This is a genomic window from Pseudomonas sp. LF-5 (assembly GCF_037626295.1).
GTDB lineage: Bacteria > Pseudomonadota > Gammaproteobacteria > Pseudomonadales > Pseudomonadaceae > Aquipseudomonas > Aquipseudomonas monsensis.
Window position 1 is genome coordinate 506,650 of the sequence record NZ_JARKMT010000001.1, and the last position, 115,343, is coordinate 621,992.

Below are 115,343 nucleotides of genomic sequence, written 5' to 3' on the forward strand. Positions count from 1 at the left end.
CATCGCGATCAAGGCCGGCATTGCCAACAAGCCGCAAGAGCAGGAGATGTCGCGCAAGATCATCGGCACTTCACGCGACACCGGCATGGCGCGCAACGATGTGGCCGACGTGGTCAATCAGTTGGTCGGCGCCGGCATGGACTTGAGCAAGGCGCTGGAATACGCGCCTGTCGCGGCCAAGTTTGTCGTGGGGCAGGGATCCAGCGGCGTCGACACGGCCAAGATGATCAACGCCCTGGGGCAGAACGCCAAGATCACCGATCCCAAGCAGATGCAGCAGGCGCTGGAAGCGATCGCCTACCAAGGTCAGGCGGGCAGCTTTGAAGCGGCCGACATGGCCAAGTGGTTTCCGGAACTGCTGGCCAACATGGCCAGTAACGGCATCACCGGCTTGGATGCGGTGACGCAACTGGGCGCCATGTTGCAGGTGCAGATGAAGCAGGCCGGCAGTTCGGATGAAGCGGCCAACAACCTGAAAAACTGGATGGGCAAAATCGGCTCGACTGATACGGTCAAGGCTTACGAAAAAGCCGGGATTGATTACAAGGGATCGATGCAGACCGGTTTGCAAAACGGCATGTCGACGCTCGAAACCAGTATGGCGCTGGCTCAGAAATACATTCAGGCGACCGATCCGAAGCGTGCGGCGGCTATGGCCGAAGCCACGTCAAAAATCAGCAAGGAAGCCGACCCGGAGAAGGCCAAGGCCATGATGGCCTCGCTGGAAGAATCCCTGCGCACCGGCGACCTGTTCGCCGACATGCAGGTCAAGGCCGCACTGTCGGCCTACATGCAGAACAAGGCGCTGTACAGCCAGCTCAAAAACGATTCGCGTGACGCGACCGGGATCCTCGACAAGAACCTCGCCGAGCGGCGCGAGTCGTCATCGCAGAAATGGGCGGAAATGGCCCAGTCGATGGATGACGCCATGCGCAGCATCGGTGATGCGCTGCGCCCGGTGACGGACACCGTGGCCGAGTCGTTGACCAAGGTTACTAGAGGCATTACGTCGCTGACGGATAGCGCGCCCGGGGTGGTTGCCGGTATCGCCACGGTCGGGGCGGGGCTGATCGCCTTAAAAGGTATCTTCAGCACGATCAAGATCGGCAAGGGGTTGCTAAACCTTGCGCGTGGGTCGCGCGGTGGCAGGAATGGGAGCGAAGCCCCAAATAAAAACCCTGGAGAACTTGATCTGGTAGCGACTGGCCTGGATGTTGTTTCACGGGTGAAGGACGCGGCAACAGGCGGTGGCCTTGGTACTGAAAGTGGTGCAGGTAACGACGGCGTCAAGAAGGTTTTCGTCGTCAATGCCGGCGCTATGGGTGGCGGTGTGGATGCGTCGGGCGAATCGCGCCGACGTGGGCGTGGGTCAAGGCGCAGCGCTCGGCGCCGGTCATTGCCGAGTTCGAGAGGTCCTCGTCCGTCTGTGCCTCGTCCACCTGTTTCGCTCCCATCGCCATCAGTCCCCTCCGTTCCAAGTGGGGCATTGTCCAAGCTCGGCGCCGTCGCAGGAACCGTCGGTAAGGTCGGCAAGGCGGCCAAGGTTATTCCTGGCGGCACGCTGCTGGAGTCCGGCGCGATGGCGCTTGAAACCTTTCAAAACGCCAAGACCAAGGACGAAAAAGCCGAAGGTTACGGTTCTGCTGCCGGCAACCTAGCCGGCACCATGGCCGGTGCAGCAGCAGGCGCCGCCATTGGTTCGGTGGTGCCGATCATCGGCACCGCGATCGGCGGCATGATCGGTGCTTATCTGGGCAGTCAGGGCGGTGCGGCGCTGGGCGGGTCGTTGAGTAAGTCGTTGTTCGGTGGTGAGGATGAAAAGCCCGAACAAACGGCAAAGGCGCCGGTGCCAGTCACGCCGCTCATGATGGCGTCATCGGCGCAGCAAGGCCCGGTGTTGGGGGATGTCGCGCGCTCGATGGCGGTGACGGCGCCGCTCAAGTCGGCGGCGCTGGCCATCCAGCCCAAGGAGGCGGCGAAGCCGGTGCCGGCCAAGGTGGATCAGCAGTTTCAGTACTCGCTGAGCATGCCGGTCACGGTGCAAGGTGATGTCAAAGACCCGCAAGCCTTGGCGCAGGACCTGATGCCGCACATGCAGCGAATGATGGCGGACGCGGCGAAGAGTAACGCCGCCAAGCTGTACGACGAACCCCATGTCTAAGGAGGTTTCATGGCTTACATGGAGCAAATGCAATCGAGCCTGAAGTATTTGGTCGAGGCAGCGGAAACCGGGCGGCGCAGTGCTGACGGCATGCTGACCCCGGTCAACGGCGCGATCCGCGAACTGACCGGCGCCGCGTCCGAGCTGGAGAACATCCCGTTTGTTGGTCCGGCAATCGGCGCCAAACTTCAGCGGGTGATGCGCGGCGTCGACGCGGCTCAGGCCAAGGTCGGTCAGGTGGTAGCGGTGTACGGCCGCGCCACCCGGGCGGCGGCCGAAGTGCAGGATCGGCTGGGCACGTTGAAGGAACAGGCTGGCAAGGCGGCCACGGCGATCAACAACGTTGCCGGCAAGGTCAGTCCGTCGCTGGCCAACATCGTGCCCACCAGTTCCTTTGCCGTGGAGGCCACGCCGGCGCCGGAGGCGGTGAAGCCGTTCCCGCATCTGATGATCATTCAGCCGCGCGATCCGAAGATTGAGCCGTATTACTTCAACCTGGACACGGCAGCTTTCGACGAGCTGAGCCGTTCGACCGAATTCCGCTGGGCTTCGCAGGAGCGGCTGACGCGCCGCCCGGCGAAGCAGGCCATCGGTATCGGCGATGAAAAGTTGACGCTCAAGGGCACGATCTATCCGGGCTTCAAAGGCGGTTTAAAGCAGCTCGACACGCTGCGTTCCATCGGGGCCAGGCAGCAACCGCTGACCCTGACCACGGGCTATGGCGAGGTGATCGGGACGTGGTGCCTGAAAAACATCAACGAGGAACAGTCCGCGCTGCTGCACGGCGGGATTGCGCGCAAACAGGGTTTTACATTGGAGTTTGAACGCTATGGCAACGACATGCAGGACGTCTGATGGCGACATGCTCGATGTCATTTGCAACAACGTTTACGGCCATTTGAATGGCAGCGTCGAGGCGGTGCTCGATGCCAATCAGGGGCTGGCCGATGAACCTCAACCGTTCCGGTCGGGCGTGATTATCGTCCTTCCGGATCTGCCCAGTCCGACCAGTGAGGGCGTGAGCTTGTGGGATTGACCCTGGGCGATGCCGTCGCCGGCGCAGCGCCGCATCACGCATAAAGACACGTTGTTTATCTGGCCCGCCTTGTGCGGGTTTTTTATTGGAAAAAATCCATGACTCCGATGTTTCGCATTGTCGCCGATGGCGCCGATGTCACGGCCAAGATCAATGATCGGCTGTTGTTACTACGTACCTCTGACAAGCCGGGCATGGAGTCCGACGAGTTTGAGTTGCGTATCGACGACCGTGATGGGCAAGTGCAATTGCCACGGCGTGGCAGCTCAATCGAGATTTACCTGGGGTATGCCGAAACGACCTTGACGCGTATGGGCAGTTACACCGTCGACACGGTCGAGGTGTCAGGCCCACCGGACACGATCGTGATCAAGGGCAAGGCCAGCGACGTGCGTGGCAGTGGCAAAACCATCCGTAGCGGAAGCTGGGAAGGCGTGCCGTTGTCGAAGATCGTGGCTGACGTGGCCGCGCGCAATGGCTGGACGCCGGTGTGTCCGGTGTCGACCAAGGTCGCCCGGGTCGACCAGCTCAACGAGTCCGATTTTAATTTCATCACCCGGCTGGCCAAGCAATACGACTGCACGGCCAAGGTGGCCGACGGCAAGCTGTTGGTGATGCCGCGCCAAGGTGGCCAGACAGCAAGCGGGAAGACGTTTGGCGCCATTACCCTGACTCGACGCGACCTCAGCCGTTGGCAATTCAGTCTCGGCGATCGCAATTCGCACAAGGCGGTGGCCACCAAGCATCAGGACAAAAAGAACGGCAAGCTCGCGGTGGTCACCATCGACAATGATGACGCTCCGGACGGCCTGCCGGCAGTGCATACCGACCGCCATATTTACCCAAACAAGACCGCTGCTGAAGCGGCAGCCAAGGCCCGTCTTTCAGCGTTCAACCGCTCGACCGCCGATGTGCGGCTTGAGATGCCCGGCCGGACGGACATCTTCGCCGAGCGTCCCATCATCGCTCAAGGTTTCAAGGTCGGGCTTGATGGCGAATACCTAGCGGATTCGGTCGAACAGGTATTCACCCAGTCCGGCTGGTCGACCACGGTCGAATGCAACGCCGGCAAAGCCGGTAAATCCAAGGACAAGAAAAAGAAAGGGCCGAAACCACCCCTCAAGGTTGTGAACATCGAGAAGCAGTAACCGCATCCCATCGCCGCCTGAGTGCGGTTTTTTTATGTCTGGAGTTTTTATGTCGCTCACTCAGCAGCAGTTGCTGCAGATCCTCCCCAACGCCCGCCCAGTAGCGGGCGTTTTTGTACCTGTCCTGAATACAGCAATGCAGCGCTACCAAATCGTCGGTAGAAAACGTGTTGCCGCGTTCATCGCCCAGCTCGGCCATGAGTCTGGACAGCTGCGGTACGTTCGCGAGATATGGGGACCGACCCCGGCTCAAGCGAAATACGAGGGGCGAGTGGATTTGGGCAATACCCAAGCCGGTGATGGTTCGAAATATCGTGGCCGGGGCCTGATCCAGATTACCGGCCGGGCGAACTATGCCGCGTGCGGAGAGGCGCTGGGCCTCAACCTGATCACTCAGCCGGAGCTGCTGGAATTGCCCCAGTATGCGGCCATGTCAGCGGCGTGGTTCTGGAAGCAGAACGGGCTGAACGATCTTGCTGACCGAGACCAGTTCAACACCATCACTCGCCGTATTAATGGCGGTCTGAATGGTTTACAGGATCGACTGGATATCTGGTCGCGTGCGCGGGCGGTGCTGGTGTGATCTCCGTCCCGTGGAAAACAGTTGGTGTGCTGACGCTGGTATTGATCGGCGCTGGCAGTGCCTGGCAGCTTCAGGACTGGCGGTACGGGCGGCAACTGGCCGAGCAGGCGCGACTGCACGCAGAAACCCTCAATGATCTGACCCAGGCTGCGGCAACCGCGCAACAGGCTGAGCAGGACAAGCGCCTGGCCCTCGAACAGCAGCTGGCGACCAGTGAGCAAACCCATTACAGGAAATTGAGCGATGCCCAGCGTGACCAAGATCGCATGCGCGATCGCCTTGCCACTGCTGATGTCCGGCTGTCAGTCCTCCTCGACGCGGATTCAGCCGGTGGCTGTGACTTGTCAAAAGCCACCGGCTCCGGCGGCGTGGATCATGCAGCAGTACGAGCCCGACTTGACCCTGCGCATGCTCAAAGAATTATCGCCATCACCGACACCGGTGACAGGGGACTGATCGCGCTGCAGGCATGTCAGGCTTATGTGAAGGCTATCAGCGCTTCTGGTCTCGCGCCTCCCTGAGCAGTCGCTGGTTCTCAAGGAATAGATGATCACGCTGATCGGAGACCCGCAGCAGGCTATTCACCTGACCCAGCAGTTCGCCTCGTTCACTCTGGAGGCGAGCAACTTCAGCGGTGGATTTTTCGAACTCGGCTTTTAATCGAGCTTTTCCGGCAGACAATTGATCGTTCATCTCAACCAGTTTGAATATCCGCTCCCTTGCCTGGCGCAGCTGCAGGTTCAGTTCCTCGAACTCATTTTCGTAAAACGCGAGCTGGTGTCGGCAGGTTTCGAGCGGCGTCGGGCAGCCGAGCCAGTCGTCGGTGTTTTCGATATCGGAGGGATCCACGGCAACTGCCTTACTGAGTACTGTTTTTATATACAGTAATCGAGGTGCGGCGACTGGGCGAGGACGAAGCGACGAAGTGTCAGTCTGGAGTCATCAACACGGCTAAGGTCATCTTGATGAATTCTTCGTTCTTGTCGATTGCCCAGAGCGCACCGCGGACATTCTCAGCGACATCGGCAGATCCGCGCTGCTCGACCCACTTCGATAACTCCATGATGGCGGCCTCGAGGGCGAGCTGGTTTTCGTTGATCTTGAAGAGCAGGGAAGGGAGCAGATCTGAATTCGGCATGGGGTTTCCTCCGTGAAAGAACCCAGCGTAGCACCGTGTTACATGAAGAGTGTTTTACGTTTGGCAGGACGCCAGAGAAGGGAGAAAAACAAGAAAGTTTTGTAACGCGTATCAAAAAGTTTTGTAACGCTTCAATAAGCTCGGCGGAAATCTCAAACCCCAGAAACGATAAAGCCCTGAATAATCAGGGCTTTGTCGTACATAAGATGGCGGAGGCGATGGGATTCGAACTCATGGACCTGTTACAGTCGACGGTTTTCAAGACCGTTGCCTTAAACCACTCGGCCACACCTCCGTTGCGTTGCGGGCGCCATAATACCTGAATGAAACACACTGTCAAACTCTCTGCATGGCTTGTTACAGAGCGTCTGTTATGATCTTTGCGACTGAACGTTTCAAACCAACAGGAGTGTCGCCATGCGCGAACAGGATTACGCAGTTAATAACAGCGTGCAGGCTGAGCAGCTAGAGGTTAGCCGCGTCCTGCGCAACACTTACGGTCTACTGGCTCTGACCCTGGCTTTCAGCGGCGTGATGGCGTTCGTGGCACAGCAGATGCGTGTGGGCTACCCGAACATCTTCGTGGTGCTGATCGGCTTCTACGGGCTGTTCTTCCTTACCAACAAACTCCGTGACTCCGCGTGGGGCCTGGTGTCCGCGTTTGCGTTGACCGGATTCATGGGTTTCCTGCTCGGCCCGATCCTCAACCGTTACCTGGGCATGCAGGGCGGCGCTGAAGTGGTCAGTTCGGCGTTCGCGATGACCGCGCTGGTGTTTGGCGGTCTGTCGGCCTACGTGCTGATCACCCGCAAGGACATGAGCTTCCTCGGTGGTTTCATCACCGCCGGTTTCTTCGTCCTGCTGGGGGCAACGCTGGCGAGCATGTTCTTCCAGATCAGCGGCCTGCAACTGGCGATCAGCGCCGGCTTCGTGCTGTTCTCGTCGGTGTGCATCCTGTTCCAGACCAGCGCCATCATCCACGGCGGTGAGCGCAACTACATCATGGCGACCATCAGCCTGTATGTATCTATCTACAACCTGTTCGTCAGCTTGTTGCAGATATTCGGCATCATGAGCCGCGACGACTGATCGCCAGACTGGCATCAACAAAAAACCCGCATTTGCGGGTTTTTTGTTGCCTGCTGAACGTGCACCTAGTTGATGACAATGCTGCCATCGGCGTGCTGTTTGTAGACGGTATAAGGCAGTAAAAACGTATCGAGCACCCCGGACGCCGCTGCATCGATGAGGATGCCGAAGTTCGCGTTGTTGTGCTGGAACGTGTCGACACCTTCGCGCACTTCGGCGTTCATCAGGCAGAAGTCGTAGGTCACACCGCTGTAGATCCGTGGCACGGCGCCGCAGTAGCTTTTCTCTCTCTTGAGGCTGTCGGCGGTCTGCTTGTCGCTGCTCACTACGGTTTGCACCGTACCGCAACCATTGAGCACCAACGCCATCAGCATCAATGCATAACATTTCATACCGCCAATCCTTAGCTGGAAAAACCTCAATCTACGCCGAACGTGAAGAAAAAGCACTCAAGCCATCGGCGGCAGCCGGCGCTTGACGGGGGTCTTTTTGACAATCGCGGTATTGGTTTCGGCCAAGGTATTGAGGCGGTCGAGCAGGGTGTCCAGTTGTTCCATCGAACGCACATGCAAGCGGGCAATGAAACAGTCCTCGCCGGTGACCTTGTCGCACTCGGTAAACTCTGGAATCGACAGAATCTGCCGCTCGACTTCCTGCAACTGTCCCGGCAGTGGGCGCACGCGGACGATCGCCTGCAACTGGTAGCCGAAGCATTTGGGGTCAATCTCCACGGTGTAGCCCTTGAGCACGCCGCGCTCTTCCAGGCGACGCAAGCGCTCGGCCACGCTCGGCGAAGACAGGCCGCTGAGTTGCGCGAGCGCCTTGAGTGAGCGCCGCGAATCTTCCATCAAGGCGCCGATCAGGATCTGGTCGATGTCGTCAGTCATAAAAACTCCTGAATTAGGCAACTGAAAGAAACTACCCACTATAAAAAAGGCAGATAGCGAGTTTAGCCTGCTTTATGCGCTGGAGTGGCCCCGGCTCCACTTGGCATACTTTTGCCACACAAGAGGAGACTGAAATGGACAAGACAATCCGCCGCGGCTCATTTGAAATGACTGCAGCCATGCTGATATCCGGGACGATCGGCTGGTTTGTGCTGGTCTCCGGGCAACCGGTGCTGGATGTGGTGTTCTGGCGCTGCGTGTTCGGCGCCGGCACCTTGCTGCTGATTTGCGCGGCATTCGGTTTTCTGCGCCCGGGCATGCTGACCCGCACGACGTTCCTGCTGGCCGTGCTCAGCGGCGTAGCGATTGTCGGCAACTGGGTGCTGTTGTTTGCTTCGTACTCCCGGGCGTCGATTGCCATCGGCACCGCGGTGTACAACGTGCAGCCGTTCATGCTGGTCGGGTTGGCGGCGCTGTTTCTCGGCGAGAAAATCACCCTGCAGAAGCTGTTCTGGCTGGCGATCTCGTTCATGGGAATGTTGGCCATCGTCAGTGCCCACGGCACCCAGGCCGAGAGTGGCGGCGACTATCTGACAGGCATTGCGCTGGCATTGGGCGCAGCGTTTCTCTACGCGATTGCCGCGCTGATCATCAAACGCCTGACCGGCACACCGCCGCACCTGATCGCGCTGATTCAGGTCTGCACCGGCGTGCTGTTGCTCGCACCGTTCGCGCATTTCAGCGCACTGCCGCAAGCACCGACTGCGTGGGCCAGTCTGGTGACGCTGGGCATTGTGCATACCGGTTTGATGTACGTGCTGCTGTACGGCGCGATCCAGAAACTGCCGACGGCATTGACCGGTGCGCTGTCATTTATCTATCCGATTGCAGCGATTTTCGTCGACTGGTTCGCCTTCGGCCATCGCCTGGAGATCCTGCAATGGGTCGGCGTGGCGGCGATCCTGCTGGCGGCTGCCGGCATGCAGCAGGGCTGGGGGTTGAAAATTCGCCGGCTCGCCGCGCAGTAACGCTCAGATGTTCCAGCGCGGTGCGGTTTTCGCCAGGCGCTGGCGCATCTCGGTGATGTTCGCAGCCAGTTGCCGGGTCAACAGCCGATAGCCATCCAGCGCACTGTAAACCGGCACATCCAGCTTCACCTCCGCCAGCTCCAGAGGTCGATCGAGGCGTTGTGCAGCGCCGGTTTTCAGGGCGCGAGCCATGCCGATCAACTGCACGCGAATCTGCCGGTGTTCAGCCTTTAGCGCCGATTGCAGATGAGCCATGGCTTGCGGATCGTTGGCGTCCGGACGGGTATTGCCGAGGATTTCCAGGGTGCTGATGCACATGCGCAGATTGCGCTGGATCGCATCGAGTTCGGTCATCGAGATCTTCACTTCCTTGGACACCGACGGCATCAGCGAGCGCAGTTGCACCATCACCGCGCCGAGGCGCGCCATCAGTTTCAGATGTTCATCGGCGCTGACCGGATGGCCGCTGATGATCCGTCCGTACACCGTGGCGCAATCGCGCAAGGCATCGGCCAGGTTGTAGCGCCACGAATACACAGCGTACAGCGGCAAGGCAAACGAGAACGCCAGTGCCAGCGCGATGCCGATCAGGATATCGACGCCGCGCCACAAACCGTCCGTGATCGGATTGTCGCCATGCCCGGCGACGATGAACACGGTGATCGCCGAGAGCAGGGCGGTGTAGCCGCCCTTGCCGATGGCGTGATAGGAAAAGAATCCGCAGACCACCGCCATGGCGAAATAGGTCAGCCACGGCATACCGAGCCACGCCTGCTGCGCGACCAGCAGCAAACCGACGCCGGCGCCGATCAAGGTGCCGGTGGCGCGTTCAGCGGCTTTTTTGCCAATGTTGCCGTGATGCTGCAAACCGCCAATCACCACCAGCATGGTCACCGACGCCCACTCGCCGTGGGGCAGGTTAATGCCGGTGGTCAGCAGGATGGTCGCCAGCAACCCCAACGCCACCCGCACCGCGTGGATCACTCGGGCGTGCCGGTAGCGCCGGTACGGGTCCAGCAGCGGACGCAGGATTCGGCGCAACAGCGGAGGCAGTCGGTGGGTGCTGAATGTACTCAGTGCAAGGTCCTCGTCAGAAAATGTAATCGGTGGTCAGGAAGCTTGAATCGCGACCGCGAATGATCTCGCTGATCAGGTCCTTGTTGCTGTCCTGGAACTTGGTCGCCACCAGCGTGCGGATCGAAAACACCCGCAGCGCATCGTGTACCGACAGCGTACCTTCGGCGGAGTTCTTGCGGCCGTTGAACGGGTAGGTGTCCGGGCCGCGCTGGCACTGGGCGTTGAGGTTGATCCGCCCGACCTGGTTGGCGAAGGTGTCGACCAGTCGGCCGACGGCCACCGGGTTGGTGCCGAAGATACTCAACTGCTGGCCGAAATCCGATTCCAGCACGTAGTCGATCACGGTGTCGAGGTGACGGTACGGCACAATCGGCACGACCGGGCCGAACTGCTCCTCGTTGTACACGCGCATCTGCGGCGTCACCGGATACAGCACTGCCGGGTAGAAGAACGACTCGCGCGACTCGCCGCCATTCGGGTTGACCACCTCGGCACCCTTGCTGCGCGCATCCGCTACCAGGCCATGCAGATAATCGACCTTGCCCGACTCCGGCAGCGGTGTCAGCGACACACCGCTGTCCCAGGGCATGCCCGGTTTCAGCGTGGCCAGTCTGGCGTTGAATTTCTCGATAAAGCTGTCGACCACATCTTCGTGAACGAAGAGGATTTTCAGCGCGGTGCAACGCTGGCCGTTGAACGACAGCGAGCCGGTGACCGCTTCGCTGACGGCGTTGTCCAGATCGACTTCCGGCAGCACGATGCCCGGGTTCTTCGCATCCAGCCCCAATGCCGCGCGCAAGCGGTGCGGTTTCGGGTGCAGTTTCTTCAGGTCACTGGCGGCCTTGTTGGTGCCGATGAAGGCGAAGATGTCGATCTTGCCGCTGGCCATCAGCGCGCTGACGGTTTCGCGGCCGCTGCCGTAGATCACGTTGATCACGCCGGTGGGGAAGCTGTCTCGGAAGGCTTCAAGCAACGGACGGATCAGCAGCACGCCGAGCTTGGCCGGTTTGAACACCACAGTGTTGCCCATGATCAGCGCTGGAATCAGCGTGGTGAAGGTTTCGTTCAGCGGGTAGTTGTAAGGGCCCATGCACAGCGCGACGCCGAGCGGCACGCGGCGGATCTGGCCGAGTGTGTCCTGTTCCAGCTCGAAACGGCTGGAGCGGCGGTCGAGTTCTTTAAGCGCATTGATGGTATCGACGATGTAGTCGCAGGTGCGGTCGAATTCCTTTTCCGAGTCCTTGAGGTTCTTGCCGATTTCCCACATCAGCAGTTTCACCACGGCATCGCGCTGTTGGCGCATGCGGCCGAGGAAGGCTTCGACATGCTGGATACGTTCGGCCACGCGCATGGTCGGCCACAGGCCCTGGCCACGGTCGTAGGCGCGGACAGCGGCATCGAGTGCGGTCAGCGCAGTGTCGGCGTCGAGCAACGGGGTGCTGCCGAGAATCACTTGTTCGTCGCCGTTCTCGCCGTGCAGATAGACCGGGCTGCGCACTTGGGCGAGCGGGCCGTCCCAGCGGCGCAGCTGGCCGTCGACGAGGTATTCGCGTTGCTCGACCTGACCGTCGAGGCGGTATTTTTCCGGGATATCGCTGACAGAAGGGAACAGGTTGCCAAGGATGTTTGCTGTGGTCATGTCGCTACCCCGTGTTGATGTCCGTATGCAGATCAAAAAGTCTCTGTAGGTTATACGCCTGAATGCGCCGGGATTTAAACCCGCGAATGTCACTCGAATGTCACGCAAAGGCGCAGAACAGAGGGGGGCAGCGACACCGCTGAACTTGGGCGCGCTGGCTTTCCAGCGATGTGGCCGGTACTTTCACGGGCTTCATTGGCTGACAATTCGCTATCGCTGGCAAGCCAGCTCCCACAGGGTTTTGTGTCTATCGCCGATTTCGACTTCATTCCGGACTGGCCCCGGATGCCCCCTCTCTGTCCCGCAATGCCCTCAACCTGCTGACCTGCCTGCCTTAAGGTGTGCTCACAACAATAAGCGCTGCCACCTTCGAGGAACGTTATGCGGGCAATCCGTCTCACTTTACTGCTGGCGTTAGCCATGACGCTGTTTGGCTGCGGCGAAGAGCCCAAACCCCTGGCCAGCACCCCCAACAACGCCATACCCAAAGAGCCGACCCTTGCGCAGATCTACACCAACAGCTGCCAGCTCTGCCACGCCAATCCGGCGGCCAACGCACCACTGACCGGTGATCGCCAAGCCTGGGAGCCGCGCATCCGGCAGGGCGCCGACACGCTGCTCGAACACGCTATCAATGGCTATAACGGCATGCCGCCGATGGGCCAGTGCGTCGAGTGCTCGGAAGAACAATTCCTGCAACTGATCGGCTTCATGGCCGATCAACCTCTCTCACAATAAGGGCGTGCGCATGACGATGGATCTGACACGGCGTCAGTTGTTGCAGCGGGCAAGTATCGTTGGCGCCTTCAGTGCGCTGGCGACGAACCCGGCCTTGGGCCAATTGATGCGCGCGCCACGACTGATTCCCTGGCGCAACTGGTCGGGCGGACAGAGTTGCCTGCCGGCGGCACGGCTGGCGCCGAAGAACCTCGATGAGTTGACTCAAGTGATCCGTCAGGCGCAGGGCAAGATCCGCCCCGTAGGCTCGGCGCATTCGTTCAGCGCGCTGGTGCCCACCGACGGCACGCTGTTGTCGCTGAGTTACTTCAACGGTCTGCTCGATCACGACCCGAACACCCTGCAGGCCGAATTCGCCGCCGGCACGCCGATGTCACGCATGGGGCAACCGCTGAAAGACATCGGCCAGGCTCTGCAGAACATGGCCGATATTGATTACCAGACCCTCGCCGGCGCCATCGCCACTTCGACCCACGGCACCGGCAAAACCTTTCAGTCTTACTCGGCGCACGTCTGCGCGATGCAATTGGTTACCGCCAGCGGCGAAGTGCTGGACTGCGACAGCCAGCGCCACCGCGATGTGTTCAATGCGTCTCGCGTGTCTCTTGGCGCCCTCGGTGTGGCAACGAAAATCCGCCTGCAAAACCGCCCGGCCTATCGCCTGCGCGAGCACCAATGGATCGCCAGGACCGAAGAGCTGCTGGAGGACCTCGACAAGAACACCCGGGAAAACCAGCATTGGGAAATGCTCGTGGTCACCCATTCCGACTGCGCCTTGTCCATCGCCCTCAACGAAACCAGCGATCCGGCCACGCCGCCGATTCCACCCGAAGAGGAGGGCGGCAACGAGTTTGTCACCCTGATCGAGAAGATCGACAAATATGGCAGCGATTTCCCCGATCTGCGCCGCACGCTGCTCAACAGCCTGCGCCATCTGGCCAGTTTCGAAGATCGCGTGGGCGACTCGTTTGACATCTATGCCAACGTGCGCACGGTGCGCTTCAACGAAATGGAATATTCCGTACCGGCGGAGCACGGCCCGGCGTGCCTGCGTGAAATCCTCAAGCTGATTCAGGACAAGGACCTGCGCACCTGGTTTCCCATCGAGTACCGCTACGTCAAGGCAGACGACATACCGCTGAGCATGTTCGAGGGGCGCGACAGTTGTTCGATCTCGGTGCACCAGCACTATCAGATGGATCATCACAACTTGTTCGCCGCCATCGAGCCGATCTTCTGGAAGTACAACGGCCGTCCGCACTGGGGCAAGTTGCACACCCTCAATGCGCGCACCTTGCAACCGCTGTACCCGCGCTGGCGCGAGTTTGTCGAGGTGCGCCAGGCACTGGACCCTAGCGGCAAGTTCCTCAACGCGCATCTTTCGTCGATTCTGGGGGTGAACTGATGGCGGTCGATCGACGCAATTTCCTGCTCGGATCATTGGGTGTCGGCGCTTTGTTGCTCGGCGTCGGCGTATGGCTGAGGCCGAGTGATCGCGGCTCGCCTTACAGTGAATATTTCCGTGCGCTGAACCGTGAGCTCAAAGAGAAAGGGCCGATGCGCCCGGTGCTGCTGATTGATCTGGACCGTCTCGATCACAACATTGATGTGGTGATGCAGTCGGTCAAGCGCGGCGGCAAGCAACTGCGCCTGGTGGAAAAGTCACTGCCGTCGCCGGGGCTGTTGAGCTACATCGCGCGGCGTGCTGGGACGCAAAAGCTGATGTCGTTTCATCAGCCGTTTCTCAACCACGATGCGGTGACGTTCCCGCAGTCGGACATCTTGCTCGGCAAGCCGCTGCCGGTACGTTCCGCTGCGCTGTTTTATCAAACCCACAACGGCCCGTTCGATCCGGGCAAGCAATTGCAATGGTTACTCGACAGCCCCGAGCGCTTACAGCAATACCTCGCGTTGGCTCAGGGTCTGGGCACGCGGATGCGCATCAACATCGAGCTGGACGTGGGACTGCACCGCGGCGGCGTCAGTGATGTGAATGTGCTGGGGCAGATGCTCGCGCTGATCAACGCCAACCCGCAGCATCTGCAGTTCGCCGGGTTCATGGGCTATGACCCGTTCGTGGGCATGGGCGTGCCGGGGATTCTGGGTTCGCCCGAAGAGTTGTTTGCCAAGGTCATGGTGATTTATCAGCATTGCGTGGATTTCACTCGCCAGCAATTTCCGGCGTTGTGGCACGACGGTTTGTGCCTGAATACCGCCGGCAGCCCGAGTTATCGCATCCATGAAAACGAAACGCTCAGCAGCGAAGTCTCGGTGGGCACGGCGATGCTCAAACCGACGCACTACGACCTGCCGTCGTTGGTCGAGCACGTGCCGGCAGCCTACATCGCCACGCCGGTTTTGAAGAGCACGGGCGCGGTGAATATTCCGGCGCTGGATGACAAGTCGAGACTGTTCTCATGGTGGGATCAGAACCAGCGCCAGACCTTTTTCATTTACGGCGGTAACTGGATGGCCGAGTTCGAATCGCCGCCCGGATTGCAAAGCAACAGTGTCTACGGCCGAAGTTCGAATCAGGAAATGGTTAACGGCTCCAGTGCCGTTGGCCTGACAGTCGAAGACCAGGTTTTCCTGCGGCCAACCCAGACCGAAGCCGTCCTTCTGCAATTCGGTGATTTGCTGGCGGTGCGCAACGGCAAAATCGTCGACACCTGGCCTGTCTACACCTGATCCAAAATCCCCAAAAATCCCCCCTGTAGGAGCGAGCCTGCTCGCGATAGCGTCCTGTCGGCTGATATTTATTGTGCTGACACACCGCTATCACGAGCGGGCTCACTCCGACATTGGATGTGTGTACACCCACACGCTGTAATGAAGCTTTTATGACAAAAGTTCGGTAGCACATAGCCAGTCCGGTCATGCCTATGTAACGCGCTTGAGGAGCCCGACAGGGCGCTTTTCACAAGCCGAGGCGGGACGCCGGGAGTGAGGCAATGGGGACTATGGAACGCTACTCGAAAGTGGGCATGCAGGAACTCGATCAACGCCTGTCGAAGATCGTTGAAGCCGCGCGCAAGAAGCCGGTGTCGGTGTATCGCTATGGCGCACCGTGGGTCTGGATTGTCTCGCAGGATGACTGGCAGGGCGCCTTGAAAGAGGTCTCCAGTTACATTCCGCCGGGCCATTCGCTGGTGTTGCTGCGCCCGCAGATCGACGATTTGCTCGACGCCCACCAGGGCCTTCTGCACGACCTCAATGCCGAGCCCGGCATGCTCATTCCCGCGCAAACGGTCATGCACATTCTGCTTCTGCAACTGCTGTATTCGGTGCCCAGCGAACAGCAACTTTACGAACAGCTCAATTACAACCTGCTGTTCCGCTGGTTCGTCGGCCTGGGCCTGAACCAGAAAGTCTGGAGCTTCAACGCCCTCAGTCGCGACATCGCCACGCTGCTCAACGAGCCGCGCGCGGTGCTGCTCATTCAAAAAATCATCGGCGAAGTGTTCTGCGGTGCCTTGCTGCAAATGCCCGAGTTCTCCTTGAACTTCGCGCTGTTGCACACGTGGCTGGGCAAGCACGCCTGCGCTTCGACAGCCAGCAATTGACGCCATACACGCGGCGTTCAAAACGCCAACAGGTCATCGCGAATTCAGGGGGTAGTGTGGAACCGATTTTCAAGTCACGGCTGGCGCTGTGGGGCTGGCTGCTGGTGACGGCGGGTGCGCAGCCAGCGTTCGCCGACGAGGCAGCCGAAAACGCCGCGCCGCAGCGTCTGGTCGACGTCAACGAATACTTCGTGCGTGGCAACACCGTGCTCGATGCGCGGGCGATCGAGGAAGCGGTGTATCCGTTTCTCGGCCCACAAAAAGCCCTGAGCGACATCGAAGGCGCACGAGATGCGTTGCAGAAGGTTTATCAGCAGCGCGGCTATCAATCGGTGTTCGTCGAGTTGCCGGAGCAAGCCGTGGCCGACGGCATCGTTTATCTGCAAGTCAGCGAAACCAAGGTCGGCCGGGTGCGTGTGGTCGGCGCCAAACACTATTCGCCGCTGGACATCCGCGACAACGTCCCGGCGCTGAAAGAAGGCGAGGTGCCGGACTTCGCCAAGGTCCAGGGCGAACTGGCGCAACTCAACAAAACCCCGGGCCGGCAAGTGATGCCGTTGGTGCGCGAGGGTCAACGCCCCGGCACCATGGACGTCGATTTGCAGGTCGAAGACCAGAACCCGTGGAGCGCCAGCGTCGGCCTCAACAACGACTACAGCGCCGACACCGAAAAGCTGCGCGCCGTGACCAGCCTCGGCTACAACAACCTCTGGCAGCTCGGCCACAGCATCAACCTGACGTACTTCACCGCGCCGCAGGACACCGATAACGCCAAGGTCTGGTCGGGTTCCTACACCGCGCCGTTGACCGAGCGCTGGAGCGTGCAGTTCTCCGGATACCAGTCCGACAGCAACGTCGCCACCATCGGCGGCAGCAACGTGCTCGGTAAGGGCCACAGCTATGGCGTGTCGGCGATCTACACACTGCCGTCGAGTGGCAACTGGTCGAACTCGCTGTCGGCCGGCATCGACTTCAAGGACTTTGACGAACGCCTGACGCTGTCCGGAGAAAGCGACAAGGTGCCGCTGCAGTACGCGCCGTTCACCTTCGCCTACAACGGCTTCCGTTACACCGAAAAGAGTCAGCTCGGCCTCGGCCTGAGCCTGGTCGCCGCCACCCGCAGCATCTTCGGCTACGGCAGTTCCGACGAAGATTTCGACTACAAACGCTATCGCGCCAAACCGAGTTTCGCCGTGCTCAAGGGCGATACCAATTACACCTGGACCTTCGACAGCGACTGGCAGAGCGCAAGCAAAGCCGCATTCCAGCTGGCCTCGGGGCCCTTGGTGTCCAACGAACAATTCTCCGCCGGCGGCGCGACCTCGGTGCGTGGCTACCTGGCCGCCGAACGCACCGCAGATGACGGCTTGCTGCTCAGTCAGGAAGTGCGCACGCCGTCACTGGCCAAATACGCCGGCAGCTGGATGCAGGACTGGCGCTTCTACGCCTTTGCCGAAGGTGCGCAGTTGTACCTGCGCGACGAACTGCCGGACCAGGACGCCAGTTACGCCCTGGCCAGTGTCGGCCTCGGCACCCGTGCCAGCCTGAGCAAATGGCTGTCCGGCAGCCTCGACTGGGGCTACCCGCTACTCGAAGGGCCGAACACCTCGAAACAGGAATCGCGCCTGCACTTCAACCTTCAAGCCACTTTCTAAAGGAGCACGTTCATGCAGCGTCTCATTCTTTCGTTGTTGATCTGCCTGGGCTTCGTGCTCCCGGCCACGGCTCAGGCCTGGTGGCAGGACGACTGGCACTACCGCAAACAGATCGCCGTCGACACCACGCCGCAAGGCGCCGCGATCAATCAGCCGCTGGGCCGTACCGCGCTGTTGGTGCGCCTGCACACCGGCAACTTCACCTTCGATGGCGTCAAGGAAGACGGCTCGGATCTGCGTTTCGTCGCTGCCGATGACAAGACCGTGCTCAACCACCAGATCGAAAGTTTCGATGCGCTGATGGGCATGGCGCTGATCTGGGTCGATGTGCCGAATGTCGAGGGCGGGCAGCGTCAGGACATCTGGATGTACTACGGCAACCAGAAAGCTCCGGCCACTGGCAACGGGCAACTGACCTTCGACCCGAACTACACCGCGCTGTATCACTTCGACGGCGCCACCGGCACCCCGGCCAAAGACACCACGGCCTACGGCAACACCGCGCAGAGCGCGACCGGCGCGGCAATCGACGGTGTAGTCGGGCGCGCGTTGCAGTTCAGCGGCCAACCGTTGCTGCTGCCGGCCAGTCCATCGCTGCAACATAACGCCGGCAGTGCGTTCACGTTCAGTGCCTGGCTGCGCCTGGATCAGGCCGGCGGCGAGCAACTGATTCTGGCTCGCCGTGAGGGCGCCAACAGCCTGCTGGTCGGCGTTAATCAAGGCGTGCCGTTCGTGGAGATCGACGGCCAACGTGCGCTCGCCACTCAACCGCTGAATCCGGGCCAATGGCAGCATGTCGCGCTGACCGCTGAAGGTTCGAAAGTCACCCTGTACATCAATGGTCGTGAAGGCGCGAGCCTCGCTCAGGCAATGCCGGCATTCAACTCGGTAATGGCCATCGGCGCCGATCTGCACGAAGGTCCGTTCCAGCCATTCGCAGGCGCCATAGACGAACTGCGCCTGTCAAAAGTCGCCCGTCCGGCGCCGCTGCTGCTGGCTGATGCCACCTCGCAAGGCGCCGAGTCGAAACTGGTGGCTTATGGTGTCGATGAAGAACAGTCCGGTTTTGGTTTCGGCAGCCTCGGTTTCCTGCTCAACGCCGTGCCGGTGGACGCCTGGGTGATCATCGCGGTGCTGGTGCTGATGATGTTCCAGTCGTGGATCATTATGCTGCGCAAGAACCACACCCTTAGCCGCGTCAGCAAGGCCAACGAAGACTTCCGCGAGCAGTTCGCCAAGGTCGGCACGCGCCTGGAAATGTTCGCCGACGACGCGCAACTCGCCCAGCGTCTGCAGCACTCGCCGCTGTGGCGCCTGTACTCGGTAGCGGTCAAGGAGATCCGCACCCGCCGCGAGCAGGGCGCCGATACCTCGTCGGTTTCCGCTGCAACCATCGAAGCGATTCGCTGCTCGATGGACGGTGTGCGCACCCGCGAGAACCAGGCCCTCAGCTCGAAACTCTCGACCCTGTCCAACGCCATTGCCGGCGGCCCGTACATTGGCCTGCTCGGCACCGTGCTGGGGATCATGGTGGTGTTCCTCGGCACCGCGATGGCCGGCGACGTCAACATCAATGCCATTGCACCGGGTATGGCCGCCGCTTTGCTCGCAACCGCCATGGGCCTGTTCGTCGCCATTCCGGCGCTGTTTGGCTACAACCGCCTGATCACCCGCAACAAGGAAGTCAGTGCCGACATGCGCGTGTTCGTCGACGAGTTCATCACCCGCCTGGCGGAGATGCACGGCGAGAGCCAGTTCAGTGAGTCGTCGCATCGCGGCCATCACGCCAACCATTCCGTACCGGCCTGAGGAGCACTGACATGGCGTCCGTAAATGCCTCCCACGACGATGACGAAGATGCCGCAGTGGACAGCATCAACATCACCCCGCTGGTCGATGTGCTGATGGTGGTGCTGGTGATGTTCATCCTCACCGCCACTGCGCAGGTCTCGGGGATCCAGATCAACCTGCCCAAGGCCAGCGCCTCCGTGTCGCTGTCCGAAGCCAAGACCAAGGCGATTTCGGTCAATGACGGCGGGCAAGTGTTTCTCGACGCTTACCCGGTGACCCTGGCCGAACTCGAAGAACGCCTGCGCATCGAGAAGGCGCAGAGCCCGGATTTCCCGGTGATCGTGCGCGGCGACGCCACGGTGCAGTACCAGAAAGTCATTGAAGTGCTGGATCTGTTGCGCCGGCTTGAACTGTCCCAGGTCGGTCTCGTCACCGGCAAACCGAGTCAGGGCTGAGTCATGACCGCACAACTCCCGATCGAGCCGTTGCCGGTGAAAAGTCCCGTGCGGCGCTACGTGAAGTGGGGCGCCGGGCTGCTGATCGGCGCTGTCGCGGCGTGGTTCCTCTGGCAGTGGGCCAACGACATGAGCGGCATCCGCCGCGAAGCGCCGAAGGTGCCGATGATCATTCCGTTACCGCCACCGCCACCCCCGCCGCCGGAAAAACCACCGGAGCCGGAAACCCCGGTGGAAGAGAAAATCGTCGAGCCCGAACCGACGCCCGAGCCGCAGGAGGTCAAGCCCGAGGAAGAAGCGCCGCCATCGCCGGCGGACGACCTGGCCAATCCGATGCAAATGGACGGCGATGCGCAGTCCGGCAATGACGCGTTCAACATCGGCGCGGGCAAGGGCGGCGGCATGGCCGGCGCGGGTGGCGGGCGTTTGGGCACGGGGACGTACAGCCAGTTCCTCGCTTTCACCTTTCAACGCCTGCTGCGTGAGAACCCGGATCTGCGCAACCTCGCGTTTTCGCTGCAGGCCGATGTGTGGCTGAGCGGCGTCGGCGAGATCACTCGCGTGGAGCTGATCAAGTCCAGCGGCAACCCCGAGATCGACACCCAGGTACTGGCGGCGCTGCGCAACGCGCCGCACTTAAGCGAACGGCCGCCGGCCTCCATGACTTTGCCTGTGCGCCTGTCCCTGCAAGGGCGGCGTCCGGGTTAACCCCATTTATTTATCGCCAAGCATTCAAGCTTTGCCAAAAGGAGTTGTGTGCAGATGATTTCCAATGTGAATCGATTGTCTCTGGCGGTCGGCATGGTCATCGCGACCCTGGTCGGTCAGGCCGCGGCAGCGCCTGCGCCCGCGCCTTCGGAGAACGCCACGATCAATCTGATCCGCTTGCTGGTCGAGCAGGGCATTCTGAAACAGGACAAGGCCGACGCGCTGATCGCCCAGGCGCAGAACGAAGCGAACCAGGCGAAACAGGCGGCGTCCACCGCCGTGGCGGCCGGACCGGTTGCCGCGCCGGGCGATGTGCGTGTGCAATATGTACCGGCGGCGGTGCGCGACCAGATCCGCGATCAGGTCAAGGCCGAAGTCATGGCCACCGCCAAGCAGGAAAACTGGGCCGCGCCGAATACCTTCCCGGACTGGGCCTCGCGCATCAGTTTCGACGGCGACATTCGCCTGCGCGACGAATCGCGCTACTACTCGGACAGCAACAGCAACGAGATCGTCGACTTCGCCAAGCTCAACAACAATGGCCCGTACGACGTTAACCCGAACAGCAGCACCAACCTGCCGCCGCTGCTCAATACTCGTGAAGACCGCACCAACCAGTTCCGTATTCGTGCGCGGCTGGGCATGAAAGCGGTGATCTCGCCGGAATGGACCGCCGGCATTCGCATCGGCACCGGTTCGGACAACAACCCGGTATCGACCACGCAAAGTCTCGGCGGCGGTTTTGCCAAAAAGGACATCTGGCTCGATCAGGGCTACCTGAACTGGAAACCTACCGATGAGCTGACGCTGACCGGCGGGCGCTTCGCCAACCCGTTCATGTCCACTGACATGCTGTATTCCAACGACCTCAACTTCGACGGCGTTGCCGCGATTTTCGACCACAAGCTCAACCGCGACTGGGGCGTGTTCGGCACCGTCGGTGCGTTCCCGGTGGACTACACCAACGACACCGCCAGCAGCAACGGCTTCGACAAGGAAGAGAGCGACAACAAGTGGCTGTACGGTGCGCAGATCGGCGCCAAGTGGGCGATCAACAGCAACAACCGTCTCAAGGGTGCCTTGGCCTACTACCGTTTCGACGATATTCAAGGCCAGCGCTCCAGCCCTTGCGAGCCGTGGGCCGGTGCACCGGGCTGCGACAGCGACGGCAGCCGCGCGGCGTTCATGCAGAAGGGCAACAGCGTGTTCCTGCTGCGTGACATCACGCCGAACCCGCTCAACCCGACGACCACGCCGCAACCGCAATTCGTGGGGCTGGCCTCCAAATTCAACCTGCTCGATCTGAACCTGGTCTGGGATGCCGACCTGCCGCAAGACTTCAAGCTGCGCAGTCAGGGCAACTACATCCACAACCTCGCGTATGACGAAGGCGACATGCGCAAGCGCTCGGCCGGGCAGATCGTCAACAACCTCGACAGCGACGGCAACATCGAAAGTGGCGCCAATGCGTGGATGGTGCAGTTCACCCTCGGCAGCGCGCTGGACCTGAAAAAGCAGGGCGACTGGAACATGTTCGCCGGCTACAAGTACATCCAGCCCGACGCCTTGCCGGACGGCTTCAACGACTCGTCGTTCCACCTTGGCGGCACCAACGCCAAGGGCTATTTCCTGGGCGGCAACTACGGTCTGGCGAAGAACGTTTATGCCACCGGTCGCTGGATGAGCACCGAGGCGGTGTATGGCGCGCCGTTCGACATCGACGTCTTGCAGCTTGAGATCAACACGCGCTTCTAAGGCGCCCGGAGAACGATCATGCACGCACGAGTTTTACTGTTGGGGCTGAGTTTTTTCATTGCACAAGGCGCCCATGCCGAAGGCATGGAAGAGCGCCTGCGCACCCAGTTGCGCAGCACCACCCAGCAGTTGCAGGCCCTGCAAAGTCAGCACGCCCAGGCCAGCGCCGCGCAACTGGCGGCGCAAAACGAGGCCAGGGCCGCACAGGCGCAGATCAAGCAATTGACCGCCGAACTGGCCAAAGCCAAGGGGCTCGCCGAGCAACTGGCCGGGCAACAGCAGAGCCTGCACAGCCAGGCCCAGGCACAAGTGGCGGCCAGTGCCGAGCAGACCGGCAAGTTCAAAAAGGCCTACGACGAGTTGCTGGTCATGGCCCGCGCCAAAGAGGCAGAACGGTCTAAGCTTCAGGCGCAATTGGCTGAACGTGACACACAAGTGCAGCAATGTTCAGTCAAGAATCAGCAGATGTACGGCGTCGCCAAGCAGATCCTCACCGCCTACGAAAACATCGACGTGGCCGAGGTGATGAAAATTCGCCAGCCCTTCGCGGGCAGTGCCCGGGTCAAGTTCGATGAACTGGCCCAGGGGTTTGGCGACGAGCTCTACAAGACTCAATTCGACGCGCCGCAAGCTGCGCTCACGCACTGATAAACAAGGAAGAAAATATGACTCAATTGATCACCCACGTTTCCCCGCAATCGCTGACCGACGTCCTGCAAGCCGCGGGTTATCGCGTCAACCAGACCGAACAGAACGGCATCGTGCAGTTGCTCAGTGCCAGCCAGGGCATCGGCTATGCCGTGCGCTTCGGCAACCCGGCGGTGGAGCAGGGCAGCTACGTCGATTTCACCTTCAGCTGCGCGCTGCGCGTGCAGGGTGAGTTGCCGCAGGGCGTGGCCGAACAATGGAACGCCACCCGCCGTTTTGCGCGGTTGTCGTTGCAGGGCGAGTTTCTGGTGATGGAAATGGACGTGGTGGTGGCGGCCGGCGTGAGCAACGATCACCTGCGTGGCAACCTGGAATTGTGGGATCGCCTGCTGCAGGAATTCATTGTCTACCTGCGTGATTTCAGCCAGGCCGCGCAAGCCTCGACCGCCAAAGTCGCCGTCGCCGAGCAAGAGGAAGTCGCGCTGTGAAAAAGCCTGCCATGGTGATCGGCGTCGGGGCAGTGGCGCTGTTGGTGGTGGCCGTGGTGCTGGTGCTGCGGCCGGGAAGTGCCCCGGTCGCTGCCCAGCAATCGGCGCCGGTGGTGGCGGTGGCGGCGGGGCCGGCAGTGGCGCGATTGGGCAACCAACAGGTCACGCCTGCGGAGTTGCAGGCCTTGCTGGCAACGGTGCCGCCCGCCACCCGCGAGCAATTGCGCGGCAACCGTGAGGCGCTGGAGCGCTGGATTCGTACGCGTCTGGCGGAAAAAGCCGTCCTCGAACAGGCCGATGCCCAGGGGTGGGCGCAGCGTCCGGAGGTGGCACGACAGACCCGTGCGGCGACCGAGCAGATTGTCTTTCGTGACTACTTGCGTTCAGTCAGCGAAGTGCCGGCGGACTACCCGAGTGCGGCCGAGTTGCAGCAAGCCTATGACGCCGGCAAGGCAAACTGGCAGACCCCGCCGCTGTATCGGGTCAGTCAGATTTTCCTCGGGGTGAATGACCCGCAGAACCTGGAGAGCGTGCGCAAACAGGCTGCCGAACTGAGTAAAAAGGCTCAGGCGTCACCGGGGGAATTTGCCGCGCTGGCGACTCAGTACTCGCAGGATCGCGCCAGTGCTGAACGTGGCGGTGACACGGGGCTGCAACCGTTGCAGCAACTGGTGCCGGAAGTTCGCGGTGCCGTCGCCCGGCTGAAAGTCGGCGCGGTGTCCGACCCGGTGCAAAGTGCGGCCGGGTTCCATGTGATCAAACTCACTGAACAACAACCGGCGCGTACCGCGACACTGGACGAACTGCGCGATCAACTGACTCAGGCCTTGCGTGCCCAGCGTCAGGAGCAGATCGCCCAGGCGTATCTGGACGGGATGCTCAACACGGCAACGCTGAGCATCGACGGGGCCGAACTGAACAAGGTTCTCGAAACCAAGCCCTAGAAAACCCGTACACCACAACCCCTGTAGGAGTGAGCCTGCTCGCGATAGCGGTGTGTCAGGCAAAGAGATGTCAGGTGTGCCGATGCTATCGCGAGCAGGCTCACTCCTACAGGGGATCTGCGTAATGCCTAAATACAAAGATCGACAGGGAGTCAGCGATGTCATTCACCGAACCCGCAGGACGACAGGGCAGCGCCGACTACCGTTGGGCGCAGGAGGCCAGTGAACCCTGGCTGGCGCAGGCCGCGACCATCCCTGCAGAGGTCGCCCGTTACTTTCTGGTCAGCGCCCGCTGCGGCTGCTTCATGCAGGCTGCGCGTAGCCTCAATGTGCGCTCGACCTTGCTGCGCAAACAGCTGGCACAGCTTGAACAGGAATTGCAGCACACGCTGTTCAGCTTTCAGGGCAGCGCCCTGAGTCTCACCCGCGAAGGCCAGCAGCTACAGGCCAAACTGGTCGCACTGGCCAACGAACGCAAACTCCCGGTGATCGAACAGCCGCTGATTCGCTTGGCCGTCGCCGAATCGATCCTGCATGACATCCTCGGCCGCGACTTGATCGCGTTACTGCGGCGCAACGCCAGCGTGCGTCTGGAAATCATCGCCCTCGACAGCGAACTGTCCCTGCGCGCCGTCAGCGCCGACATCGTGCTCTGGCTGGCCCATGGCGACACACCGTACCCGGGCCCGACCTTTGCGATTTCCAAGCCGCAGCGCCTCGCACGGCTGGACTATCTGCCGCACATCGCCAAACGTTACTCACGCGTCACTGCCCGCCCGGCCAGCGCCGAAGACCTCGCCGATTTCATGCTGGTGCAATGGCAGCACGACCGGCAGATCGGCAGTTTCCAGCCATGGAACCAACTGGTCGAACAGCGTCTGGCCGGCGTGGTGCAGATGCAGTCCTACGAGCTGATGCTGGAAATGATCCGCTGCAGCGCCTGCATCGGTTTGCTCCCGGCGTACATGAGCCGCTTCGACCGGGGGCTGGTCGCGTTGCCGGGTTTGTTTGACGAACCGATGCAGTTGCAGGCGTGGCTGGCGGTCAATGCGCAAACCCAGACAATGGAAGAAGTGCAGGCACTGGTCGAACTGATCCACCACACCTTCGACGAACGCCACGAATGGTTCCAGCCCTGACCCCAAGCCGTGTAGGCGTGAGCCTCCAAGTCGTTACCGCTGGCAGATGAGGTGATCGGCGGTTTAGAGTCATTGGCCACACATTCGATCCAGGAAGGATCCACCATGCCCGAGCACACTCCCGCCATCAAAATCGAACGCTTCAACGAATCGCACATCGAGGGCGTTACCGCGCTGTACAACGACCCGGCCGTGACCCGGCAGGTGTTGCAGATGCCGTTCCAGTCCACGGAAGTCTGGCGCCAACGGCTAATGGCGGACAACGAGCGGGCGCTGAAGCTGGTGGCGCTGCATCAGGGGCAGGTGATCGGCAATCTGGGCCTGGAAGGCTACTCGCGGATTCGCCGCAGCCACGCTGGCAGCATTGGCATGGGCGTCGCCGTGGCGTGGCAGGGCAAGGGTGTCGGTTCGACGCTGCTGGCGGCGGCACTGGACGTCGCCGACAACTGGATGAACCTGCACCGCGTCGAGCTCACGGTCTACGCCGACAATGAAGCGGCCATCGGTTTGTACCGCAAGTTCGGCTTCGAGGACGAAGGCCTGTTTCGCGACTATGCGGTGCGCGACGGGCAATGGGTCGACACCCTGAGCATGGCCCGTCTGCGCACGCGTCCCACCGCCTGACTCAATCGCCCAGTGCGAACGCCACTGCCGACTGCGCATGCAGTTCGGTGGTGTCGAGCAGGGGCAGGGCGCTGTGCTCGGGTTTGATCAGCAGGCCGATTTCCGTGCAGCCGAGGATGATCGCCTGGGCCCCACGGGCAGTCAGGGACTCGATCACTTGCCGGTAAATCTGGCGCGAGGCCTCGCTGATCACCCCCACGCACAATTCTTCGTAGATGATCCGGTGCACATCCTTGCGTTCGGCTTCGTCCGGCACCAATACCGTCAAACCCCGGGCAAGCAGACGCTGCTTGAGAAAGTCCTGTTCCATGGTGAAGGCGGTGCCGAGCAACCCGACCGTGCGTGCATCAATCTCCAGCGCAGCGCTCGCCGCCGGCTCGGCAATGTGCAAAAACGGAATGTTGATCGCTGCCTGAATCTGTTCGGCGACCTTGTGCATGGTGTTGGTACACAGCACCACGCATTCGGCGCCGCCCGCTTCGAGGCGGCGTGCGGCGTCCACCAGAATCGCCGCCGCATCGTCCCAGCGCCCGGCGTGCTGGGCCTGTTCGACAGGGCCGAAGTCAACGCTGTACATCAGCAATTGCGCCGAGCGCAACGGGCCGAGACGATCACGGACCTGTTGATTGATGAGGCGATAGTATTCGGCGCTGGACTCCCAGCTCATGCCGCCGATCAGGCCGATGGTACGCATTGGACTTCCTCTGATGATGCCCGTTGCAAAAAGTCGGGCGCCGGCAGAGTGTCCATTTGTTCAGCGCCTTGTGCCAGTGCAAAACAACTGTACCGCCGAACCTCTCGCAAAGTGTCACGGTGCCCGCTGGCGAGGTTAAACGTACGCCGGCGCTGCGATCTGTCACTATCGGCTCTTGCAGGTTCTCTCAGAGGAATGTACCGATGAACGACGTACAACAACTGGGCGAAATGCTTCGCCACTATGCCGAAAGCGAAGCGCACAAGAAGCAACTGTTCGAATCCCAATCGGCGGTGTGGACGGCGCGGATTACCGAACTGTTCGGCAATATCCAGCAATGGCTGGAACCGGTACAGGCCCCGCATCTGCTTGAGGTGAACCGCGAAGCGTATGTCGCTTTCGGGCCGAGCACGCCGGTGGAAACCTCGACCTTCAAGACTGAAAAGCTGAGCATCCTGATTGCCGGCAAACCGGTGGAGTTCGTGCCCGATGTGATGGGCAGTGCCGGACAGATTTCCCTGGCGGTGATGGGCCTGACGGCAGCGCGCTATGGCAGCATTTCGCTGGTCGGGTTGCCGGACGGCGAGTGGCAGTGGCGCAAGACCAATGGTCTGAAGGACCCGGACACGTTTGCCTTTGACGCCAACTTTCTTGCGCAGCAATTGCAGAGCCTGATTCCTCGCGATCGCGTTTAAGATCAAGATCTTACCCCCTCACCCCAGCCCTCTCCCCCAGGGGGAGAAGGGGAAAGGGGGCAGACCGAGTGCTGTTCAAAACCTGAGTTCGACTCGATGTTTCAGGTCGGTGTAGTTCGCATAACTACTCGATCAGTTCCCTCTTCCCCAGGTGGATGTGGGGGAAAGGGGGCAGACCGAGTGCTGTTCAAAACTGAGTTCGACTCGATATTTCAGGTCGGTGTAGTTCGCCTAAACCACTCGGTCAGTTCCCTCGCCCTCTGGGAGAGGGCTAGGGTGAGGGCAACCCGGCTGACACCCCTCACATCTCGAGATTGACCCACCCCGGCTTCGCCACCTCCGGCGCCACCGCTTTCACAGTCTTGCCGGTGGCCATCTCCACCCGCCGCGCCACCTCCGGGTCATCGGCAAACGGCACCATGCTCGCTTCATCCAGACTGTCCGCCGTCTCCCGCCGCAAGCAGTACTCCACCGCCAGCCACAGAAACACCACGCCCAACACATTGAAAAAAATCTCCATCACGACCGGCTCCTTGCCTCAGGCGATCTGCGCTTCACTGCGCGCCAGCGCCACATCGGCCACACGCACCGTGCGCCAGACGTTATAAGCCATCAGCAACATCCCGGTGAGGAAGAACACCCCACCGGCAAACCGCACGATGAACCCCGGATGACTGGCTTGCAGCGCCTCGACGAACGAATAGGTCAGCGTGCCGTCCTCGTTGATCGCCCGCCACATCAGACCCTGGGTAATGCCGTTGACCCACATCGAGGCGATGTACAACACCGTGCCGATGGTCGCCAGCCAGAAGTGCAGGTTGATCAGCGGCGTGCTGTACATCTGCTCGCGGCCAAACACTTTGGGCACCATGTGGTAGGTCGCACCGAACGTAATCATCGCCACCCAGCCCAAGGCCCCGGCGTGCACGTGGCCGATGGTCCAGTCGGTGTAGTGGGAGAGGGCGTTGACGGTCTTGATCGCCATCATCGGCCCTTCGAAGGTCGACATGCCGTAGAACGCCAGCGACAGCACCAGAAAGCGCAGGATCGGGTCGGTGCGCAACTTATGCCAGGCACCGGACAAGGTCATCATGCCGTTGATCATCCCGCCCCAGCTTGGCGCCAGCAGGATCAGCGACATGGCCATGCCCAGCGACTGCGCCCAGTCTGGCAGGGCGGTGTAGTGCAAATGGTGCGGGCCGGCCCAGATGTACAAGGTGATCAGCGCCCAGAAGTGCACGATCGACAAGCGGTACGAATACACCGGGCGGTTGACCTGTTTCGGCACGAAGTAATACATCATCCCGAGGAACCCGGTGGTCAGGAAAAAGCCCACCGCGTTGTGCCCGTACCACCACTGCACCATCGCGTCGGTGGCGCCGGAATACACCGGATAGGACTTGAACCAGTCCACTGGAATCGACAGGTGATTGACCACGTGCAGCATGGCGATCACCAGAATGAACGCGCCGAAGAACCAGTTGCCGACGTAAATATGCTTGGTCTTGCGCTGGACCACGGTGGTGAAAAACACGATGGCGTAAGCGACCCAGACCACCGCCATCCACACCGCGCCGGAGAATTCGATTTCGGCGTATTCCTTGGTGGTGGTGTAGCCCAGCGGCAGGGTGATCAGCATGATCACGATCACCGACTGCCACCCCCAGAAGGTGAACGCGGCGAGCTTGTCCGAGTACAGCCGCACCTGGCAGGTACGCTGCACCGCGTAATAACTGGCGGCGAATTGCGCGCTGCCGGCGAAACCGAAAATCACCAGGCTGGTGTGCAGCGGCCGCAAGCGACCGAAGGTGGTCCACGGCAAGTCCAGATTCATATCCGGCCATACCAGTTGCGAGGCGATCCATACCCCCATCGCCATGCCCACGACACCCCAGAAAACCGTCGCGATGACAAATTGGCGGACGACCTTGTAGTTGTAAGCCTGTCCGATTGTTGCTGTGCTCATGGTCAGTTCATCCACGGTTGCAAAGTCTTGCCAGGCCACCCTGGTCTGGCACGAGCTGCACTGTAGAAACCCCGTCAGAAACAAAACAGGCTCAGGAATCTTTCATTTGTGCGGATCAGATTGAATGGCTGACTGCGGCGTTCTGCCGCGCCCTGATATGGTTTTTATGCGTTCAGGTGAATCTGTAACGTGCTGCGCTGCTTCGTCATAGTGCATGCAGAATCTGTAGGAGTGAGCAAGCTCACTCCTACAGCAATTGCGCACAATTCTGATGGGGTAGTTGCTGCATGTACCAATACGATGATTACGACCGCGCACTGGTGTTCGAGCGCGTTGCGCAATTCCGCGATCAGGTCGAGCGCTTCATGGCCGGAGAGTTGAGCGAAGAGGAGTTCCTGCCGCTGCGCCTGCAAAACGGCCTGTACCTGCAAAAGCACGCCTACATGCTGCGTGTGGCGATTCCCTACGGCACCTTGAGCGCCGAACAGATGCGCACCTTGGCAGACATCGCCAGCGATTACGATCGCGGTTACGGCCACTTCACCACACGGCAGAACATGCAGTTCAACTGGATTGAGCTCGCCGAAGTGCCGGACATTCTCGAACGTCTGGCGCAGGTCAACATGCATGCGATCCAGACCTCCGGCAACTGCGTGCGCAACATCACCACCGAGGCATTTGCCGGGGTCGCGGCGGACGAAATGATCGACCCGCGACCGCTGGCGGAAATCCTCCGGCAGTGGTCGACGATCAATCCGGAGTTCCTGTTTCTGCCGCGCAAATTCAAGATCGCCATCTGTTCGGCGAAGCAGGATCGTGCGGCGATCATGATGCATGACATCGGCCTCTATCTTTATCCCGGCCCGGATGGGCAAATGCTGCTGCGGGTGATCGTCGGCGGCGGACTGGGACGCACGCCGATCCTGGGTCTGCAGATCCGCGAAGGCTTGCCGTGGCAGCATCTGCTGTCCTACGTCGAGGCGGTGCTGCGGGTCTACAACCGCCACGGCCGGCGGGACAACAAGTACAAGGCGCGGATCAAGATTCTGGTCAAGGCCCTGGGCATCGAGGCCTTCGCCAAGGAAGTCGAAGAGGAGTGGCAGCACCTCAAGGACGGCCCGGCGCAGTTGACCGACGCTGAATACGAGCGGGTCGCCAGTGCGTTTGTACCGCCGACTTATCGCACCCTGGCCGATACCGATCTGGACTTCGGCACGCGGCTGGCCGAGAGCCCGGCGTTCGCCCGTTGGGTCGCGCGCAATGTGCAGCCGCACAAGGTGCCCGGTTACACCAGTGTGGTGTTGTCGACCAAGCCGGGCATGGCCGCGGCGCCAGGGGATGTCACCGGGGTGCAGATGCTCGCCGTGGCGGACTGGTCGCAGCGGTTCGGCTTTGGCGAGATTCGCATCGCGCATGAACAGAACATCGTCCTGCCCGATGTACCCAAATCAGACCTCTACGCTCTGTGGCAACTGGCGAGCAAGCACGGTCTGGGCAGCGCCAACGTCGGTTTGCTCACTGACATCATCGCCTGTCCGGGCGGTGACTTTTGTGCGCTGGCCAACGCCAAGTCGATCCCGATTGCCCAGGCGATTCAGACGCGCTTCGACAACCTCGACTACCTGCACGACCTGGGCGACATCAGCCTGAACATCTCCGGTTGCATGAACGCCTGCGGTCATCACCACATCGGCAACATTGGCATCCTCGGCGTCGACAAGAACGGCAGCGAGTGGTACCAGATCACGCTGGGTGGGGCGCAGGGCAAAAACAGCGCACTGGGCAAGGTTATCGGCCCGTCGTTCAGTGCTGCCGAAGTGCCGCAGGTGATCGAGCGGATCATCGGCACCTTTGTGCGTTATCGCGAGAGTGAGGAATCGTTTGTCGATACCCTGGCGCGCATCGGGCTGGAGCCGTTCAAGGAGCGGGTCTATCCGAAAACGCTGGAGGTGCCGGCATGAACAATCTGTTGCGACTGGAGCAGGGCGTGGCGCGGGTTGTGGCGGATGATCCGTGGACACTGGTACGCGAGCCATTGATGCCGAGGCCCAACGGGTTGTTGATTCTGCCACTGGCACACTGGCTCGAATCGCCTTCGACCCACGCCGTGTGGCTCGGTCCGGACGATGAGGTCGAGAGCCTGGTCCCGTGGCTGGCGTCATTGCCGCTGATTGCCCTCGACTTCCCGAGCTTCCGTGACGGGCGTGCCTACAGTCAGGCGTATCTGTTGCGCCGTCGTTTCGGCTGGGCAGGGGAGCTACGCGCAATTGGCGACGTGTTGCGTGATCAGTTGAGCCATATGCGCCAGTGCGGCTTCGACAGTTTTGCCGTGCGCGCGGACAAGTTGGCTGAGGACGCACTCAAGGGACTCGCCGGCATGAGCGTGCTCTACGGCCGCTCGGTGATCGAGCCACGCCCACTGTTCCGAAGACGCTGACATCTTCCTGATAAAGGACACCTGTGTGGGCTTTGCGTACCGGGGAAACCCTTAGGGCTCTCACGAATCGGGCATTTTTCCTTGGGTCGATGGTGGCCTTTTGGTAGAGTCGCCGTCGCCAGCGGGTTTTCGGCTGGACGATGGAACCGAAGAAGGGAGTCTGATCAGTGAGTCCGGGCAAAAAAATCCTCGGCCTCACCGCGTTGCTTTTGATGCTGACGCTGTGGGCCAGTTACTTTTATGTATTCAAGGAAAACCGTGGCGGTCAGCTCGGCGGTGTCGGCGAAAGCACCGCGTGGTGCGGCACGCCGCCGTCTACCGAAGCGGCGTTGCTGGGCAAGGATCAACTGACCTTGCGCGTCACCAACAACCTGCGCGGCGAGTTCATGCTCAGCGGTTCGCTGGTGGTCTCCGAACGCACTTTCAACCGCTACGACCTCGCTCGCAATGAACTGCGTTTGCGTCTGGAGCCGTTGCAATGGTCCTACGGCGTGACGCCGATCTTTCTTGAGCAAGTCAAGGTTCAGCCCCTGAGCCGCAACCTCTCGGCCACCAACAAAAGTGCTTACGCCGAACTGGAGCCACGCCCGATCGGTGTGCAGGGTCAGGTCACCGAATTCCCCTTCGACACCTACCGCTACGGCTACAAACCGGTGCTCTATTACCTCAAGGGCAGCGAGCGCGTCGATCTGCGCTTCAAGAACATCACCACGCTGATGGAGATGTCCAACACCTTCACGCCGATCCAGAAGTACAACCGCGTCGACTACATCAACGAGAAAACCTCGATGATCCGCGACGAGGATTACAAGGCGTACGGGCCGCACGAATGTGCCTTCAGCGTCGAGCGCAAAGGCTCGTTCAAAGTTGTCGTGCTGTTGCTTCTTCTGGTGCTGTGCCTGCCGTTGCTGTTGGTGTTTTACCGCAATGAGCCGGGGATCGACTTCCTTGCCACGCTGTTGGGCGCGGCGATCGTGCGGGTGCTGCTGATCGGGCCGGTGCAGGACTTCCAGCTGTACAACATCGACTTCCTGTTGGGGGCAGCGATTTTGCTGGTGGGCACGGTGTCGTTGATCAAGGCGATGCACATCAACAGCCGGCGGGAGATGGCGTTGCGCAGTGGTGAGACTTCGTCCTGGTAACGGGGTGCCCCCCCGAAAAGCCCCTCACCCTAACCCTCTCCCGGAGGGAGAGGGGACTGACCGAGGTGTCTGTGGTCCTGCACCGACGTGAAAGACCGAGTCGATTATGGATTCAAAGCCAATCGCTCAAGTCGGCGGAATTCTTGAATATCCCCCGGTCGGTCCCCTCTATCTACCTCTGAAAGAGGGGGCTGACCGAGTTGTCTGTTGTCCTGCACCGACGTGGAAGACCGAGTCGATTATGGATTCAAAGCCAATCGCTCAAGTCGGCGGAATTCTTGAATATCCCCCGGTCGGTCCCCTCTATCTACCTCTGAAAGAGGGGACTGACCGAGTTGTCTGTTGCCCTGCACCGACGTGGAAGACCGAGTCGGTTATGGATTCAAAGCCAATCGCTCAAGTCGGCGGAATTCTTGAATATCCCCCGGTCGGTCCCCCCTATCTACCTCTGAAAGAGGGGGCTGACCGAGTTGTCTGTGGTCTTGCACCGACGTGAAAGACCGAGTCGGTTATGGATTCAAAGCCAATCGCTCAAGTCGGCGGAATTCTTGAATATCCCCCGGTCGGTCCGCTCTATCTACCTCTGAAAGAGGGGGCTGACCGAGTTGTCTGTCGTCCTGCACCGACGTGGAAGACCGAGTCGATTATGGATTCAAAGCCAATCGGTCACGTCGGTGCATCTCTCGAATATCCCCCAATCGGTCCCCTCTCCCTCTGGGAGAGGGCTAGGGTGAGGGAAGACAATTTCCAGCCGGTCACTTAAGCGCCGGATCGCCCATGTTCATATTCTTCCAGCCCTGCAACAGCATTTGCGGGCATTCTGGCTCAGATTGCTTCAATGCAGCGGATTCTTGAAGTTCACCAATGGCCAAGAGCTCGATGCAGCGTTGCCGGGTGCTCGATGTCTTTCAAATGACGCTTGTGATCCGCCGCGCAGCCTTGCGTGAATATTGTGCTGTGCAATCGCAATTACTGAAGTTTTAGCTATACCTGTAACTCCCCCAGGCAAAGTTTTCGGCCTTCTGACAGGAGTTACAGCATGAAGCTAGCAGTGATGATGGGCACTCTGTGCATTGCCACCGTCGCAATGGTGGGTTGTTCCAGCAAAACCGTCGACCCGAAAGAGTACTCAGGATTCCTCAAAGACTACAGCCAGCTCAAGGAGGCCAAATCCCCGTCCGGTGCAGAGGTGATGCGCTGGGTCGATCCAAAGGTGGACGTCAAGAAGTTCACCAGTGTGTACATCGAACCGACTCAGCTCTACCCGAAACCACAACCGACCGCGAAAATTTCCCAACAGACCCTCAATGGCATCACTTCCTACTACGACCAGGCACTCAAGCGTGAAATCGGCAAAGACCTGCCGCTTGCAACCGGCCCCGGCCCAGGCGTGATGGTGGTGCGCGCGGCGATCACCGCTGTCAGCAGCAAGACCGAAGGCCTGCACGCGTATGAAGTAATCCCGATTGCCCTGGTCGCCGCCGCGGTAAGTACCGCCAGTGGTATTCGCGATCAGGAAACCACTCTGGCCACCGAGGCGGTTTTCCTCGATGGCGGCAACAACAAGGTCGTGGCGCAAGTGGTGCGCAAAGGCACCGGCAAACCGTTGGAAAACGACACGCAGGCGATGACGGCAAACGACGTCAAACCCGTGATTGATGGCTGGGCTTCCGACATGCGTCAGTCGTATCTGAAGCTCAAGTCCGCCAAATAACTGCAGCCCACTGCAGGAACTGCCAAAGGCTGCAATCTTTTGATCTCGTTTCAGTCGATCAACATCAAAAGATCGCAGCCTGCGGCAGCGGCTACAGGGGATATTGGACTCAGCCGTTTTTCTTGGCCTGTTCGCGAACGCGTTCTTCTTGCGCACGCGCTTCAGGGGTGAACTCGGCGCCAAAGTCTTCGGCGGAAAATATCTGGCGGATCTCGATTTCAGACTCGCCCGGCATCGGATTCGGGCAGCGCTTGACCCACTCGATGGCTTCTTCTTTTGATTTCACTTCCCAGATCCAGTAGCCCGCCACCAGTTCTTTGGTTTCGATGAACGGCCCGTCGATGACCGTGCGTTTATCACCGGAGAAATGCACGCGCGCGCCTTTGCTGCTCGGATGCAGGCCATCGCAATCGATCAGGATGCCGGCCTTGACCAGTTCTTCGTTGAAGTTGCCCATGGCGGTGATCAGCTCTTCGCTGGGCATGATGCCGGCTTCCGAGTCGACGCTGGCTTTTACAAGGATCATGAATCGCATGGCGGTTGCTCCGTGGATTGTGGGGATTTGTTGTTTAGTCGAACGGGCCACACTTGAATCGACAGGGTCTCTGGTAAAAGTGCGGAGAATTTTTCACACCGCAGATCCATTGTTGGAGTGAGCCTGCTCGCGATAGCGGTGTGTCAGTCAACATTTGCGTATATGAAAGACCGCTATCGCGAGCAGGCTCACTCCTACAGGAGAGTAGCGTTGGTTTTGTATACAATTTTTTGCGCAGGCACCCAACAATTTCCAAACAGGGCATAGGTCGTCGGACAATTTCGTGGTTAACTTCGGCCTCTTGCATGCTTTCCAATCAAAACATCAGAAGGACTCAAGTCATGGCTCAAGTCACCCTTAAAGGCAACCCGGTTCAAGTCAACGGCCAGTTGCCACAAGCCGGTTCCAAGGCGCCAGCCTTTTCTCTGGTTGCCGGCAATCTGTCCGACGTCACCCTGAAAGACTTTGCCGGCAAGCGCAAAGTGCTGAACATCTTCCCAAGCGTTGACACCCCGACCTGCGCCACTTCCGTGCGCAAGTTCAACGCCCAGGCCAACGACATCGCCAACACCGTGGTGCTGTGCATCTCCGCTGACCTGCCGTTCGCCCAAGCGCGTTTCTGCGGCGCCGAAGGCCTGGAAAACGTCCAGAACCTGTCGACCCTGCGCGGCACCGAGTTCATCGAGAACTACGGTGTGGCCATCGCTGACGGCCCGTTGAAAGGCCTGACCGCCCGTGCCGTGGTGGTTCTGGACGAAAACGACAACGTCCTGCACAGCGAACTGGTCAAGGAAATTGCCGAAGAGCCTAATTACGAAGCGGCGCTCGCCGTTCTGAAATAAGTGTTCTGAAACAAGCGCTTTTACAATTGTTAACGGCCTGGCCCTGTCCAGGCCGTTTTCATTTGTGTATCAGTGTTTTGCCTCACACCTTGAAACGTAAGTTGAAGGTAAATTGCCGGTAAAGCTGCTTTGCTTAATTCCCGTCAGTGCTTATCGTTCAGCCTCCCGTAGAAGAAGCCCACGCGCCCAATGGTTAATCAATCCATGCAATCGTCCCCACGCAACTCTCGTCGCTGGCTGATCAGCCTGCTTGTCTTGTTGGTTATCGCCGTCCTCTGCTGGAAATTCTGGCCGGCCGGTTCAGCCCACAAGGAGGGCGGCGAGAAGGCGGCGGCCGGGCATGCCGGGCGTTCGGGGATGATGCGGCCGGGCTTCGGTGGTGGCACCGGGCCAATTCCAGTGCGCGTGGCGCCGGCGGTCACGGGGGACTTCCCGCTGTATTACAAGGCGCTGGGCACGGTGACAGCACTCAACACCATCAATGTGCGCAGCCGGGTCGGCGGCGAACTGATGAAGATCAATTTCGAAGAAGGGCAGATGGTCAAGGCCGGCGACGTGCTCGCTGAGATCGACCCGCGCCCGTACCAGAACGCCTTGCTGCAGGCCGAAGGCACCTTGCTGCAGAACCAGGCGCAGTTGAAAAACGCCCAGGTCGATGTCGAGCGTTATCGCGGTCTGTACAAGGAAGACAGCATCGCCAAGCAGACCCTCGACACCGCCGAAGCGCTGGTCGGCCAATATCTGGGCACGGTCAAGACCAACCAGGCAGCGGTCAACGACGCGAAGCTCAATCTTGAATTCACCAAAATCCGTGCACCGATTGCCGGCCGGGTCGGTCTGCGTCAGGTAGACGTGGGTAACCTGGTCACCGCCAATGACACCACGTCCCTGGCGGTGATCACCCAGACGCAACCGATCAGCGTCGCTTTCACCTTGCCGGAAAACAGCCTCGAAACCGTGCTCGCCCGCTATCGCAGCGGCGCCAAACTGTCGGCCGAAGCTTGGGATCGCGGCGACACCAAACTGCAGGCCACCGGGGTGCTGCAAAGCCTCGACAACCAGATCGACGTCGCCACCGGCACCCTGAAGTTCAAGGCGCGCTACGAAAACCGTGATCAGGCGCTGTTCCCCAACCAGTTCGTCAATGTGCACCTGCTGGCCGATACCCTGAAAGGCGTGGTACTGGCGCCGTCGGCGGCCATTCAGTTCGGCACCAACGGTACCTTCGTCTATGCGCTGGACGGCGACAAGAAAGTCACCATCCGCCAATTGAAAATCGGCGCCAGCGACGGCGAAAACACAGTGGTCACCGAAGGTCTAGCGGCCGGCGACCGGGTGGTACTCGAAGGCACCGACCGCCTCAAGGAAGACAGCGAAGTGGAAGTGGTCAACGACAGCAATCAGGTGCCGACCACGCCAACCGAACACCTGCAAGGCAAGGCCGCCGCCACGGCGCCGGACGCTGCCGTCACTGACAAGGCCAAGAAGGGCGCATGAACATTTCGCGGCTGTTCATCCTCCGTCCGGTAGCCACCACCCTCAGCATGCTGGCGATTATCCTGGCCGGCCTGATTGCTTATCGCCTGTTGCCGGTATCGGCATTGCCGCAGGTCGATTACCCGACCATCCGCGTCATGACCCTGTATCCCGGCGCCAGCCCGGACGTAATGACCAGCGCCGTGACCGCGCCGCTCGAGCGCCAGTTCGGGCAGATGCCTGGCCTCACGCAAATGGCCTCGACCAGTTCCGGCGGTGCGTCGGTACTGACCCTGCGCTTCAGCCTCGACATCAACATGGACGTCGCCGAACAACAGGTGCAGGCCGCGATCAACGCCGCGACCAACCTGTTGCCGACCGACTTGCCGGCACCGCCGGTGTACAACAAGGTCAATCCGGCGGACACCCCGGTGCTGACCCTCGCGATCACCTCGAAAACCATGCTCCTGCCCAAGCTCAATGACCTGGTCGATACGCGCATGGCGCAGAAGATCGCCCAGATCAGCGGCGTCGGTATGGTCAGCATTGCCGGCGGCCAGCGCCAAGCGGTGCGGATCAAGGTCAACCCGGAAGCGCTGGCGGCCAACAGCCTGAACCTGTCCGACGTGCGCACCCTGATCGGCGCGTCCAACGTCAACCAGCCGAAAGGTAACTTTGACGGTCCGACCCGAGTGTCGATGCTCGATGCCAACGACCAGCTGACCTCGCCCAAGGACTACGCCAACCTGATCCTGGCCTACAAGAACGGTGCGCCGTTGCGGCTCAAGGACGTGGCGGAAATCGTCGATGGCGCCGAGAACGAGCGTCTCGCCGCGTGGGCCAATCAGAATCAGGCCGTGTTGCTGAACATCCAGCGTCAGCCAGGGGCCAACGTCATTGAAGTGGTCGACCGCATCAAGGCCCTGCTGCCGAGCATCACCGACAACCTGCCGGCTGGCCTCGACGTGACGGTGCTCACCGACCGCACGCAAACCATCCGTGCCTCGGTCACTGACGTGCAACACGAATTGCTGATTGCCATCGCGCTGGTGGTGATGGTGACGTTCCTGTTTCTGCGCCGTGCCAGTGCGACCATCATTCCCTCCGTGGCGGTACCGCTGTCACTGATCGGCACCTTTGGCGTGATGTACCTCGCCGGATTTTCGGTCAACAACCTGACGCTGATGGCACTGACCATCGCCACCGGTTTTGTGGTCGATGATGCGATCGTGATGCTGGAAAACATTGCGCGTTTCATCGAGGAGGGCGACAGCCCGATGCAGGCTGCGCTCAAAGGGGCGAAGCAGATCGGTTTCACCCTGATTTCCCTGACGCTGTCGCTGATTGCGGTGTTGATCCCGCTGCTGTTCATGGCCGATGTGGTCGGGCGGTTGTTCCGCGAATTCGCCATCACCCTGGCCGTGGCGATCCTCATCTCGCTGGTGGTCTCGCTGACCCTGACGCCGATGATGTGCGCGCGTCTGCTCAAGCGTGAACCGGAAGAACACGAGCAGGGCCGTTTCTATCGGGCCAGTGGTGCAGTGATTGACTGGATGATTGCCGAGTACGGTCGGATGCTGCGCTGGGTGCTCAAGCACCAGCCTCTGACCTTGCTGGTGGCCATCGCTACGCTGGGATTGACCGTATTCCTCTATATGGTCGTGCCGAAAGGCTTCTTCCCGGTGCAGGACACCGGGGTGATTCAGGGCATTTCCGAGGCGCCGCAGTCGATTTCCTTTGCGGCGATGGGCGAGCGTCAGCAGGAACTGGCGAAGATCATTCTGCAAGATCCGGCGGTACAGAGCCTGTCGTCCTACATCGGGGTTGATGGCGATAACGCCACGCTCAACAGCGGCCGCCTGCTGATCAACCTCAAGCCTCACAGTGCGCGGAATCTGACGGCCACCGAAGTGATCGCGCGCCTGCAACCGCAACTGGACAAACTGGTCGGTATTCGCCTGTTCATGCAGCCGGTGCAGGACCTGACCATTGAGGACCGGGTCAGCCGCACGCAGTACCAGTTCAGCATGTCGTCGCCGGATTCCGAGCTGTTGAGCCAGTGGAGCGGGCGTCTGGTCGAAGCGCTGGCCCAACGCCCGGAACTGACGGACGTTGCCAGTGACTTGCAGGACAAAGGTTTGCAGGTCTACCTGTTGATCGACCGCGATGCGGCCTCGCGCCTGGGCGTCTCGGTGCAGAACATCACCGATGCGCTGTACGACGCCTTTGGCCAGCGGCAGATCTCGACCATTTACACTCAGGCCAGCCAGTACCGCGTGGTACTCCAGGCGCAAGCGGGGGAGCAGATCGGTCCGAAAGCGCTCGACCAGATTCACGTCAAAACCACCGATGGTGCGCAGGTGCGCTTGTCGAGCCTCGCCCATGTCGAAGAACGTCAGGCACAACTGGCGATCACCCATATCGGCCAGTTCCCGGCGGTGATGATGTCGTTCAACCTCGCTCCCGGCGTGTCGCTGGGACATGCGGTCGATATCATCGAGCAGGTGCAGAAGGACATCGGCATGCCGATCGGCGTGCAGACCCAGTTCCAGGGCGCGGCCGAAGCGTTCCAGGCCTCGCTGTCGAGTACCTTGCTGCTGATTCTGGCGGCGGTGGTGACCATGTACATCGTGCTCGGCGTGCTGTACGAGAGCTACATCCATCCGATCACCATCCTCTCGACACTGCCGTCGGCGGCGGTCGGCGCCTTGCTGGCCTTGCTGCTCAGCGGCAATGATCTGGGCATGATCGCGATCATCGGGATCATTCTGCTGATCGGTATCGTCAAGAAGAACGCGATCATGATGATCGACTTCGCCCTCGATGCCGAGCGCAACCAGGGCATGGCCCCGGAACAGGCGATCTATCAGGCGGCGCTGTTGCGTTTCCGGCCGATCCTGATGACCACGCTGGCAGCCTTGTTCGGCGCCGTACCCTTGATGCTCGCCACCGGTTCCGGGGCTGAGCTACGCCAACCGTTGGGTCTGGTCATGGTGGGCGGGTTGCTGGTGAGTCAGGTGCTGACGCTGTTCACCACGCCAGTGATCTACCTGTACTTCGATCGCCTCGGTCGGCGCTTTGGCAAGACCAATGCCGACAGCGAAGAGGTGGCGGTATGAAAGCAGCTACGAGCATTGAGCCTCAAGCTGCAAGAGAAAAGCAGCAAGGGCCCGGCAACCTGGCTTTTAGCTTGAAGCTTGAAGCTTGGAGCTCTGAGCCATGAATCTTTCTGGTCCTTTCATCAAGCGCCCGGTCGCGACCATGCTACTGAGCCTGGCGATCATGCTGCTTGGCGGCGTGAGCTTCGGTCTGCTGCCGGTGGCGCCGCTGCCGCAAATGGATTTCCCGGTGATAGTGGTGCAGGCGAGCCTGCCCGGCGCCAGCCCGGAAGTCATGGCCTCGACGGTGGCCACGCCACTGGAGCGTTCGTTCGGCGCCATTGCCGGCGTCAACACCATGAGCAGTCGCTCCAGCCAGGGCTCGACCCGGGTCATTCTGCAATTCGACCTCGACCGCGACATCAACGGTGCGGCCCGTGAAGTACAGGCCGCGATCAACGCTTCGCGCAACCTGTTGCCGAGCGGGATGCGCAGCATGCCGACCTACAAAAAGGTCAACCCGTCGCAGGCACCGATCATGGTGCTGTCGCTGACCTCCGATGTCCTGGAAAAAGGCCAGCTCTACGATCTTGCCTCGACCATCCTGTCCCAGAGCCTGTCCCAGGTGCAGGGCGTGGGTGAAGTGCAGATCGGCGGCAGTTCGTTGCCGGCGGTGCGTGTCGAACTCGAACCGCAGGCGCTGAACCAGTACGGCGTGGCGCTCGATGATGTACGCAAGACCATTGCCGAAGCCAATGTGCGTCGACCCAAGGGCTCGGTCGAGGACGGCCAGCGCCTGTGGCAGATCCAGGCTAACGATCAATTGGAGAAAGCCAAGGATTACGAGTCGCTGATCATCCACTACGCCGACGGCGCCGCGCTGCGCCTCAAGGATGTGGCCAAGGTCAGCGACGGCGTCGAAGACCGCTACAACAGTGGCTTCTTCAACGATGACGCCGCCGTGTTGCTGGTGATCAACCGTCAGGCTGGCGCCAACATCATCGAGACGGTCAACGAGATCAAGGCGCAGTTGCCCGCGTTGCAGGCGGTGCTGCCGGCCAGCGTGAAGCTGAACCTGGCAATGGACCGCTCGCCGGTGATCAAGGCTACTCTGCATGAAGCGGAAATGACCCTGTTGATTGCTGTAGCGCTGGTGATTCTGGTGGTGTTCCTGTTCCTCGGTAACTTCCGCGCCTCGCTGATTCCGACATTGGCGGTGCCGGTGTCGCTGGTCGGCACCTTTGCGGTGATGTACCTCTACGGGTTTTCGCTGAACAACCTGTCGCTGATGGCGCTGATTCTCGCCACCGGTCTGGTGGTGGACGATGCCATCGTGGTGCTGGAGAACATTTCCCGGCACATCGACGAAGGCGTCAAACCGCTGCAGGCCGCTTATCTCGGGGCCAAGGAAGTCGGTTTCACCTTGCTGTCGATGAACGTGTCACTGGTGGCGGTGTTCCTGTCGATCCTGTTTATGGGCGGCATTGTCGAAAGCCTGTTTCGTGAATTCTCCATCACGTTGGCAGCGGCCATCGTGGTGTCGCTGGTGGTCTCGCTGACCCTGACCCCGATGCTCTGTGCCCGCTGGCTCAAGCCGCACACACCGGGCCAGGAAAACCGTCTGCAACGCTGGAGCCGGCGCACCAACGACTGGATGGTCGGTAAATACGCCACCAGCCTCGACTGGGTGCTGCGCCATCGGCGCCTGACCTTGCTCAGCCTGTTGATCACCGTCGGGGTCAACGTCGCGTTGTATGTGGTGGTGCCGAAAACCTTCATGCCACAACAGGACACCGGCCAGTTGATCGGTTTCGTGCGCGGCGACGATGGCCTGTCGTTCAGCGTGATGCAGCCGAAAATGGAAATTTTCCGCCGCGCCGTGCTCAAGGACGATGCGGTGGAAAGCGTCGCCGGTTTCATCGGCGGCACCAACGGCACCAACAATGCGTTCATGCTGGTCCGCCTGAAACCAATCAAGGAGCGCAACCTGTCGGCCCAGAAGGTCATCGAACGCCTGCGCAAGGAAATGCCCAAGGTGCCCGGCGCGCAACTGATGCTGATGGCCGACCAGGACCTGCAGTTTGGCGGTGGTCGCGAACAGACCACGTCGCAATACAGTTACATCCTGCAAAGTGGTGATCTGGGCGAGTTGCGCGAGTGGTATCCGAAAGTGGTCACGGCGCTGCGGGCGTTACCTGAACTCACGGCCATTGATGCCCGTGAAGGCCGTGGGGCGCAGCAGGTGACACTGATCGTCGACCGCGATCAGGCCAAGCGCCTCGGGGTGGACATGAACATGGTCACGGCGGTGTTGAACAACGCCTACAGCCAGCGGCAGATTTCCACGATCTATGACAGCCTCAACCAGTATCAGGTGGTGATGGAGGTCGACCCGAAATACGCCCAGGACCCGGTTACCCTCAAGCAGGTGCAGGTGATCACCGCCGACGGCGCGCGGGTTCCGCTGTCAACGTTCGCCCATTATGAAAGCAGTCTGGAAGACGACCGGGTCAGCCACGAAGGCCAGTTCGCCTCCGAGGACATTTCCTTCGACATGGCCGAAGGCGTGACGGTGGAGCAGGGCAGCGCCGCCATCGAGCGGGCGATTGCCAAGCTCGGTCTGCCGGAAGACGTGATTGCAAAAATGGCCGGTACCGCCGACGCCTTCGCCGCCACCCAGAAAAGCCAGCCCTTTATGATTCTGGGGGCGCTGCTGGCGGTGTATCTGGTGCTGGGTGTGCTGTATGAAAGCTATATCCACCCGCTGACGATTCTGTCGACGCTGCCCTCGGCCGGGGTCGGTGCGTTGCTGTCGATCTATGCGTTGGGCGGCGAGTTCAGCCTGATCTCCTTGCTCGGCCTGTTCCTGCTGATCGGCGTGGTGAAGAAGAACGCGATCCTGATGATCGACCTTGCGCTGCAACTGGAGCGTCATCAGGGCATGACGCCGCTGGAATCTATTCGCAGTGCCTGCCTGCAACGCTTGCGGCCGATCCTGATGACCACACTGGCGGCGATTCTCGGGGCCTTGCCATTGCTGCTCAGCCGCGCAGAAGGCGCGGAAATGCGCCAGCCGCTGGGCCTGACGATTATTGGCGGGCTGATTTTCAGCCAGGTGTTGACGCTTTACACCACGCCTGTGGTTTACCTCTATCTCGACAAGCTGCGCCATCGCTTCAACCAATGGCGTGGCGTGCGTACTGACGCCGCTCTGGAAACTCCGCTATGACTGACCGTTCGCTTATCCATCTGGCCACTGTTCGCGGTTCGCGCCTGTTGAGTCTGTCGCTGTGCGTGGCGATGCTCAGTGCCTGCGCTGTCGGCCCTGATTACCAGCGTCCGCAGACCGCTGAAATCGCCCAGTACAAGGAGGCCGAGGGCTGGCGTCAGGCCAACCCCAGCGACTCGCTTGCGCGGGGCGCGTGGTGGGAACTGTATGGCGATCAACAGCTCAACGGCCTGATCGAGCAACTCAACAGTTCCAACCAGACGGTTGCTCAATCCGAAGCGCAATTTCGTCAGGCGCAGGCACTGGTGCGCAGTGCACGTGGGGCGTTTTATCCGAGTGTCGACCTGAGTCTGGGTAAAACCCGTTCCAGTCAGGGCACCGGCAGCAGCAGTTCGAGCCTGAGCAGTTCGTCCAGCGGTATTCGTGACACCTACAACGCGCAGTTGGGGGTGAGCTGGGAGGCTGACGTCTGGGGCAAGTTGCGCCGTGGGCTCGAGGCCGACAAGGCCAGCGCCCAGGCGAGTTTTGCCGATCTGGCGGCCATGCGCTTGAGCCAGCAATCGGAACTGGTGCAGAACTACCTGCAATTGCGCGTGATTGATCAGCAGAAGCGCTTGCTCGAGGCTACTGTTGCCGCCTACGAACGCTCGCTGAAAATGACCCAGAACCAATACCGCGCCGGCGTTTCCGGACGTGACGCGGTCGCGCAGGCGCAAACCCAGCTGAAAAGCACCCAGGCCGATCTGGTCGATCTGATCTGGCAGCGGGCGCAATTCGAGAATGCGATCGCCGTGCTGACCGGGCAGGCGCCAGCGGACTTCAAGATCGCCGAAACCCAGACCATTCCGAACCTGCCGCAGGTGCCGTTGAGCCTGCCGTCGCAATTGCTGGAGCGCCGCCCGGACATTGCCTCGGCCGAGCGCTCGGTGATCGCGGCCAACGCCAATATCGGCGTGGCAAAGGCTGCGTATTACCCGGACCTGTCCCTGAGCCTGAGTGGTGGTTACAGCAGCAGCACCTCCAAAGACCTGATCAGTCTGCCAAACCGCTTCTGGTCGGTGGGACCGAAATTGACGTTGCCGCTGTTCGACGGTGGCATCCGTTCGGCGGAAGTCGACCGCACGGAAGCGGTGTATGACCAGACCGTGGCCAAGTACCGTCAAACCGTGCTCGACGGTTTCCGTGAAGTGGAAAACTATCTGGTGCAGCTGAAGGTGTACGAAGACGAAGCGGCGGTGCGCCAGGAGGCGCTGGACGCGGCCCGTGATTCCTTGCGCCTGACCGAAAACCAGTACAAGGCCGGGCTGATTGCTTACATCGACGTGGTGGTGGTGCAAGCGACAGCATTGAGCAACGAGCGCAGCGTGTTGACCATCCTGCAGAACCGCCTGATCGCCAGCGTGCAATTGATTGCCGCACTGGGCGGGGGCTGGGATGGCCAACTTGATGTATCCGACTCCCGCTGACCTGCAGGGGAATGTATTTTCAACCTGCTGGTATAGGCCGGCCTTCGCCCTGGCGGCCGATCAAACAAGCGTTTCATCGGGTTGATGGCAATTTGCTCACTTTGTCAGTGCGTTCTTCAGCGCAATCAGTACAATCGCCGCTTTTGCCCGGCCGAGAAAGGACGCTATATCGTCAGGCTGGCTACGAGAATTTCCATGCTCATCGGTAGTTACTCCTACACCCTGGTTTTCATTTCCTTGTGCGTGGCGATTCTTGCCTCATACACCGCGCTCGACCTGACCGGGCGCATTGCCACCTCAAGGGGCCGAGCCGTGCATTTCTGGACGGCAGGTGGTGCGTTGGCCATGGGCGTTGGCGTCTGGTCGATGCACTTTATCGGCATGCTCGCCTTCAAATTACCGATCGACCTGGGCTACGACATCGGGATCACCGCGCTTTCGCTGTTGATTGCGGTGCTGTCCTGTGGTTTTGCCCTGTGGCTGGTCAGTCAGCCCAAGCTGCCGGTGCTGCAACTGATCTTCGGTGCACTGACCATGGGCGCCGGTATCAGTGCCATGCACTACACCGGCATGGCGGCAATGCGCATGACACCGGGGATCGACTACGATCCGACGCTCTTCGGCGCATCGCTGTTGATTGCCGTCGGTGCAAGTGCCGTCGCGCTGTGGATCGCTTTCCGGCTGCGTCAGCATTCGCCCTATGTGCGCCTGATTCGCGCCGGGGCAGCGGTGATCATGGGCATCGCCATCGTCGGCATGCATTACACCGGCATGGCAGCAGCGCAGTTTCCCGAAGGCAGTTTCTGTGGCGCAACGCTTAATGGTCTCAAAGGCAATGGCGTTGACAGCCTGGTACTGATCACCACGCTGGCGGTGCTGTCGATTGCCTTGCTGACGTCGATTCTCGACGCTCGCCTTGAAGCGCGCACCGCTGATCTGGCGCACTCGTTGACCGTGGCCAATCGCGAACTGACGCAACTGGCCCTGCACGACACCCTGACCGGCCTGCCGAACCGCATGCTGCTGGATGACCGGATCAACCAGGCGATCAAGAAAGTCCATGAGCAGGGCGGTTGCTTTGCCTTGATGTTTATTGACCTGGACGGTTTCAAACCGGTCAACGATGCCTTTGGCCATCACATGGGCGATCAGTTGCTGCGCGAAGTGGGCTTGCGTCTGCGTGAGGATTTGCGCAGCCAGGACACGTTGGCGCGCATTGGCGGCGATGAATTCGTGCTGCTGGTGCGCCTGAGCGAGCCCAATGATGCCTTGAGTCTGGCGGCGCGACAGGTCGGCCTGATCGGGCAGTCGTTCCGCGTCGCCGAGCATGATCTGCAGATTTCTGCCAGCGTCGGTATTGCGCTGTACCCGGGCAATGGTCAGAACGCCCAGGAACTGCTGATGAACGCTGACGCGGCGATGTATCACGCCAAGGGCGGCGGCAAAAACGGCTACAGCTTTTTCGATGCGTCGATGAACAGCAATGCACGAAAACAGCTGCAATTGTTGCAGGACCTGCGTGCGGCACTCGAACACAACCAGTTCAGCCTGTATTACCAGCCGAAGTTCGACGCCGCCAATGGTCATCCGGTCGGCGCCGAAGCGCTGTTGCGCTGGCAGCATCCGTTGCACGGCATGTTGATGCCGGACAAGTTTATTGATCTGGCCGAGAAAACCGGGGTGATCATCGCCATCGGTGAGTGGGTGCTCAATGAAGCCTGCCGGCAGATGCGCGAATGGTACGTGCTGGGCTACACCGACTGGCGCATCGCGGTGAACCTGTCGGCATTGCAGTTCTGTCACGCCGGGTTGGTGCAGAGCGTGGCCAAGGCCCTGGCTACCCACCATTTGCCGGCCAACAGCCTGACCCTGGAAATCACCGAAACCACGGCGATGAGCGACGCCGACGCAAGCATGACAGTGCTGCAAGAGTTGTCCGACATGGGCGTGGACCTGTCGATCGACGACTTCGGTACCGGTTATTCAAGCCTGATGTACCTCAAACGCCTGCCGGCCAACGAGTTGAAGATTGATCGGGGGTTTGTGCGGGATCTGGAGCATGACAGTGACGATGCCGCGATTGTCTCGGCCATTGTCGCGCTGGGTCAGGCGCTGGGCTTGCGGATCGTCGCCGAGGGCGTGGAGACCGGCGTGCAGCAGGATTTCCTCACGCAGTTGGGGTGTGATTCGTTGCAGGGGTATCTACTGGGGCATCCGATGCCGGCAGAGAAGTTCATGCAGAGCATCGTGAGCGCGGAGAAGCTGGCGGCGCTCTGACGTCACGCTGAGCGTTGTTCAAGACAAACACTGTGGCGAGAGAGCAAGCTTCCTCGCCACAAATGCAATACAACTGCAAAAGTCGCGGTACCGGCCGAGCCTTTGACAGAGCCCATGCAAAACCCGCCAATGGCGGTTATTCTTCCCCCCGACTGTTACGTGTGCATTGGGGGGAAGGTCTGCATGGATAAAGTCATTGTGATCACCGGCGGCGGACGCGGCATCGGCGCAGCCACGGCGCTGCTGGCCGCCGAACAGGGCTATCGGATCTGCATCAACTATCAGTCAGACGAGCAGGCCGCACAAAGCGTACTGGAACAAGTCCGTGCGCTGGGTGCGCAGGCTATTGCGGTGCGCGCCGATGTCAGTATCGAAGACGAGGTGATTGCGCTGTTTCACCGGGTCGATACCGAACTGGGCCGGGTCACCGCGCTGGTGAACAACGCCGGCACCGTCGGGCATAAATCGCGCGTCGATGAAATGTCCGAATTCCGCATTCTGAAAATCATGAAAACCAACGTCCTGGCGCCGATCCTCTGCGCCAAGCACGCGATCCTGCGCATGTCGCCCAAGCATGGCGGGCAGGGCGGCAGCATCGTCAACGTGTCATCCGTGGCTGCACGCCTGGGTTCGCCGAATGAATACGTCGATTACGCGGCGTCCAAAGGTGCCCTCGACTCTTTCACCATCGGTCTGTCCAAGGAAGTGGCGGGCGAGGGGATTCGGGTCAACGCCGTGCGTCCGGGTTACATCTACACCGATTTCCATGCGCTGAGTGGCGATCCGGATCGGGTCAGCAAGCTGGAGTCAGCGATTCCGATGGCCCGGGGCGGGCGGCCGGATGAGGTGGCGGAGGCGATTGTCTGGTTGTTGTCGGACAAGGCTTCGTACGCGACCGGGACGTTTGTTGATCTGGGTGGCGGCCGTTAATTCAACGGTGGCTGGACAGGCCCCCTCGCGAGCTGGCTCACTCCTGCAGGTGAACGCATTTCAAATGTAGGGGTGAGCCTGCTCGCGATAGCGATAGTTCAAACAACACAGAACTGTCAGAACGACCGCACAATCCGCCCCAGCGTCTCCATCGCCTTCTCCGAGTCCTCGGTCCACGGGCTGCCGTAATTCAACCGGATGCAGTTGCGAAAGCGCTGCGTCGGCGAGAATATCGGCCCCGGCGCAATGCTGATGCCTTGCGCCAACGCCATCTGGAACAACTTCAGCGAATCCATCTGCGGTGGCAATTCCAGCCACAAAAAGTAGCCGCCCGCCGGTTGGCTGACCCGGGTTTGTGCCGGGAAATAGCGAGCGATGGCCGCGAGCATCGCGCTCTGCTGTTCTTCCAGTGCGTAGCGCAGCTTGCGCAAGTGGCGGTCATAGCCGCCATGTTGCAGATAGTCGGCAATCGCCGCCTGTGCCGGCATCGAGGCACAGAGCGAGGTCATCAGTTTCAGCCGTTCGATTTTCTGCGCGTAACGCCCGGCAGTGACCCAGCCGATGCGGTAGCCGGGGGCCAGGCTCTTGGCGAACGAGCCGCAGTGCATCACCAGCCCTTCGGTGTCGAAGGCCTTGGCCGGTTTCGGCGCCTGCTGGCCGTAATAGAGTTCGGCGTAGACGTCATCCTCGATCAGCGGCACCTGATGCCGGCGCAGCAGTTCCACCAGTTCCTGTTTCTTCGCCTCGGGCATGGTTGCCCCCATCGGGTTCTGGAAACTGGTCATGCACCAGCAGGCCTTGATCGGATGTCGCTCCAGCGTCTGTGCAAGCACGCCGAGGTCGATACCGTCGCGTGGGTGCACGGGAATTTCCACCGCTTTGAGTTTCAGCCGCTCCAGCACTTGCAGGCTGGCATAAAACGCCGGGGCCTCGATGGCGACCAGGTCGCCTGGCTCGGTCACCGCTTGCAGGCACAGGTTCAGCGCTTCCAGGGCGCCGTTGGTGATCAGCAGTTCTTCCATCGGCAGCATCAGTCCGCCGACCATGTAGCGCAGGGCGATCTGCCGGCGCAGTTGCGGGTTGCCCGGCGACATGTCGGTGACCACCATGCGCGGGTCCATTTCCCGGGCGGCGCTGGCCAGTGACCGCGACAGGCGTTGCAGCGGGAACAGCGTCGGGCTGGGGAACGCCGAGCCGAAGGGCACGGTGCTCGGGTCCTTGATCGATTCCAGCACCGAGAACACCAGTTCGCTGACGTCGACTTCGGTGGAGTCGTTGACATGGCTGCTGATCACCGGCTCCGAGAACGGGCTCGGCGCATGGGTGTTGACGAAGTAGCCGGAACGCGGCCGGGCGCGGATCAGGCCACGGCGTTCCAGCAGGTAATAAGCCTGGAACACCGTGGATGGGCTGACCCCGTAGGTCTGGCTCGCGTAGCGCACCGACGGCACCCGCTGGCCGGGGCCAAGTACGCCGGAGCGGATCAGTTCAGCGATGTCGTCGGCGAATTTTTCGTAGCGTTTCATCGAGGAGCCTTGGTGCTGGTTGATGATGAGGTGTGTCAGGAGAACTGCCCCTCACCCTAACCCTCTCCCAGAGGGAGAGGGGACTGATTGGGGGATGCTTGCGAACTACACCGACCTGAAAGTGCTTTGCTGAATCCACAATCGACTCAGCCTGAAAGTGCTTTGCTGAATCCACAATCGACTCGGTCTGTCAGGTCGATGTATAGCGACAGACACCTCGGTCGGCTCCCTCTCCCTCCGGGAGAGGGCTGGGGTGAGGGGGAAAGATTCTAACGGCTCAACGATTCATCGGCGCCACAAACCTGCTTTTCGCCACGCTATAAATCTCGGGCTCATCGCTGTCGGCAATCTTGAAACTCAAGGTCTGTGAACTGCTGGCCGGACGCTCCGTGGTCATCGCCACCGACACCGGCACATCAACAATCTCGCCCGGCGCCAGGCTCAGTTCGGTCTTGCCTTGCAACTGGAAACCGTCGCCATCGACCAGGCTCAGGTTGTAGGCCTGGCGCTGCTGGGTCTTGTTGATGACCTTGAGGGTGTAGATGTTCTCGATCTGGCCCTGGCCGTTCTCACGGAACAGCCCGCGATCCTTGGTCACGTCCAGCGACACCATCGGCCGTTCGACCAGCGCCATGGCCAGCGCGCCGATCATCACCAGCAGCACCGCGACATAGCCGATCAGACGCGGACGCAGCAAATGGGTCTTGCCCCCCTGCAATTCCCGTTCGGAACTGTAGCGGATCAAACCGCGCGGGTAGTTCATTTTGTCCATGATCGAATCGCAGGCGTCGATGCACGCCGCGCAACCGATGCACTCCATCTGCAGGCCATCGCGGATGTCGATGCCGGTCGGGCAAACCTGCACGCACAACTGGCAGTCGATGCAGTCACCCAGGCCGGCCTCGGCGGGTTTCACCTCGCGTTTGCGCGGGCCACGGTTTTCGCCACGAGCCACGTCGTACGAAATCGCCAGGGTGTCCTTGTCGAACATCACGCTCTGGAACCGCGCATACGGGCACATGTGCATGCACACCGCTTCCCGCAGCCAGCCGGCATTGATGTAGGTGGCAGCGGTGAAGAACAGCACCCAGAACAGGCTGACGCCACCGATGTGCAAGGTCAGCAGTTCTTCGGCCAGCGGCCGGATCGGGGTGAAGTAGCCGACAAAGGTCAGTCCGGTCATCACGCTGATCGCCAGCCACAACGTGTGCTTGGCGGCGCGTCGGGCGAGTTTGTTCAGGCTCCACGGCGCTGCGTGCAGCTTGATCCGCTGGTTGCGTTCGCCTTCGGTGATTTTTTCGCACCACATGAAAATCCACGTCCACGAACTCTGTGGGCAGGTGTAACCGCACCAGACCCGCCCGGCGAACACGGTGATGGCGAACAGACCGAACGCGGCAATGATCAGCAACGCCGAGAGCAGGATGAAATCCTGCGGCCAGAAGGTCGCGCCGAAGATATGGAATTTGCTTTCGGAAAGATCCCAGAGCACGGCCTGACGACCGCCCCAGTTCAGCCACACGGTGCCGAAGAACAGCAGAAACAGAAACCCCGCGCCGCTCATGCGCAACGTGCGGTACAGGCCAGTGAAGCTGCGGGTGTGAATCTGCTTGTCAGTGGAACCGGCCTTCGCCTTCATCGGGCGACCCGGTACATTTTTTATAGTGGGGCTTGCTTCTACGGTTCGGACGGGAATTTGTTCGCTCATGGTCATTCGCTCATCAGCCTCCATCAGGCCAGCGCACTATGAGCGTCGATCTGTTTGCATAACAGACTCAGGTATTTCAATAAAAAGCGGATCAGATGAGATTCTGTGCAACGCCTGCGACAACTTGAAGCAGCCCGCAAACAAAGGCGCAAACGCCTATATCAGACGTTTGCGCGAGGTGTTGATCAAGGTCAGTCAAATCACCGAACCACTCTCGTCAGCCTTCAAGTGCTTGCGACCGTCTCTGGCGCCTGCAACGGTCAATTCGTCGGCTTCTGCTTCGGTGATGTAAACGCGCCGGCCCTCTATTTCCACGAACGACATGGCTTTGTCGCTGTCCGTGCGGACTTCCAGGGTGTCGCAAATGCGGATTTCTTCGCCATTCTCGACCGTGAAAAAACACACTTTTTGTTCGGGATTGGATTCATCGACTCGAAGGGGCATGAGGGCAGTCCTTTTTTCAGGGGGGTCTGAAAGGTTAGGGCACAGGCTTCGCCGATCGTTCTGCGCAACTGATTAATGGTCGCCGCTGTCCATCGTTTATCCAGCCCAATAACAAGGACTCCCTATGAACGCGTGGTGGCATGAAGTGTGGGAAACCCTGCAGGCGGAATTCGCCGACATCGGTGATGCGTCGCAGTTGACGCGGATCACCGTGCGCCTGCTGATGGCAGCGATTCTTGGGGGCATCCTCGGTTTCGAGCGCGAACACAAGGGCAAGGCTGCCGGGGTGCGCACGCACATGCTGGTGGCGCTCGGTGCGGCGCTGTTTGTGCTGGTGCCGCAGACGTCCGGCGCTGAATCTGACGCGATGAGTCGAGTGCTGCAAGGGGTGATTGCCGGGATCGGTTTTCTCGGTGCCGGCACCATCCTGAAAAACCGCGAAGGTGATGAAGGCCACGTGAAAGGCCTGACGACGGCGGCGGGATTGTGGATGACCGCAGCCATTGGTGTGGCAACCGGGTTGGGCAGAGAGGCGACGGCGCTGTTCAGTACGTTGCTGGCGTTGGGGATCTTCAGCGTGATGCCGCGAATTGTCCGCGTGTTCGAAAAGGACGATGAGCAGAACAGACACCTGTAGGAGCTGCCGAAGGCTGCTCCTACATGAGCCATATCAGCGCGCAGGGAAGAATCAGACGATAACCGGTGGCATCGTCGTCGGCGGTTCTTCCTTGGCCGGCGGCGTGGTGCCTGGCGGTTCCTGCTCGGGCACCGGTTGCGGTTCTGTCTCCGGCAGGGTGGGTTTGTCGATGTTCGGATCAGGCGTTTCGGCCGGAATCGGGATGTTCATCAGGGTGACCTCCGTGTGGCACATGGCGTGAGAAGTGCTTAAGTGGATTGACCACCTTGCGGCGAAAACGATCCGCTTTTTCGCACAGGCAAATCACTGTGAACTTTTCCCGGCGCCAGTCGCTCGGAACCTAGGTGAGTTCATTCCGGGGCAGGCGCTTTGTCGCGCACGCTGATCCGGCACAAGAGCGTCCTTGGGGCGTTAAGGAGAGATGCTCGATGACTGCTGAAAAACCTTCAGAGCTGAGCTACAACCCGCACATGCCGCTGTCGCAGGCGTTGCTGTTGCCGCGCATCGTTATCGAAAACACCATGCCGACCCTCGATGGCGGGCAGTTCGCCGTGAAGTCGATTGCCGGTCGTGAGGTGGAGGTCACCAGCAAGGTCTTCGCCGATGGCCACGACAAGCTGGCGGTACGCATCCGCTGGCGCGAGGAAGGCGAGGAGACCTGGCAAAGCGAAGTCATGGCCGATCAGGGCAATAACGGCTGGCGCGGTCAGTTCCGGCCCGAGCATCAGGGCCGCTATCTGTATTGCATCGAAGCGTGGATCGATCATTTCGCCAGTTTTCAGTACGAACTGGAGAAGAAGCACACCGCCGCGGTGCCCGTCTCCCTGGAGCTGCAGGAAGGCCGGAGCATGGTGCAACAAGCCGCCGAACGCAGCGAAGGCCAGCTCAGCGAACAGCTGGCCGCGTTGCACCATGAATTGTCCGGGTTGCTCGAAACCGAGCAGGTCGCGCTGTTTCTGCACTCGCGCAGTGCGCAACTGATGGCGCAGGCCGATCACCGCGCCTACCTGAGCGTCAGTCCCGAGTTCCCCGTGGACGTTGAACGCGAGCTGGCCGAGTTTGCCAGTTGGTACGAGCTGTTTCCCCGCTCGATCACCGACGATCCCGCTCGTCACGGCACCTTTAATGATGTGCACGCACGATTGCCGATGATTCAGGACATGGGCTTCGACGTGCTGTACTTCACGCCGATCCATCCGATCGGCCGCGCTCACCGCAAGGGCCGCAATAATTCCCTGACGGCAGCCCCGGATGATCCGGGCAGCCCTTATGCCATCGGCAGCGAGGAGGGCGGGCACGAGGCGATTCACTCGCAACTCGGCACCCGTGAGGACTTCCGTCGCCTGGTCGCTGCTGCTGCCGATCATGGCCTGGAAATCGCCCTCGACTTCGCTATCCAGTGTTCCCAGGATCACCCTTGGCTCAAACAGCATCCGGGCTGGTTCAACTGGCGTCCGGACGGCACGATCAAATACGCGGAAAACCCGCCGAAGAAATATCAGGACATCGTCAACGTCGACTTCTATGCGCCGGACGCGATTCCGAGCCTGTGGGTCGAATTGCGCGACATTGTCATTGGCTGGGTCGAGGAAGGCGTGAAGATCTTCCGTGTCGACAACCCGCACACCAAGCCATTGCCCTTCTGGCAATGGCTGATTGCCGACGTGCGCGCGCTGTACCCGGAAGTGATCTTCCTCGCCGAAGCCTTCACCACGCCGGCGATGATGGCGCGCCTGGGCAAGGTCGGTTACACCCAGAGCTACACCTACTTCACCTGGCGCAACACCAAGGCCGAGCTGGCCACGTACTTCACCGAACTGAATGAATCACCCTGGCGCGAATGCTACCGGCCGAATTTCTTCGTCAATACCCCGGACATCAACCCGGCGTTTCTGCATGAGTCGGGGCGCCCGGGGTTTCTGATCCGTGCGGCGCTGGCGACGATGGGTTCGGGCTTGTGGGGCATGTATTCCGGGTATGAGCTGTGCGAGTCGGCACCGGTGCCGGGCAAGGAGGAATACCTCGATTCTGAGAAGTACGAGATTCGCGTCCGCGATTTCACCGCCCCCGGCAACATCATTGCCGAAATCGCCCAGCTCAACCGTATTCGCCGACAGAACCCGGCGCTGCACACGCACCTGGGGCTGAAGGTCTACAACGCGTGGAACGACAACATTCTGTATTTCGGCAAGCGCAGCGCGGACGGCAGCAACTTCATTCTGGTGGCGGTCAGCCTCGATCCGCACAACGTGCAGGAAGCGAATTTTGAACTGCCGTTGTGGGAAATGGGTCTGCCCGATGACGCCACTACGCACGGCGAAGATTTGATGAACGGGCATCGCTGGGACTGGCACGGTAAATACCAGTTCATGCGCATTGATCCGGGGTATCAGCCGTTCGGTATCTGGCGGATTACGGCCCCTTAAACAATGTGCCAAACAGTGTGGCGAGGGGATTTATCCCCGTTGGGCTGCGAAGCGGCCCCGCTTTTTTTCAGCTGTCACATGTTGTCTGAATTGACGACTGCTGCGCAGCCGAACGGGGATCAATCCCCTCGCCACAGGGGTGACCCTGTGGCATCAGAGAATTCAGCAGGAGTTTCAAATGGCGAAGAAACCCAAGGCAGCCACATTCATCAAAGACCCGCTCTGGTACAAGGACGCGGTGATTTATCAGGTACACGTCAAATCGTTTTTCGACTCCAACAACGACGGCATCGGCGACTTTCCCGGGCTGATCGCCAAGCTCGATTACATTGCCGAACTCGGCGTCAATACCATCTGGCTCCTGCCTTTCTATCCCTCGCCACGTCGTGACGACGGCTACGACATCGCCGAATACCGTGGCGTCCACAGCGATTACGGGACGATGGCCGACGCCAAACGCTTTATCGCCGAGGCGCACAAACGCGGCTTGCGGGTGATCACCGAGTTGGTCATCAACCACACCTCCGACCAGCACCCGTGGTTTCAGCGGGCGCGCAAGGCCAAGCCCGGTTCGGCGGCGCGGGACTTCTACGTATGGTCGGATGACGACCAGAAATACGACGGCACCCGCATCATTTTCCTCGACACCGAAAAGTCCAACTGGACCTGGGACCCGGTCGCCGGCCAGTACTTCTGGCACCGCTTCTATTCGCACCAGCCGGACCTCAACTTCGACAACCCGCAAGTGATGAAAGCCGTGCTGTCGGTGATGCGTTACTGGCTGGACATGGGCATCGACGGCCTGCGCCTCGACGCCATTCCGTACCTGATCGAGCGCGACGGCACCAACAACGAGAACCTGCCCGAGACCCACGACGTCCTCAAGCAGATCCGCGCCGAAATCGACGCCAATTACCCTGACCGCATGCTGCTGGCCGAAGCCAACCAATGGCCGGAAGACACCCAGCTGTACTTCGGTGACACCGATGCCGCAGGTGTCAACGGTGACGAATGCCACATGGCCTTTCACTTCCCGCTGATGCCGCGCATGTACATGGCGCTAGCCCAGGAAGATCGTTTCCCGATCACCGACATTCTGCGTCAGACCCCGGAGATTCCCGCCAACTGTCAATGGGCGATCTTCCTGCGCAATCACGATGAACTGACGTTGGAAATGGTCACCGACAAGGAACGCGATTACCTGTGGAATTACTACGCGGCTGACCGTCGGGCGCGGATCAACCTCGGTATCCGCCGGCGCCTGGCGCCGTTGATGGAACGTGATCGCCGTCGCGTCGAGCTGCTGAACAGTCTGCTGCTGTCGATGCCGGGCACGCCGACCCTGTATTACGGCGATGAAATCGGCATGGGCGACAACATTTACCTTGGCGACCGCGACGGCGTGCGTACGCCGATGCAATGGTCGATCGACCGCAACGGTGGCTTCTCCCGCGCCGATCCGGCCAGTCTGGTGCTGCCGCCGATCATGGACCCGCAGTACGGCTATCTGTCGGTCAACGTCGAAACCCAGGCCGGTGATCCGCACTCGCTGCTCAACTGGACGCGGCGCATGCTCGCCGTGCGCAAACAGTCCAAGGCGTTCGGCCGTGGCACGCTGAAAATGCTCTCGCCGAGCAACCGGCGGATTCTGGCCTATACCCGCGAATTCACCGACGCCGACGGCAAGCACGAGATCATTCTCTGCGTGGCCAACGTTTCACGCAGCGCACAAGCGGCGGAGCTGGATCTGTCGGCCTACGTCGGCATGGTGCCGGTGGAAATGCTCGGCGGTAACGCGTTCCCGCCGATCGGCCAGCTGAATTTCCTGCTGACCTTGGCGCCGTACGGTTTCTACTGGTTTGCCCTGGCCGCGGAAAACCAGATGCCGAGTTGGCATGTAGAACCGGCGCAAAGCCTGCCGGACTTCACCACGCTGGTGCTGAAAAAGCGCATGGAAGAACTGCTCGAAGCACCTTCGCGCGCGACGCTGGAGCAAGGCATTCTGCCGAGCTGGCTGCAAAACCGCCGCTGGTTCGCCGGCAAGGATGCGGCCGTCGACAAGGTGCATCTGGCATACGGCGTGCGCTTCGGCGATGCCCAGCATCCGGTACTGCTCAGCGAAATCGAAGTGACCCGTGGCGGGCAGACCAGCCGTTATCAATTGCCGTTCGGCTTTATCTCCGAGGATCAGGTCGGGCCGGCGTTGCCGCAGCAATTGGCTTTGGCCCGTGTACGGCGCGTGCGTCAGGTCGGTCTGATCACCGATGCGTTCAGCCTCGAAGCGTTTATTCGCGCTGTGCTGCAAGGCATGCAGAACAACACTGTGCTGGAATCGACCGAGGGCGAGATCCGTTTCGCGCCGACGCCGCTGCTGGAGACGCTCGGCCTCGGTGCCGAATCGGAAGTGCGCTATCTGTCGGCCGAGCAGTCGAACAGTTCGGTGGTGATCGGCAATAGCCTGGTGCTCAAGCTGATACGCAAAGTCGCTTCTGGCGTACACCCGGAACTGGAGATGAGCGCTTACCTGACCGAGGCCGGATTTGCCAATATCTCTCCACTGCTGGGGTCGGTCATCCGTCGCGATGCCCAGGGCGAGGACAATCTGTTGATGATCGCCCAAGGCTATCTGAGCAATCAGGGCGACGCCTGGGAATGGACACAAAACAACCTCGAACGGGCGCTGCGCGATGAACTCGCCGATGCCATGTCCGAGCAGGAACAGCATTACAACGCCTTGGGCGAGTTGCGCGATTTCGCCGGGATGCTCGGTCAGCGGCTGGGCGAAATGCACAAGGTGCTCGCTGCGCCGACCGACAACCCCGACTTCGCGCCGCAGGTGTCAACCGCCAAGGATGCGCAGGCGACCGGCAAGGATATCGCTGCCCAGGTCGAGCACGCGTTGAAACTGCTCAAGCAGCATCAGGGCGAGCTCAACGCGGCGGACCAGACGCTGGTGAAGACGCTGCTGGACGAGAAAAAAACCATTCTCGGCCACGTGCAGGATCTGGCGAAAAAAGCCGTCGGCGGTCTGCAGATTCGCGTCCACGGCGATCTGCATTTGGGCCAGGTGCTGGTGATCAAGGGCGATGCCTACCTGATCGACTTCGAAGGCGAACCGGCGCGGCCGTTGAGCGAACGCCGAGGCAAGCACAGTCCGTACAAGGATGTCAGTGGCGTGCTGCGTTCCTTCGATTACGCGGCGGCGATGACCATCAACGTACACAACGTCGATCACAGCGCCGACTCCGAAGCGGCGCGGCATCGTGTTGCGCAACGGTACCTGCGTGAGGCCCGTGAGGCATTTGTCGAGGCATATCGTCAGGCGGCAGCTAGTCTTGAACATGCCTGGCAAGATCCTGAAGGAGCCGATGCCGCACTGGCGTTGTTCGGTCTGGAGAAAGCGGCCTATGAAGTGGCCTATGAAGCCGAAAATCGCCCGACGTGGCTGCCCGTGCCGTTGCACGGTTTGTATGGGTTATTGACGGGGCTTAAACCCTTTTCCGATCTTGGTGGAGAGTAGTCATGAGTTTCTCGAACAAGGAACAGGGTTCAGCGAAAGAAGCACTGCTGCCGGGGGCGAAAGACATCGACGCCCTGGTACGCGCGGAACATCACGACCCGTTTTCGATTCTTGGCCCCCACGGCGATGGCGCCGCTGGGCAGTTCATTCGCGCCTATTTACCGGGGGCGTTGAGCGTGGTGGTGCTGGACAAGGACTCGGGCGAAGAGCGCGGTCCGTTGCAACAGACTGAAACGCCGGGGTTGTTCGTCGGTCACTTTGATCAGGCGCGGCCATACTTGCTGCGCACGCGTTGGGCCGGTGGCGAACAGGTCGCCGAGGACCCTTACAGCTTTGGCCCGTTGCTCGGTGAAATGGACTTGTATCTGTTCGCCGAGGGCAATCATCGCGACCTCAGTGCCTGCCTCGGCGCGCAACTGAAAACCGTCGATGGCGTCGACGGTGTGCGCTTTGCCGTGTGGGCACCGAATGCCCGGCGGGTGTCGGTGGTCGGCGACTTCAACGTCTGGGACGGGCGCCGGCATCCGATGCGTCTGCGTCATCCGTCCGGGGTCTGGGAGTTGTTCATCCCGCGTCTGCAAGCGGGCGAGTTGTACAAATACGAAATTCTCGGTGCCCATGGGATTCTGCCGCTCAAGGCCGATCCGATGGCGCTGGCCACCAGCCTGCCACCGGACACCGCCTCGAAAGTCGCCGCGCCCCTGCAGGTCGACTGGCAGGACCACGACTGGATGAACAGCCGTGGCGAGCGGCAGAAACATTCGGCACCGCTGTCGATCTACGAACTGCACGCAGGCTCGTGGCAGTGCGAACTGGATGATCTGGGCGAGGTGGCCCGTCAGTACACCTGGCCGGAACTGGCTGAACGCGTGATTCCGTACGTCAAGGAGCTGGGCTTTACCCACATCGAGCTGATGCCGATCATGGAGCACCCATTCGGCGGTTCCTGGGGTTATCAGTTGCTGTCGCAATTCGCCCCGAGTGCGCGTTACGGTACACCGGAGCAGTTCGCCGAGTTCGTCAACGCCTGCCACCAGGCCGACATCGGTGTGATTCTCGACTGGGTGCCGGCGCATTTCCCCACCGATACTCACGGGCTGGCGCAATTCGACGGCACGGCGTTATACGAGTATGGCAACCCACTGGAGGGGTTCCATCAGGATTGGGATACGCTGATCTACAACCTCGGGCGCACCGAAGTGCATGGCTACATGCTTGCATCGGCGCTGCACTGGTTGAAGCATTTCCACATTGATGGCCTGCGCGTCGATGCCGTGGCCTCGATGCTCTATCGCGACTATTCGCGCAAGGCCGGCGAATGGGTGCCGAACCGGCATGGCGGTCGGGAGAATCTGGAAGCCATCGACTTCCTGCGGCATTTGAACGATGTGGTGCATCTGGAAGCGCCGGGGGCCCTGGTGATCGCCGAGGAATCCACCGCATGGCCGGGCGTCAGCCAGAGCACCCAGCAGGGTGGCCTCGGTTTCGCCTACAAATGGAACATGGGCTGGATGCACGATTCTCTGCACTACATTCAGCAGGATCCGGTGTACCGCGCCCATCACCACAATGAATTGAGTTTCGGTCTGGTCTACGCCTGGTCAGAGCGTTTCATCCTGCCGATCTCCCACGACGAAGTGGTGCACGGCAAGCATTCGCTGATCGACAAGATGCCCGGCGACCGCTGGCAGAAATTCGCCAACCTGCGCGCTTATCTGAGCTTCATGTGGACCCACCCGGGCAAGAAACTGCTGTTCATGGGGTGCGAGTTTGGCCAGTGGCGCGAGTGGAACCACGATCAGCAGCTCGACTGGTACCTGCTGCAGTATTCGGAACACAAGGGCGTGCAGAAACTGGTGGGTGACCTCAATCGCCTGTACCGCGAAGAGCCGGCGCTGCACGACCAGGACGACGCACCGCAGGGCTTCCAGTGGTTGATTGGCGACGATGCGATCAACAGCGTCTACGCCTGGCTGCGCTGGAGCAAGGACGGTCAACCGGTGCTGGTGGTGGCCAACTTCACACCGGTGCCGCGTCAGTCGTATCGAGTGGGGGTGCCGTTTGCCGGGCGCTGGAGCGAATTGCTCAACAGCGATGCCGACACCTACGCCGGTTCCAATTATGGCAATGGCGGCGGGGCGTTTACCGAAGAAGTGCCGAGCCATGGCCAGTCATTGTCGCTGGAACTGAATCTGCCGCCGTTGGCGGTGCTGATTCTTAAACCGGGGGCTTGATCCAGGCGCCGAAAAACCTGTGGGAGCAAACGTGCTCCCACAGGAATTTTCGGTGATCTGAAAGTCACCAGCGCATGCGCACCCCAAGGCTGCCAATCAGCCCATTCAAATCATTGTCATCCACATCGCTGCTGTAATCTGCGCTCACATACAGACTGACCACCGGTGTCACCCGCGCCACCAGGCCCAGGCCCAGCTCGACGGTTGAAGACTTGCGACTGCTGCTGATTTTGTCGACTTGATCCAGGGTCACCGTGCTGCCCGTGTACACCGTGTGCCACAGGTTGGTGCGCACGTAGGGTTCGACCGGGAGACCGTTCAAATCGTAACTGCCTTTCAGGCGTGCGCCGACGCGGCCGCTCCACGCGGTCAGATCGGTGGATGACGCGTTGCCGGAGCCGGCGTAAGGCGTGTCGAGGGTGATGCGTTGATTGATCAATTGCGCCTGGGGTTCGACCACCCAGTTTTCACTCAAGCCAATTGGAAAACCGCCCTCCACCGAGAAGGTCATCGCGTGGCCTTCGGTGGCCTGGCGTGCGCCTTGTTCATTGCGACTGAAACCGCTGACCCGACCACCGCTGGCCGACAGGTCGACATGCCAGCCCTGTGCACCGATCAGGCTGTAATAGGCACCGAGGCTCTGACCTTGCAGGTTGAGGGTGTCACGGGTCGGGTCGGACAGGGCGCGGCTGGTGATCACGCCGTTGCCGTTGGCCTGAATCTCGTTGAAACCACCCACCAAACCGATGGTCTGGGTATGGCTGCCGCTTTGCAGGGTCAGCACTGCCGGGCCTTTGAAATCGCCGCTGCCGGGTGTCGCGAAACCCGAAGACAGCACATCGGTTTGCGCCTGACGTGCACTGCGTCCATACAACTCGTCCCACGCTGAGGGTGCGAGGTCTTCGGTGATCAGGCGCGTGCCTTGCAGATCGGGCCGTGGACTGAAGCGTTGGGCATTCGGGGTGATCACGGTCGTGGGCAGGGTTAGCACTTGCGCATCCGCGCGATACCACGGGGTGGTTTCATCCGCTGCAGGACCGGCCTGCGCCTCCATGGATGAGCACAGCAAGATTGAACTCGACACTGTGCAGAAAGTGATTTTGATCTCGTGTGGGGTGATTGAAGTTTTCATGGAGGTCTACCTTGCGGGCGCATGCGATATCTCGATGTGGCGTCTCTCCTACCCCGAACGAGGGGCGACCGAATGAAGCGGGGCAAGCCATGGCCGCTCGATTTCGCGAGTGTCCGAGGGTCGCCCCGGATAGTGTTTCCGGGGGTAGTAAGGTAGAGATAAGGAGAGTCGCGCCCGTACGTCAAGAAATTGAACGATGAGCGGTATAGGTAAATCAGGGGCCGCAAGCGTTTGTTTTTCTGCACATAACTAAGTGTTTGTTTGCATGGAGAAACGCGATGAAAGTCCCGGGGTAGAGAGGTTCAATTGCCGACGGAAGGTCTACCAGCTGAGGCGAATACCCACATTGCCGACCACGCCGCGCAGGTCATTGCTGTCAATATTGCTACTGTAATCGGTGCTGGCGTAAACACTGACGGCGCGATCGAGCGTTAACACCACGCCCAGGCCCAAGTCCGCCGTCGAGGACTTCTGCTCGGTGGTGATCACGTCATTGTCGCCAAATGTCACCGAGTCGGTGGCGGAAAAGGTGTGCCACAGATTGGCGCGCACATACGGTTCCACCGGCAGACCGCTGACTTGACGAGTTGTATTGCCGCAAGCGCCATTACAAATGCACTTCTACGGCCAGCGGCAAATGGTCCGACAGGTGCGTCCACGGCTTGTTGCCGAGGATCTGCGGGGCGTGACTGCTGGCATTGCGCAGGTAGATCCGGTCCAGTCGCAGCAATGGAAATCGTGCCGGGTAGGTCTTGGCCGGGCGCCCGTGATGGCGTTCGAAAGCTTCATGCAGGTAGTCACGCCGGGCGAGGGCGGCGTTGCCCTGCAACTGCCAGTCGTTGAAGTCTCCGGCGATGATGACCGGTGCATCGTCGGGTAACGATTCGAGCAACTGGCAAAGCAGTTGCAACTGCAATTGGCGGTGGCTTTCCAACAGGCTCAGATGCACGCAGATCGCATGGACTTCGGCATGCCCCGGCACATCCAGCACACAGTGCAGCAGGCCACGGCGTTCGGGACCGGTGATCGACACATCAAGGTTGCGGTATTCGCGGATCGGGTATTTGGACAGTAATGCATTGCCGTGATGACCATCGGGGTAGACGGCGTTGCGCCCGTAGGCAAAATCGCTCCACATGCTGTCGGCGAGGAATTCGTATTGCGAGGTTTGTGGCCATTCGTTGTAGCGGTTCGAATGCCGCTCGTGTTCGCCGACCACTTCCTGCAAAAACACCAGATCGGCCGAGGTACTGCGCACCGCCTCGCGTAATTCCGGGAGGATGAAGCGCCGGTTCAGCGCGGTGAAGCCCTTGTGGGTATTGACCGTGAGCACCCGCAGACGATGAATGACTGGCGCGTCGACCACATGACGCTTGGGATCGCTGGACACGTTCGCTCCTCTGAATTCTGTCTTCCTGTACATGCGACTGATGCGGGTGGCTGGCAGTTCCTCCAATTGCTCGCGTAAACACCTGCAGGCGCAGCCTTCGGCAACGCCTACAGGATATTGGGTCGGGCTGAGAGTTTTTTGCAGGGCTCAGACGAAGACGATTTCGTAGGGCAGGCGCATTCTTTCGAGGATCACCGGCGGCAACATCGGCGCAATGCCGATCGCCGGTTCGCCCTTGAGCTGGCTGGCGTAGGCGTGGGTGGCGTGGCTTTTGCGCGCGACGGTCCAGGTGTCGAGGCGCAGTTTGCGCGCGCGTTCCCAGGGAATCAGTGCATGGTCGCGCTCCGGCCAGTGCCAGGCCCAGACCGGTACGTCGTGGAAGGTCGCTCCGGCCAGTTCTGCGGCTCTGGCGGCGGCGTGGCCGACCGCTTCGTGATCGTCGTTGCCATCCCCGCGCCAGGTGCTGAACACGGCATCGCCGGGGCGCAGGTAACGGCCGATGAAGGCCACCAGTTCGTTTTCCTTTTCGCGCAGGGCGTTGTCGGTGAAGCCGCCGCGCACCCATTTCAGGCTGTGCATCGGCAAGCCGAGGCGGCGCAAGGCTTCGACACTTTCCTGGGGGCGGAACACGCTCAGGCGTTTTTCCGACCATTGTCGGGAGCCGGGATGGCTGGCACTGCCGTCGGTGATCGACAACAATTGCAACGGGTGGCCAAGGCCGGCGAGCAATTGCAGCAGGCCACCGCAGGTGACCACTTCATCGCCGGGGTGCGGGGCAATCACCACCGCACGGGCGCCGGCGGGCACCAGGCTATGGGTATTGATGACGGGAATGTTGTCGAGTTGGGCGGCGCTGTTCCAGATTTGCGCCGAGGGACTGTTTTCGCTGAGGGATAACGGTTTCATGGGTGCGACGTCCTTGTTGTGTCTGGCCCTCAGTCGGTGGCGTGGCCGCAATGGCCCGGCGCGTCCGACCCGTGAAGGCGGATTGTTTGCCATGCGACGCTCCGAACCCTGGATTGCCGCGCAGCAGAGTATTGCCCATGAAGTGAAATTCGTCGCGTCGCAGATTGATCTGATCCGGTTTTTTTTATTCCAGGTGTGCCAGATGTCGCAGATAGTCACCAAATCCTCCCCGTGCCCGGCTGTCGAGGCGGGCGCTGGTGCGGACCTGCGGGCGATGGCTCCAGGCGATGTTCGCCCCGGACAGTTCCAGCTCGCGTACCAATTGCACGTCTTCGTCGCAAGCCAGCGGTTTAAAGCCTCCGGCCCAGCGATAGGCGTCGGCGCTGATGCCCAGATTGGCACCATGAATGTGCCGATGGCCGTCGCAGGCCCGGTAATGACGGTGGTAACGAATTTGCGCGGCCTCGTCGAAGGATTCGTCCCAGCGCTCGACCGTCACCGTGCCACACACGGCGTCTGCCCCGAGGCCCAACTGCGCCACCAGCCAGTCATCGGCCACTCGACTGTCGGCGTCGGTGCAGGAGATCCAGCGTGCGCCGCGCTCCAGCAACATGTGCGCCCCGGCAGCCCGGGCCTGACCGACATTGCGCGCCTCGATGTGCAGGCTCAGCACCGGGTATTGGCTGACGATGTGCGCCGAGCGGTCGGTGCAACTGTCGAGCACCACCAGCACTTCCACCGGTTCGCCAGCGAGCAGTCCGTGCTTGCTGGCGCGCAGGGCGGCGCTGAGGCTCTCGTCGAGCAGCGCTTCTTCGTTGTGTGCGGGAATCAGAATGCCGATCATCGCAAGCCCTCCAATGCTGCGACCGAGCGCGGTTCGCGGCTCCACAGCTCGAGGATGAAATCCGCTTCCTGATGCAGCACCAGGCGCGGCAGATGCAGGTGTTCGTGGATCAGGTCATGGACCTGCCGGGCGTTCAACGGACAGCCTTCGATGGGCGGGCGCCAGTGGCAGGCCAGCAGTTGTCCGTCGGCCGTCAGGGAATCACTGATCCGCCGGATCACTTCTGTCAGATCGGCACGGTCGAGGTAGTAGCCGATTTCGCTAAATACAATCAGGTCGAATTTTTCCTCCGGCCAGTCGCCGGGCAGACGGTTCTGACGGACTTCGGCATGGTCGAACAGGCTCAATCGGGTACGCGCCAGATTCACCGCCGCGTTCGCAGTGTCGCAACACAACAGACGATCGCAACGCCCGGCCAGCTCGGCGCTCAGCTCGCCATTGGCACAACCCGGCTCGAAGATCGCCCGATAGTGCGGACGTGGCAGCGCGGCGAGGGTGATCGCGCGTTTGCGTTGCTCGTACCAGCGTTGGCGAAAGGCCCACGGGTCATCGTTGCCGGCGAACAGGCCGTCGAAATAGCGATCGTCGACACTCACAGGAACACCACTTCGAAGGGTTGCAGCAGGCGATCAATCACGTAGGGCGCCAACACCGGAGCCAGGCCGGCGTCGGGGTCGCCCTCCAATTGACTGGCGAAGGCGTGCACCGCATGGCGTTTGCGCGCCACCTCGGCCGGTGTCAGGAGGATCTTGCGCGCCCGGTGCCACGGCACGCCGGCGTCCTCCGGCGCGGCCCAGTGCCAGGTCCACACCGGTAATTCATGACAGGTCGCACCGACACGGCAGGCGGCATCGACGCTGGCGCGGCCGACCGCTTCGTGGTCGCTGTGGCCATCTTCGCGCCATGTGGTGAACAGCACATCGTCGGCGCGCAAATGACTTTCAATGAAAGCGCTCAGCGCCTGTTCCTGAGCGGCCACCAAGGTGTCGGTGAAGCCACCACGCAGCCACTTCAGACTGTGCATCGGCAAGCCGAGGCGGCGCAGGGCTTCGGCCGATTCCTGCGGACGCACCACGCTGAGGCGTTCCACCGGCCAGCGTTGCGAACCGGGGTGGCTGGCGCTGCCGTCGGTGACGGAAATCAACTGCATCGAACGGCCCGCTGTGGCGAGCAATTGCAGCAAACCACCGCAACCGAGCACTTCGTCGTCCGGGTGCGGGGCGACGATCACGGCGCGTGCACCGGGCGGTACCAGTTCTTCGACCGTAATGTCTGGCACTTCGGCCAAACGTCTTGAACCCTGCCACTGATGCAGTGACGTGCCCTGGCCGACGATCGGATTGCTTCTCATAGCGACCAGACCTCGTCGGCTTGCCGGGTGACCAATTGACCGAGGGCGGCCAGATCGCGTTCGGCGTGGCTTTGGCGCAGAAACACCGGCAGGTCGGCGACCAGACCGGCGAAATGCCGATCCTTGCAAAAAGGCCCGGCCCCGAGCGCACGGCCGACTTCGCGGATCACTGACTCGGCCGACTGCTCGACCACGGCGCGGGCTCGGCGGGCGAGCAGTTCGGCGTTGGCTTCGGGATGCGCGTCGATTTGCAGCGCGCTGAAGCGCAACACATCGGCGGCGGCCTGCAACGCACTGTCGACCGCGCCCAGATGGGCGAGGGCGTGAGGTTCTTCGCGTTGTGCGCAGTGCTGGCGCAGCGACTCGGCAAGCTGCCGCGCGGCACCGTACCAGCACGCGGCAATGCCGATCCCGCCATGCCAGAAGCCTGGCCGTTGCAGGTAGTCGCCAGGACGGCCGATGGCCTGACCCTCGGCGTCTTCGAACACGACTTCGACGCTGCCGGTGGCACCCATGCCCACGGCGTGCCAGCCCTGATCGGTAATGCGCACCCCGGGTTGATCAAGGGCCACGGCCACCAGTTGCTGCTGATCGTTGCTGTCCCACGTCGTGAGCAAGGCATGGCTGAGCACCGAGGCACCGGAGCACCAGGCCTTGCGTCCGTTGAGCAACCCCATGTGCCCGGCGGGGGTGACCTTGACGCGCGCCTGCGGCGGCTCGGCCGCCCACATCCCCCACGTACTGCCGGGTGTTGGCGTGCCGCCCAGTTGCTCGATGATCGCCTGTGCGTCGGTGTGGCCCTCATAGAGTTTGCACAGCCCCAGATCATGTCCGCCGACCTGGGCCAGGCGCTGAAAGCGTTCCAGCGTGTGCCCGCTGCCCGGTAACGGCAGCCGGTCCAGACCGGCCTCGACCATCGCCCGCAGGCAACTGCCGAGGGCGACGGTGTCGGGATAATCCGGCGGGCGGCGGGCGAGGTAGCGTTGCAGATCCATATCAGTCTTCTTCATCACGTTGCAGTTCGAACAGCAGCAGCGAACGGCCGGTGACCGAGTATTCATGCCCGAATTCGAAGCGTTCCTGACCTCGGATCGACGGCTGATTGGTGTCGATCATGCAGGTCCAGAAACCGCCGTCAGGCACTTCCGGCAGGGTGAAGTTGACGATGTCGTGGTGCGCGTTGACCACCAGCAGCAGGGTCGCGTCGCCACCCTTGCGGCGAATTCCGGTTTCCTGGGCACGGCCATCGAGCAACATGCCCAGGCAACGGTTATGGGCGTCATGCCAGTGCTCGGTGGTCATTTCGGTCGCATCCGGCGCGAGCCAGGTGACGTCCTTGACGCCGATGTCCTCGTTGTACTCACCGACCAGGAAGCGTCCGCGCCGCAGGATCGGATACGCCAGACGCAGCTTGATCAGGCGTTTGACGAATTTCAGCAGGGCCTTGCCGTCTTCGCTCAGGTCCCAGTTGACCCAGCCGATCTCGCTGTCCTGGCAGTAGGCATTGTTGTTGCCGTCCTGCGTACGGGCGAACTCGTCACCGGCGACGATCATCGGCGTGCCTTGCGCCAGCAACAGGGTGGCGAAGAAGTTGCGCATCTGTCGATGGCGCAGCGCGTTGATCTGCGGATCGTCGGTCGGGCCTTCGACGCCGTGGTTCCACGACAGGTTGTTGTTGCTGCCGTCCTGATTGTTCTCGTCGTTGGCCTCGTTGTGCTTGTCGTTGTACGACACCAGATCGTTGAGGGTGAAACCGTCATGGGCGGTGATGAAGTTCACCGACGAATACGGCCGCCGTCCGCGCTGGTTGAACATCTCGCCGGAGGCGGTCATGCGACTGGCGAAGTCGGCGACCTGGCCGTCGTCACCTTTCCAGAACGCGCGCACGGTGTCGCGGAACTTGTCGTTCCACTCGACCCAGCCCGGCGGGAAATGACCCACCTGATAGCCGCCGGGGCCACAGTCCCACGGTTCGGCGATCATTTTCACCTGACGCAGTACCGGGTCTTGGCGGCAGGCAACGAGGAAGCTGTGACGCTCGTCGAAACCGTCGTGATAACGGCCGAGGATGGTCGCCAGGTCGAAACGGAAACCGTCGACGTGCATCTCGCTGGCCCAGTAGCGCAGCGAGTCGGTGACCATTTGCAGCACGCACGGGTGGCTCAGATCCAGCGTGTTACCGGTGCCGGAATCGTTGATGTAGAAGCGCTTGTCGTCGGGCATCAGCCGGTAGTACGAGGCGTTGTCGATACCGCGCATCGACAGGGTCGGGCCTTGCTCGTTGCCCTCGGCGGTGTGGTTGTAGACCACGTCGAGGATCACTTCGAGGTTGGCTTCGTGCAGGTGCGCGACCATTTCCTTGAATTCGGCGATCTTGCCGCTGGCCAGGTAGCGCGGGTCCGGGGCGAAAAACGCGATGCTGTTGTAGCCCCAGTAGTTGGTCATGCCCTTGTGCAGCAAGTGCTGGTCATTGACGAACGCGTGGATCGGCAACAGTTCGACCGACGACACGCCGAGCTTGCGAATGTGCTCGAGCACGTCATCGACCATCAGACCGGCAAAGGTGCCCCGCACGTTTTCCGGCACCGACGGATGACGCATGCTGATGCCGCGCACGTGGGTTTCGTAAATGATGGTTTTGTCCCACGGCACGCTCACGCGGTGATCGTTGCCCCAGGTGTGCGCCGGATCGATGACCTTGCACTTGGGCACGAAGGGCGCGCTGTCGCGTTCGTCGAAACTCAGGTCGGCATCGGGGTGGCCGATGGTGTAGCCGAACAGCGCTTCGGACCATTTCAACTCGCCGACCAATTGCTTGGCGTAGGGGTCGATGAGCAATTTGTTGTGGTTGAAGCGATGACCATTGGCCGGGTCATACGGGCCGTACACGCGATAACCGTAGATCATCCCCGGATGTGCATCGGGCAGATAGCCGTGGTAGATCTCGTCGGTGTATTCCGGCAGCTCGATGCGTTCGATTTCGACTTCGCCGGTATCGTCGAAGATGCACAGTTCGACCTTGGTGGCGTTGGCGGAAAACAGCGCAAAGTTCACCCCCAGGCCATCCCAGGTCGCACCGAGCGGGAAGGGCAGACCTTCACGGATTCTGGACGGCTCGGCGTGCGCGGCGGGCTCGGCTTTCTTTGGACTGGACATGATTGCTCCTGCAAATCGGGTTGGTTCGAATAACTGATCAACTGTGGGAACAGCATCTGTGGCGAGGGGATTTAGCGAAACGTCGCACCGCCCCGATCAGCTGCGAAGCAGTCGCAAAACCAGTGCACGCGGGATGTCTGACACATCACCGTTGCTGTTTTGCGGCCGTTGCGCGACTCATCGGGGACAAATCCCGTCACCACAGGCTTCTCTCCCTGACAGGGGTTATTTGAGGTTTCTTGAGGACGAGTTGGCCCTCGGTGGCGAGCGAACTCGCCACACGGTCGTTCAATTCAATAATCCGGGTGTGTCAGTTGGCCGGGGGCTTGCGTGGGGCCCGGGGCTTTTTCTCGGCGGCTTTTTCACCCGGCGGCACGACCTTGGCGGCGCTGGCCGGCTTGGCTTTAGCTGCCGCTGGTGCCTTGGGCTTGGCCGCCGGGGCCTTGGTGTCAACGCCTTTGCCGGCGGTTTTGCTGCTGGCGGCTTTCGGCGATTTCTTCGGCGCCAAAGCCTCGGCTTCAGCCAGCTTGCGTGCCATCTCCCAGTGGCGTGCTTCGTGACCTTCAGGTTTACCCTCTGATTCCCAGATCTGATAGGCGAACTCGCGGATGCGTTTATCGTCGGTACTCATCGCAATGCTCCTGAACTGAACTCGTCGTTACGTTAAGTGTTGGATAAAGAGATTGACCGGGACATCCCCCAGCGCTTCGCTGACATTCAGCTCCCTGTTTTTTGTGACTGCGGCGCTTTGAAAAAGTCCCTTCAGGTTTGTGTCGGAGGCGGCGAACGGTAAAACCACCCGCGTATCGCCCCAGCGCAGCGCATTGGCCTGAGGGATAGCACCGTTTTCCAGCAGCGCCGCGCAGCGCACCGGGACGATCACGATGGCGTACGTCCCTTGGTGTTCACGGGCGAACGCCAGCACGTTGTGCGCCTGACTGCCGAGCACTTCCAGCGCCTGATAACGACCCCGGCGAAACAGCTCGGCATGCTCGGCACGAAGATTGAGCACCTCGGCGATCAACGCCTGCTTGATGTGCCCGTCACGCCAATTCGACAGCATTTGCTCAACCGGTGCAGGTGCCTGCAACGCCTGCGCCCGCGCGGCGTAATCCACCGGCCGACGGTTGTCCGGATCGACCAGGCTGAAGTCCCAGAACTCGTTGCCCTGATACAGATCCGGCACCCCCGGCACGGTCATGCGCAGCAAGGTTTGCGCCAGACTGTTGAGCGCGCCGGCCGCAGCGATGTTGTTGACGGTCTTGATCAGCGCCGCACGCAACAGCTCACCTTCATCCCCCGTCAGCAGTTTTTCAGTGAAGGACCGGGCGGCGTGCTCATAGCTTTCGTTCGGTGCGCTCCAGCTGCTTTGCAGCTTGGCCTCGCGCAAGGCTTTCTGTTGCCATTGCCAGATGCGTTTGGCGTAGTCGGCGAAACCCGTCTGATCGCCTTCGCGCAGTTCCAGCGGCCAACTGCCGAGCAACGCTTGGTAGAGGATCAGTTCATCGCCGGTCGAGGGCTGTTGATCGTCGCTGCGCACCGGCCGGGCGAGGGCGCGCCACAGCTCGATCTGCTCGGCGTACCAATGGCTGCGTTCGCTGAGCACGGCGAGCCGTGCGCGGGTGTCCTCACCGCGTTTGTGATCATGGGTGGCGGTGGCCAGCAGGTTGTCGGGGAACTCGGCGAAGCGTTGCTGATTGACCGCGTGGAAATCGCTGAGCGGTGCACTGAACTGCTCGGTGTTGTAGCCGACGTCATTGCGCGACAGCAGCACCGCCGAGCGGTACAGCGCGGTGTCTTCCACGGCTTTGGCCGCCGCCGGCGAGGTCAATTGCTGGAAGCGTACGCACGCATGCTTGAGAATCTTGCGCGAGCGCCCGCGGGGTTTGCGCCGCCACGGCGTGCCACCGAGCCATGCGGCCACACAGTCGAGCACCGGCCAGTCGCCTTCGCCGAGGGTCTGCCGGGCACCGTCCATGGCCTGCTGGAAAAACACCTCATCCTGCGCGGAGCGGCCCATAGCGCCAATGTAAGTGCGGTACACCGGAAAGTGCACGATCAACGCCTGCAACACCCGGCGGATCGCGCCGAGGGTCAGGTCACGCGTCATCAGGTCATCGCGGGCCACCTGCAGCAGGGCCTGGGCAACGCTTTCAAAGTCACTGGCCAGCGAGCCGTTGAGGATCTGCTGGCGCGCCAGTTGCGCTTCTTCGATAAACGCGGCGGGGCGTTCGGTGCGCCGTTGCCACAACTCACCGAGGACGTGTTCGCCGTCCGGATCGTGTTGCAGCAGCGACAACTGGTTCATGAACTCGTAACCGGTGGTGCCGTTCACGGCCCAGTCACGGTGCAGGGTTTCGCCGGCACCGAGGATCTTCTCGACGTAGATCGGCAGATGCCGGCCCGGCGCGAGCAGGTCGAGGCGCAGGCGCAGCTTGCGGCAATAACCCCGGGGATCGGCGAGGCCGTCGATGTGGTCGATGCGTAAACCGTCGATCAGGCCTTCGCCGATCAACTGGAAAATCTTGCCGTGGGTGGCGTCGAACACCGCCGGACGTTCGACGCGCAGACCGCCGAGTTCATTGATGTCGAAAAAGCGCCGCCAGTTGATGTCATCGGCAGCGGTGCGCCAGCTGGCGAGCCGATAGCTTTGTCGTTCGAGCAATTGATGCAGCCTTTGGAAGCCCGCTTCAGTGGTCGAGTCGTAAGCCTTGAGGGTGTCGTGAATCGCTGCAAGGATCGACGGCTCAGTCGCCAGTTCTCGCAGCTCGTCTTTCAACGGCATGGCCAGCGCATGGGCGTCGCTTTGGTAACTGAGGGTACTGAACCGCTCGGCCAGAGACTTCAGGGCTTGCGGCGACTTGAGCAGCTCGGCGTAATCGCTCGGGCAGATCGGGAAGTGATGATCATAGTGTTCGACGTAAAAGCTGCCGCGCTGCGGATTGAACAACAGTTTCAGCGTGCCTTCCTGCAGGGCGACGCCGTAGTCGCTGCCAAGAAACGGCAGCAGCAGCTGGCCTTCCATGAGCGGGTCCGGCGAATGCCACTGGATGTCGAAGAACTCGCCGTAAGGGCTCAAGCGTCCCCATTCGAGCAAGTCCAGCCACCACGGATTGTCGCTGCCGCCAACGGCCATGTGGTTGGAGACGATGTCGAGGATCAGCCCCATGTTGTGTTCGCGCAGGGTGCTGACCAGACGCCGCAGCGCCGGTTCGCCGCCGAGTTCCGGATTGACCTGGGTCGGGTCGACCACGTCGTAGCCGTGCATTGAACCGGCCCGGGCCGCGAGCAGGGGCGAGGCGTAAATGTGGCTGATGCCGAGGCGGGCGAAATACGGCACCAGCGGCACCGCTTGCTCCAGGGTAAAGCCTTTATGAAATTGCAGGCGCAGGGTTGCGCGCAATGGCTGGATTTGCGTCGGGCTCATTGGTCACGCTCTGCAGCCTGGAGACGCGCGCAGGCCAGCAGTTCCAGGCGTCGTGCGGCGTCGGCAGCGTCAAGTAACGCTTCGCTGGTGGCGGGCAGACGCCGCGCCCAGTTCGGGTGGGTGTCGATCGTCCCCGGCAGGTTGGCCTGTTCATTGATGCCCAGTGCATCTTCGAGGGGCAACAACACCAGGGGCGCGCGGGTGTGGCCGAGGAAGCGCACGCTGGCATCGACCACTTGATCGGCTTCGTGGGATTCCTCGCGGAAGTTCTGCGGGTCCTGGCTCAACGCATTGCGCAAACCTTCACGCTCGCGCTGGCGGTGATGACGCCATTCGATTTCGCCGTTGGCATCGACGAAACCCAGCCGTGCGTTCCAGTCGATGTCACGGCCATGCCACCAGCCATTGAGTGTCGGCAGGTCGTGGGTGCTGGTGGTGGCCAGCGCATTGTCCGGCCAGTCGAGAATCGGTTTGAAGTAGGTGTTGTCCTGTTCGAACAGCAACACACGCATGCCGAGCATCGAGCGTGCGCTGAGCTTTTCGCGCAGACCGTCGGGCACGGTGCCGAGGTCTTCGCCGAGAACGATGGCCTGATGGCGATGGGATTCGAGGCTCAGCAGGCGCAGCAGATCGTCCACCGGGTAATACAGGTAGGCGCCGTCGGCAGGCGCTGCGCCGTTGGGGATCACCCACAGGCGTTGCAGGCCCATCACATGGTCGATGCGCAGGCCGCCGGCGTGGGCGAAATTGGCCCGCAGCATGTCGATGAACGCACGGAAACCGTTGCGGATCAGCCCTTCGGGCGAGAACGCGGAAATCCCCCAGCCCTGTCCGGAGCGGTTGAGAATGTCTGGCGGCGCGCCCACGGTGAGCGAGGCGAGCAGTTCATCCTGAAAGCTCCAGGCCTGACTGCCGGCGCCGTCGGCACCGACCGCCAGATCGGCAATCAGGCCAATGCTCATGCCAGCACTGCGCGCCGCGGTTTGGGCGCGTTCGAGGCAGCGGTGGATCAGCCATTGGCAGAACGCGAAGTAGCCGATGCGCTCGGCGTATTCTTCGGCAAACGCTTCCAGCGCGGCGCCGCGCGGGTCGTGCCAGTGCTCCGGCCATTGCCGCCAGTCGAGGCTCTCACCACGGGCGGCGCGCATTTCCTGAATGGCTTCGAAGCGGCAGTGGTTTTCCAGCGCTTCGCCACCGGCATGACGGAAGCTGGCGAAGTCCGGGTGCAACGGGTGATCACCGGCGACGAAACCGTCGTACAACGCTTGCAGCAGCTTATGCTTGGCCTCGGCGGCGCTCGGCCAGTCGATCAGTTTCAGGTCTTCGAGGTGCGCGAACTGCTCCGCCAGACCTGCAGCGTCAATCGCATCGCGCAGCGCCCGTTCGCCGAGAATCGCCCCCGGTGCGGCATACAGCGAATTGAGGAACAAGCGACTGGACGGCGAATAGGGACTGTAGCGGCCAGTGTCGGCGCTGAACATCGCATGCAGCGGACTGATCGCCAGGGCGTCCGCACCGCGTTCGCCGGCCACCCGCGCCAGCTCTTCCAGGGCCTGGGTGTCGCCGAAGCCGCCATCGCCGGGTCGGCGTAGCGAATACAGCTGCACGCTCAGGCCCCAGGCACGGGGGATCGGGTTACCCAGCGCATCGCCGACGCTGTAGCAGCGCTCCGGCGCCACCGCCAGGGTGAAGAATTGATCGTCGATGTGCACTTGCTGATAACCGACCGGAATCAGCCCGGGCAAAATCGCTTCGCCATCGAGTTTGAGGGTCAGTCGGGAACCGTCCTCGAGGTGAATTTCACACGGGGTGTGCGGCGCGAAATAGCGCGCCAGATCAAGCCCGACACCGACGTCGCTGGTCAGCAGCGGCGGCAGATGGCGGTCTTGCTGCACTTGTTGCAGCTCCAGCAGGCTGGCGTCGATTTCCTGCGCGGTGCTGGCCGGGTGGCCCAGGCCGATCAGGACATTGCGCAGCACCGCCGGGGCGACTTTTTGCGGGCGTCCGTTGGCGTCGATCCAGTCGACGGCGAGGCCGGCCCGGCTGGCCAGAATTTCCAGTTGCGCATCGCTCATAGGCGCTCTCCATCCAGAGGTTGCAAAGGGGTTGCGGCCGTGAGGCTGACAAGCGCGCAATACGCGGGCAACAGGCCCGGATCCGACAGGGCGACGGCGGGTGGTTGCTGAAACACCCACACGGTGTCGCTCTGTGCAGGGTTGACCACTGGCGTATCGCTGAGGTTCAGGTCAATTCGTAGCTCGCTGCCATTGCCCAGGCGCCAGCGCGCACTGACCGCTGCGTGACCGAGTATGTGCGCGCCAAGCGCCTGGGTGCCGGACAGGTTCGGGATGATGTATTGATGGCGCAATTGCAGCAGTTGGCGGTACAGCGCCAGGGTTTGCTGTTGCAGTGCGGTGCCACTGCCGATCAGCCGTGGCTGCGACGCGTGGAAGGTCTGTTCGGCGTTGGGGTCGGGGATCCGTTCACGCTGATGGGGATCGGTAAACGCGCTGAAGGCGGCGAACTCATTGCGCCGGCCCTCGCGCACCAGATCTGCCAGCTCACCGTGATGGCTGGTGAAAAACAGGAACGGTTGCTCGGCGGCAAACTCGTCGCCCATGAACATCAGCGGAATCATCGGCGACAGCAGCAACAGCACGGTAGCGGCTTGTACCGCACGCGGATCGGCCAGTTGATGCAGACGCTCGCCAAAGGCGCGGTTGCCGATCTGGTCGTGGTTCTGCAGGAACAACACGAACGCCGTGGAGGGCAGGTGTTCGCTGGGCTCGCCTCGGGGTTCGCCGTGACGGGTGATGTGGCCCTGAAAGACAAAGCCCTGACTCAGGCAGCGGGCCAGTTGCTCGGTGGGTTGCAGCGCGTAGTCGGCGTAATAGGCGTCGGTCTCGCCGGTCAGCAGCACGTGCAGGGCGTTATGGCCGTCGTCGTTCCATTGGGCGTCGTAGTCGTATTCGAGCAAGCTGGACTGGTTGAGCTCGTTTTCCACGGTCAGCCAGACATGCCGCGTCGGGTCGATCTGTTGGCGGATACTCCGGGCCATCTCACTGAGAAAGTCCGGGTCTTCGATGGCATGCACCGCGTCCAAGCGCAAGCCGTCGAAACGGTATTCGAGGAGCCACATCAGCGCGTTTTCGATAAAGAAGTCACGCACTTCGTTGCGTCGAAAGTCGATCGCCGCCCCCCACGGGGTGTGCTTGTCCTCGCGGAAGAAGCCCTTGGCGTAGCGGTGCAGGTAATTGCCATCGGGGCCGAAGTGGTTGTAGACCACATCAAGAATCACCGCCAGACCGTGGCCGTGGGCGCTGTCGATCAAATGCTTGAGTTGTTCCGGAGTGCCGTAGGAGGCTTGCGGCGCGTAGGGCAGAACGCCGTCGTAACCCCAGTTGCGATCACCGGGAAACTGCGCCAGCGGCATCAGTTCGATGGCGGTGATGCCCAGGGCGGCGAGGCGAGCCAGATGCTGCTCGACTTCGGCAAAGCCACCCAGCGCACCGACGTGCAACTCGTAAATCACCGCTTCACTCCACGGCCGACCCTGCCACTCACCGTGTCGCCATGCGTACGCCAGCGGGTCGACCACCACACTGTGGCGGTGAATGTCGCCATCCTGCGCCCTGGAGGCCGGGTCGGGCACCTCCAGTTCGCCATCAATGTTGTAGCGGTATCGGGTGCCCGCCGGACAACGGGCCTTGATCACGAACCAGCCGTCTGCCTGTGGCAGCATCGGCAGGGATTGTCCGTTGTCCAGTTCGACACTGACGTAAAACGCATCCGGGGCCCACAGCGCAAATTGCGTGTGTTCGGCATCCTGCATGATCGCGCCGTGGGGCCAGGTTTCAGGGGACCGTAACGGCATTGTCAACGCTTCCTTTTATTTGTGGTGGGCTTTACCCAGAGCCTTGGCGACCAGTTGCTCATACAGTTCGGCGTAGGGTTCAACCGCCTTGCACCAGTTGAACGGCGCGGCCATGGCCCGGCAACGCATGGCATTGAGCAGCTCCGGGAAGGCAAACACCTTGAAGGCGCGGCTCAGGGCTTCGCGATAGCTGTCGGCGGTGGACTCGTCGAAAAGGAAACCGGTCACGCCGTTTTCAATGGTGTCGGCCAGGCCACCGGTATTGCGCGCCACCGGCAGTGAGCCGAAGCGCTGCGCATACATCTGGCTCAGGCCGCAGGGCTCGTAACGCGAAGGCATCAGCAGGAAATCGCTGCCGGCAAACATGCGACGGGCGTCGGTTTCATTGAAGCCGATACGCACGCCGATCTGGCCGGGGAAACGCAGCGCCAGCTCGCGCATGGCTTGCTCTTCTTCCGGTTCGCCACGGCCGATGATGGCGATCTGGCCACCTTGCTGGACGATGTATTCGGACACCGCTTCGGTCAGGTCCAGACCTTTCTGATAGACCAGACGCGAGACCACGGCGAACAGCGGGCCGGTGGAGTCGTTCAGGCCGAACAGCGCACGCACATGCGCGGCGTTGACAGCCTTGCCTTCCCAGTCGCCGATGGCGAACGGCGCGAACAGGTGCGGATCAGTGGCCGCATCCCAGCTCTCGTCAATGCCATTGGGGATGCCGCTGAGCAAACCTTGCTGGGTCTTGGCGGCGAGGAAGCCGTCGAGGCCGCAGCCGAAGTCCGGGGTGGTGATTTCCTGCGCATAGGTGGCGCTGACCGTGGTGATGTGGCTCGAATACGCCATGCCGGCCTTGAGGAACGACATCTTGCCGTAAAACTCCATGCCTTCCTGTTGCAGGGCATGGGTGGGGATACCGAGTTCCGGGCAGGATCCGAGGCTGGTCACGCCTTGATACGCGAGGTTGTGAATGGTGAACAGCGTCGGCGTGCGCTGCCCGCGCCAGTGCATATAAGCAGGCGCCAGACCGGCGGGCCAGTCATGGGCGTGCACCAGATCCGGGCACCAGTGGATTTGTGCGAGGTTGGCAGCGATGTCGGCAGCGGCCAGACCCAGACGGGCGAAGCGAATGTGGTTGTCCGGCCAGTCGCGACCGTTATTGGCTCCGTACGGCGAGCCTTCGCGCTCGTAGAGTTCGGGGCAGATCAGAACGTAAATCACCAGCCCGTCAGGCATGTCCATGCGGCCGATCTTGCACGGGGGCAGCGCGGCATGCCCGCCGAGTTCGCCGATGATGTGGATCGGGTTTTCACTGTGCATCACCTGCGGGTAACCGGGGATCAGCACGCGCACGTCGTGCAGGTGCGCCATGGCGCGGGGCAGGGCGGCAGAGACGTCACCCAGACCGCCGGTTTTCACCAGGTCGGCGATTTCCGAGGTTACGAACAACACTTTCTTCTTGTTGGGATTCTGGCTCGCTAACGGAGTCAGTGTCTTGGTGCCGGGGACGTTGATCGATCGGCTGCCGGGAACGCTGACAGTGCTCGCTTCACCAATTGACTGAGCACGCTCTCCCTGAATATCCAATGCCGCACTGATCATATGACTCTCCCGTCTTGTTGATCTGATTCTTGTCTTGAACAAGTGATGTCCATGACCACGTCCTGTGGCTGGGCGCAAACGCGCCACGCATCGGTGAGCAAAGCTACCCAACACGCGCAAGCAGAATGGGTGACGAGGCCATTGCAAGGAATGAACCAGCCGTGTTCGCCCTGCCTTTCAGATGACCTGCCGCCTTCAGCAAAAGTTTCGATTATTTTGCTGTGATGTGACCGGCCGGTCTGGCCCCGCGAAAACCAGTCTAGGCCAGATCCTAGAGCGGGCCAGAGCAAATGGGTAAATTGTTCGACAATCGGTTTGCCGCGAACGATAACCCTCGTTTAAGAGGGCAAACGCACCGACGAAGTGCAGTTTTTTTTGCAGGCAAGAGCCAAAACGGTGACTGGGTGGTCACGATTATGTGCTAGCGGGAAAGGCGGGCGCACTGTTGTGGTGCGTGCATTTTGTTGATGGGGTGGTTGTTCTGGCCCCATCGCGAGCAGGCTCGTCCCTACAAGAAAAGGTATTTCAAATGTAGGAGAGAGCCTGCTTGTGATGGCGATGGCCAGCTCACAACAGGACCAACAGATTGACTCAGTTCAACAGGCGAATCGGCTTGCCCGCCGCCCACGCTTGAATGTCCTCGATCATCTGCGAAAAGAACTGTTCATAGTTTTGCCGACTGACATAACCCACATGGGGCGTCGCCAGTACATTGTCCAGTGTGCGAAACGGGTGCAGGGCCGGCAGTGGCTCCTCATCGAACACGTCCAGCGCCGCCCCGGCGATGCGTTGTTTTTGCAGCGCCTTGATCAGTGCCGCTTCATCGACGATCGGCCCGCGTGCGGTATTGACCAGCAGCGCCGTCGGCTTCATCCAGTCCAGCGCCTGGGCATCGACCAGCCCGCGACTGCGTTCACTGAGCACCAGATGCACCGACAACACGTCGGCCTGCTCGAACAGTGCCTGCTTGCTCACATACGTTACGCCGGCCTGCTGCGCGCGCTCGGCAGTAAGGTTCTCGCTCCACGCGATTACCCGCATGCCAAACACCTGGCCAAATTGCGCCACGCGCTGGCCGATGCTGCCCAGGCCAAGAATACCGAGGGTCTTGCCGTGCAGGTCGCCACCCAGACCCTGCTGCCAGTGGCCGGCGCGCAGGGAATTGGCTTCCTTCAGCAGATTGCGCGTGGCGGCCATGATCAAGGCCCAGGTCAGTTCCGGCGCCGCGTGTTTGTAGCTGTCGGTGCCGCAGACGCGGATTCCCCGTTTGGCCGCCGCCGGCATGTCCAGCGCGGCATTGCGCATGCCACCGGTCACCAGCAGTTCGAGGTGGGGCAGACGGTCGAGCAGGTCTTCGTCGAAGCGCGTCCGTTCGCGCATCACGCAGATCACCTGGTACTTGCCCAGACGCTCGGCGAGTGTGGCATTGTCCGCCGGGTAGTCATGCTCGAACGTCACCTCACCCACGCTTTCGAGTACCGACCAGTCAACCACGTCGCGGGCGACGTCCTGCCAGTCATCGATCACTGCAATCTGCACCGCCATCAGCCTTACCTCATCAACGAACGGGATTGGTTGTATTCAGCCAGCCGAGCAGGGCTTTGTGGAATTGCGCCGGCTCTTCCATTTGTGGCGCATGGCCCATGCCGGGAAATTCCACCAGGGTCGACTGCGGAATCAGTCGGGCCACGTGTTTGCCGAGCACGTCATAGTGACCGATCTTCGCTTTGACCTCCGGTGACGCAAGGTCCTTGCCGATGGCCGTGGTATCCGAGGTGCCGATCAGCAACAGGGTCGGCATCTTCAAGTCCTTGAATTCGTAATACACCGGCTGGGTGAAAATCATGTCGTAGATCAGCGCTGAGTTCCAGGCGACTTGCGTCTTGCCCGGGCCTTTGCTCAGGCCGGCGAGCATATCCACCCAGCGGTCGAACTCGGGTTTCCAGCGGCCATCGTAATACGTCGTGCGCTCGTATTCACGGATGCCCTGGGCGCTGACCTTCAGTTCGCGCTGATACCACTGGTCCACGGTGCGATAAGGCACGCCGAGGGCTTTCCAGTCTTCCAGGCCAATCGGATTGACCAGCGCCAGTTGCTCGACCTGCTCAGGGAACAACAAGGCATAACGGGTGGCAAGCATGCCGCCGGTGGAGTGGCCGAGCAGGGTGGCTTTCTGGATGCCCAAGGCTTTGAGCAACTGCTGGGTGTTGGTTGCCAGCTGCTGGAAGCTGTATTGATAGTGGTCCGGTTTGCTGGAGGTGCAGAAGCCGATCTGGTCCGGGGCGATGACCCGATAACCGGCCTCGCTCAAGGCCTTGATCGAACTGTCCCAGGTGGCGGCGCAGAAGTTCTTGCCGTGCATCAGCACCACGGTGCGACCGTTGGCCTTGCCGTGGGCGGCGACGTCCATGTACCCCATTTGCAGGGATTTGCCTTGGGACTGGAAGGCGAAGTGTTTAAGCGTGTAAGGGTATTCGAAGCCTTGCAGCTCCGGGCCGTAGGCCGGGCCTTCGACGGGCGCGGCCTCAGGGGCGGCGTGCGCGAGCAAAGGCATCGCGGCGCAGAGGAACAGGCCGGGCAGCCAGCGGGAAAGCGTGACGGACATAAGGGCAAACTCCATGAAAATCGGCCGATGCTGGAACGGCGGGATTAGGGCGACGTTAAACACAGGCAATGGCCGCGCTCGATGGTTCACCCGAGCCAGCCCAGGGTCAGCAAGGCCAGCACCGCATAACGCGCACCTTTGGCCAGGGTGACAATGAGCAGGAAACGCCCGAGCGGTTCGCGCATCACGCCGGCAATCAGGGTCAGCGGGTCGCCGATGATCGGCAACCAGCTGAGCAGTAACGACCAATGACCGTATCGCTCATAGTGCTTGCGCGCGCTGGCCATGTGCTCGGGGCTGACCGGAAACCAGCGCTGCCCCTGAAATCGTTCGATGCCACGCCCCAGCCACCAGTTCACCAGCGACCCCAGCACATTGCCCAGCGTCGCCACGGCGAGCAAACCCCATAGCCAGTAACGCTCGCTGACAATCAACCCGACCAGCGCCGCCTCGGACTGTAACGGCAGCAACGTCGCCGCGCCGAATGCGGCAAGGAACAGCCCGAAGTACGCAGCGCTCATCAATGGGCCGGGTAGTCCGCCACCACCACGTCAGCGCCGTCCTTCTTCAGACCGATCACTTGGTAGGCATCGCTCATGCCATCCATTTCCATGCCCGGCGAGCCCATCGGCATGCCCGGTGCGGCAACGCCGAGCAGATCATCACGCCGGGTCAGGGCCAGCACTTGCTCGGCCGGCACATGGCCTTCGACGAATTTGCCGTTGATGATTGCGGTGTGGCAGGAGGCCAGACGCGGTGGCACACCATGTTGTTGCTTGAAACTGCTCATGTCCGCTTCGACGTGATCGTCGACTTTGAAGCCATTGGCTTCGAGGTGGCTGATCCACTTCTTGCAGCACCCGCAATTGGCGTCGCGATGGACTTCGATCGGAATCAGGTCGGCGGCTTGCGCCAGGGAGGAGAGGAACAGGGCGCTCAGGGCGAGCAGACGCAGGTGGGTTCGCATGACAGGGCTCTCGCTTCGCGGTGGCAGTCAAAAAGAATGCATTTTGACCGTTTTTTATCGCCTGGCATCAACGCAATGTTTCCAGTTGTTGCGAGGCACACGGGGAGGATGATCGCGGATCACGGCTGACAGGTTGCTGAGCGCGAGATGACAAAGTTGTCAGGTGGCCGGATTCGGAGAGCGTGTGGGCCTGCTCGCAAATGCGCTCGCTCAGACACTGAAACAGCGACTGAGCGATTGCTTTCGCGAGCAAGCCCGATCCCACAGCGGGCATCTGACTGACAGACAACCCGTAAAGGCGTGCAGCGATCAACGGACCTTGAAGCGGCCCATGATGGCGCTGACGCGGCTGTTGGCTTCCAGCAACTGACGGGTGTTGAGTTCGCTGGTGTGGCCGCTCTGTACCAGCTCTTCGACCATGTGGCGGATCTGCACCATGCTGCGGTTGATCTCTTCGGTGACCGCACTTTGCTGTTCGGCGGCCGTGGCGATCTGGGTGCTGAGGCTGTTGATATGGCTGACCGAGCCGGCCATTTCGTCCAGACCGGAGTTGACCCGAGCGGTGGCATCTGCCGCCGACTGACAACTGGCCTGGGTGTTTTCCATGGCGCTGACCGACGAACTCACCCCTTGGGTCAGGCGGGTCAACATCTCGTTGATTTCCGAGGTGCTGGCCTGGGTACGAGCGGCGAGGGCGCGGACTTCGTCAGCCACCACCGCAAAACCACGACCCTGTTCACCGGCGCGGGCCGCTTCGATGGCAGCGTTGAGGGCCAGCAGATTGGTCTGCCCGGCAATCGCACCGATCACCCCGAGAATCTCGGTGATGCGCTGGGCGTCCTGCTGCATGTTCTCGACTTTGTGAGTGGCACTGGCCACTTCGTCGATCAACGCCACCACACTGTTGGTCGCTTCACCCACGACAACGCGTGAACGGTCGGCGTTTTCGTTGGCGCGCTGGGTGAACGCCGCCGTTTCAGCGGCATTCTGCGCGACGCTTTCGGCGGTCGAGCTCATTTCGGTGATGGCGGTAACGGTCTGGTCGGTTTCCGAAGCGTGACGCAACAGGATCTGGCTGGTATGCGCCGAGGTCCGTTGCAGGTCGTCGAGGCTCGAAGCCATTGCACCGGTGGCCTGCGTCACTTCGCCGATCATGTTTTGCAGGTAGGCGATAAAGGTGTTCACCGAATGGCCAATGGCGCCGAGTTCGTCTTCGGCGCGAATGGTGATGCGGCGGGTCAGGTCGGCGTCACCGCTGGACAGCAAGTCGATGTTGGCTTTCAGCGCTTTCATGCGCTGGACCAACTGACGGATTGCATAAACCTGCAACAGCACCAACAGGATCACCAGCGGAATCTGCAACAGGCTCAGGCTGCTGAGGACATCGTCGCGTTGCGCGGTGAGCAGTTTGGTCGGCAGGGCGGTGGCCAGGAACCATGGTGTGCCTTCGATGGGGCGCATGAAGAAGGTGCTGGCTTCACCGTTGTTGTCGAACTCCACGCGTTGCGCCTGATCACGGTTTTGCAGGCCGGCCTTGACTTGGCTGGCGAAGGTCGAGCTGCCGGCCAGTTCGCTGATGTTTTTCAGCACGATTGGGCCACTGAGGCGCGAACTGTTGCTGATGATTTTGCCGTCAGCTTCGACGATCAGCATTTCGGCGTTGAGGTCCTTTTCCTTGCGGGCCACCAGATCATTAAAGAAGCCGAGGGTCACGTCGATGGTCGACACCCCCCAGGCGGCGCCGTTTTTCTGGATCGCCATGGCGCAGTTGGTGCGCGGTTCGGCGCTGGCGTCGTCCTTGTAGGCCGCTGCCCAGGCGCACTGACCGCGCGCAGTGGCCATGCCGCCCTTGTACCAGCTCTGGTCGTAATAGTTGGGGGCCGCATCGCTGTTCCAGAACGTGTTCACCGCCAGTTTGCCCGAGGCGTCACGGTGCCAGAAGGTGCTGAACTTGTTGCGCCCGGCTTCACGCTGGCCCGGCAGCGGCCAGATCCCGCCACCGAAGACCTTAAGCTCGCCGTACTGATCCACCAGGCCCGGCAACACCGTGTCGATGGCCGCGCTGTCGAGCAGCGGAATGGTCTGGGTGATGCTGCGCTGTTGCGCCTGCACTTTGTTCAGCTCGCCCTGAATCTGCTCGGCGACTTCGGCGATACGGTTGAGCACCACCTGTTCTTCGGTCTGCCGCAGCTTGGGCGCGACCAGTTGGCTGATACCGACCACGGTCAGCACCGACAACAGCAGGATGAACAGAACCAGCAACAGCGTGTAGCGAGCCTGAATAGTACGAAGTGCGGGCATGGAAACCGGTCCTTGAGCTGCGATTCTTATTGTGGGTTCGGGAAAAAAAACGGCGGGCTTTCTTACGTATCGTCGTGTCCGCTCGAAGCTTTAGGTACTTTCGTACAAGAACCTGCATGGCCGACCGGTGGTGCGTATCGAAACGGATACAAGAAAACCGGCCAGCGCGTTTGTCAGAGCAAAAAGCCTGGTGAAAATTATTCGGTTGAAGCCTCAAGGCCATGGATTTTCGGCGTGACGCCGGTTTGTATCGAGTTTGTACGAGAATTGTAAAAACCTGATAAAAAAGGTTGGTGCCATTACTTTGCCCGCCGATACTTCCACGCACTAAAACAGGTCATCAGGGACATTCTTCATGCGCGACATTCAAGGAGCACAGTCATGACTATTGGCTACACGGGCGCCTGGCAAAGCAAGGCGGGCCTGTTGGTTCAGGACACCGGTGTGCGCGGCAAACCGGTTTCGCAAAACGCCAGGGTCAAGCAGATGCTCGCGCTGGTCGGCAACGATCCGAACGCACTGAACATCGCCGAAATGGATCGGCAAAAGCTGCACAAGAACGTCAAGGGCTTCGACCCGGAAAACGTCTCGGCGAAACAATTGGGCAACCTCAGCGCATTCCTGCGCGGCAAAGGTCTGATTACCGATCTCACCGCCATGACTCTGCTCAACGCGGGCGACAAGTTCGACCGCTTCGGTGTGCAGAAAGACCCGGACGCCAAGTTCAATGCCCTGGAGTACTTCGCGACTCAGCTGGACACCATCCAGAGCAACAGCATCAAGGGCGATAAATACGCCGCAGGCTTGATCCCCGAATACAAGAAAGCCATTTACGTGCTGCAGAACCTCAAGACCTATGGCATGGGCAACGGGCGAACGGCACCGACGGACAAAGGCGTCAGCGCCAAGGCGTGATCCTCGACAGTGGCCCGTTCCTGTCACGAACGGGCCAGGTCTTGCCGTCAGACGTCGTCGGGTTTTTGCTGAAGCCGATCCTGCAGGCGTTGCATCAGTGGGCAATGCAACTGCAGCGCACGGTCGCTATGCCCGCGGTGGAATAACGCCAGCCACCCGTCGCAGTGGCCATCGCCGGGCGCCAGCCCAGTGAAGACAAAGCCGATACTCGCCAGTCTGTCGACATCCAGCGCAAAGTGCCGAGACAATCCAAGCCTGAGCGAAACCAGCCAGTGCGCCGGCAACTCGCGCAATTGTTTGAGCAATCCCGGTTTGAGCTTTTCCAGCACCAGGTCATGCCGACTGGCGCCATGACCGACATGAATCGGTGCGCCGCGCCAATGTGGCAATGGCTCTTCGACCCCTAGCTCATTGCTCAGGTGCAGCATGAACGCCTCGTGTTGCATCGGCCACCTCAGGTCGGGCAGCGGACGTTGATAGCCGGGAATGTTCTGGAAACCGACAACGATGGATTCCCGTGTCGGGGGGGCGAGCGGTGACGGCACATAGTCGGGCAGCAATCCGGTGTTATGAAACCCCAGGCTGTGTGCCATGCGCTGTGTGTAGGGGTGACAAGTGACCTGCTTGATGGACAGATAGCGACAACCCAGGGCTTGCGCGTGCACCCGCAACTGCTCGCCCAGACGAGTGGCGATATTCTGGCCGCGAAAGTCAGGGTGGACGACGCTGACCGCCAGTTCTGCACCCTGACCAACGTTTTCGCGCAACAAGGTGGCATGCCCGAGGATCTGCCCGTCGACTTCTGCAACCAGCGAGTGCCAGCGCTGATGGCTGTGGTGCTGGCTGATCATGTGCGGCAGGTAGACATCGGGTTGCGCGTATTGGTCGCCATACACTTGCCGGATCAGGCCGCTGACCGCCGTCGCATCGGCGTCACGATAGTTACGGAGAATTAGCGGCTCCATCAGGCAGACTCCGCTGCATCATGTTGATAGTCACGCAGGTCCAGCACGCGCAGGCATTTGCCCGAACGGGGGTGGCGCGGCAGGTCCTCGAAGGTGCAGTGCAGAATCCGCAGTTCCAGCAACTGATCCTTGCGCAATTGTTCGATCAACGGATACAGCTCGATGAGTCCGGCTTCCAGCGTCCGGTTAGCCTCGGCCACCGCCGGCGACGGGTGATTCGCCACCCATTTCAAGGTGAGCACGTCCTTGTGCATCGCCTGCTCAATGACCAGTTGCCAGGTGTCACTGTCCACATCGCGCCGGACACGCTCGCCGATTTCCCCCGGCATCAGCGACAAAATCCCGACCCGCACCCGTTCACTGCTTGCGCTGCGGCCCTTGAGGGCGAACTTGCGCATGGCCGTGCCTGCCGGTTCGCGCCAGCAGGCGCGGTCGCCCACCGGATAACGAATCACCGGCATCAAGCGGCGGGTGAGGTTGGTCAGCACCAACAGGCCGATGCGCTCGCAAGTGTCGATGACCTCACCGGTCTGCTCGTCGATGATCTCGACGATGCTGTGGCCGTCGCACATCCGATGCTCGCCCTCGCTGCAGTCACGGTGGCTGACGCCGATCAATCCGGCGTCGACACTGGCGTAGCCAATGGAGGCGATGCGTGCGGCGGGAAACGCTTGCCGGAGAATTGTTCGCTGCGCGGCAAACAGGCTTTCACCTCCGTAGAGAATGGTCTCGACCTCGGGTAGCGTTTGCCCGCGCCCGCTCAGCCAACTGGCGAACGTGAGCAACTGCGCGGGCACACCGGCCAGCACATTGATCCGTTGTCGGGGTATGGTTTCGGCCAATGCCGCCAGATCGACGCTGCCGGTGAACGGAAATTCGGTGATGTCGGTATCGACATGCCGCAACGCATCGTGAGTGAACAGGAAACTGGCGTACAGGTCACCGCAGAAAAACAGATTGGCAACGCGGTCACCCGGATTGAATTGCGCGGTCAGGCTTTGACCGAAGTCGGTCACGAACGCGCGCCATTCTTCGCGCTCGTAAATCGACAGTTTGCCGGCACTGGTCGAACCTCCGGTCTTGAACACCAGCGCGGATGCCATGGGGCCGGTCAGGACGGGCCAATGGTCGAGCCTCTGGCTTTCGCGCCAGTATTGCAGTGGATCCACCACGGGCACGTTATCCAGCGAGTCATCGGATGCGCTGATAGCCGCCAGATGTTTGCGGTAAAACGGCGAACACTGGCGCGCGAACTTGATCAGTTCGCGTAGTTGGTCAGTAGTTTTCACGGTTATTGCTCTGAATGTTGTCTGGTTTTAGTTCAGGTGTACGGGCGAATAAGAACTAACGGCGCGCATCAATCACCGCGGCGGTTTTGCCACTGTGGGCGTTACGGGTGAACTTTCCGGGTACACAGATTTCAACTTCCATCACTAACAAACCGCTCTCGATAAGGGTCGTTAAAGTTGAATAGTCCGCGAGCCGCGCAAGTACTTCCGACGACGTCAGTTCGCTGCGCAACTGCAGGCGATCCCTGCCGTCGGGGGCGTGGTCGAGGACTAATTGAAACGGCACCTGCAGACGCTGCGTCAATTCGCTCAGGGAAATGAAATCGCTGCCAATGCGTATCAGCTTGCCGTGACGTTGCAACAATTCGAAGCGTGGCGACCTCAGGCCGCACGCGCACGCCCCGTCGACCCAGCGTCCGCTGTCACCGATGTCATAGCGCGTGATGGAATGACCTTCGCGGCCGTGCGAGGTGAACACCAATCGGCCGGTCTCGTTGCCCTTCACCGGAACGTCTTGCGCAAACTCAACGATTTCCAGTTGCTGGATATCGCTCATCAAATGAAACACGCCGTCGGCGCTGGCCGCGCAGGCGTGGCCGAGTGGCCCGGCATCCACGCTGCCGTACACCGCCGAGCGCACACTCGAAACGCCGCAGTCTTGTAGCAGTTCACGGGTTTGCCCGCTCAGGTGCTCACCACCGAGAAACACTTTGGCGACCCCGCCGTAGGCCCGCAGATGCTGGCCTTCATTGAGGAACAGCCGGTGTACCGTGCTCGGCATGCCGATCAACACCGTCACCCGCTGCGCGATGATCAGTTGCGCAATGTCCCGGTAATCATCATCGCCGGGCGCACCCATCGGCAGGTGCGTGACCTGCAACAGTTCGAGGACTTTGGCAAAGCTGAAGAAGCCGCCGTACATTGCGCCACTGAAAAACAGGTTCATCACCCGGTCGTGCACCGGATCAAGACCGGCGGCGAACAGGCCGTCAGCGGTCGCGCGCATTTGTCGTTGAAAATCGCGATAGCTGAAACCCGCCAGCGCCGGGGTGCCGCTGGTGCCGCCCGAGCGGAACAACAGCTGCGCCTTCGGGTTGATCGGTTGGGCGGCAAACGCCTCTTTATTCATGATGGGCTGCGCGCCTTGCAGCGCCGGCGCGGGCTGGCAATCAAGGCTGGCCTGCGCGGACAGCGCAGTCTGCGACAGGCTGACCGACACGCGACGGCTCAGGCGCTGCAACGCGTAGACACCATCGTGGGGCTCGCCGGCATAACCGTCGTGAATCGCCGCGACCGGGGCAATGCGGGTCACGCCGGCGCTGATCAATGTCTGCGCCAGTTCGGCGATCTCGGCGTCCTCACAGACCACTGCACAGCTTTGCAAGACGTTGCGCCAGGTCAGCAGGGTCGTGCCGAGCAGCGAGCGCGGCACGGGCTTGAGCAGCACACTGCGAAACAACGGGGACGGGCCGAGTTGACGATCATGGCTCCAGATCACCCGCCAGCCTGGGCCGCTCCAGATCTGCCCGGTCTTGCCGGCAAAGCTTTGCCCCAGCCGCTCCATCTGTACGTGCGTGGTGATTTGCGCCGCTTCCTGCACGGTCGGCACCAGCGCTGGCCAGTGTTCGGCGCGGCGTGTGAAGGCCTGGGCGAGGCGGGCACCGATGTCACGCAGGACTGCCGGATCGTCGCTGTCGACCAACAGCCATTGCGGACTGGAACAGGCTTGCTGATCGAGTCGGCAGACTTCGTCGGCCACGGCGTCCAGTGCCTGCGCGGAAGCGGCGCTGGCGGTCAGGTAGACAAAGCTGATGCGGTGGCCCCAATCGATCCAGCGACAACCGAGCGGGAGCTGCTGTCGTATGGCTTGCAACGCCGATTCGCCGCCCCAGGCCGCGACGCCATTGGCGTGTCGGCACAGTGCGCCGATTTGCGCGGTGGTCACCGGCAGCACGGCCACGTAACCGGCGAGCTGCCCGCTCGGATCGCATTGCAGCAAGGCATGGAGCAGGCGTGCGGTCAGCCCTTGATCGCTGCTGCTCGGGCGCAGCCAGTTGACGTTCCCCGCGAGCAGGCCTTCGATCACTGCGCAAAATGCCAGCAACGGCGCATTGCCCGGGGTGATGTGCACCACCAGGCCCAAGGGGCTCCAGCGTTCGAAACGCGGTAGCCGGTAGTCGAAGCGGTGCAGCGAGTGCGGCTGCATACCGAGTTCGCGCTCGAGTTTGCCGCACAGCGCTTCAGCCTGGCAGAACTCGATCAATCCCTGGCGTTGCTCGGCATCGAGCGGCAGATCGGTGTCGCGCAGTTGTTCGGCAAACCGTTGCGCCGCGTCGATGATCGTGGCACTTGCCAGGGGGGCACTCAGTTGTCGCGGCAGGTTTTCAAACAGTGACGCCAGCGCCTGATCGAGGCTGTCGGGTGTGCACAGGTGTCCGTCAAGTAAATACATTTCAATGACTCCCTAACAATTCGGCCGCCGCCATGGCACAGCTTCTGCTGGCCGTGGTGCCGGCGCGGCCATGTAATTCAAACCAGTCGGTGGAAAGCCCGCAGCCACAGCTGGAGCCCGGATGCAGAGTGGCGAGATCGCTCATCACCACGGCGTGGGCGGGGCTGGAGGAGATGTAGGGCGAAACGAAGCCCAGCAGTCCACGTTCGCCGTAGGGCAAGACGCAAAAATCTGCGGGATTGCGCACGTAGACCCGCGAATAGACCGGCACATGGAAACGGTGGTGGGCGCATTCGATATAGGGCACGGCATGCTCGACTGCGCCGTAGCCGTCGCGACAGTTCGCCAGGTCGATCCCCAGTTGTCGGTGAATCTGCGCATACAACTGCGCCCGTGGAATTTCCTGTGCCGCCCGGGTTTTCCAGCCACCGCCGAAAAACGCCAGCGAGCGGGCCGGCAGGCGCAGGTCGGCGACACCGGTGGCCTGCATCTGTTGCAGGGTCTGCCAGAGGAACGCCGGGAAGCCGAAAATCCTTACCGGCAAGCCTTCTTCGGCAAAGGCTTGCAGGGCAGCGATGACGCCGAACAGATCGAATTGATGTCCGTTGCCGGTGCGTCGCAGGGCGTAACACACGCGATTGACCGGGGCGAAACTGCACAGGAACTGGTCGGTGTAAGAGGTGCCGAGGGCGATGCGCTCTTCCGGTTCGTAACCCAGGATCAGGTAATTGCATGGCGTGTCGGGCGTGTGCCAGTGGTAATGATGAAAAATGCGCGCAACCATGAACTGGGCAGCGGTAAGGCTGCGCTCGTCGTAACGCATGCGGCTTTTTTCGCCGCTGGTGCCGGAGGAGGTGAGTTCCAGGGCCGTTTCGCCGGTGGAGCTGAGCAGCAATTGCCGTTTGAAAAAACTGGCGAAGATTGGTGGCAGGCGCGACCAGTCCTCAAGGTTTTCCAGGTCGTTGATCTGCAGTCCGTTAGCGTTCAGCCAGCGCGTGTAACCGGGGGTCTGCTCGCTGTGAAACCGGCTGATTTCGGCCATGGCGTGTTCGAAGAGACCCGATGGCACGGAATTCGGGCAATAGGGCGCCGCTGACGCGCAAAGCGCATCGCTGAGAGGTAAACCGGTCATGTTCGAGCCTTATGGAGTTGATGCGGAGTGGGACGTGTTGTTGGAGAGGAAGCCCAGCAGCAAGGGCAGGGCCAGCAGGCCGCCGCCGGCCGCCCAAAGGGCAAACAGCGACAGGCTGTTACCCCCGCCAGACGCGGCAATCAGCGCGCCGCCGGCGCCCATCACGGTAATGGAAAGCATGCCGATCAGCGCCGAGACCAAGCCTTTGCTGTCCTCGCTGCAGAACAGGGCCAGCCGATACAGCGCCGCATTGCTCATGCCCAGGCCCACCGCATACAGCGCGAGACTGGCGACGACGGCGTGCAACCCGGCACCGAGCTGGCTGCATACGATCAGCGCGCCCAGACCGAGACAAAAAGGCCACAGCGCCAGGCTGACCAGACGCGGCAGCGGGTGGGTGAGCAACAGCCGGTCAAGCAACAGATTGCCGACGATGACCGCCGCGAAAACCGGGATTTGCCATAGCCCGTACGCCAGGGGCGTCAGGCCTTGCTGCTGCATCAACAACACCGGTGCGAGGCCGATCCAGGCAATCAGTGGCAGGCTCATCAGGCCCAGGGCGAGGCTGGCGGCGAGAAAGCGGTGGTTGCCCAGCAATGCCTGATAACGCTGCCGGGTATGGCGCCAGGAGAAAGGAATGCTTGCCAGGCGTTTACCGTCACGGCGCAGCGCCCCCACGGTTTCCGGCATGAAGGCATACAACCCGAGCCAGGCCAGCGCGGCGACCAGGCCAAGCATCAGAAACAGTTCGCGCCAGTCGAGCCATTCCAATAGCAGGGTGCCAACCAGCGGGCCGAGCAACGGAGACAGCAACGCGACGTTGCCGAGCAAGGCCATCAGGCGTACGGCGTCGGCCTCGCAGAAGACTTCCTGAAGGGCGGGGTAACTGACGGCGACGACAAAACCCAGGCTCATGCCTTGCACCAGCCGCAGCAGGTTGAACGCTTCTATGCTGCCGGCAGCGAACGCCGCCGCGCAGGCCGCGCTGAACAGCGCACAACCGGCCAGTAACATGCGCCGCCGCCCCAGTTGATCGGACAAGGGGCCAATCAGCCCTTGCAGGCAGACACCGCCGAGCAAATACAGATTGAACGCATAGGGAACATGACGGCTATCGGCATTAAACGTATGGATGACCTTCAACATGGCCGGCATGATCATGTCACTGGCCATGTAAGTGGTCAGTTCAAACAAGGTCAGTGCCAGACAGAATCCGAGCGCTCGTGTGGGAGGGATGTTTATCAAAATTCTCTGCATATGCTTTCTGGTTCATCAAGTTAAACAGCAAGAGTGCAGAGAGTAAGGGGCGGCTATGTGGGTTTATATGGATTTGGTGTGACGGTATATATCTATAGTTTGCGTATTTTTACTTTGGGAGGAGGTATTACAGTTGATGACGAATCGTCCTACTGGTTTTGCAGATACTTTACGCAAAATGCGCCTACATTGCGTAAGCGCATTGAATGGCGGGAAATAATTGGACTCGGGTTATATCAGAAGTTCGTCACTTAACGATGTTGATAATAGCCAGGGCCGCCCTGGTAATAACGGTGATGGTCATCGTGCCAGCCGCCGTGGGGGAAGATGATGCAGCCACTCAGGGTCAGCAGGGCAAGAACGGGAATCAGCCAGGTGATTCGACGCAGCATTTCAAAAATCCTCATGGTTACGCCGTCATGAAGCCAAAACTCTTCATCGGCTGTAACATGAGACCCCGAATGTCGCGGCGCATCCCCGTAAAATGGTAAGCGCATGGCATGCAAACGGATACAAACCGGATACATTCCAAAGGTTCAGGAAACCGCAATGACCCAGAAGCAACGCTTGATATATTCGATTCTGATCGCCGTGTCTGTGCTGGTGATCATGCTTGGCCTGTCCTGGCTGCAGAACGCCGGGAAGATCGACGAGAAGACATTCCAGTACATCGCCATTGGCGTGGCAGTGGTTGTGGTGGTGATCAATGGTGTGATGCGCCGCAAGGTCAAGCCTTGACGGCGATCGCCGCGCCTTTCAATCGTTGTTGAGGACGGCTGCAGCCTGTGGATGCAGGCTGTAACTCTTGTCGGCGTTGAAGGTAATCACGCCTTCAGCGCACAGGCGCTTGAGGACTTCGCGCACACTGAGGAAGGACAGCGGAATATCCAGATCCAGCAATTGGGTATGGACACCGCGCACGCCCAGACGACGATCGGTCTGCGCGGCGACCAGCAGGGCGTCGAGGACTTTGAGGCGAATCAGACTGGTGCGCAGCCCGAAACTTTTCAGCAGCAGGCGGATTCGCTCGTTACCGTGACGGTCGACACGTGGCCCGAAATCGCTCGCGTGGGGGCTCATGGAAGCTCCTTGTTGCGCCTGGCTACCGTCCGTTGGTAGTTGCGAGTTGTACATGCGATGGCTCCTTTCAGAATCTGATCGGGAGGGTTATTGGGGCGTTCTCTAAACAAGACGTATCAGCACGACAAATCATGAAAGAAAAAATGTGGAAAATTTGTCGGAAATTCGTTCTTTCCTTGTAATCACGGCTTGTATCCGCTGTCACGCGGGCTAAATTTTTTTCTCCGGCTTCGTTTCTTGCTCAGGCTCATTGCGCGTGGACGCGTGGGTGTTTTCAGAGCGGAGCGTAGCCTGTGTCGTTTCCCACGGTTGGCGTGATCCGCTCTTCGGCATTTCGATCAGGAGCGAGCGTGATTATTTCCAGGCAGTTAACCGGACGGAAGCAGCTGCAAGCTTCGAGCTGCAAGCGGCAAGTTGGACATTCGGAATCACGGGACGGGTTGTGCTTTGACTCCAAGCTTGTTGCCAGAAGCTTGCAACTCACCGTTGCCGGTATGTTTCTCGGGCTGAGTGTGTCGGCCCATGCGTTCAGCCCGGCCACTGCGGCCAGTGCCGATATTCGGCGCACCGGATTTGGCGTGCCGCACATCCGCGCCGAAAACGAACGCGGCCTCGGTTTCGGCATTGGTTATGCCTACGCGCAAGACAACCTGTGCCTGCTGGCCAACGAAATCGTCACGGTCAACGGTGAGCGTTCGCGCTATTTCGGCCCTGAGCAGTTGACCGTCGAACAGCGCGAGAACCGTGTCAGCGATATGTTCTTTACCTGGCTCAATACGCCGGAGGCGGTGCAGGCTTTCTGGCAGGCTCAGCCGACCCCGGTGCGTGACCTGGTCGAAGGCTACGCCGCCGGTTACAACCGCTATCTGGCCGAACGCCGGCAGCAGGGCCTGCCGCAGCAATGTCAGGGTGAATGGGTACGTGACATCGCTGCGCAGGATGTGGTCAGGCTCACTCGTCGTCTGCTGGTCGAAGGTGGTGTCGGTCAGTTTGCCGAGGCATTGGCTGGCGCCACTCCGCCGCAAGCGACTGCCGCCATCAACCACGACTCACGGGCTTATCAACTGGCCGATGCCCGCCAGCAGCGTTTTGCCCTGGATCGCGGCAGTAACGCCGTGGCGGTGGGCAGCGAGCGCTCGTTCAATGGCCGCGGAATGCTGCTGGCCAATCCGCATTTCCCTTGGGTCGGCGGCATGCGCTTCTATCAGATGCACCTGACCATTCCCGGCAAGCTCGACGTGATGGGCGCCGCGTTGCCGGGGCTGCCGATGATCAACATCGGTTTCAACCAGCACCTTGCCTGGACCCATACCGTCGACTCGTCGAAGCACTTCACCCTGTATCGCCTGCAACTCGACCCGAAAGATCCGACGCGCTACCTGCTCGATGGCCAATCGCTGCCGATGAGCAAGCAAACCGTGACTGTTCAGGTCAAACAGGCCGACGGCCAGGTTACCGCTGTGACACGTGACCTCTACAGTTCGCAGTTTGGACCGATTGTGCAATGGCCGGGCAAGCTCGACTGGGACCATCAGTACGCCTACAGCCTGCGCGATGCCAACCTCGAAAACGATCGCGTGCTGAATCAGTGGTACACGATGAATCAGGCGACCAGTCTTGAGCAACTGCAAGCGTCGGTGCACAAGATTCAGGGCATTCCCTGGGTCAATACGCTGGCCGTGGATGACAAGGGGCAGACGCTGTACATGAACCTGTCGGTGGTGCCGAACGTCAACGCCGAGAAACTGGCCAGATGCAGCGATCCGCGCATGGGTACGCAAATGATCGTGCTCGATGGCAGCCACAGCGCGTGTGCCTGGGACATTGATCCGAACGCAGCGCAGAAGGGTATTTATGCCGCCAGCCAACTGCCACAACTGTTGCGCAAGGATTTTGTGCAGCACTCCAACGACTCCGCCTGGCTGGCCAACCCGGCGCAACCGCTGACGGGGTTCTCGCCACTGATCAGCCAGGAAGGGCAACCGCTGGGCTGGCGTTCACGCTATGCCCTGGCGCGCCTGGGCAATCCGGGTCAACAAGGGCCGTTGGGGGTGAAGGATTTGCAGCACATGGTGATGGATGATCAGGTGTATCTGGCGACCCAGGTGCTGCCGGATTTGCTGAGGTTCTGTGCCGGCGACCTCGGTGCCGATGCGCAAGCGTTGCAACCGCTGTGCGTCAGCCTCAAGGCCTGGGACGGGCGAGCCAATCTGGATTCGCGCCTGGGCCTGGTGCACTTTCAGAACATTATGCAAACGCTGCAGAAATCCTCCGATATCTGGCGCGTGGCGTTTGATCCGAAGGATGCCCGCCACACGCCGCGCGGATTGGCTGTCGAGCAGCCAGCGGTGGCCAAGGCGCTGCGTGAAGCGATGCTGGCATCGTTGGTGATGACCAACAAAATGGGCCTCAAACCGGATACGCGCTGGGGGGATATCCAGGTGGTCAGCAGTGGCGGGCAGCAGACGCCGATCCATGGCGGGCCGGGAACCCTGGGCATCTACAACGCGATCCAGAGCGTGCCCCGGGAAGACGGCAAGCTGGAAGTGGTCAGCGGCACCAGCTATCTGCAAGTGGTGACGTTCGACGAGAAGGGCCCGCACGCCCAGGGATTGTTGGCGTTCTCGCTGTCCAGCGACCCGGTGTCGAAGTATTCCCGTGATCAGACCGAAGCGTTCTCGAAGAAGCAATGGAGCGTGCTGCCGTTTACCGAACAGCAGATCAAGGCTGATCCGCAGTATCAGGTGCAGAACGTCAGTGAGTCGGCAGACAACGGCGGGAAGGTGGCAGCCCGGTAACGGCTGTCGTTGTTGAGTCAGACTTGAAGGCCGCCTTCCACGGGAAGTGCGGCCTTCAGTTTTTTGGCGGTTGCTGCGGGATCGGGTTGATCACCGGATTGCCTTCCTTGTTGCGGGTCAGATAGACCGGCAGCACTTTCGGCAGCGAGCCGGCCAGGTTATTCAGCTCTTTGATGTTGTAAATGCCGCCCACCCGAATCAGCCCGGTGTTGCTGTCGGCCAGCATCAAAGGCGTGTTGAGGTAGCGGTTGATCAGCGGCAGGGCTTCATTGAGCGTCAGGTTGTCCAGCACCAGTTTGCCGCTGCGCCAGGCCAGCGCGGTGTCGTTGGGGTAGGTCTGGCTGATCTGTGGCATGTAGTCGCCGTGTTTGTAACGTGCCTGCATCGACGGCCCAAGGCGCAAGCCATCGCCTGGCAGTGCGGTATTGCTGCTCACCAGCACCGAGCCCTCGATCAGGTTGACCCGCACCTGGTCTTCATACATCCAGACATTGAAACGCGTGCCTGTTACCCGAATCCTGCCTTCGCCTGCGCGAACGACAAACGGGTGCTGCGTGTCATGACTGACGGAAAAAAACGCTTCACCTTTTTTCAGAGTGACGCGCCGTTCGTCCTTGTAGTTGCTGAAGGTCAATTCGGTGTTCAGGTTCAGTTCGAGCTGGCTGCCATCGCTCAGGGTGACCTGGCGCACAGTGTCGGTAGCGGCGTAATGCTGGTAACTGTCGGGCACCCAGCCCAGGTTCCAGCCGGCATAAGCCGCCAGCGGCAGAGCCAGGGTGCAGAGACCGGCGACGACCGCGTATTGCCGCCATGACCGCGGCGGCTGGCGAGGCGCAACATCCACTGCAGTCTCGGGGCGCGGCAGGTGCTCGGCGACTTCCCAGATTTCCAGCATCGCCTCGTACTCGAACGCGTGCAGGGGATGCGCATCACGCCACTGTTCGAAGGCGCGACGCTCCTGGTCCGTGCAGTCGGCCGCGTGCAGACGCATGCACCACTGCGCGGCGGCATCGGTGATCGCATCGTATTCGGTTTCCGAGAGAGTATCTTGGGTCATTGACTCGTCCTGATTTCGCACATTCTAACCTTGACCGGAAGTTGCCGAGAACCTGCGTTATGGCAACTACCCATCAAAGTGGAACTTATTTTTCGCTCCGGCGCCCAAAAAGCGGGACACATTGGAAGACTTAGCCATAAATGGAGTGAAAAAATGATCAAGAACACTTTCGCCGTAGTGATTGCTGCTGCCACGTTGCTTACTGCGGGTGCCGCGATGGCGGACAGACCGGGCGCAGGCTGGGTGACCATCGAAAAAGCCATTGAAATCGTCAAGACCAAGGCCGGTTATGTCGAGGTCTACGAGATCGAAGCCGACAACGACGGTTACTGGAAGGGCGAGGGGCGCAAGGCCGATGGGGCCGTCTACGAGTTCCGCATCGACGGTGCCTCGGGCAATGTGTTGCGGGATCAGAAGGATTGATTCCCTACGCCGCCAATGGAAGCGCAGGTTGTTAAACCTGCGTTTTTTTTTGCGCAATCAGGGCGTGATCGCCGGCGGCGGATCGAGCTGGCGACCCATTTCGCAAATCAGGTGGGCGATCGAATCGGCATTGCGCAAAATCACGTCGATGCGTATGTCCGGCGAACCCTGATCAAGAAACGCCGTGCGTGCCTCGTCAAGCGTCGGGCTCGAGGTCAGATCGAGAATGATTTTGCTCAAGTCTTTGCCGCCAGGGACCTGATCCAGGTTCACATAGGTGTTTCTTGTTCTGCTCCAGTGTGAAAACAGTTCTTCCCTGGGTGTGGCCAATGAAAGCGCCCGACGCTGGAAGGATTGCAGATCGTGTCGCATCGACAGCCCCAGCAGCGTGACGGTCGAAATCAGATCGGCAAACGGTCGGCGCGACTCCAGCGAGGCAATGTCTTCAGCCTTGCAGAACTGGTGGGCGAGCTCGTGAATCAATGTCGCCGCCTGAGCGTGAGCATCGACATCGAAAGGCTGAGTCATTACCGCGTTGTAGCGATCCAGAGCAGGGTTGAAGAAGTGTTCGGTGAAATGCACCCGTTTGCGCTGATCGTTATTGAGCACGAATGCAATGATTGATGAGTAGGTGGTGTTCGAACCGACGACGAAGCGGTCGGTGTTCATCAGGTCGTCATCCGGGTCCACCAGTGCGTTGCAAATGGGCACGATTGCATTGTGGATTTTTTTCAATAGCCTGGTATCCACTTGCTGCACACCAAAAAAATCTCTGAAGAACGCCTCCAGTCGAAGACTCGGGGCATTGTTTTTCAAGAGCGCCAGATTGTGCAAACTGTTGAAGGCGTAGAACCGCGCCAGGTCGACGGCCTGCTGGATAGCCTGAGCTTTTCGTGGATGCTGTGCCTGAATATCCTTCATCCCGACGGCCTCGATGTTCAGAACCGCCCGACGCTCTCGCTCGAGTCTGTAGGGCTCGTACAGTCTGGAGACGACTTTGCCGAAGTGAGCGGTATGCCGGTCGGCAGCGATCACCAGGTGCGTACCGTGCATTCTTAACGACGGGCCACGCGTGGCACCGTTGACCAGTTGCCAGACGGCGCCGGGTTGTTCGACACCATAGACTTTGCCTCCGACGGTGGCGTAGCTGTGTCCGCTTGTGGTGTCTTCGTAAACCCCGGTCCTGCGATTGTGCTTGAGGTCTGCGAGGGCCACCGCGTGGGTTTCGAATGACTGCAACTCGGTGCGCAGCGGGGAAGTCGTGCGCATGTGATGCCATGTCGGTGCTTTCGCGGCGGACGGCGACGTCGCGTCTTCAACGGCTGGCGCTTCGACCCTGGCCGGCACGTCTTCGGCGTCCTGCAAACTCTCGCGACTCAAACTCAGCATCTGCACGGCGCCGCCAATGAACGCCTGCAAGGCCTGTTTCCAGTGGTGGTCCTGGAGGGCTTCGGCCGAATCCTTGAAGTCTTTGTAGGCTTGCCAGAGAAACGTCACGTAAGACAACTTGCCCGGCAACAATCTGGACAGCAGGTGGATACCCTTGCTGAACAGATTCTTCGCAGCCTCCCAGTCATCTTGCGCCGCAGGGAGGGACTGACAGCCGAGAAAGCGCTGCAGCAGCGCAAGGTTGTCAGTGAACAATCGGGCCAGCAGGTTGCCCTGAACAGGGATCCCGACGTGGACCATTTCACTGGTTTCGCCAACGCTGGATTGCAGCAGCCGTTGAAACACAGCCTGCTGCTCCGTTGGCAAGCGGCGCAGCAGCAGGTCCTGCAAGGCCCCCGGTTTGTTCAGGGCGGCGATCAACCCCTGCGGTTCCTCGAACTCATGGAACACCTCGTCGGCATACAGTGAATAAAGCACCAACGGGCCTTGATCTCCGTTACCCGGTCCAATCACGTACAGGCCCGGAACTTCCACGGCCGTCACTCCGGCCGTCTTGACCAGCGACAACGGTGCGACAAGCGCATGCGCACCCTCGACCGTCGCGCGTGCAACGCCGTCGGGCATGTCGAACACCTGACAGAGGTAGTCGAATGCCTTGGCGGACAATCGCTGTTGCAGTTTCAATCCGTGGGCGTGTTGCAGCAATTGCCAGGGCAGTTGCCGAAGGAAGCGCTGTTTACGCACTTCGGCACCGTCGCTGCCGGGCGCTAGCGCTTTCGCCACCTGTTGGCCGTAGGTGGTGGAAATGTCCAGCGACAGCAGCAAGCGCCGCACAGCGTTTTGATCAAAGCCTTGGGGTAACGCCTGCGTGGTGGTGGAGGCGACCTTGAATCCGGTGCCCTGAGCCACGTTGATATGGTTCAGGGCAAACTCGCTGAGCGGGCGTGGGGGCCCTGCCAGGGCGAGGTTGGGCGTGATCCTGATCTGTTTCGGCTCGAGCCGGTTACCGGGAAAGCGTTGATCGAGCAGCGTCTTCAAGCGTCGGTCTACGTAGTTGGCAAGGTCGGGGAGGTCACTGAGGTAATCCTTGTGATCGGTGACACTGTGGCGCCATTGCTCGAGCAGCTCCAGATGCCGTTGTTGATCCTGTGGCGACGCCATGCCCAGCCAGGCAGGCAGCGACTGCTGCTGGTCAATGGCCTTGCCCAGTTGAAGGGTGCGCAGCAGGTTGGTGTCGATCACGGTTTTTTTCAGCGTCGTCAGGACCGATGCCAGGCGGCTGTCGCCGTGCAGGCGCTGGCGAGCCTGATCGCAGCGCGCAAGAAAATACTCGATCGCCGATTGCATCGAATGTCGGGACACATCGCCTTTGATCAGTTGCAGTGCACCCAAGGTGTAGTCCTGGTGGAACTGGCGATCTTTCGGGGCAAGATTTTCGACGAGGGCAAGGCGTCCCACACTGTCTTTCAGTCGCTGGTTCAGCACTCGTCGTGCATCGACGATGTCGGTAAAAACCTCAAGCCCCGTCGCGGGTGTCCACAGCACGGCGTGCCCCGAGTGTGCCGCATCGAGGCCGCCGCGTTCGGTCAGCATCACGCAGTGTGCCAGCGGCAATTGCGTCTGCCCTGAGGCACTGTCGAGGGTCAGCGACCAGGCATCTGGCCGGAAGCCGTTGAGCGAGCCCCGGTTATCGCGGTTGGCGTGCTCGGTGGTGAATACCGTATCGACTATTGCCTTGATGTCGGCCCTGAGCGAGCCACTCAGCACCCGCAACTGCGCCTCCCCCGTGATCCCTTCCACCCAGCCGTCGGCGAGCAGTGGTTGCAGATTTTCAAGATACCGGCGCTGCTCGGTCACAACGGCACTGGGCTGAACCCGGAACGCGCCGGCGAGCAAGGCTTCGCGGTTGGCAAGGGTGCGTACCCGCTCGCGGGTTTTTTCCGCCAGCACCATGGACATCTGTTGTACCCCAGGCAGTGCCGGGCGGGTGGACCAGCGTTCGCCGGTGTTCAGTTCCAGCAAGCGTTCATGGATCATCGAGCGAATATCCAGCGCCTTGTCGAACAGTGCATGGATATCGACGGTGCCATCGCTGAGGCTGAACATCTGCAAGGCGAATTCGATGTTCTTGCGTTGCTTGGTAATGATCGCCTCGAACAGCACGGCGAAGGTCTCGCCGGCGAGACTTTCTCCGCTGACATGCGGGTTGCCGAAGCCAATGAAGCGTTTGCGCTCTTCCAGGCTCAGCAGACCGAACAGTTCGTCTTCATGGCCGGGCGCGAGAAACTTGCTGTGCACGGTGTCCTTCAGATCGTTGTAGTCCTGGAGCACCTGCAAGCCCATGCTCGGGGTGTAAAGAAAGGCGTTGGCATGGCTGATCATCAGCGAGCCCGCCAGTTCGACGTAATTGGGTTCGTACTCCCACAAACGCACGTTTTCCAGGATCGGACGGCCGCCCGGCAGGCTCGCGGGACTGATCATCTGGTGCAGGGTGGCAAACTGGCTGGCAGTGAGGATTTCGCTTTCGCGTTTGATCATCAGGTCGGCCCGAGCCTGTTCCGTCAGGGCCTTGGCGAAAAAGACGCGGCGCGGCGAACCGTCGGCGGAGGGTCCATCCCAATAGCGTTCCATTTCGCGAAACAGCCACATCACCAGTTTGCCCGCCACTTCCTTGAGGGCGGCTTCCCAGGTGGCCTGGTCACCGCTGGCAGGGTCATGGCCCGGATTGGAGAACTCGTGCAACCGGTTCGCCGGCCAGCCACGGTGATACAGCCTCAGCACCGCTTCACTCAGACTCATTGAGTCGTGCCAGTGTTTACCGGTCTCCGGGGCGCTGCCGTCGGCCTGCACAACGCTATAGAAGCTGACGCGCGACAGCGTCTGCTCAATGTTGGGGAAGTGCGGGCTGAGCCGGCCATCGAGAATCTTCTCCAGCAACGAGGCCAGAGACGGCAGTTGTTTCAACTCATCGAGCATGGCTTCGGCGTTCAGTTGCTGAGCCGCCTGAATCGCGGCGCCCTGATGAGCAAAAATATCGCCTTCGATGGTTTCGTAACTCAGCGTCAGGCGACTGTGGGCGGTCACCTGCCGGCGCTGGGCCAAGGCCAGAAACGCGAACATGTCGTCATCCTCATCCGTGCTTTCCAGATGGTTGCGCAACGCTGTCTGCAGGGCCGGGAGGCTGTCGTATTTCTTGATGCCGCCGTACGGGGTATAGAGGATGGCACCGCAGTCGTCCGGCGTTGCACTGAGGATGAAAACCCCGGCCAATGTCAGGGCGGGCAGGGAGCCTGCCTTGATTTGAACGCTTTGGGCCAGCATCGGTGGCGACTGTTGGCTGCGCAGTGCCTGGGTCACCAGCGTGACATGGGCCAACCAGTCGAAATCTTTGTCGTTCAGGCCGTGGGTCTTGCCGAGTTCTGCCCTCAGCCCCTTGTATTTCAGGGCTTCGGGAAATAACAGCGCAGCGACGGGATTGAGCATCTTCAAGTCTCTTTGCGGGGCGCACTGATGAGCGCCGTCAGAAGGAGGCACGAGACTAGGAGGGGGGCGCGATTCACAGGTGGTAGATAGTTATTGCACGTTGCAGGTAAATGTCTGTCAGGCGGGTGCGCGGCGGGCACGCTCGCGATGATCGCGGCGTTATTGAGGGTTGACAGGCGGCAGCCCGGGCATGGTTAATCGACTGGCAAATTGTCCATACGCTGTTGTTCCCTCCAATAATCATTCTGGAGCTTCAGATGTCTGCGCCACACGATCATGTGTCCTCTGCTGCCTCGTCGTCGGTATCTCTCGACGCGCTGACGCAACTGCTTGAAACGATTTTCCTGCGCCACGGCACGTCTGACGAAGTGGCCCGGGTGCTGGCCGCCAACTGCGCCAGTGCCGAGCGCGATGGTGCCCATAGCCACGGTGTCTTCCGGATTCCCGGATACGTCTCGACCCTGAAAAGCGGCTGGGTCAATGGCCATGCCGTGCCGCAGGTGGAAGACGTGGCTTCAGGGTTTGTCCGGGTCGACGCCGGCAACGGGTTTGCCCAACCGGCACTGGCCGCCGCCCGGTCATTGCTGGTGGAGAAGGCGCGCCAGGCGGGGATCGCGGTGTTGGCGATTCGCAACTCCCATCACTTCGCCGCACTGTGGCCGGATGTCGAACCTTTTGCCGATGAAGGCCTGGTCGCGCTGAGTGTGGTCAACAGCATGACCTGCGTGGTGCCGCACGGCGCCGACCGCCCGCTGTTCGGCACTAACCCGATCGCCTTTGCCGCACCGCGCGCCGGTGCCGCACCGATTGTCTTCGACCTCGCCACCAGCGCCATCGCCCATGGCGATGTGCAGATCGCCGCGCGCAAGGGCGAACGATTGCCGGCAGGCATGGGGGTGGACAGCCTCGGCCAGCCGACCCAGGACCCCAAAGCGATTCTTGAAGGCGGCGCGCTGTTGCCGTTTGGCGGGCACAAGGGCTCGGCGCTGTCGATGATGGTGGAACTGCTGGCAGCGGCGCTGACGGGCGGCAACTTTTCTTTCGAGTTTGACTGGTCCGGGCACCCCGGCGCGAAAACCCCGTGGACCGGGCAATTGCTGATCGTCATCGACCCGAGCAAGGCGGCCGGGCAGAGTTTTGCCGAGCGTAGCGAAGAGTTGGTGCGGCAGATGCACGGTGTCGGGCTCAAGCGTTTGCCCGGTGATCGTCGACACGCCCAGCGCGCCCGTTCACTGGCCGAAGGCATCCTGCTGGATCAGCAGACGCTGGCGCAGTTGCGCGAACTGGCAGGACAGTAATTTCGCTGCGCGCAAGAAAAAGGCGAGCCCTGAGGCTCGCCTTTCGTTGTCTGCCAGTTGCTTAACGGCGGCCCAGCAACAAGCCGACCACCAGACCGAAACCGGCCGAGATGGCCACGGTCTGCCACGGATGGCCGCCGATGTAGTTCTCGGTGGCATCGACCGCCGGTTTGGTGCGATCGCGCACGCTCGATACCGAGTCCAGCGCCTGCTGCAGTTTCACAGCGATTTGTCCGCGCAGGGTTTCCGCTTCTTCGCCGATCAGTGAAGCGCTGCTTTTGAGCAGTTTGTCCGACTCTTCGATCAGAGCCTGAAGTTCGCTGAAGGCTTGATCCTTGATTTGGTCTTCGGCAGCTTGCACGGCGGATTTCCGGGCCATTGGGTGACTCCTTGCAGTTGAATGGACAGTGATCAATGGAGTATGGCGGTACTTGAAAAGTTGCACCGAATTTCTCCTGGAAGAAAAACCAGCGCCGGAGATTTACACCAAGCGTGTAAGATGTCGCCATTTTACGCAGCAGGATAATTCCCCATGAGTTTCAATCTGGCCGACAAATCCCTCGCCGAGCGCGCCGCGCTGGAAGACGAGAAATCCCGTCTGTTCGAACTCTGGCAGAACAATCTGGGCAAAGCCAAAGGCGAAGCCGCACGGTTGTTCGGTGAGCGTGCCAAGCGCAAGGGGAAGTGGGCCGAATGGGTCCGCGCGGAACTGGACGGCATGTCGCCACCGGAGTTCGCCAACATGGTACGCAGTGAGGTCAACCGTTTGATGGCTGCCAACAAGTAAGCAGCCTTAATCGCGGGCGAAACAGCGAACAATCGCTTCACGCACTTTCACCACCACCGGGTCGGTCTGGGCGTTGGTGCGCCAACCCAGTTCAATCGGATAACGCGGCAAGGCCAGAGGGCAGGGCAGCACGCTCAGCCCACTGAGCGCCGCGATGCTCCGGGCGGCATGTGCCGGAATCGTCGCCACTGCCTGACTGCCCGTGAGCAGATACGGCAGCGCGGCAAAATGCGTGGTCGAGGCACAGACGCGTCGACTCAGGCCCAGCGCGGCCAGGCCCTCATCGGTAATGCCGATAAAGCCGCCGGACGACACCAGCAGGTGCTCGCGGGCGACGAACGCCTCCAGGTCCATTTGCGGCTGGCCGGGCACCAGACTCGCAGGATCGACCAGACAGGCATAACCGCCTTCACCCAATACCTGACGGCTGAGCAGACGTTCGGCAAAGCCGCCAGCGGTGATCGCCAGATCGAAATGGCGCTCCATCAGCGCCCGGGCGACGATCTGACTGTGGGTCTGACGGAAAATCAGCCGCAGTTTCGGCGCACTGTGGGCGATTTCCTCGATCAGGCGCCGGCCGTAGGCAATTTCGAAATCATCCGACAGGCCGATCGTCACTGAGCGGCCCTCGTAGTGCTCGGTGGTCGGGTCGATCATGGCCAGGCTCTGCCGACACTTGTTCAGTGCCTCGCTGACCACCGGTTTCAACTGATCGGCCTTGAGCGTCGGCGCCAGTCCGCGCCCGGTGCGCACGAACAATTGATCACCATAGACTTCACGCAAGCGGCGCAATGCCGCGCTGACGGCCGATTGGGTGACGCCCAGCCGCAGCGCTGCGCGGCTGGCACTGGATTCTTCATGCAGGGCTTCGAAGACTTTCAGCAGATTGAGGTCGACGGCAGCGATATTTATTTGGCTCATATCATTCAGCAGTGAACGGGGCTTTATTCATGATCGCGTGGCGCCGGACAATCAGCAACCTCTGAACCTGATGGAGTCACCGCGATGCCCAAATCAATTGTTGCTGCCTTGCAGATCGGCGCCTTGCCCGGTGGTAAAGGCGAAACCCTGGAACAGATCCTGAGCTGGGAAACCGCGATTATCGAATCCGGCGCAGCCCTGGTGGTGATGCCCGAAGCGTTGCTCGGCGGTTATCCGAAAGGCGAAGGCTTCGGCACGCAACTGGGCTATCGCTTGCCGGAAGGCCGTGAGGCTTATGCGCGGTATTTCGCCAACGCGATCAATGTGCCGGGCGCCGAAACCGAGGCCCTGGCCGGTCTGTCGGCGCGCACCGGCGCCCATCTGGTCATTGGTGTTATCGAACGTGCGGGCAGTACGTTGCATTGCACGGCCCTGTATTTCGATCCGCAAGCCGGGCTGTTGGCCAAGCACCGCAAGCTGATGCCGACCGGCACTGAGCGCCTGATCTGGGGCAAGGGTGACGGCTCGACGCTGCCGGTGCTCGACACCCAGGTCGGCAAGCTCGGCGCGGTGGTGTGTTGGGAAAACATGATGCCGCTGCTGCGCACGGCGATGTATGCCAAAGGCATCGAAGTGTGGTGCGCGCCGACAGTGGATGAGCGGGAGATGTGGCAGGTCAGCATGCGTCACATCGCCCATGAGGGCCGCTGTTTTGTGGTCAGCGCCTGTCAGGTGCAGGCGTCGCCGCAGGCTCTGGGGGTGGAGATTGCGAACTGGCCGGCGGATCGTCCGCTGATTGCCGGCGGCAGCGTGATCGTCGGGCCAATGGGCGATGTGTTGGCCGGGCCATTGCGTGGCGAGGCCGGGTTGTTGACCGCCGAAATCGACACCGATGAACTGGTTCGCGCCCGCTATGACTATGACGTGGTCGGCCATTACGCCCGACCGGATGTGTTCGAACTGTCCGTTGACGAGCGAGCGAAACCCGGCGTGCGCTTCACCTCATGATTTGCCGCTGGCCGCAGACCTTCAGGGGTTGCGCTGTTGCAGCCATTGCTCGCGGGTGATTTCCCAGATTTCCCGAGGCAGGCGGCCGGCGACGAAATCGTCTTCATCGGTTCGGATCAGGCGCATGCCGGCGCGCTCGGACAGCCTGCGCGAGCCGAGGTTCGGCGCGGCTTTCGGCACGCGCATCAGCGGGCGATTGAGCGTTTTGAACCAGTAATCGGTTACCGCCACGCTGGCTTCAGTCATCAAACCCTGACCTTGCCACGCCGGCGCCAGCCAGAAGCCACGATGATTGTCCGGTTGATCCATCAGGCTGATAGCGCCGATCAACTGTTGCGGTGCGCGCTGGAGGCGAATCGACCAGTGCCACTCCTGGCCCGCCGCCACCGCTGGCAAGGCGATGTCACGCAGATAGCTGAGCGCACCATCCTCAGGGTAGGGCCAGGGAACGGCAACGTTCAGATAGCGCACGACTTCCCAGTGCGGGAACTGGCGTTGCACGGCTTCGGCGTCCTCCAGTTGCAGCGGGCGCAGGATCAGCCGTTCGGTGTACAGCGTCGGTGTGTCTTCCATAAACCAGCGGCCTCCATGAGTGTTCTGGACGAACGTGCAGGCTAGCGCATTTTTACCAGGTCGCGGCACTGGCCTTGGGCAGGCTGAGCTTGCCACTGTCGACGAAACGCATGGTGCCGAACAAACCGCCGGCAAGTTTGCCGTGCAGCACGTAGGGCAGGTTATCGAGGGTTTGGGTCTGGCTCAGGCCCAGGGTCTGGCGCAACACCGAGAACGCGGAAATGCTCACCGGCACGCTGACGATGGTTTCGGAAAAACGCGGGATCGAACCGCTCTGATCACTGACCCCCGACGCCAGTGAATGGCCGTTGACCTCCAGATCCAGGGCAATGCCGTTGTAGTCGATGGCGGTTTCGTTGGGGTTCTGCACGCGCAACTTGATCGCGAAGCGCACTTCCAGATCCTGGCTCGGCAACGGTTCGAGGCCGACCACGTTGATGTTGACCGGATCGCGGTTGGGAAACAGCGCGCAGGCACTGAGGGACAGCAGGAGCAGTGACAGAATGACAGCGTGGACGCGGCGCATAAGCGGTCTCTCAACAAAAAAGGGCTGAACCGTCGCCGGCTCAGCCCTTTTTCAAGGCGTAGCGTTCAGCGGTTCAACTGTGCGACAGCCACAGGTTGGCCAGGTTCACCTTTGGCCGCAACATCGGGGTTTTCCATGACCTGAAGAATAGAAGCTTCCGGGTCGAAGTCGTCTTCTTCCAGCTCGATGAATTCTTCTGGCAGAAAGAGGTTCAGCACGATTGCGCACAATGCGCCGACGGTGATTGGCGATTCGAAGATGTTGCGCAGTGCCTGTGGCAGTTCGCGCAGCACTTGCGGTACGGCGGCGATGCCCAGGCCCATGCCGATTGAGATCGCCACGATCAGCATGTTGCGCCGATGCAGGCCCGCCTCGGCAAGGATCTTGATCCCGGCCACGGCCACGGTGCCGAACATCACCAGCTCGGCGCCGCCGAGCACCGGTTTCGGCATCAGTTGCAGCACCGCGCCAATCATCGGGAACAGCCCCAGCAGCACCAGCAGGCCGGCGATGAAAAACGCGACGTATCGACTGGCCACGCCGGTGAGCTGGATCACCCCGTTATTCTGCGCAAAGGTCACCATTGGCATGCTGTTGAACACGGCCGCCATGGCCGAGTTCAGGCCGTCGGCGAGCAGGCCGGATTTGATCCGGCGGATGTACAGCGGGCCTTTGACCGGTTGCCGCGAGATCATCGAGTTGGCCGTCAGATCGCCTGCGGCCTCCAGCGGCGACACGAGGAAAATCACCGCCACCGGCACGAACGCCACCCAGTCGAAGTTGAAACCGTACTTGAACGGCACGGGCACGCTGACCAGCGGCACCTCGGGCAGGCTGGCGAAATCCACGGTGCCCATCAGCCACGCGACCACGTAACCGAGGGTCAGGCCAATGACGATGGCACCCAGACGCAGGAAGGGCACATCGACGCGGTTCAGCACGACGATGGTGCCCAGCACCAGTGCCGCGAGGAACACATGGCTGGCTGCGCCGAGATCCGCTGCACCGAAACCGCCAGCGATGTCGGTCATCGCCACTTTGATCAGCGACAGGCCCATCAGGGTGATGATGGTGCCGGTGACCACCGGGGTGATCAGCATGCGCAATTTGCCGATGAACTGGCTCAGCACCACCTCGATAAACGCGGCGAAAAAACACACGCCGAAGATCGTCGAGAGGATTTCATCGGTGCCGCCGCCCCGCGCCTTGACCATGAACCCGGCGCTGAGAATCACGCTGATAAAAGAGAAACTGGTGCCTTGCAGGCACAGCAGGCCCGACCCGACCGGGCCGAAACGTTTGGCCTGCACGAAGGTGCCGAGGCCGGAAACGAACAGCGCCATGCTGATCAGGTAGGGAATTTCGCTGTGCAGGCCGAGGGCGCCGCCCATGATCAGGGTCGGCGTGATGATGCCGACGAAGCTGGCCAGTACGTGTTGCAGCGCGGCGAACACAGTGGCGGTGAGGTGCGGGCGATCGTTGAGGCCGTAGATCAGGTCGTTGTTGCGCGGGGCTTTTTCAGAGGCGGTCATGGTGGTTTGCGTGCCGCGAGGCGGGGCCGGGTCAGAAAATGGAGGCGCAGGATGCCGGAAGCGGTCGGCGAGGGCAACGAGCAATAACTGCCTGAAAGGTCAGGTTTTATTGGGGGAGGTGCTTATCGGCCCAACCTGACACACCGCATTGTGGCGCGGGAGCGTGCTCGCGCTCGGCGGCGCAGCAGCCGTAAATGGGGGCATGGCTTAAAAAACCAGGGGCCGCTGCGCAGCCCGGCGCAAGCAAGCTCCCGCGCCGCACGTGGGCTGTGTGTCAGGAGAAGGCCGCGAGCAAATCCTCCTCAAACGCCTTTTGCGCATCCCCCGGCACCTGCGCGCGATGCCGGGCCAGATGAAACGCCACCTCAAAACTCAACTCTCCTTCACGCACCGGCCGCAACAGGCCTCTGTCTTGCCAGCTGCGCGCATAGTGTTCGGGCAGATAGCCCACGTGTTTGCCGGACAGGATAAAGGCCAGCGTGCCTTCCACCTGTTCCGAGCGCGCCGAACAGACCTTGCCCTGAAACGGCTCGTCACTGCGCAAAAAACGGTACGGGTGATCGACCCGGTCACAGGCGGCCAAGGCCTCGTCGCCGGGCGAAGCGTCGGTGAATAACGGATGCCCCGGTGCACAGTACAAATGCTGGGTTTCACTGAACAACTGGCGATAGTCGAAAGCGCTCTGTGCCTGAGAGAAGTAACCGATCGCCAGATCCAGCCGTTGCTGCAGTAACAGGCGCTCCATCTCACCGGGCATCGCGCTGATCAGCTCGATGCGCACCGATTCATCGCGTTCGCGAAAACGCCGGATCGCCACAGCCACGCGTTGCAGCACGGATTGATCGACCGCCTCGGAAATGCCCAGTCGCACCTCGCCAATCAGCCGCCCGGCGACGCCGTTGGAACGATGGCGAAAGGTTTCGATCGACTCGAACAGGCTGCGGATGGCAATCAACAATTGCTCACCCTTGGGCGTGACGCTGAAACCCGCCTTGCCACGGCTGCACAGGCGATAGCCCAGGCGCGTTTCCAGCCTGGCCATTTGCTGGCTGATGCTCGACTGGCTCAGGCCCAATTCACCTTGGGCGGCGCTGAATCCGCCGCACTCGACCACGCTGACAAACAGGCGCAGCAACTGCAGATCAATGTCGTGAAGCTGGCCGAGCATCACATTACTCCGGGGTAAAGTCAGGATAATTATTTCGCTATTTTTCTAATGTATCCGACGGCGCATCCTGCCACCACTTCCTCCGGTCAGGTGTTCGTCATGGCTCCCGTGTTCAAGCTGTGTTTCCCCGCGCTGTTGTTGTCCGTGGTCATCCATGCCCAGGCCGAGGACAAAACCCTCAACCTCTACAGCTGGGCCGATTACGTGCCGCCGCACACCCTGCAGCGTTTCGAGCAGAAGACCGGCATTCACGTGCGTTACGACACTTTCGATACCTCCGAGGTGCTGGAAACCAAATTGCTCACCGGTGGCAGCGGTTATGACGTGGTCGTGCCGTCCTCCACTGTGTTGGCGCGCGGATTGGCTGCCGGCGCGTTGCAAGAAATCCGCCACGACGGACTCAAGGGTTACGCCAATCTGGACCCGGATCTGCTGGAAAAGCTCGCCGCCGTCGATCCCGGCAATCGCTACGGCGTGCCGTACACCTGGGGCACGCTCGGCCTGGGTATGAACGTCGAGGCGGTGAAGCAGCGGCTGCCAGATGTTCCGCTTAACAGTCTCGACCTGCTGTTCAAGCCCGAATACGCCAGCAAGCTCAAGGATTGCGGCATTGCCATTCTGGATTCGCCGCAGGAAGTCATCGGCCTGGCACTGCATTACCTCGGTAAAGATCCCTACAGCACCGAGCGCAATGATCTGGCCGCCGCCCAGACGCTACTGCAGAAATTGCAGCCGTCAGTGTTGTACGTCGCCACCGGCCGGCAGATCAACGATCTGGCCAGCGGCAACGTGTGTCTGGCGCTGACCTATAACGGCGACGCGAGCATGGCCGCCGATCAGGCCCGCAAGGCCGGCAAGCCGTTCGAGGTCGCCTACCGTATTCCACAGGAGGGCACGCTGGTGTGGCAGGACAACCTGGCCATCCCCAAAGACGCGCCGCACCCGGACGCTGCGCGAGCATTCATCGAATTCATGCTGCGCCCCGACTCGGTGGCCGAGCTGACCAATACGCTGTTCTTCGCCACCGCCAACCAGGCTGCGACGCCGCTGGTGGATGAAGCCGTGCGCAGCGACCCCGACATTTACCCGCCGGCCGCCGTGCGCGAACGGCTGTACGCCGACCGCAGCATGAGCCTCAAGGACATGCGTCAGCGCACCCGTTTGTGGACCACTTTCCGTAGCCATCAATAACACCAGGAGTGAACCGAGATGGACGTGCCCATGCAAAACGATCAGGCCATCACGCGCGACAGCCTCTACGGCACTGCCGCCGAAAGCACCTACGCCGGGATCACCAGTTTCATGCGCCGACGCTACAGCCGCGACTTGCGCGGCGTTGACGTGGCGGTCAGCGGTGTGCCGTTCGACACCGCCACCAGCAACCGCCCCGGCGCGCGTTTCGGCCCGCGCGGGATTCGCGCGGCGTCCACCGGGATTGCCTGGGAGCGCCACTGGCCGTGGACGTTCGATCCGTTCGATCATCTGGCGGTGATCGACTATGGCGACTGCGACTTCGATTACGGTTCGCCGCACAGCATTCCAGAAAGCATCGAAGCCCATGCCGAACACATCCTCAATGCCGGCAGCGCGATGCTGACCTTCGGAGGCGATCATTTCATCAGCTATCCATTGCTCAAGGCGCATGCACGCAAGCATGGCACGCTGTCGTTGATCCACTTCGATGCACACAGCGACACCTGGCCGGACGAGGCGGGCAAACGGGTCGATCACGGCACCATGTTCTGGCACGCGGCGCGGGAAGGGCTGGTCGATCCGGCGCGCTCGGTGCAGATCGGGTTGCGCACGACCAACGACGATCACATGGGATTTCAGGTGCTCGATGCGCGGCAGGTGCATCGGCGTGGCTGCGAGGCGATTGTCGAGGCCATCCGCGCCCGGGTGGGCGATAACCCGGTGTACCTGACGTTCGACATCGACTGCCTCGATCCGGCCTTTGCGCCAGGCACCGGTACGCCGGTGTGCGGTGGCTTGAGTACGGTGCAGGCGCTGGAGATTCTGGGCGGTTTGCGCGGGATCAATCTGGTCGGCATGGACGTGGTGGAAGTGGCCCCGGCCTACGATCATGCCGACCTGACCTCGCTCGCCGCAGCGACCCTGGCGATGGAAATGCTCTGCCTCTATGCGGCCCGACACAAAGTCGACGTCTGACACCCTGTAGAGACGGCTACATCCTTTACACCTGTTAAACGTAAAGGATGTAGCCGGTCTTTATCCCCACTGCCTGCTCCCACCACTGAATGCCGTTGTTCATCCAGGCTCCTGCCATTTCCTGACACCAGCCTCTGCTAAGCTGCGCGCACCTTTCCGTGCAGAGCCTGAACATCGTGTCGCGTACCACTCGTCTTTTGACTTTGCTGCAGGTTTTGCGCGGCAAGAAACGTGCGGTGACCGCCGCGAGTCTGGCGGCCGAGCTGGAAGTCTCCGAGCGCACGCTCTATCGCGACATCGCCGAGCTCACCGCGCTCGGCGCGCCGATTCATGGCGAGGCGGGCATTGGTTATGTGTTGCGCAGTGGTCTGTTTCTGCCACCGCTGATGCTCAATGCCGACGAGACCGAGGCCATCGTGCTGGGTCTGCGTTATGTCGATCAGCGTGGCGACGAGGTCTTGGGCAAAGCCGCCGCAGACGCCTTGGCCAAGATTGCCGCAGTGCTCGATCCGCAGGCCCAGGAGGCGCTGCGCAATCCGACGGTGATGCCAGGACCGCCCGGTTACGGGTTTCCGCAGAATGCCGTGGCGTTGAATGTGTTTCGTCACGCGATCCGCGATCAGGCCAAGTTGCATATCGACTATGCCGACGCCCGCCAGATGCCCAGCCAGCGACTGATCTGGCCATTAGCGCTGGGGTTTCTCAATGAGGTGCGGATCATCGTCGCCTGGTGTGAGTTGCGCAGCGCCTACCGTACGTTCCGAACCGACCGCATCAGCGCTGCCAGTGCGCAGGGCGAGCGCTATCCGGGCCGGCGCAGCGACTTGCTGCGCACTTGGCGTGAGCAAATGAAACTGGATGAAAGCGGACGCTTCACTGCTGACAAAAACTGACGCAGGGCTGCTTTAGGATGGCGCCAGAACCCGACAAAAAAGGAGCTGCAATCATGTCCCATCCCGTCTCTACCCTGGCCCCGGCCATCGCGGCGTACCTCGACGCGGCCAACGCGCGTGACACCAGCCGCGTCGCCAGTTTCTTTGCCGAGGATGCCAACGTGTTCGATGAGGGGCAGCATCAGGTCGGTCCACGCGCCATCGCGCAATGGATGCAGGACACTGCGCAACGCTATCAGCCTCGGGTCGAGGTGCTGGACGTCCAGCAGCGCACCGGCAAGGTGCTGGTACACGGCCTGATCAGCGGAACGTTTCCTGGCAGTCCGGCGCAATTGCGCTACACGTTCCGCCTCAACGAACAGGGCAAAATCGCGCGGCTGGATATTTCCCTGTAGCCATCGTGGCATACTGCCGCGCATGACTTTTGACTCTCCGCTCAGCGCCTGGCAGCACGCCATCGAACACAAGGGCTTCATCCAGGATGAGGCGCAGGAACATGCCGTGTTCGCCCTGCAAAAATGCCATGAAGCCCTGCACGCCGGTGCCCGTTCGGTCACCGGCGTTTATCTGTGGGGGCCGGTCGGGCGCGGCAAGACCTGGCTGATGGACCAGTTCTATCAGAGCCTGCGGGTGCCAGCGCGGCGTCAGCATTTTCATCACTTCATGGGCTGGGTGCATCAGCGCTCGTTTCAGTTGACCGGGATCGCCGATCCGCTACGGGCACTGGCCAGGGAACTGGCAGCGGAAGTTCGTGTGCTGTGCTTCGATGAGCTGTTCGTCAATGACATTGGCGATGCGATCATTCTCGGCCGCCTGTTTCAAGTGATGTTCGATGAAGGCGTGGTGGTGGTCTGCACCTCCAATCTGCCGCCGGACGACCTGTACGCCGATGGCTTCAATCGCGACCGGTTTGTCCCGGCGATTGCGGCGATCAAGGCGCATATGCAAGTGGTTGCGGTCAACGGTGCCGAGGATCATCGCCTGCACCCGGGGGCGATCGAGCAACGCTACTTTGTCGCCACGCCTGGCTCGACCAGCGCCTTGGGCGACGTCTTTCAAGCCCTGACGGCCGGGCAAACGGCCCATCCGGAACCGGTGGCGGTTGGGCATCGTGTTCTGGACGTGGTGCAGGCCAGCGAGAGTGTGCTCTGGTGCCGCTACGCCGACCTCTGCGAGCAGCCTTTTGCCGCGATGGATTTCATCGCGCTGTGCGACAACTATCGGGCTATTCTGTTGGGCGACGTGCCGAACCTCAGCGCTCGCAAACGCGAGGGGCGCATCGCCCGCGGTACCGAGGACGGAGCCGAGCGGGTCGTGGCGGGCGATCGTGAGCTGCCGCAATTGTCGGTTCATGACGACGGCGTGCGGCGCTTCATCGCGCTGGTC

General features: G+C 61.0%; 96 protein-coding genes, 1 tRNA gene and 3 pseudogenes (2 of these 100 only partly in view). 50 read left to right on the forward strand and 50 right to left on the reverse strand.

Annotation, left to right across the window (positions count from 1 at the left end; translation table 11 throughout):
• The 6 genes from PseuLF5_RS02365 to PseuLF5_RS02390 all read left to right on the forward strand — a co-directional run.
• Nucleotides 1–2,161, forward strand: partial view of a phage tail tape measure protein gene (locus PseuLF5_RS02365; RefSeq protein WP_340132851.1) — the 3' portion only. 458 nt of this gene lie to the left of the window's left edge; only the last 2,161 of its 2,619 coding nucleotides appear in the window; its start codon lies off the left edge, out of view; its stop codon occupies nt 2,159–2,161.
• Nucleotides 2,162–2,170: 9 nt separating this feature from the next.
• Nucleotides 2,171–3,016, forward strand: coding sequence for a phage tail protein (locus PseuLF5_RS02370; protein WP_340132852.1), 846 nt, complete (start codon nt 2,171–2,173; stop codon nt 3,014–3,016).
• Nucleotides 2,991–3,197, forward strand: a complete 207-nt coding sequence (locus PseuLF5_RS02375; RefSeq protein WP_064596196.1) for a tail protein X — start codon at nt 2,991–2,993, stop codon at nt 3,195–3,197. The genes PseuLF5_RS02370 and PseuLF5_RS02375 overlap by 26 nt, the downstream gene beginning before the upstream one ends.
• 98 nt (nt 3,198–3,295) lie before the next feature.
• Complete coding sequence (locus tag PseuLF5_RS02380; protein ID WP_340132853.1) at nt 3,296–4,345, forward strand: phage late control D family protein; 1,050 nt, start codon at nt 3,296–3,298, stop codon at nt 4,343–4,345.
• A 49-nt stretch (nt 4,346–4,394) separates the two neighbouring features.
• On the forward strand, nt 4,395–4,928 hold the full coding sequence (locus tag PseuLF5_RS02385) for a glycoside hydrolase family 19 protein (RefSeq protein WP_336346597.1): 534 nt from the start codon (nt 4,395–4,397) through the stop codon (nt 4,926–4,928).
• Nucleotides 4,928–5,449: a lysis system i-spanin subunit Rz gene (locus PseuLF5_RS02390; protein WP_336346912.1), complete on the forward strand. Its 522-nt coding sequence runs from the start codon at nt 4,928–4,930 to the stop codon at nt 5,447–5,449. Before PseuLF5_RS02385 ends, PseuLF5_RS02390 begins: the two co-directional genes overlap by 1 nt.
• Here PseuLF5_RS02390 and PseuLF5_RS02395 read toward each other — a convergent pair.
• From PseuLF5_RS02395 to PseuLF5_RS02405, 3 genes are all read right to left on the reverse strand, one after another.
• Complete coding sequence (locus PseuLF5_RS02395; RefSeq protein ID WP_336346598.1) at nt 5,421–5,777, reverse strand: hypothetical protein; 357 nt, start codon at nt 5,775–5,777, stop codon at nt 5,421–5,423. The genes PseuLF5_RS02390 and PseuLF5_RS02395 overlap by 29 nt on opposite strands.
• A 79-nt stretch (nt 5,778–5,856) precedes the next feature.
• Nucleotides 5,857–6,066, reverse strand: a complete 210-nt coding sequence (locus PseuLF5_RS02400) for a hypothetical protein (protein WP_186745621.1) — start codon at nt 6,064–6,066, stop codon at nt 5,857–5,859.
• Between the two features lie 207 nt (nt 6,067–6,273).
• A tRNA-Ser gene (locus PseuLF5_RS02405) sits at nt 6,274–6,361 on the reverse strand.
• A gap of 122 nt (nt 6,362–6,483) precedes the next feature.
• Here PseuLF5_RS02405 and PseuLF5_RS02410 point away from each other — a divergent pair.
• Entirely contained in the window at nt 6,484–7,155 is a 672-nt protein-coding gene (locus tag PseuLF5_RS02410; protein WP_123469141.1) for a Bax inhibitor-1/YccA family protein, read from the forward strand.
• A 65-nt stretch (nt 7,156–7,220) separates the two neighbouring features.
• On the opposite strand, the gene PseuLF5_RS02415 is transcribed toward PseuLF5_RS02410, so the two are convergent.
• Nucleotides 7,221–7,547, reverse strand: a complete 327-nt coding sequence (locus PseuLF5_RS02415) for a YceK/YidQ family lipoprotein (protein ID WP_340132854.1) — start codon at nt 7,545–7,547, stop codon at nt 7,221–7,223.
• 57 nt (nt 7,548–7,604) lie between these two features.
• Nucleotides 7,605–8,042 (reverse strand): Lrp/AsnC family transcriptional regulator, encoded by a 438-nt coding sequence (locus PseuLF5_RS02420; RefSeq protein WP_123469137.1) that lies wholly within the window; start codon nt 8,040–8,042, stop codon nt 7,605–7,607.
• A gap of 134 nt (nt 8,043–8,176) precedes the next feature.
• On the opposite strand from PseuLF5_RS02420, the gene PseuLF5_RS02425 reads away from it, so the two are divergent.
• Entirely contained in the window at nt 8,177–9,070 is an 894-nt protein-coding gene (locus PseuLF5_RS02425) for a DMT family transporter (RefSeq protein WP_340132855.1), read from the forward strand.
• A 3-nt stretch (nt 9,071–9,073) separates the two neighbouring features.
• Here the strand turns inward: PseuLF5_RS02425 and PseuLF5_RS02430 are convergent, their stop codons facing one another.
• Nucleotides 9,074–10,114, reverse strand: a complete 1,041-nt coding sequence (locus PseuLF5_RS02430; protein WP_177490684.1) for an FUSC family protein — start codon at nt 10,112–10,114, stop codon at nt 9,074–9,076.
• Nucleotides 10,115–10,160: 46 nt separating this feature from the next.
• Complete coding sequence (locus PseuLF5_RS02435) at nt 10,161–11,786, reverse strand: NADP-dependent glyceraldehyde-3-phosphate dehydrogenase (protein ID WP_128616167.1); 1,626 nt, start codon at nt 11,784–11,786, stop codon at nt 10,161–10,163.
• A 381-nt stretch (nt 11,787–12,167) separates the two neighbouring features.
• Here PseuLF5_RS02435 and PseuLF5_RS02440 point away from each other — a divergent pair, with 381 nt between their 5' ends.
• From PseuLF5_RS02440 to PseuLF5_RS02505, 14 genes are all read left to right on the forward strand, one after another.
• The gene (locus PseuLF5_RS02440) at nt 12,168–12,524 is read left to right on the forward strand and encodes a c-type cytochrome (protein WP_340132856.1); all 357 of its coding nucleotides are present in this window, start codon (nt 12,168–12,170) and stop codon (nt 12,522–12,524) included.
• 76 nt (nt 12,525–12,600) lie between these two features.
• The gene (locus tag PseuLF5_RS02445; RefSeq protein WP_340133262.1) at nt 12,601–13,929 is read left to right on the forward strand and encodes a D-arabinono-1,4-lactone oxidase; all 1,329 of its coding nucleotides are present in this window, start codon (nt 12,601–12,603) and stop codon (nt 13,927–13,929) included.
• Between the two features lie 74 nt (nt 13,930–14,003).
• The gene (locus PseuLF5_RS02450) at nt 14,004–15,212 is read left to right on the forward strand and encodes a DSD1 family PLP-dependent enzyme (RefSeq protein WP_340133263.1); all 1,209 of its coding nucleotides are present in this window, start codon (nt 14,004–14,006) and stop codon (nt 15,210–15,212) included.
• 263 nt (nt 15,213–15,475) lie between these two features.
• Nucleotides 15,476–16,087 carry a transposase gene (locus PseuLF5_RS28120; RefSeq protein WP_411353433.1) on the forward strand — a complete coding sequence of 204 codons (612 nt, stop codon included), beginning with the start codon at nt 15,476–15,478 and terminating at the stop codon, nt 16,085–16,087.
• 56 nt (nt 16,088–16,143) lie between these two features.
• Nucleotides 16,144–17,742 carry a ShlB/FhaC/HecB family hemolysin secretion/activation protein gene (locus PseuLF5_RS02460; RefSeq protein WP_123469121.1) on the forward strand — a complete coding sequence of 533 codons (1,599 nt, stop codon included), beginning with the start codon at nt 16,144–16,146 and terminating at the stop codon, nt 17,740–17,742.
• Between the two features lie 12 nt (nt 17,743–17,754).
• The gene (locus tag PseuLF5_RS02465; RefSeq protein ID WP_340132857.1) at nt 17,755–19,551 is read left to right on the forward strand and encodes a DUF2341 domain-containing protein; all 1,797 of its coding nucleotides are present in this window, start codon (nt 17,755–17,757) and stop codon (nt 19,549–19,551) included.
• 11 nt (nt 19,552–19,562) lie between these two features.
• Nucleotides 19,563–19,988 (forward strand): ExbD/TolR family protein, encoded by a 426-nt coding sequence (locus PseuLF5_RS02470; protein ID WP_007915482.1) that lies wholly within the window; start codon nt 19,563–19,565, stop codon nt 19,986–19,988.
• Between the two features lie 3 nt (nt 19,989–19,991).
• Nucleotides 19,992–20,696 carry an energy transducer TonB family protein gene (locus PseuLF5_RS02475; protein ID WP_123469117.1) on the forward strand — a complete coding sequence of 235 codons (705 nt, stop codon included), beginning with the start codon at nt 19,992–19,994 and terminating at the stop codon, nt 20,694–20,696.
• A 54-nt stretch (nt 20,697–20,750) separates the two neighbouring features.
• Nucleotides 20,751–22,451, forward strand: a complete 1,701-nt coding sequence (locus tag PseuLF5_RS02480; protein ID WP_340132858.1) for a putative porin — start codon at nt 20,751–20,753, stop codon at nt 22,449–22,451.
• A gap of 18 nt (nt 22,452–22,469) precedes the next feature.
• On the forward strand, nt 22,470–23,099 hold the full coding sequence (locus tag PseuLF5_RS02485; protein WP_340132859.1) for a DNA repair protein: 630 nt from the start codon (nt 22,470–22,472) through the stop codon (nt 23,097–23,099).
• A 17-nt stretch (nt 23,100–23,116) separates the two neighbouring features.
• Nucleotides 23,117–23,587: a YbjN domain-containing protein gene (locus PseuLF5_RS02490; protein ID WP_186747976.1), complete on the forward strand. Its 471-nt coding sequence runs from the start codon at nt 23,117–23,119 to the stop codon at nt 23,585–23,587.
• Nucleotides 23,584–24,531 (forward strand): peptidylprolyl isomerase, encoded by a 948-nt coding sequence (locus PseuLF5_RS02495; RefSeq protein WP_340132860.1) that lies wholly within the window; start codon nt 23,584–23,586, stop codon nt 24,529–24,531. Before PseuLF5_RS02490 ends, PseuLF5_RS02495 begins: the two co-directional genes overlap by 4 nt.
• Nucleotides 24,532–24,689: 158 nt before the next feature.
• On the forward strand, nt 24,690–25,670 hold the full coding sequence (locus PseuLF5_RS02500; RefSeq protein WP_123469107.1) for a LysR family transcriptional regulator: 981 nt from the start codon (nt 24,690–24,692) through the stop codon (nt 25,668–25,670).
• 105 nt (nt 25,671–25,775) lie between these two features.
• Nucleotides 25,776–26,294, forward strand: coding sequence for a GNAT family N-acetyltransferase (locus PseuLF5_RS02505; protein WP_340132861.1), 519 nt, complete (start codon nt 25,776–25,778; stop codon nt 26,292–26,294).
• Between the two features lies 1 nt (nt 26,295).
• Here PseuLF5_RS02505 and PseuLF5_RS02510 read toward each other — a convergent pair whose 3' ends face one another.
• Nucleotides 26,296–26,988 (reverse strand): aspartate/glutamate racemase family protein, encoded by a 693-nt coding sequence (locus PseuLF5_RS02510; RefSeq protein ID WP_222832804.1) that lies wholly within the window; start codon nt 26,986–26,988, stop codon nt 26,296–26,298.
• Between the two features lie 203 nt (nt 26,989–27,191).
• Between PseuLF5_RS02510 and PseuLF5_RS02515 the strand changes: the two genes are divergently transcribed.
• A complete protein-coding gene (locus PseuLF5_RS02515; RefSeq protein WP_128614499.1) occupies nt 27,192–27,683 on the forward strand; it encodes a hypothetical protein in 492 nt (163 codons plus the stop codon).
• Between the two features lie 301 nt (nt 27,684–27,984).
• On the opposite strand, the gene PseuLF5_RS02520 is transcribed toward PseuLF5_RS02515, so the two are convergent.
• Entirely contained in the window at nt 27,985–28,203 is a 219-nt protein-coding gene (locus PseuLF5_RS02520) for a cbb3-type cytochrome c oxidase subunit 3 (protein ID WP_128613641.1), read from the reverse strand.
• Nucleotides 28,204–28,221: 18 nt separating this feature from the next.
• Nucleotides 28,222–29,649 carry a cytochrome-c oxidase, cbb3-type subunit I gene (ccoN, locus tag PseuLF5_RS02525; protein WP_123469203.1) on the reverse strand — a complete coding sequence of 476 codons (1,428 nt, stop codon included), beginning with the start codon at nt 29,647–29,649 and terminating at the stop codon, nt 28,222–28,224.
• 287 nt (nt 29,650–29,936) lie between these two features.
• On the opposite strand from ccoN, the gene PseuLF5_RS02530 reads away from it, so the two are divergent.
• From PseuLF5_RS02530 to PseuLF5_RS02545, 4 genes are all read left to right on the forward strand, one after another.
• Nucleotides 29,937–31,610: a nitrite/sulfite reductase gene (locus tag PseuLF5_RS02530; RefSeq protein ID WP_340132862.1), complete on the forward strand. Its 1,674-nt coding sequence runs from the start codon at nt 29,937–29,939 to the stop codon at nt 31,608–31,610.
• On the forward strand, nt 31,607–32,086 hold the full coding sequence (locus tag PseuLF5_RS02535) for a DUF934 domain-containing protein (RefSeq protein ID WP_340132863.1): 480 nt from the start codon (nt 31,607–31,609) through the stop codon (nt 32,084–32,086). The genes PseuLF5_RS02530 and PseuLF5_RS02535 overlap by 4 nt, the downstream gene beginning before the upstream one ends.
• Before the next feature lie 167 nt (nt 32,087–32,253).
• A complete protein-coding gene (locus PseuLF5_RS02540; protein ID WP_123469094.1) occupies nt 32,254–33,228 on the forward strand; it encodes a hypothetical protein in 975 nt (324 codons plus the stop codon).
• A 1,039-nt stretch (nt 33,229–34,267) separates the two neighbouring features.
• A complete protein-coding gene (locus PseuLF5_RS02545) occupies nt 34,268–34,942 on the forward strand; it encodes a DUF3313 domain-containing protein (RefSeq protein ID WP_123469092.1) in 675 nt (224 codons plus the stop codon).
• Between the two features lie 109 nt (nt 34,943–35,051).
• On the opposite strand, the gene PseuLF5_RS02550 is transcribed toward PseuLF5_RS02545, so the two are convergent.
• Nucleotides 35,052–35,477 (reverse strand): YciI family protein, encoded by a 426-nt coding sequence (locus PseuLF5_RS02550; RefSeq protein ID WP_123469090.1) that lies wholly within the window; start codon nt 35,475–35,477, stop codon nt 35,052–35,054.
• Nucleotides 35,478–35,818: 341 nt separating this feature from the next.
• Here PseuLF5_RS02550 and tpx point away from each other — a divergent pair, with 341 nt between their 5' ends.
• The 7 genes from tpx to PseuLF5_RS02585 all read left to right on the forward strand — a co-directional run bounded on the left by tpx (nt 35,819) and on the right by PseuLF5_RS02585 (nt 48,795).
• Complete coding sequence (tpx, locus tag PseuLF5_RS02555; protein WP_123469088.1) at nt 35,819–36,319, forward strand: thiol peroxidase; 501 nt, start codon at nt 35,819–35,821, stop codon at nt 36,317–36,319.
• Nucleotides 36,320–36,508: 189 nt separating this feature from the next.
• Nucleotides 36,509–37,816, forward strand: a complete 1,308-nt coding sequence (locus PseuLF5_RS02560; RefSeq protein ID WP_340132864.1) for an MdtA/MuxA family multidrug efflux RND transporter periplasmic adaptor subunit — start codon at nt 36,509–36,511, stop codon at nt 37,814–37,816.
• Nucleotides 37,813–40,914 carry an MdtB/MuxB family multidrug efflux RND transporter permease subunit gene (locus PseuLF5_RS02565; RefSeq protein ID WP_222832811.1) on the forward strand — a complete coding sequence of 1,034 codons (3,102 nt, stop codon included), beginning with the start codon at nt 37,813–37,815 and terminating at the stop codon, nt 40,912–40,914. The genes PseuLF5_RS02560 and PseuLF5_RS02565 overlap by 4 nt, the downstream gene beginning before the upstream one ends.
• 100 nt (nt 40,915–41,014) lie before the next feature.
• On the forward strand, nt 41,015–44,122 hold the full coding sequence (locus tag PseuLF5_RS02570; RefSeq protein WP_186746826.1) for an efflux RND transporter permease subunit: 3,108 nt from the start codon (nt 41,015–41,017) through the stop codon (nt 44,120–44,122).
• Nucleotides 44,119–45,588, forward strand: coding sequence for an efflux transporter outer membrane subunit (locus tag PseuLF5_RS02575; RefSeq protein WP_123469081.1), 1,470 nt, complete (start codon nt 44,119–44,121; stop codon nt 45,586–45,588). The genes PseuLF5_RS02570 and PseuLF5_RS02575 overlap by 4 nt, the downstream gene beginning before the upstream one ends.
• A 195-nt stretch (nt 45,589–45,783) precedes the next feature.
• The gene (locus PseuLF5_RS02580) at nt 45,784–47,865 is read left to right on the forward strand and encodes a putative bifunctional diguanylate cyclase/phosphodiesterase (RefSeq protein WP_222832812.1); all 2,082 of its coding nucleotides are present in this window, start codon (nt 45,784–45,786) and stop codon (nt 47,863–47,865) included.
• 183 nt (nt 47,866–48,048) lie between these two features.
• Complete coding sequence (locus PseuLF5_RS02585) at nt 48,049–48,795, forward strand: SDR family oxidoreductase (RefSeq protein ID WP_123469077.1); 747 nt, start codon at nt 48,049–48,051, stop codon at nt 48,793–48,795.
• 116 nt (nt 48,796–48,911) lie between these two features.
• On the opposite strand, the gene mapR is transcribed toward PseuLF5_RS02585, so the two are convergent.
• The 3 genes from mapR to PseuLF5_RS02600 form a co-directional block, all read right to left on the reverse strand.
• Nucleotides 48,912–50,321, reverse strand: coding sequence for a GntR family transcriptional regulator MpaR (gene mapR, locus PseuLF5_RS02590; protein ID WP_340132865.1), 1,410 nt, complete (start codon nt 50,319–50,321; stop codon nt 48,912–48,914).
• Nucleotides 50,322–50,598: 277 nt separating this feature from the next.
• Nucleotides 50,599–52,029, reverse strand: a complete 1,431-nt coding sequence (ccoG, locus tag PseuLF5_RS02595) for a cytochrome c oxidase accessory protein CcoG (RefSeq protein WP_340132866.1) — start codon at nt 52,027–52,029, stop codon at nt 50,599–50,601.
• A 195-nt stretch (nt 52,030–52,224) separates the two neighbouring features.
• Entirely contained in the window at nt 52,225–52,473 is a 249-nt protein-coding gene (locus tag PseuLF5_RS02600) for a DUF3203 family protein (protein ID WP_128614270.1), read from the reverse strand.
• Between the two features lie 124 nt (nt 52,474–52,597).
• Between PseuLF5_RS02600 and PseuLF5_RS02605 the strand changes: the two genes are divergently transcribed.
• Nucleotides 52,598–53,110 (forward strand): MgtC/SapB family protein, encoded by a 513-nt coding sequence (locus PseuLF5_RS02605; RefSeq protein WP_123469073.1) that lies wholly within the window; start codon nt 52,598–52,600, stop codon nt 53,108–53,110.
• Between the two features lie 51 nt (nt 53,111–53,161).
• On the opposite strand, the gene PseuLF5_RS02610 is transcribed toward PseuLF5_RS02605, so the two are convergent.
• Nucleotides 53,162–53,320: a hypothetical protein gene (locus tag PseuLF5_RS02610; RefSeq protein WP_177490452.1), complete on the reverse strand. Its 159-nt coding sequence runs from the start codon at nt 53,318–53,320 to the stop codon at nt 53,162–53,164.
• A 218-nt stretch (nt 53,321–53,538) separates the two neighbouring features.
• Between PseuLF5_RS02610 and PseuLF5_RS02615 the strand changes: the two genes are divergently transcribed.
• From PseuLF5_RS02615 to glgB, 3 genes are all read left to right on the forward strand, one after another.
• Complete coding sequence (locus PseuLF5_RS02615; RefSeq protein WP_340132867.1) at nt 53,539–55,536, forward strand: alpha-1,4-glucan--maltose-1-phosphate maltosyltransferase; 1,998 nt, start codon at nt 53,539–53,541, stop codon at nt 55,534–55,536.
• Nucleotides 55,537–55,714: 178 nt separating this feature from the next.
• The gene (treS, locus tag PseuLF5_RS02620; RefSeq protein WP_128614268.1) at nt 55,715–59,056 is read left to right on the forward strand and encodes a maltose alpha-D-glucosyltransferase; all 3,342 of its coding nucleotides are present in this window, start codon (nt 55,715–55,717) and stop codon (nt 59,054–59,056) included.
• 2 nt (nt 59,057–59,058) lie between these two features.
• Nucleotides 59,059–61,290, forward strand: a complete 2,232-nt coding sequence (glgB, locus tag PseuLF5_RS02625; RefSeq protein ID WP_340132868.1) for a 1,4-alpha-glucan branching protein GlgB — start codon at nt 59,059–59,061, stop codon at nt 61,288–61,290.
• A 64-nt stretch (nt 61,291–61,354) separates the two neighbouring features.
• On the opposite strand, the gene PseuLF5_RS02630 is transcribed toward glgB, so the two are convergent.
• The 20 genes and pseudogenes from PseuLF5_RS02630 to PseuLF5_RS28130 all read right to left on the reverse strand — a co-directional run.
• Nucleotides 61,355–62,422, reverse strand: coding sequence for an autotransporter outer membrane beta-barrel domain-containing protein (locus tag PseuLF5_RS02630; RefSeq protein ID WP_340132869.1), 1,068 nt, complete (start codon nt 62,420–62,422; stop codon nt 61,355–61,357).
• A 321-nt stretch (nt 62,423–62,743) separates the two neighbouring features.
• A pseudogene (locus tag PseuLF5_RS02635) lies at nt 62,744–63,004 on the reverse strand (autotransporter outer membrane beta-barrel domain-containing protein); the annotation flags it as partial.
• 25 nt (nt 63,005–63,029) lie between these two features.
• Nucleotides 63,030–63,812, reverse strand: coding sequence for an endonuclease/exonuclease/phosphatase family protein (locus PseuLF5_RS02640; RefSeq protein ID WP_186746840.1), 783 nt, complete (start codon nt 63,810–63,812; stop codon nt 63,030–63,032).
• A 147-nt stretch (nt 63,813–63,959) separates the two neighbouring features.
• Nucleotides 63,960–64,718: a PIG-L deacetylase family protein gene (locus tag PseuLF5_RS02645; protein ID WP_128614264.1), complete on the reverse strand. Its 759-nt coding sequence runs from the start codon at nt 64,716–64,718 to the stop codon at nt 63,960–63,962.
• Between the two features lie 184 nt (nt 64,719–64,902).
• Nucleotides 64,903–65,562 (reverse strand): glycosyltransferase, encoded by a 660-nt coding sequence (locus PseuLF5_RS02650; protein WP_128614263.1) that lies wholly within the window; start codon nt 65,560–65,562, stop codon nt 64,903–64,905.
• Nucleotides 65,559–66,158, reverse strand: a complete 600-nt coding sequence (locus PseuLF5_RS02655) for an SAM-dependent methyltransferase (RefSeq protein WP_222832820.1) — start codon at nt 66,156–66,158, stop codon at nt 65,559–65,561. The genes PseuLF5_RS02650 and PseuLF5_RS02655 overlap by 4 nt, the downstream gene beginning before the upstream one ends.
• Nucleotides 66,155–66,913: a PIG-L deacetylase family protein gene (locus PseuLF5_RS02660; protein ID WP_336346620.1), complete on the reverse strand. Its 759-nt coding sequence runs from the start codon at nt 66,911–66,913 to the stop codon at nt 66,155–66,157. Before PseuLF5_RS02660 ends, PseuLF5_RS02655 begins: the two co-directional genes overlap by 4 nt.
• Nucleotides 66,910–67,908, reverse strand: a complete 999-nt coding sequence (locus PseuLF5_RS02665; RefSeq protein ID WP_340132870.1) for an acyl-CoA dehydrogenase — start codon at nt 67,906–67,908, stop codon at nt 66,910–66,912. The genes PseuLF5_RS02660 and PseuLF5_RS02665 overlap by 4 nt, the downstream gene beginning before the upstream one ends.
• A gap of 1 nt (nt 67,909) precedes the next feature.
• Nucleotides 67,910–70,069, reverse strand: a complete 2,160-nt coding sequence (gene glgX / locus PseuLF5_RS02670) for a glycogen debranching protein GlgX (protein ID WP_123469053.1) — start codon at nt 70,067–70,069, stop codon at nt 67,910–67,912.
• Nucleotides 70,070–70,379: 310 nt separating this feature from the next.
• The gene (locus PseuLF5_RS02675) at nt 70,380–70,700 is read right to left on the reverse strand and encodes a DUF2934 domain-containing protein (RefSeq protein WP_128614259.1); all 321 of its coding nucleotides are present in this window, start codon (nt 70,698–70,700) and stop codon (nt 70,380–70,382) included.
• A 27-nt stretch (nt 70,701–70,727) separates the two neighbouring features.
• Nucleotides 70,728–73,496: a malto-oligosyltrehalose synthase gene (locus PseuLF5_RS02680; RefSeq protein ID WP_340132871.1), complete on the reverse strand. Its 2,769-nt coding sequence runs from the start codon at nt 73,494–73,496 to the stop codon at nt 70,728–70,730.
• Nucleotides 73,493–75,571, reverse strand: a complete 2,079-nt coding sequence (malQ, locus tag PseuLF5_RS02685) for a 4-alpha-glucanotransferase (protein WP_267801811.1) — start codon at nt 75,569–75,571, stop codon at nt 73,493–73,495. Before malQ ends, PseuLF5_RS02680 begins: the two co-directional genes overlap by 4 nt.
• The gene (treZ, locus tag PseuLF5_RS02690; protein WP_340132872.1) at nt 75,568–77,370 is read right to left on the reverse strand and encodes a malto-oligosyltrehalose trehalohydrolase; all 1,803 of its coding nucleotides are present in this window, start codon (nt 77,368–77,370) and stop codon (nt 75,568–75,570) included. Before treZ ends, malQ begins: the two co-directional genes overlap by 4 nt.
• Nucleotides 77,371–77,385: 15 nt before the next feature.
• Nucleotides 77,386–78,969, reverse strand: a complete 1,584-nt coding sequence (gene glgA / locus PseuLF5_RS02695) for a glycogen synthase GlgA (RefSeq protein ID WP_123469042.1) — start codon at nt 78,967–78,969, stop codon at nt 77,386–77,388.
• A gap of 591 nt (nt 78,970–79,560) precedes the next feature.
• Entirely contained in the window at nt 79,561–80,514 is a 954-nt protein-coding gene (locus PseuLF5_RS02700; RefSeq protein WP_128614488.1) for a D-2-hydroxyacid dehydrogenase family protein, read from the reverse strand.
• 13 nt (nt 80,515–80,527) lie between these two features.
• Nucleotides 80,528–81,574 (reverse strand): alpha/beta fold hydrolase, encoded by a 1,047-nt coding sequence (locus tag PseuLF5_RS02705; protein WP_267801815.1) that lies wholly within the window; start codon nt 81,572–81,574, stop codon nt 80,528–80,530.
• Nucleotides 81,575–81,660: 86 nt separating this feature from the next.
• Nucleotides 81,661–82,095, reverse strand: a complete 435-nt coding sequence (locus tag PseuLF5_RS02710; protein ID WP_340132873.1) for a YqaA family protein — start codon at nt 82,093–82,095, stop codon at nt 81,661–81,663.
• The gene (locus PseuLF5_RS02715) at nt 82,095–82,541 is read right to left on the reverse strand and encodes a DUF411 domain-containing protein (protein WP_128614491.1); all 447 of its coding nucleotides are present in this window, start codon (nt 82,539–82,541) and stop codon (nt 82,095–82,097) included. The genes PseuLF5_RS02710 and PseuLF5_RS02715 overlap by 1 nt, the downstream gene beginning before the upstream one ends.
• Before the next feature lie 309 nt (nt 82,542–82,850).
• A pseudogene (locus tag PseuLF5_RS28125) lies at nt 82,851–83,378 on the reverse strand (methyl-accepting chemotaxis protein); the annotation flags it as partial.
• A gap of 333 nt (nt 83,379–83,711) precedes the next feature.
• Nucleotides 83,712–84,842 (reverse strand): annotated as a pseudogene (locus tag PseuLF5_RS28130) (HAMP domain-containing protein); the annotation flags it as partial.
• 381 nt (nt 84,843–85,223) lie between these two features.
• On the opposite strand from PseuLF5_RS28130, the gene PseuLF5_RS02725 reads away from it, so the two are divergent.
• Nucleotides 85,224–85,757 carry a hypothetical protein gene (locus PseuLF5_RS02725; protein WP_123469030.1) on the forward strand — a complete coding sequence of 178 codons (534 nt, stop codon included), beginning with the start codon at nt 85,224–85,226 and terminating at the stop codon, nt 85,755–85,757.
• Between the two features lie 47 nt (nt 85,758–85,804).
• On the opposite strand, the gene PseuLF5_RS02730 is transcribed toward PseuLF5_RS02725, so the two are convergent.
• The 6 genes from PseuLF5_RS02730 to PseuLF5_RS02755 all read right to left on the reverse strand — a co-directional run bounded on the left by PseuLF5_RS02730 (nt 85,805) and on the right by PseuLF5_RS02755 (nt 93,244).
• Complete coding sequence (locus PseuLF5_RS02730) at nt 85,805–86,722, reverse strand: GNAT family N-acetyltransferase (protein ID WP_340132875.1); 918 nt, start codon at nt 86,720–86,722, stop codon at nt 85,805–85,807.
• Nucleotides 86,722–88,011, reverse strand: a complete 1,290-nt coding sequence (locus tag PseuLF5_RS02735; protein ID WP_340132876.1) for a phenylacetate--CoA ligase family protein — start codon at nt 88,009–88,011, stop codon at nt 86,722–86,724. The genes PseuLF5_RS02730 and PseuLF5_RS02735 overlap by 1 nt, the downstream gene beginning before the upstream one ends.
• A 55-nt stretch (nt 88,012–88,066) precedes the next feature.
• Entirely contained in the window at nt 88,067–90,463 is a 2,397-nt protein-coding gene (locus tag PseuLF5_RS02740) for an aldehyde dehydrogenase family protein (RefSeq protein WP_340132877.1), read from the reverse strand.
• Nucleotide 90,464: 1 nt separating this feature from the next.
• Nucleotides 90,465–91,595, reverse strand: a complete 1,131-nt coding sequence (locus PseuLF5_RS02745) for a LuxE/PaaK family acyltransferase (protein ID WP_340132878.1) — start codon at nt 91,593–91,595, stop codon at nt 90,465–90,467.
• Between the two features lie 9 nt (nt 91,596–91,604).
• A complete protein-coding gene (locus tag PseuLF5_RS02750) occupies nt 91,605–92,852 on the reverse strand; it encodes an MFS transporter (RefSeq protein ID WP_340132879.1) in 1,248 nt (415 codons plus the stop codon).
• Between the two features lie 251 nt (nt 92,853–93,103).
• Nucleotides 93,104–93,244: a hypothetical protein gene (locus PseuLF5_RS02755; RefSeq protein ID WP_007918111.1), complete on the reverse strand. Its 141-nt coding sequence runs from the start codon at nt 93,242–93,244 to the stop codon at nt 93,104–93,106.
• A gap of 157 nt (nt 93,245–93,401) precedes the next feature.
• Between PseuLF5_RS02755 and PseuLF5_RS02760 the strand changes: the two genes are divergently transcribed.
• Nucleotides 93,402–93,590 carry a hypothetical protein gene (locus PseuLF5_RS02760; RefSeq protein WP_123469017.1) on the forward strand — a complete coding sequence of 63 codons (189 nt, stop codon included), beginning with the start codon at nt 93,402–93,404 and terminating at the stop codon, nt 93,588–93,590.
• 18 nt (nt 93,591–93,608) lie between these two features.
• On the opposite strand, the gene PseuLF5_RS02765 is transcribed toward PseuLF5_RS02760, so the two are convergent.
• Nucleotides 93,609–93,986: a fe2+ zn2+ uptake regulation protein gene (locus PseuLF5_RS02765; RefSeq protein WP_128616413.1), complete on the reverse strand. Its 378-nt coding sequence runs from the start codon at nt 93,984–93,986 to the stop codon at nt 93,609–93,611.
• 419 nt (nt 93,987–94,405) lie between these two features.
• On the opposite strand from PseuLF5_RS02765, the gene pvdQ reads away from it, so the two are divergent.
• Complete coding sequence (gene pvdQ / locus PseuLF5_RS02770; RefSeq protein ID WP_445262404.1) at nt 94,406–96,730, forward strand: bifunctional acylase PvdQ; 2,325 nt, start codon at nt 94,406–94,408, stop codon at nt 96,728–96,730.
• A 55-nt stretch (nt 96,731–96,785) separates the two neighbouring features.
• Here the strand turns inward: pvdQ and PseuLF5_RS02775 are convergent, their stop codons facing one another.
• Nucleotides 96,786–97,787, reverse strand: coding sequence for a FecR family protein (locus PseuLF5_RS02775; protein ID WP_340132880.1), 1,002 nt, complete (start codon nt 97,785–97,787; stop codon nt 96,786–96,788).
• Between the two features lie 153 nt (nt 97,788–97,940).
• On the opposite strand from PseuLF5_RS02775, the gene PseuLF5_RS02780 reads away from it, so the two are divergent.
• A complete protein-coding gene (locus PseuLF5_RS02780) occupies nt 97,941–98,210 on the forward strand; it encodes a PepSY domain-containing protein (protein ID WP_123469008.1) in 270 nt (89 codons plus the stop codon).
• 57 nt (nt 98,211–98,267) lie between these two features.
• Here PseuLF5_RS02780 and PseuLF5_RS02785 read toward each other — a convergent pair whose 3' ends face one another.
• Nucleotides 98,268–103,082, reverse strand: a complete 4,815-nt coding sequence (locus tag PseuLF5_RS02785) for a dermonecrotic toxin domain-containing protein (protein ID WP_340132881.1) — start codon at nt 103,080–103,082, stop codon at nt 98,268–98,270.
• 257 nt (nt 103,083–103,339) lie between these two features.
• Here PseuLF5_RS02785 and PseuLF5_RS02790 point away from each other — a divergent pair, with 257 nt between their 5' ends.
• Nucleotides 103,340–104,380 (forward strand): Ldh family oxidoreductase, encoded by a 1,041-nt coding sequence (locus PseuLF5_RS02790; protein ID WP_128616415.1) that lies wholly within the window; start codon nt 103,340–103,342, stop codon nt 104,378–104,380.
• A 61-nt stretch (nt 104,381–104,441) separates the two neighbouring features.
• On the opposite strand, the gene PseuLF5_RS02795 is transcribed toward PseuLF5_RS02790, so the two are convergent.
• The gene (locus PseuLF5_RS02795; RefSeq protein ID WP_123469003.1) at nt 104,442–104,759 is read right to left on the reverse strand and encodes a DUF883 family protein; all 318 of its coding nucleotides are present in this window, start codon (nt 104,757–104,759) and stop codon (nt 104,442–104,444) included.
• A gap of 153 nt (nt 104,760–104,912) precedes the next feature.
• On the opposite strand from PseuLF5_RS02795, the gene PseuLF5_RS02800 reads away from it, so the two are divergent.
• A complete protein-coding gene (locus PseuLF5_RS02800; protein WP_038363082.1) occupies nt 104,913–105,167 on the forward strand; it encodes a hypothetical protein in 255 nt (84 codons plus the stop codon).
• A gap of 6 nt (nt 105,168–105,173) precedes the next feature.
• Here the strand turns inward: PseuLF5_RS02800 and PseuLF5_RS02805 are convergent, their stop codons facing one another.
• The gene (locus tag PseuLF5_RS02805; RefSeq protein WP_340132882.1) at nt 105,174–106,088 is read right to left on the reverse strand and encodes a LysR family transcriptional regulator; all 915 of its coding nucleotides are present in this window, start codon (nt 106,086–106,088) and stop codon (nt 105,174–105,176) included.
• 84 nt (nt 106,089–106,172) lie between these two features.
• On the opposite strand from PseuLF5_RS02805, the gene PseuLF5_RS02810 reads away from it, so the two are divergent.
• On the forward strand, nt 106,173–107,096 hold the full coding sequence (locus tag PseuLF5_RS02810) for a carbon-nitrogen hydrolase family protein (RefSeq protein WP_123468999.1): 924 nt from the start codon (nt 106,173–106,175) through the stop codon (nt 107,094–107,096).
• Nucleotides 107,097–107,117: 21 nt separating this feature from the next.
• Here PseuLF5_RS02810 and PseuLF5_RS02815 read toward each other — a convergent pair whose 3' ends face one another.
• The 4 genes from PseuLF5_RS02815 to PseuLF5_RS02830 form a co-directional block, all read right to left on the reverse strand.
• A complete protein-coding gene (locus PseuLF5_RS02815; protein WP_340132883.1) occupies nt 107,118–107,669 on the reverse strand; it encodes a GNAT family N-acetyltransferase in 552 nt (183 codons plus the stop codon).
• A gap of 52 nt (nt 107,670–107,721) precedes the next feature.
• Complete coding sequence (locus PseuLF5_RS02820) at nt 107,722–108,195, reverse strand: LEA type 2 family protein (protein ID WP_128613710.1); 474 nt, start codon at nt 108,193–108,195, stop codon at nt 107,722–107,724.
• Nucleotides 108,196–108,260: 65 nt separating this feature from the next.
• Nucleotides 108,261–109,727: a nucleobase:cation symporter-2 family protein gene (locus PseuLF5_RS02825; RefSeq protein ID WP_123468993.1), complete on the reverse strand. Its 1,467-nt coding sequence runs from the start codon at nt 109,725–109,727 to the stop codon at nt 108,261–108,263.
• A gap of 274 nt (nt 109,728–110,001) precedes the next feature.
• Nucleotides 110,002–110,895 (reverse strand): LysR family transcriptional regulator, encoded by an 894-nt coding sequence (locus PseuLF5_RS02830; protein ID WP_340132884.1) that lies wholly within the window; start codon nt 110,893–110,895, stop codon nt 110,002–110,004.
• Between the two features lie 99 nt (nt 110,896–110,994).
• On the opposite strand from PseuLF5_RS02830, the gene PseuLF5_RS02835 reads away from it, so the two are divergent.
• The 5 genes from PseuLF5_RS02835 to zapE form a co-directional block, all read left to right on the forward strand.
• Nucleotides 110,995–112,086, forward strand: a complete 1,092-nt coding sequence (locus PseuLF5_RS02835) for a polyamine ABC transporter substrate-binding protein (protein ID WP_340132885.1) — start codon at nt 110,995–110,997, stop codon at nt 112,084–112,086.
• 18 nt (nt 112,087–112,104) lie between these two features.
• Nucleotides 112,105–113,064 (forward strand): agmatinase, encoded by a 960-nt coding sequence (gene speB, locus PseuLF5_RS02840; RefSeq protein WP_123468989.1) that lies wholly within the window; start codon nt 112,105–112,107, stop codon nt 113,062–113,064.
• A 176-nt stretch (nt 113,065–113,240) separates the two neighbouring features.
• The gene (locus PseuLF5_RS02845; protein ID WP_123469197.1) at nt 113,241–113,957 is read left to right on the forward strand and encodes a helix-turn-helix transcriptional regulator; all 717 of its coding nucleotides are present in this window, start codon (nt 113,241–113,243) and stop codon (nt 113,955–113,957) included.
• Between the two features lie 53 nt (nt 113,958–114,010).
• Nucleotides 114,011–114,352 (forward strand): nuclear transport factor 2 family protein, encoded by a 342-nt coding sequence (locus PseuLF5_RS02850; protein ID WP_123468987.1) that lies wholly within the window; start codon nt 114,011–114,013, stop codon nt 114,350–114,352.
• Nucleotides 114,353–114,374: 22 nt separating this feature from the next.
• Nucleotides 114,375–115,343, forward strand: the 5' portion of a protein-coding gene (gene zapE / locus PseuLF5_RS02855; RefSeq protein ID WP_340132886.1) for a cell division protein ZapE. The gene runs 150 nt beyond the window's last position; 969 of the gene's 1,119 nt are visible here — the first part of the coding sequence; the start codon lies at nt 114,375–114,377; the stop codon falls past the right edge of the window.

Excerpts from the sequence above, each read along its gene's own strand:
- PseuLF5_RS02370 (WP_340132852.1), top strand. The coding sequence starts at position 2,171 with ATGGCTTACATGGAGCAAATGCAATCGAGCCTGAAGTATTTGGTCGAG.
- PseuLF5_RS02375 (WP_064596196.1), top strand. The coding sequence starts at position 2,991 with ATGGCAACGACATGCAGGACGTCTGATGGCGACATGCTCGATGTCATT.
- PseuLF5_RS02380 (WP_340132853.1), top strand. The coding sequence starts at position 3,296 with ATGACTCCGATGTTTCGCATTGTCGCCGATGGCGCCGATGTCACGGCC.
- PseuLF5_RS02385 (WP_336346597.1), top strand. The coding sequence starts at position 4,395 with ATGTCGCTCACTCAGCAGCAGTTGCTGCAGATCCTCCCCAACGCCCGC.
- PseuLF5_RS02400 (WP_186745621.1), bottom strand. The coding sequence starts at position 6,066 with ATGCCGAATTCAGATCTGCTCCCTTCCCTGCTCTTCAAGATCAACGAA.
- PseuLF5_RS02410 (WP_123469141.1), top strand. The coding sequence starts at position 6,484 with ATGCGCGAACAGGATTACGCAGTTAATAACAGCGTGCAGGCTGAGCAG.
- PseuLF5_RS02415 (WP_340132854.1), bottom strand. The coding sequence starts at position 7,547 with ATGAAATGTTATGCATTGATGCTGATGGCGTTGGTGCTCAATGGTTGC.
- PseuLF5_RS02420 (WP_123469137.1), bottom strand. The coding sequence starts at position 8,042 with ATGACTGACGACATCGACCAGATCCTGATCGGCGCCTTGATGGAAGAT.
- PseuLF5_RS02425 (WP_340132855.1), top strand. The coding sequence starts at position 8,177 with ATGGACAAGACAATCCGCCGCGGCTCATTTGAAATGACTGCAGCCATG.
- PseuLF5_RS02435 (WP_128616167.1), bottom strand. The coding sequence starts at position 11,786 with ATGACCACAGCAAACATCCTTGGCAACCTGTTCCCTTCTGTCAGCGAT.
- PseuLF5_RS02440 (WP_340132856.1), top strand. The coding sequence starts at position 12,168 with ATGCGGGCAATCCGTCTCACTTTACTGCTGGCGTTAGCCATGACGCTG.
- PseuLF5_RS28120 (WP_411353433.1), top strand. The coding sequence starts at position 15,476 with ATGGGGACTATGGAACGCTACTCGAAAGTGGGCATGCAGGAACTCGAT.
- PseuLF5_RS02465 (WP_340132857.1), top strand. The coding sequence starts at position 17,755 with ATGCAGCGTCTCATTCTTTCGTTGTTGATCTGCCTGGGCTTCGTGCTC.
- PseuLF5_RS02470 (WP_007915482.1), top strand. The coding sequence starts at position 19,563 with ATGGCGTCCGTAAATGCCTCCCACGACGATGACGAAGATGCCGCAGTG.
- PseuLF5_RS02475 (WP_123469117.1), top strand. The coding sequence starts at position 19,992 with ATGACCGCACAACTCCCGATCGAGCCGTTGCCGGTGAAAAGTCCCGTG.
- PseuLF5_RS02480 (WP_340132858.1), top strand. The coding sequence starts at position 20,751 with ATGATTTCCAATGTGAATCGATTGTCTCTGGCGGTCGGCATGGTCATC.
- PseuLF5_RS02485 (WP_340132859.1), top strand. The coding sequence starts at position 22,470 with ATGCACGCACGAGTTTTACTGTTGGGGCTGAGTTTTTTCATTGCACAA.
- PseuLF5_RS02490 (WP_186747976.1), top strand. The coding sequence starts at position 23,117 with ATGACTCAATTGATCACCCACGTTTCCCCGCAATCGCTGACCGACGTC.
- PseuLF5_RS02500 (WP_123469107.1), top strand. The coding sequence starts at position 24,690 with ATGTCATTCACCGAACCCGCAGGACGACAGGGCAGCGCCGACTACCGT.
- PseuLF5_RS02505 (WP_340132861.1), top strand. The coding sequence starts at position 25,776 with ATGCCCGAGCACACTCCCGCCATCAAAATCGAACGCTTCAACGAATCG.
- PseuLF5_RS02510 (WP_222832804.1), bottom strand. The coding sequence starts at position 26,988 with ATGCGTACCATCGGCCTGATCGGCGGCATGAGCTGGGAGTCCAGCGCC.
- PseuLF5_RS02515 (WP_128614499.1), top strand. The coding sequence starts at position 27,192 with ATGAACGACGTACAACAACTGGGCGAAATGCTTCGCCACTATGCCGAA.
- PseuLF5_RS02520 (WP_128613641.1), bottom strand. The coding sequence starts at position 28,203 with ATGGAGATTTTTTTCAATGTGTTGGGCGTGGTGTTTCTGTGGCTGGCG.
- ccoN (WP_123469203.1), bottom strand. The coding sequence starts at position 29,649 with ATGAGCACAGCAACAATCGGACAGGCTTACAACTACAAGGTCGTCCGC.
- PseuLF5_RS02530 (WP_340132862.1), top strand. The coding sequence starts at position 29,937 with ATGTACCAATACGATGATTACGACCGCGCACTGGTGTTCGAGCGCGTT.
- PseuLF5_RS02535 (WP_340132863.1), top strand. The coding sequence starts at position 31,607 with ATGAACAATCTGTTGCGACTGGAGCAGGGCGTGGCGCGGGTTGTGGCG.
- PseuLF5_RS02545 (WP_123469092.1), top strand. The coding sequence starts at position 34,268 with ATGAAGCTAGCAGTGATGATGGGCACTCTGTGCATTGCCACCGTCGCA.
- PseuLF5_RS02550 (WP_123469090.1), bottom strand. The coding sequence starts at position 35,477 with ATGCGATTCATGATCCTTGTAAAAGCCAGCGTCGACTCGGAAGCCGGC.
- tpx (WP_123469088.1), top strand. The coding sequence starts at position 35,819 with ATGGCTCAAGTCACCCTTAAAGGCAACCCGGTTCAAGTCAACGGCCAG.
- PseuLF5_RS02560 (WP_340132864.1), top strand. The coding sequence starts at position 36,509 with ATGGTTAATCAATCCATGCAATCGTCCCCACGCAACTCTCGTCGCTGG.
- PseuLF5_RS02565 (WP_222832811.1), top strand. The coding sequence starts at position 37,813 with ATGAACATTTCGCGGCTGTTCATCCTCCGTCCGGTAGCCACCACCCTC.
- PseuLF5_RS02570 (WP_186746826.1), top strand. The coding sequence starts at position 41,015 with ATGAATCTTTCTGGTCCTTTCATCAAGCGCCCGGTCGCGACCATGCTA.
- PseuLF5_RS02575 (WP_123469081.1), top strand. The coding sequence starts at position 44,119 with ATGACTGACCGTTCGCTTATCCATCTGGCCACTGTTCGCGGTTCGCGC.
- PseuLF5_RS02580 (WP_222832812.1), top strand. The coding sequence starts at position 45,784 with ATGCTCATCGGTAGTTACTCCTACACCCTGGTTTTCATTTCCTTGTGC.
- PseuLF5_RS02585 (WP_123469077.1), top strand. The coding sequence starts at position 48,049 with ATGGATAAAGTCATTGTGATCACCGGCGGCGGACGCGGCATCGGCGCA.
- mapR (WP_340132865.1), bottom strand. The coding sequence starts at position 50,321 with ATGAAACGCTACGAAAAATTCGCCGACGACATCGCTGAACTGATCCGC.
- ccoG (WP_340132866.1), bottom strand. The coding sequence starts at position 52,029 with ATGAGCGAACAAATTCCCGTCCGAACCGTAGAAGCAAGCCCCACTATA.
- PseuLF5_RS02600 (WP_128614270.1), bottom strand. The coding sequence starts at position 52,473 with ATGCCCCTTCGAGTCGATGAATCCAATCCCGAACAAAAAGTGTGTTTT.
- PseuLF5_RS02605 (WP_123469073.1), top strand. The coding sequence starts at position 52,598 with ATGAACGCGTGGTGGCATGAAGTGTGGGAAACCCTGCAGGCGGAATTC.
- PseuLF5_RS02610 (WP_177490452.1), bottom strand. The coding sequence starts at position 53,320 with ATGAACATCCCGATTCCGGCCGAAACGCCTGATCCGAACATCGACAAA.
- PseuLF5_RS02615 (WP_340132867.1), top strand. The coding sequence starts at position 53,539 with ATGACTGCTGAAAAACCTTCAGAGCTGAGCTACAACCCGCACATGCCG.
- treS (WP_128614268.1), top strand. The coding sequence starts at position 55,715 with ATGGCGAAGAAACCCAAGGCAGCCACATTCATCAAAGACCCGCTCTGG.
- glgB (WP_340132868.1), top strand. The coding sequence starts at position 59,059 with ATGAGTTTCTCGAACAAGGAACAGGGTTCAGCGAAAGAAGCACTGCTG.
- PseuLF5_RS02630 (WP_340132869.1), bottom strand. The coding sequence starts at position 62,422 with ATGAAAACTTCAATCACCCCACACGAGATCAAAATCACTTTCTGCACA.
- PseuLF5_RS02645 (WP_128614264.1), bottom strand. The coding sequence starts at position 64,718 with ATGAAACCGTTATCCCTCAGCGAAAACAGTCCCTCGGCGCAAATCTGG.
- PseuLF5_RS02650 (WP_128614263.1), bottom strand. The coding sequence starts at position 65,562 with ATGATCGGCATTCTGATTCCCGCACACAACGAAGAAGCGCTGCTCGAC.
- PseuLF5_RS02660 (WP_336346620.1), bottom strand. The coding sequence starts at position 66,913 with ATGAGAAGCAATCCGATCGTCGGCCAGGGCACGTCACTGCATCAGTGG.
- PseuLF5_RS02665 (WP_340132870.1), bottom strand. The coding sequence starts at position 67,908 with ATGGATCTGCAACGCTACCTCGCCCGCCGCCCGCCGGATTATCCCGAC.
- glgX (WP_123469053.1), bottom strand. The coding sequence starts at position 70,069 with ATGTCCAGTCCAAAGAAAGCCGAGCCCGCCGCGCACGCCGAGCCGTCC.
- PseuLF5_RS02675 (WP_128614259.1), bottom strand. The coding sequence starts at position 70,700 with ATGAGTACCGACGATAAACGCATCCGCGAGTTCGCCTATCAGATCTGG.
- PseuLF5_RS02680 (WP_340132871.1), bottom strand. The coding sequence starts at position 73,496 with ATGAGCCCGACGCAAATCCAGCCATTGCGCGCAACCCTGCGCCTGCAA.
- malQ (WP_267801811.1), bottom strand. The coding sequence starts at position 75,571 with ATGAGCGATGCGCAACTGGAAATTCTGGCCAGCCGGGCCGGCCTCGCC.
- treZ (WP_340132872.1), bottom strand. The coding sequence starts at position 77,370 with ATGCCGTTACGGTCCCCTGAAACCTGGCCCCACGGCGCGATCATGCAG.
- glgA (WP_123469042.1), bottom strand. The coding sequence starts at position 78,969 with ATGATCAGTGCGGCATTGGATATTCAGGGAGAGCGTGCTCAGTCAATT.
- PseuLF5_RS02700 (WP_128614488.1), bottom strand. The coding sequence starts at position 80,514 with ATGGCGGTGCAGATTGCAGTGATCGATGACTGGCAGGACGTCGCCCGC.
- PseuLF5_RS02705 (WP_267801815.1), bottom strand. The coding sequence starts at position 81,574 with ATGTCCGTCACGCTTTCCCGCTGGCTGCCCGGCCTGTTCCTCTGCGCC.
- PseuLF5_RS02710 (WP_340132873.1), bottom strand. The coding sequence starts at position 82,095 with ATGAGCGCTGCGTACTTCGGGCTGTTCCTTGCCGCATTCGGCGCGGCG.
- PseuLF5_RS02715 (WP_128614491.1), bottom strand. The coding sequence starts at position 82,541 with ATGCGAACCCACCTGCGTCTGCTCGCCCTGAGCGCCCTGTTCCTCTCC.
- PseuLF5_RS02725 (WP_123469030.1), top strand. The coding sequence starts at position 85,224 with ATGACTATTGGCTACACGGGCGCCTGGCAAAGCAAGGCGGGCCTGTTG.
- PseuLF5_RS02730 (WP_340132875.1), bottom strand. The coding sequence starts at position 86,722 with ATGGAGCCGCTAATTCTCCGTAACTATCGTGACGCCGATGCGACGGCG.
- PseuLF5_RS02740 (WP_340132877.1), bottom strand. The coding sequence starts at position 90,463 with ATGTATTTACTTGACGGACACCTGTGCACACCCGACAGCCTCGATCAG.
- PseuLF5_RS02745 (WP_340132878.1), bottom strand. The coding sequence starts at position 91,595 with ATGACCGGTTTACCTCTCAGCGATGCGCTTTGCGCGTCAGCGGCGCCC.
- PseuLF5_RS02750 (WP_340132879.1), bottom strand. The coding sequence starts at position 92,852 with ATGCAGAGAATTTTGATAAACATCCCTCCCACACGAGCGCTCGGATTC.
- PseuLF5_RS02755 (WP_007918111.1), bottom strand. The coding sequence starts at position 93,244 with ATGCTGCGTCGAATCACCTGGCTGATTCCCGTTCTTGCCCTGCTGACC.
- PseuLF5_RS02760 (WP_123469017.1), top strand. The coding sequence starts at position 93,402 with ATGACCCAGAAGCAACGCTTGATATATTCGATTCTGATCGCCGTGTCT.
- PseuLF5_RS02765 (WP_128616413.1), bottom strand. The coding sequence starts at position 93,986 with ATGTACAACTCGCAACTACCAACGGACGGTAGCCAGGCGCAACAAGGA.
- PseuLF5_RS02775 (WP_340132880.1), bottom strand. The coding sequence starts at position 97,787 with ATGACCCAAGATACTCTCTCGGAAACCGAATACGATGCGATCACCGAT.
- PseuLF5_RS02780 (WP_123469008.1), top strand. The coding sequence starts at position 97,941 with ATGATCAAGAACACTTTCGCCGTAGTGATTGCTGCTGCCACGTTGCTT.
- PseuLF5_RS02785 (WP_340132881.1), bottom strand. The coding sequence starts at position 103,082 with ATGCTCAATCCCGTCGCTGCGCTGTTATTTCCCGAAGCCCTGAAATAC.
- PseuLF5_RS02790 (WP_128616415.1), top strand. The coding sequence starts at position 103,340 with ATGTCTGCGCCACACGATCATGTGTCCTCTGCTGCCTCGTCGTCGGTA.
- PseuLF5_RS02795 (WP_123469003.1), bottom strand. The coding sequence starts at position 104,759 with ATGGCCCGGAAATCCGCCGTGCAAGCTGCCGAAGACCAAATCAAGGAT.
- PseuLF5_RS02800 (WP_038363082.1), top strand. The coding sequence starts at position 104,913 with ATGAGTTTCAATCTGGCCGACAAATCCCTCGCCGAGCGCGCCGCGCTG.
- PseuLF5_RS02805 (WP_340132882.1), bottom strand. The coding sequence starts at position 106,088 with ATGAGCCAAATAAATATCGCTGCCGTCGACCTCAATCTGCTGAAAGTC.
- PseuLF5_RS02810 (WP_123468999.1), top strand. The coding sequence starts at position 106,173 with ATGCCCAAATCAATTGTTGCTGCCTTGCAGATCGGCGCCTTGCCCGGT.
- PseuLF5_RS02815 (WP_340132883.1), bottom strand. The coding sequence starts at position 107,669 with ATGGAAGACACACCGACGCTGTACACCGAACGGCTGATCCTGCGCCCG.
- PseuLF5_RS02820 (WP_128613710.1), bottom strand. The coding sequence starts at position 108,195 with ATGCGCCGCGTCCACGCTGTCATTCTGTCACTGCTCCTGCTGTCCCTC.
- PseuLF5_RS02825 (WP_123468993.1), bottom strand. The coding sequence starts at position 109,727 with ATGACCGCCTCTGAAAAAGCCCCGCGCAACAACGACCTGATCTACGGC.
- PseuLF5_RS02830 (WP_340132884.1), bottom strand. The coding sequence starts at position 110,895 with ATGCTCGGCCAGCTTCACGACATTGATCTGCAGTTGCTGCGCCTGTTT.
- PseuLF5_RS02835 (WP_340132885.1), top strand. The coding sequence starts at position 110,995 with ATGGCTCCCGTGTTCAAGCTGTGTTTCCCCGCGCTGTTGTTGTCCGTG.
- speB (WP_123468989.1), top strand. The coding sequence starts at position 112,105 with ATGGACGTGCCCATGCAAAACGATCAGGCCATCACGCGCGACAGCCTC.
- PseuLF5_RS02850 (WP_123468987.1), top strand. The coding sequence starts at position 114,011 with ATGTCCCATCCCGTCTCTACCCTGGCCCCGGCCATCGCGGCGTACCTC.